This is a genomic window from Streptomyces sp. NPDC102283, assembly GCF_044766265.1.
Lineage (GTDB): Bacteria > Actinomycetota > Actinomycetes > Streptomycetales > Streptomycetaceae > Streptomyces.
This window is the reverse complement of sequence record NZ_JBIWLQ010000015.1, coordinates 1-113,521: the sequence shown is the minus strand read 5'-3', so window position 1 is coordinate 113,521 and position 113,521 is coordinate 1. Positions and strand designations below refer to the sequence as shown.

Annotated in this window: 97 protein-coding genes and 2 pseudogenes (1 of these 99 cut by a window edge); 55 read left to right on the top strand and 44 right to left on the bottom strand. The window is 72.7% G+C overall.

The features are described from left to right. Window positions 1-796, top strand: partial view of a diguanylate cyclase CdgB gene (cdgB, locus tag ACIRJT_RS27090; RefSeq protein ID WP_403913850.1) — the 3' portion only. The gene continues 860 nt to the left of window position 1, outside the view; 796 of the gene's 1,656 nt are visible here — the last part of the coding sequence; its start codon lies off the left edge, out of view; its stop codon occupies window positions 794-796. A gap of 144 nt (window positions 797-940) precedes the next feature. Beyond that, on the top strand, window positions 941-1,945 hold the full coding sequence (locus tag ACIRJT_RS27085) for a carbohydrate-binding protein (RefSeq protein WP_403913847.1): 1,005 nt from the start codon (window positions 941-943) through the stop codon (window positions 1,943-1,945). Window positions 1,946-1,985: 40 nt separating this feature from the next. On the opposite strand, the gene ACIRJT_RS27080 is transcribed toward ACIRJT_RS27085, so the two are convergent. The 3 genes from ACIRJT_RS27080 to ACIRJT_RS27070 form a co-directional block, all read right to left on the bottom strand. Beyond that, window positions 1,986-2,912 (bottom strand): 1-phosphofructokinase family hexose kinase, encoded by a 927-nt coding sequence (locus tag ACIRJT_RS27080; protein WP_403914099.1) that lies wholly within the window; start codon window positions 2,910-2,912, stop codon window positions 1,986-1,988. Window positions 2,913-3,071: 159 nt separating this feature from the next. Then, entirely contained in the window at window positions 3,072-4,229 is a 1,158-nt protein-coding gene (nagA, locus tag ACIRJT_RS27075; protein WP_403913846.1) for an N-acetylglucosamine-6-phosphate deacetylase, read from the bottom strand. Beyond that, entirely contained in the window at window positions 4,229-5,119 is an 891-nt protein-coding gene (locus tag ACIRJT_RS27070; RefSeq protein ID WP_403914097.1) for an ROK family protein, read from the bottom strand. Before ACIRJT_RS27070 ends, nagA begins: the two co-directional genes overlap by 1 nt. Window positions 5,120-5,549: 430 nt before the next feature. On the opposite strand from ACIRJT_RS27070, the gene ACIRJT_RS27065 reads away from it, so the two are divergent. Together ACIRJT_RS27065 and ACIRJT_RS27060 are read left to right on the top strand one after the other, a co-directional pair. Further along, complete coding sequence (locus ACIRJT_RS27065; RefSeq protein WP_403913843.1) at window positions 5,550-6,827, top strand: ABC transporter substrate-binding protein; 1,278 nt, start codon at window positions 5,550-5,552, stop codon at window positions 6,825-6,827. Between the two features lie 44 nt (window positions 6,828-6,871). Beyond that, window positions 6,872-7,147 (top strand): DUF3263 domain-containing protein, encoded by a 276-nt coding sequence (locus ACIRJT_RS27060; RefSeq protein WP_403913840.1) that lies wholly within the window; start codon window positions 6,872-6,874, stop codon window positions 7,145-7,147. 49 nt (window positions 7,148-7,196) lie between these two features. Here the strand turns inward: ACIRJT_RS27060 and ACIRJT_RS27055 are convergent, their stop codons facing one another. Beyond that, window positions 7,197-7,877: a phosphotransferase gene (locus ACIRJT_RS27055; protein WP_403913837.1), complete on the bottom strand. Its 681-nt coding sequence runs from the start codon at window positions 7,875-7,877 to the stop codon at window positions 7,197-7,199. A 254-nt stretch (window positions 7,878-8,131) separates the two neighbouring features. Here ACIRJT_RS27055 and ACIRJT_RS27050 point away from each other — a divergent pair, with 254 nt between their 5' ends. The 4 genes from ACIRJT_RS27050 to ACIRJT_RS27035 all read left to right on the top strand — a co-directional run bounded on the left by ACIRJT_RS27050 (window position 8,132) and on the right by ACIRJT_RS27035 (window position 12,179). Further along, on the top strand, window positions 8,132-9,505 hold the full coding sequence (locus ACIRJT_RS27050) for a carbohydrate-binding protein (RefSeq protein WP_403913836.1): 1,374 nt from the start codon (window positions 8,132-8,134) through the stop codon (window positions 9,503-9,505). 127 nt (window positions 9,506-9,632) lie between these two features. Beyond that, entirely contained in the window at window positions 9,633-10,484 is an 852-nt protein-coding gene (locus tag ACIRJT_RS27045) for a carbohydrate-binding protein (protein WP_403914094.1), read from the top strand. Between the two features lie 206 nt (window positions 10,485-10,690). Then, window positions 10,691-11,200 carry a SigE family RNA polymerase sigma factor gene (locus ACIRJT_RS27040; RefSeq protein ID WP_403913835.1) on the top strand — a complete coding sequence of 170 codons (510 nt, stop codon included), beginning with the start codon at window positions 10,691-10,693 and terminating at the stop codon, window positions 11,198-11,200. Window positions 11,201-11,273: 73 nt separating this feature from the next. Continuing rightward, the gene (locus ACIRJT_RS27035) at window positions 11,274-12,179 is read left to right on the top strand and encodes a hypothetical protein (RefSeq protein ID WP_403913833.1); all 906 of its coding nucleotides are present in this window, start codon (window positions 11,274-11,276) and stop codon (window positions 12,177-12,179) included. A 158-nt stretch (window positions 12,180-12,337) separates the two neighbouring features. Here the strand turns inward: ACIRJT_RS27035 and ACIRJT_RS27030 are convergent, their stop codons facing one another. Next, window positions 12,338-14,014, bottom strand: a complete 1,677-nt coding sequence (locus tag ACIRJT_RS27030) for a bifunctional 3'-5' exonuclease/DNA polymerase (protein ID WP_403913831.1) — start codon at window positions 14,012-14,014, stop codon at window positions 12,338-12,340. 86 nt (window positions 14,015-14,100) lie between these two features. Here ACIRJT_RS27030 and ACIRJT_RS27025 point away from each other — a divergent pair, with 86 nt between their 5' ends. From ACIRJT_RS27025 to ACIRJT_RS27015, 3 genes are all read left to right on the top strand, one after another. Next, window positions 14,101-15,015, top strand: a complete 915-nt coding sequence (locus ACIRJT_RS27025; protein WP_403913829.1) for an NADP-dependent oxidoreductase — start codon at window positions 14,101-14,103, stop codon at window positions 15,013-15,015. 145 nt (window positions 15,016-15,160) lie between these two features. Then, window positions 15,161-16,333, top strand: a complete 1,173-nt coding sequence (locus ACIRJT_RS27020) for a DUF2786 domain-containing protein (protein WP_403913827.1) — start codon at window positions 15,161-15,163, stop codon at window positions 16,331-16,333. Window positions 16,334-16,371: 38 nt separating this feature from the next. After that, window positions 16,372-18,498, top strand: a complete 2,127-nt coding sequence (locus ACIRJT_RS27015; protein WP_403913825.1) for an FUSC family protein — start codon at window positions 16,372-16,374, stop codon at window positions 18,496-18,498. Window positions 18,499-18,533: 35 nt separating this feature from the next. Here the strand turns inward: ACIRJT_RS27015 and ACIRJT_RS27010 are convergent, their stop codons facing one another. Next, window positions 18,534-19,049 carry a hypothetical protein gene (locus ACIRJT_RS27010; protein ID WP_403913823.1) on the bottom strand — a complete coding sequence of 172 codons (516 nt, stop codon included), beginning with the start codon at window positions 19,047-19,049 and terminating at the stop codon, window positions 18,534-18,536. A 255-nt stretch (window positions 19,050-19,304) separates the two neighbouring features. On the opposite strand from ACIRJT_RS27010, the gene ACIRJT_RS27005 reads away from it, so the two are divergent. Beyond that, window positions 19,305-19,547 carry a DUF397 domain-containing protein gene (locus ACIRJT_RS27005; RefSeq protein ID WP_030114590.1) on the top strand — a complete coding sequence of 81 codons (243 nt, stop codon included), beginning with the start codon at window positions 19,305-19,307 and terminating at the stop codon, window positions 19,545-19,547. A gap of 37 nt (window positions 19,548-19,584) precedes the next feature. Here ACIRJT_RS27005 and ACIRJT_RS27000 read toward each other — a convergent pair whose 3' ends face one another. Then, window positions 19,585-20,091 (bottom strand): ATP-binding protein, encoded by a 507-nt coding sequence (locus ACIRJT_RS27000; RefSeq protein WP_403913821.1) that lies wholly within the window; start codon window positions 20,089-20,091, stop codon window positions 19,585-19,587. 354 nt (window positions 20,092-20,445) lie between these two features. Between ACIRJT_RS27000 and ACIRJT_RS26995 the strand changes: the two genes are divergently transcribed. Then, window positions 20,446-21,309, top strand: a complete 864-nt coding sequence (locus ACIRJT_RS26995; RefSeq protein ID WP_047177304.1) for a helix-turn-helix transcriptional regulator — start codon at window positions 20,446-20,448, stop codon at window positions 21,307-21,309. A gap of 58 nt (window positions 21,310-21,367) precedes the next feature. Further along, the gene (locus tag ACIRJT_RS26990) at window positions 21,368-22,825 is read left to right on the top strand and encodes an aldehyde dehydrogenase family protein (protein ID WP_403913818.1); all 1,458 of its coding nucleotides are present in this window, start codon (window positions 21,368-21,370) and stop codon (window positions 22,823-22,825) included. Window positions 22,826-22,852: 27 nt separating this feature from the next. On the opposite strand, the gene ACIRJT_RS26985 is transcribed toward ACIRJT_RS26990, so the two are convergent. Continuing rightward, window positions 22,853-23,854, bottom strand: coding sequence for a GlxA family transcriptional regulator (locus ACIRJT_RS26985; protein WP_403914092.1), 1,002 nt, complete (start codon window positions 23,852-23,854; stop codon window positions 22,853-22,855). 65 nt (window positions 23,855-23,919) lie between these two features. Between ACIRJT_RS26985 and ACIRJT_RS26980 the strand changes: the two genes are divergently transcribed. The 4 genes from ACIRJT_RS26980 (at window position 23,920) to ACIRJT_RS26965 (ending at window position 27,791) form a co-directional block, all read left to right on the top strand. Next, the gene (locus ACIRJT_RS26980; RefSeq protein WP_403913815.1) at window positions 23,920-25,242 is read left to right on the top strand and encodes an MFS transporter; all 1,323 of its coding nucleotides are present in this window, start codon (window positions 23,920-23,922) and stop codon (window positions 25,240-25,242) included. 24 nt (window positions 25,243-25,266) lie between these two features. Next, the gene (locus ACIRJT_RS26975) at window positions 25,267-25,908 is read left to right on the top strand and encodes a PadR family transcriptional regulator (protein WP_403913812.1); all 642 of its coding nucleotides are present in this window, start codon (window positions 25,267-25,269) and stop codon (window positions 25,906-25,908) included. 75 nt (window positions 25,909-25,983) lie between these two features. Then, on the top strand, window positions 25,984-26,967 hold the full coding sequence (locus ACIRJT_RS26970; RefSeq protein WP_403913810.1) for an ATP-binding cassette domain-containing protein: 984 nt from the start codon (window positions 25,984-25,986) through the stop codon (window positions 26,965-26,967). Next, window positions 26,964-27,791 carry an ABC transporter permease gene (locus ACIRJT_RS26965; RefSeq protein WP_403913808.1) on the top strand — a complete coding sequence of 276 codons (828 nt, stop codon included), beginning with the start codon at window positions 26,964-26,966 and terminating at the stop codon, window positions 27,789-27,791. Before ACIRJT_RS26970 ends, ACIRJT_RS26965 begins: the two co-directional genes overlap by 4 nt. A 30-nt stretch (window positions 27,792-27,821) precedes the next feature. Here ACIRJT_RS26965 and ACIRJT_RS26960 read toward each other — a convergent pair whose 3' ends face one another. From ACIRJT_RS26960 to ACIRJT_RS26945, 4 genes are all read right to left on the bottom strand, one after another. Beyond that, window positions 27,822-29,249: a glutamate decarboxylase gene (locus ACIRJT_RS26960; RefSeq protein WP_403913806.1), complete on the bottom strand. Its 1,428-nt coding sequence runs from the start codon at window positions 29,247-29,249 to the stop codon at window positions 27,822-27,824. Between the two features lie 59 nt (window positions 29,250-29,308). Next, entirely contained in the window at window positions 29,309-29,932 is a 624-nt protein-coding gene (gene wrbA / locus ACIRJT_RS26955) for an NAD(P)H:quinone oxidoreductase (RefSeq protein WP_403913803.1), read from the bottom strand. A gap of 124 nt (window positions 29,933-30,056) precedes the next feature. Beyond that, entirely contained in the window at window positions 30,057-31,358 is a 1,302-nt protein-coding gene (locus ACIRJT_RS26950) for an ion channel protein (protein ID WP_403913801.1), read from the bottom strand. A gap of 62 nt (window positions 31,359-31,420) precedes the next feature. Continuing rightward, window positions 31,421-31,786 (bottom strand): YbjQ family protein, encoded by a 366-nt coding sequence (locus ACIRJT_RS26945; RefSeq protein WP_217227653.1) that lies wholly within the window; start codon window positions 31,784-31,786, stop codon window positions 31,421-31,423. A gap of 150 nt (window positions 31,787-31,936) precedes the next feature. On the opposite strand from ACIRJT_RS26945, the gene ACIRJT_RS26940 reads away from it, so the two are divergent. Next, window positions 31,937-32,662, top strand: a complete 726-nt coding sequence (locus tag ACIRJT_RS26940) for a DedA family protein (RefSeq protein ID WP_403913797.1) — start codon at window positions 31,937-31,939, stop codon at window positions 32,660-32,662. A 161-nt stretch (window positions 32,663-32,823) separates the two neighbouring features. On the opposite strand, the gene ACIRJT_RS26935 is transcribed toward ACIRJT_RS26940, so the two are convergent. Together ACIRJT_RS26935 and ACIRJT_RS26930 are read right to left on the bottom strand one after the other, a co-directional pair. Beyond that, window positions 32,824-34,527, bottom strand: a complete 1,704-nt coding sequence (locus tag ACIRJT_RS26935; protein ID WP_403913794.1) for a threonine/serine exporter ThrE family protein — start codon at window positions 34,525-34,527, stop codon at window positions 32,824-32,826. A gap of 189 nt (window positions 34,528-34,716) precedes the next feature. Further along, window positions 34,717-35,211 (bottom strand): inorganic diphosphatase, encoded by a 495-nt coding sequence (locus ACIRJT_RS26930; RefSeq protein WP_018959738.1) that lies wholly within the window; start codon window positions 35,209-35,211, stop codon window positions 34,717-34,719. 113 nt (window positions 35,212-35,324) lie between these two features. Between ACIRJT_RS26930 and dacB the strand changes: the two genes are divergently transcribed. The 6 genes from dacB to folE all read left to right on the top strand — a co-directional run bounded on the left by dacB (window position 35,325) and on the right by folE (window position 43,114). After that, window positions 35,325-36,794 carry a D-alanyl-D-alanine carboxypeptidase/D-alanyl-D-alanine-endopeptidase gene (gene dacB / locus ACIRJT_RS26925; protein ID WP_403913791.1) on the top strand — a complete coding sequence of 490 codons (1,470 nt, stop codon included), beginning with the start codon at window positions 35,325-35,327 and terminating at the stop codon, window positions 36,792-36,794. Window positions 36,795-36,859: 65 nt separating this feature from the next. Beyond that, window positions 36,860-37,996 (top strand): zinc-dependent metalloprotease, encoded by a 1,137-nt coding sequence (locus ACIRJT_RS26920; protein WP_403913788.1) that lies wholly within the window; start codon window positions 36,860-36,862, stop codon window positions 37,994-37,996. 345 nt (window positions 37,997-38,341) lie between these two features. Then, the gene (tilS, locus tag ACIRJT_RS26915) at window positions 38,342-39,466 is read left to right on the top strand and encodes a tRNA lysidine(34) synthetase TilS (protein ID WP_403913785.1); all 1,125 of its coding nucleotides are present in this window, start codon (window positions 38,342-38,344) and stop codon (window positions 39,464-39,466) included. 98 nt (window positions 39,467-39,564) lie between these two features. Next, window positions 39,565-40,104 carry a hypoxanthine phosphoribosyltransferase gene (hpt, locus tag ACIRJT_RS26910; protein ID WP_003968263.1) on the top strand — a complete coding sequence of 180 codons (540 nt, stop codon included), beginning with the start codon at window positions 39,565-39,567 and terminating at the stop codon, window positions 40,102-40,104. 182 nt (window positions 40,105-40,286) lie between these two features. Then, window positions 40,287-42,344 carry an ATP-dependent zinc metalloprotease FtsH gene (gene ftsH, locus ACIRJT_RS26905; protein ID WP_403913782.1) on the top strand — a complete coding sequence of 686 codons (2,058 nt, stop codon included), beginning with the start codon at window positions 40,287-40,289 and terminating at the stop codon, window positions 42,342-42,344. Window positions 42,345-42,508: 164 nt separating this feature from the next. Next, the gene (folE, locus tag ACIRJT_RS26900) at window positions 42,509-43,114 is read left to right on the top strand and encodes a GTP cyclohydrolase I FolE (RefSeq protein ID WP_018959732.1); all 606 of its coding nucleotides are present in this window, start codon (window positions 42,509-42,511) and stop codon (window positions 43,112-43,114) included. Between the two features lie 37 nt (window positions 43,115-43,151). On the opposite strand, the gene ACIRJT_RS26895 is transcribed toward folE, so the two are convergent. From ACIRJT_RS26895 to ACIRJT_RS26870, 6 genes are all read right to left on the bottom strand, one after another. Next, complete coding sequence (locus tag ACIRJT_RS26895; protein WP_371624285.1) at window positions 43,152-43,640, bottom strand: DUF3180 domain-containing protein; 489 nt, start codon at window positions 43,638-43,640, stop codon at window positions 43,152-43,154. Window positions 43,641-43,714: 74 nt separating this feature from the next. Next, the gene (gene folK / locus ACIRJT_RS26890) at window positions 43,715-44,326 is read right to left on the bottom strand and encodes a 2-amino-4-hydroxy-6-hydroxymethyldihydropteridine diphosphokinase (RefSeq protein ID WP_069756206.1); all 612 of its coding nucleotides are present in this window, start codon (window positions 44,324-44,326) and stop codon (window positions 43,715-43,717) included. Next, on the bottom strand, window positions 44,323-44,682 hold the full coding sequence (gene folB, locus ACIRJT_RS26885) for a dihydroneopterin aldolase (protein WP_003968268.1): 360 nt from the start codon (window positions 44,680-44,682) through the stop codon (window positions 44,323-44,325). The genes folK and folB overlap by 4 nt, the downstream gene beginning before the upstream one ends. 208 nt (window positions 44,683-44,890) lie before the next feature. Then, window positions 44,891-45,364 carry a nuclear transport factor 2 family protein gene (locus ACIRJT_RS26880; RefSeq protein ID WP_403913777.1) on the bottom strand — a complete coding sequence of 158 codons (474 nt, stop codon included), beginning with the start codon at window positions 45,362-45,364 and terminating at the stop codon, window positions 44,891-44,893. Then, window positions 45,361-46,158, bottom strand: a complete 798-nt coding sequence (gene folP, locus ACIRJT_RS26875; RefSeq protein ID WP_403914088.1) for a dihydropteroate synthase — start codon at window positions 46,156-46,158, stop codon at window positions 45,361-45,363. Before folP ends, ACIRJT_RS26880 begins: the two co-directional genes overlap by 4 nt. A gap of 93 nt (window positions 46,159-46,251) precedes the next feature. Then, window positions 46,252-48,081, bottom strand: coding sequence for a phosphatidylglycerol lysyltransferase domain-containing protein (locus ACIRJT_RS26870; protein ID WP_403913774.1), 1,830 nt, complete (start codon window positions 48,079-48,081; stop codon window positions 46,252-46,254). Window positions 48,082-48,242: 161 nt separating this feature from the next. Between ACIRJT_RS26870 and ACIRJT_RS26865 the strand changes: the two genes are divergently transcribed. Continuing rightward, window positions 48,243-49,364, top strand: a complete 1,122-nt coding sequence (locus tag ACIRJT_RS26865) for an alpha/beta hydrolase (RefSeq protein ID WP_403913772.1) — start codon at window positions 48,243-48,245, stop codon at window positions 49,362-49,364. 21 nt (window positions 49,365-49,385) lie between these two features. Here the strand turns inward: ACIRJT_RS26865 and ACIRJT_RS26860 are convergent, their stop codons facing one another. After that, window positions 49,386-50,615, bottom strand: coding sequence for an ABC transporter ATP-binding protein (locus tag ACIRJT_RS26860; RefSeq protein WP_403913771.1), 1,230 nt, complete (start codon window positions 50,613-50,615; stop codon window positions 49,386-49,388). A 195-nt stretch (window positions 50,616-50,810) separates the two neighbouring features. Here ACIRJT_RS26860 and ACIRJT_RS26855 point away from each other — a divergent pair, with 195 nt between their 5' ends. From ACIRJT_RS26855 to ACIRJT_RS26840, 4 genes are all read left to right on the top strand, one after another. After that, the gene (locus tag ACIRJT_RS26855; protein ID WP_403913769.1) at window positions 50,811-51,581 is read left to right on the top strand and encodes an ABC transporter permease; all 771 of its coding nucleotides are present in this window, start codon (window positions 50,811-50,813) and stop codon (window positions 51,579-51,581) included. A gap of 3 nt (window positions 51,582-51,584) precedes the next feature. Then, on the top strand, window positions 51,585-52,259 hold the full coding sequence (locus ACIRJT_RS26850; RefSeq protein ID WP_403913766.1) for an ABC transporter permease: 675 nt from the start codon (window positions 51,585-51,587) through the stop codon (window positions 52,257-52,259). A 73-nt stretch (window positions 52,260-52,332) separates the two neighbouring features. Further along, complete coding sequence (locus tag ACIRJT_RS26845; protein WP_403913763.1) at window positions 52,333-53,304, top strand: ABC transporter substrate-binding protein; 972 nt, start codon at window positions 52,333-52,335, stop codon at window positions 53,302-53,304. A 151-nt stretch (window positions 53,305-53,455) separates the two neighbouring features. Next, window positions 53,456-54,592 carry a hypothetical protein gene (locus ACIRJT_RS26840; RefSeq protein WP_403913761.1) on the top strand — a complete coding sequence of 379 codons (1,137 nt, stop codon included), beginning with the start codon at window positions 53,456-53,458 and terminating at the stop codon, window positions 54,590-54,592. A gap of 37 nt (window positions 54,593-54,629) precedes the next feature. Here the strand turns inward: ACIRJT_RS26840 and ACIRJT_RS26835 are convergent, their stop codons facing one another. Next, on the bottom strand, window positions 54,630-55,772 hold the full coding sequence (locus ACIRJT_RS26835) for an NADH-quinone oxidoreductase subunit D (protein WP_403913758.1): 1,143 nt from the start codon (window positions 55,770-55,772) through the stop codon (window positions 54,630-54,632). Window positions 55,773-55,810: 38 nt separating this feature from the next. Then, on the bottom strand, window positions 55,811-56,815 hold the full coding sequence (locus tag ACIRJT_RS26830; RefSeq protein ID WP_403913755.1) for an SAM-dependent methyltransferase: 1,005 nt from the start codon (window positions 56,813-56,815) through the stop codon (window positions 55,811-55,813). A gap of 96 nt (window positions 56,816-56,911) precedes the next feature. Between ACIRJT_RS26830 and ACIRJT_RS26825 the strand changes: the two genes are divergently transcribed. Then, window positions 56,912-58,114: a sensor histidine kinase gene (locus ACIRJT_RS26825; protein ID WP_215105577.1), complete on the top strand. Its 1,203-nt coding sequence runs from the start codon at window positions 56,912-56,914 to the stop codon at window positions 58,112-58,114. Window positions 58,115-58,199: 85 nt separating this feature from the next. After that, complete coding sequence (locus tag ACIRJT_RS26820; RefSeq protein WP_383789792.1) at window positions 58,200-58,880, top strand: response regulator; 681 nt, start codon at window positions 58,200-58,202, stop codon at window positions 58,878-58,880. A gap of 23 nt (window positions 58,881-58,903) precedes the next feature. On the opposite strand, the gene ACIRJT_RS26815 is transcribed toward ACIRJT_RS26820, so the two are convergent. Next, on the bottom strand, window positions 58,904-60,016 hold the full coding sequence (locus ACIRJT_RS26815; RefSeq protein WP_403914085.1) for a DUF5937 family protein: 1,113 nt from the start codon (window positions 60,014-60,016) through the stop codon (window positions 58,904-58,906). A gap of 104 nt (window positions 60,017-60,120) precedes the next feature. On the opposite strand from ACIRJT_RS26815, the gene ACIRJT_RS26810 reads away from it, so the two are divergent. After that, window positions 60,121-60,321, top strand: coding sequence for a hypothetical protein (locus tag ACIRJT_RS26810; RefSeq protein ID WP_403913751.1), 201 nt, complete (start codon window positions 60,121-60,123; stop codon window positions 60,319-60,321). A gap of 72 nt (window positions 60,322-60,393) precedes the next feature. Here the strand turns inward: ACIRJT_RS26810 and ACIRJT_RS26805 are convergent, their stop codons facing one another. Further along, window positions 60,394-61,551 (bottom strand): threonine aldolase family protein, encoded by a 1,158-nt coding sequence (locus ACIRJT_RS26805; RefSeq protein WP_403913749.1) that lies wholly within the window; start codon window positions 61,549-61,551, stop codon window positions 60,394-60,396. 251 nt (window positions 61,552-61,802) lie between these two features. Here ACIRJT_RS26805 and ACIRJT_RS26800 point away from each other — a divergent pair, with 251 nt between their 5' ends. The 10 genes from ACIRJT_RS26800 to ACIRJT_RS26755 all read left to right on the top strand — a co-directional run bounded on the left by ACIRJT_RS26800 (window position 61,803) and on the right by ACIRJT_RS26755 (window position 70,125). Further along, window positions 61,803-62,756 (top strand): Rossmann-like and DUF2520 domain-containing protein, encoded by a 954-nt coding sequence (locus tag ACIRJT_RS26800; protein WP_403913747.1) that lies wholly within the window; start codon window positions 61,803-61,805, stop codon window positions 62,754-62,756. Then, a complete protein-coding gene (gene panC, locus ACIRJT_RS26795) occupies window positions 62,753-63,772 on the top strand; it encodes a pantoate--beta-alanine ligase (protein WP_403913744.1) in 1,020 nt (339 codons plus the stop codon). Before ACIRJT_RS26800 ends, panC begins: the two co-directional genes overlap by 4 nt. Beyond that, window positions 63,769-65,460: an L-aspartate oxidase gene (locus ACIRJT_RS26790; protein ID WP_403913742.1), complete on the top strand. Its 1,692-nt coding sequence runs from the start codon at window positions 63,769-63,771 to the stop codon at window positions 65,458-65,460. The genes panC and ACIRJT_RS26790 overlap by 4 nt, the downstream gene beginning before the upstream one ends. A 138-nt stretch (window positions 65,461-65,598) precedes the next feature. Then, window positions 65,599-66,672 carry a carboxylating nicotinate-nucleotide diphosphorylase gene (gene nadC, locus ACIRJT_RS26785; protein WP_403913739.1) on the top strand — a complete coding sequence of 358 codons (1,074 nt, stop codon included), beginning with the start codon at window positions 65,599-65,601 and terminating at the stop codon, window positions 66,670-66,672. Next, window positions 66,672-67,469, top strand: coding sequence for a type III pantothenate kinase (locus ACIRJT_RS26780; protein ID WP_097915092.1), 798 nt, complete (start codon window positions 66,672-66,674; stop codon window positions 67,467-67,469). Before nadC ends, ACIRJT_RS26780 begins: the two co-directional genes overlap by 1 nt. A 161-nt stretch (window positions 67,470-67,630) precedes the next feature. Then, complete coding sequence (locus ACIRJT_RS26775; RefSeq protein WP_403914082.1) at window positions 67,631-68,215, top strand: hypothetical protein; 585 nt, start codon at window positions 67,631-67,633, stop codon at window positions 68,213-68,215. Between the two features lie 82 nt (window positions 68,216-68,297). Next, window positions 68,298-68,477, top strand: coding sequence for a hypothetical protein (locus ACIRJT_RS26770; protein WP_371624266.1), 180 nt, complete (start codon window positions 68,298-68,300; stop codon window positions 68,475-68,477). A 133-nt stretch (window positions 68,478-68,610) separates the two neighbouring features. Beyond that, window positions 68,611-69,066 (top strand): BlaI/MecI/CopY family transcriptional regulator, encoded by a 456-nt coding sequence (locus tag ACIRJT_RS26765; protein ID WP_403913735.1) that lies wholly within the window; start codon window positions 68,611-68,613, stop codon window positions 69,064-69,066. Window positions 69,067-69,075: 9 nt separating this feature from the next. Next, window positions 69,076-69,645: an amino-acid N-acetyltransferase gene (locus ACIRJT_RS26760; RefSeq protein WP_403913733.1), complete on the top strand. Its 570-nt coding sequence runs from the start codon at window positions 69,076-69,078 to the stop codon at window positions 69,643-69,645. A 144-nt stretch (window positions 69,646-69,789) separates the two neighbouring features. Continuing rightward, window positions 69,790-70,125: an Lsr2 family protein gene (locus ACIRJT_RS26755; protein WP_003968298.1), complete on the top strand. Its 336-nt coding sequence runs from the start codon at window positions 69,790-69,792 to the stop codon at window positions 70,123-70,125. On the opposite strand, the gene ACIRJT_RS26750 is transcribed toward ACIRJT_RS26755, so the two are convergent. Further along, on the bottom strand, window positions 70,104-70,706 hold the full coding sequence (locus tag ACIRJT_RS26750; protein WP_403913730.1) for an SCO3374 family protein: 603 nt from the start codon (window positions 70,704-70,706) through the stop codon (window positions 70,104-70,106). The genes ACIRJT_RS26755 and ACIRJT_RS26750 overlap by 22 nt on opposite strands. 450 nt (window positions 70,707-71,156) lie before the next feature. On the opposite strand from ACIRJT_RS26750, the gene ACIRJT_RS26745 reads away from it, so the two are divergent. Beyond that, window positions 71,157-73,685 carry an ATP-dependent Clp protease ATP-binding subunit gene (locus ACIRJT_RS26745; RefSeq protein ID WP_018959703.1) on the top strand — a complete coding sequence of 843 codons (2,529 nt, stop codon included), beginning with the start codon at window positions 71,157-71,159 and terminating at the stop codon, window positions 73,683-73,685. Window positions 73,686-73,923: 238 nt separating this feature from the next. On the opposite strand, the pseudogene ACIRJT_RS26740 reads toward ACIRJT_RS26745, so the two are convergent. Then, a pseudogene (locus ACIRJT_RS26740) lies at window positions 73,924-74,484 on the bottom strand (trypsin-like peptidase domain-containing protein); the annotation flags it as partial. Further along, window positions 74,481-74,875: pseudogene (locus tag ACIRJT_RS26735) on the bottom strand (trypco2 family protein). The pseudogenes ACIRJT_RS26740 and ACIRJT_RS26735, both read right to left, overlap by 4 nt. Window positions 74,876-75,385: 510 nt before the next feature. Between ACIRJT_RS26735 and ACIRJT_RS26730 the strand changes: the two are divergent. Next, window positions 75,386-76,102, top strand: a complete 717-nt coding sequence (locus tag ACIRJT_RS26730) for a M23 family metallopeptidase (RefSeq protein WP_403913727.1) — start codon at window positions 75,386-75,388, stop codon at window positions 76,100-76,102. 214 nt (window positions 76,103-76,316) lie between these two features. On the opposite strand, the gene cseC is transcribed toward ACIRJT_RS26730, so the two are convergent. From cseC to ACIRJT_RS26705, 5 genes are all read right to left on the bottom strand, one after another. Beyond that, window positions 76,317-77,654 carry a two-component system sensor histidine kinase CseC gene (cseC, locus tag ACIRJT_RS26725; RefSeq protein WP_403913724.1) on the bottom strand — a complete coding sequence of 446 codons (1,338 nt, stop codon included), beginning with the start codon at window positions 77,652-77,654 and terminating at the stop codon, window positions 76,317-76,319. Further along, window positions 77,651-78,364: a two-component system response regulator CseB gene (cseB, locus tag ACIRJT_RS26720; protein ID WP_403913721.1), complete on the bottom strand. Its 714-nt coding sequence runs from the start codon at window positions 78,362-78,364 to the stop codon at window positions 77,651-77,653. The genes cseC and cseB overlap by 4 nt, the downstream gene beginning before the upstream one ends. 64 nt (window positions 78,365-78,428) lie before the next feature. Continuing rightward, window positions 78,429-79,106, bottom strand: coding sequence for a hypothetical protein (locus ACIRJT_RS26715; RefSeq protein ID WP_403913719.1), 678 nt, complete (start codon window positions 79,104-79,106; stop codon window positions 78,429-78,431). 236 nt (window positions 79,107-79,342) lie between these two features. Further along, window positions 79,343-80,014, bottom strand: coding sequence for a SigE family RNA polymerase sigma factor (locus ACIRJT_RS26710; RefSeq protein ID WP_403913716.1), 672 nt, complete (start codon window positions 80,012-80,014; stop codon window positions 79,343-79,345). 228 nt (window positions 80,015-80,242) lie between these two features. Further along, on the bottom strand, window positions 80,243-81,148 hold the full coding sequence (locus ACIRJT_RS26705; protein WP_403913714.1) for an A/G-specific adenine glycosylase: 906 nt from the start codon (window positions 81,146-81,148) through the stop codon (window positions 80,243-80,245). Window positions 81,149-81,439: 291 nt separating this feature from the next. On the opposite strand from ACIRJT_RS26705, the gene ACIRJT_RS26700 reads away from it, so the two are divergent. Further along, window positions 81,440-82,177 (top strand): hypothetical protein, encoded by a 738-nt coding sequence (locus ACIRJT_RS26700; protein WP_403914079.1) that lies wholly within the window; start codon window positions 81,440-81,442, stop codon window positions 82,175-82,177. Window positions 82,178-82,499: 322 nt separating this feature from the next. On the opposite strand, the gene disA is transcribed toward ACIRJT_RS26700, so the two are convergent. After that, window positions 82,500-83,624 (bottom strand): DNA integrity scanning diadenylate cyclase DisA, encoded by a 1,125-nt coding sequence (disA, locus tag ACIRJT_RS26695; protein ID WP_403913711.1) that lies wholly within the window; start codon window positions 83,622-83,624, stop codon window positions 82,500-82,502. A 79-nt stretch (window positions 83,625-83,703) separates the two neighbouring features. Further along, window positions 83,704-85,125 (bottom strand): DNA repair protein RadA, encoded by a 1,422-nt coding sequence (radA, locus tag ACIRJT_RS26690; protein ID WP_018959693.1) that lies wholly within the window; start codon window positions 85,123-85,125, stop codon window positions 83,704-83,706. A gap of 209 nt (window positions 85,126-85,334) precedes the next feature. Here radA and ACIRJT_RS26685 point away from each other — a divergent pair, with 209 nt between their 5' ends. Beyond that, window positions 85,335-87,209: a hypothetical protein gene (locus ACIRJT_RS26685; RefSeq protein ID WP_403914076.1), complete on the top strand. Its 1,875-nt coding sequence runs from the start codon at window positions 85,335-85,337 to the stop codon at window positions 87,207-87,209. 111 nt (window positions 87,210-87,320) lie between these two features. Here ACIRJT_RS26685 and ACIRJT_RS26680 read toward each other — a convergent pair whose 3' ends face one another. Next, on the bottom strand, window positions 87,321-88,178 hold the full coding sequence (locus tag ACIRJT_RS26680) for a hypothetical protein (RefSeq protein ID WP_403913708.1): 858 nt from the start codon (window positions 88,176-88,178) through the stop codon (window positions 87,321-87,323). A gap of 39 nt (window positions 88,179-88,217) precedes the next feature. Here ACIRJT_RS26680 and ACIRJT_RS26675 point away from each other — a divergent pair, with 39 nt between their 5' ends. From ACIRJT_RS26675 to ilvD, 4 genes are all read left to right on the top strand, one after another. Continuing rightward, window positions 88,218-89,168 carry a Ppx/GppA family phosphatase gene (locus ACIRJT_RS26675; RefSeq protein WP_403913706.1) on the top strand — a complete coding sequence of 317 codons (951 nt, stop codon included), beginning with the start codon at window positions 88,218-88,220 and terminating at the stop codon, window positions 89,166-89,168. Between the two features lie 155 nt (window positions 89,169-89,323). Beyond that, on the top strand, window positions 89,324-90,166 hold the full coding sequence (locus tag ACIRJT_RS26670; RefSeq protein WP_403913703.1) for a sugar phosphate isomerase/epimerase family protein: 843 nt from the start codon (window positions 89,324-89,326) through the stop codon (window positions 90,164-90,166). Between the two features lie 23 nt (window positions 90,167-90,189). Continuing rightward, on the top strand, window positions 90,190-90,813 hold the full coding sequence (locus ACIRJT_RS26665; protein ID WP_403913700.1) for a TetR family transcriptional regulator: 624 nt from the start codon (window positions 90,190-90,192) through the stop codon (window positions 90,811-90,813). Between the two features lie 160 nt (window positions 90,814-90,973). After that, on the top strand, window positions 90,974-92,824 hold the full coding sequence (ilvD, locus tag ACIRJT_RS26660) for a dihydroxy-acid dehydratase (RefSeq protein ID WP_403913697.1): 1,851 nt from the start codon (window positions 90,974-90,976) through the stop codon (window positions 92,822-92,824). A 66-nt stretch (window positions 92,825-92,890) separates the two neighbouring features. Here the strand turns inward: ilvD and ACIRJT_RS26655 are convergent, their stop codons facing one another. Continuing rightward, the gene (locus ACIRJT_RS26655) at window positions 92,891-95,068 is read right to left on the bottom strand and encodes a PQQ-binding-like beta-propeller repeat protein (RefSeq protein ID WP_403914074.1); all 2,178 of its coding nucleotides are present in this window, start codon (window positions 95,066-95,068) and stop codon (window positions 92,891-92,893) included. Between the two features lie 132 nt (window positions 95,069-95,200). Here ACIRJT_RS26655 and ACIRJT_RS26650 point away from each other — a divergent pair, with 132 nt between their 5' ends. Together ACIRJT_RS26650 and ACIRJT_RS26645 are read left to right on the top strand one after the other, a co-directional pair. Then, window positions 95,201-95,563: an SH3 domain-containing protein gene (locus ACIRJT_RS26650; RefSeq protein ID WP_403913694.1), complete on the top strand. Its 363-nt coding sequence runs from the start codon at window positions 95,201-95,203 to the stop codon at window positions 95,561-95,563. Window positions 95,564-95,607: 44 nt separating this feature from the next. After that, window positions 95,608-96,138: a hypothetical protein gene (locus ACIRJT_RS26645; protein WP_403913691.1), complete on the top strand. Its 531-nt coding sequence runs from the start codon at window positions 95,608-95,610 to the stop codon at window positions 96,136-96,138. 45 nt (window positions 96,139-96,183) lie between these two features. On the opposite strand, the gene ACIRJT_RS26640 is transcribed toward ACIRJT_RS26645, so the two are convergent. Next, window positions 96,184-96,606, bottom strand: a complete 423-nt coding sequence (locus ACIRJT_RS26640; RefSeq protein ID WP_403913688.1) for a DUF3291 domain-containing protein — start codon at window positions 96,604-96,606, stop codon at window positions 96,184-96,186. An 84-nt stretch (window positions 96,607-96,690) separates the two neighbouring features. Here ACIRJT_RS26640 and ACIRJT_RS26635 point away from each other — a divergent pair, with 84 nt between their 5' ends. Beyond that, window positions 96,691-97,341 carry a MerR family transcriptional regulator gene (locus tag ACIRJT_RS26635; protein WP_403913686.1) on the top strand — a complete coding sequence of 217 codons (651 nt, stop codon included), beginning with the start codon at window positions 96,691-96,693 and terminating at the stop codon, window positions 97,339-97,341. Between the two features lie 251 nt (window positions 97,342-97,592). Continuing rightward, window positions 97,593-98,546 carry a BTAD domain-containing putative transcriptional regulator gene (locus ACIRJT_RS26630; RefSeq protein WP_403913684.1) on the top strand — a complete coding sequence of 318 codons (954 nt, stop codon included), beginning with the start codon at window positions 97,593-97,595 and terminating at the stop codon, window positions 98,544-98,546. Between the two features lie 69 nt (window positions 98,547-98,615). On the opposite strand, the gene ACIRJT_RS26625 is transcribed toward ACIRJT_RS26630, so the two are convergent. Genes ACIRJT_RS26625 through ACIRJT_RS26600 form a run of 6 tightly spaced genes read right to left on the bottom strand, consistent with a single transcriptional unit; the run spans window position 98,616 to window position 113,332 of the window. Further along, a complete protein-coding gene (locus ACIRJT_RS26625) occupies window positions 98,616-99,905 on the bottom strand; it encodes an NAD(P)/FAD-dependent oxidoreductase (RefSeq protein ID WP_403913681.1) in 1,290 nt (429 codons plus the stop codon). Window positions 99,906-99,928: 23 nt separating this feature from the next. Then, complete coding sequence (locus tag ACIRJT_RS26620) at window positions 99,929-100,765, bottom strand: 4'-phosphopantetheinyl transferase family protein (protein ID WP_403913680.1); 837 nt, start codon at window positions 100,763-100,765, stop codon at window positions 99,929-99,931. Between the two features lie 21 nt (window positions 100,766-100,786). Then, complete coding sequence (locus ACIRJT_RS26615; protein WP_403913678.1) at window positions 100,787-102,580, bottom strand: acyl-CoA dehydrogenase family protein; 1,794 nt, start codon at window positions 102,578-102,580, stop codon at window positions 100,787-100,789. After that, window positions 102,567-104,288, bottom strand: coding sequence for an acyl-CoA dehydrogenase family protein (locus ACIRJT_RS26610; protein ID WP_403913675.1), 1,722 nt, complete (start codon window positions 104,286-104,288; stop codon window positions 102,567-102,569). Before ACIRJT_RS26610 ends, ACIRJT_RS26615 begins: the two co-directional genes overlap by 14 nt. Next, window positions 104,285-105,916 carry a PfaD family polyunsaturated fatty acid/polyketide biosynthesis protein gene (locus ACIRJT_RS26605; RefSeq protein WP_403913672.1) on the bottom strand — a complete coding sequence of 544 codons (1,632 nt, stop codon included), beginning with the start codon at window positions 105,914-105,916 and terminating at the stop codon, window positions 104,285-104,287. Before ACIRJT_RS26605 ends, ACIRJT_RS26610 begins: the two co-directional genes overlap by 4 nt. A 39-nt stretch (window positions 105,917-105,955) precedes the next feature. Next, window positions 105,956-113,332 (bottom strand): beta-ketoacyl synthase N-terminal-like domain-containing protein, encoded by a 7,377-nt coding sequence (locus ACIRJT_RS26600; protein WP_403913669.1) that lies wholly within the window; start codon window positions 113,330-113,332, stop codon window positions 105,956-105,958. Window positions 113,333-113,521: the final 189 nt, after the last annotated feature.

The window sequence follows — 113,521 nt, the reverse complement described above, 5'->3', positions numbered from 1 at the left end:
CAGCCGCCGGGACGGCACGTATCTGTGGGTGTCCCTGCGCAACTCGGTCGTGGCCGACACCGCCGACGGGCCGCGCTTCCTGCTCACCCATGTCGAGGACATAGAGGAGCGCAAGCGGCACGAGCTGAACCTCGCCCACCGCGCCTCGCACGACGCGCTGACCGGGCTGCCCAACAGCGCCGAGCTGAAGTCACGGCTCAGCGCCCGGATCTGCGAGCGGCCGAACTCCCCGGCCGCGACCGCGATCGAGGCGCTGGACGCGGCGTACGGGGACGTCGAGTCGTCCCTGACCCACGGCTACCAGGCCGACGGCTACGAGGGCGAGGCGGTTCCCGGCGGCGGGCCCTTCGACCACCATGTGCACGCCGAGGCCCCGGATCCGGAGCACGACGACGGGACGAAGGGGCTCGCGGTCCTCTTCTGCGACCTCGACGGCTTCAAGTCCATCAACGACCGCTTCGGGCACCACACCGGCGACGCCGTGCTCATCGAGGTCTCCCGGCGGCTGAGCACCTGTGTGAGGGACGGTGACACCGTCGCCCGGCTCGGGGGTGACGAATTCGTCGTTCTCGCCGACGGCCTCGGGGCGGCGGACGCCGCTGACCTGGCCGTTCGCCTGAGAAATGCCATCATTCCGCCCATAAGGGTCGACGGTCGCGCGGTCCGGGTCGGGGCGAGTTTCGGCATCGGCTGGGCCGAGTGCGGAATGACCGCCGAGGAGGTCCTGCGCTCCGCCGACCAGCGGATGTACGTGGAGAAGCGGTCCCGGTCGAAGGTTCACCGCCGGGCCGGATGACGTTCACGACCCGTTTCTCCCTCCACCCCGTACCCGTTCCCCGGAGGCCGTCCGAGCCGCTCCGCGCAATTCGGGGGCTGCTCCGTTCGAGGTAGGCTCGGCCGGTCGGCGACGGCTGGCGACATGGTGAGGAGTGACCCAGGGATGACGGCCGGAAACAACGGCGCGAGCAAGCCCGAGGACGACGATCCGTTCGGCTATCTGTACGCGGACGGACAGGCGGCAGGCGCCCAGCCGCCCGGCCAGGGCGGCTACGGCTACCCGGGGCCGGCCGCGCAGCCGGGTGTGCCCAGAACGTCCTACAACCAGGTGCGGGCCGTCGGCGAGCGCCAGTACGGACAGCAGCAGGCGCCGCAGCAGCAGGGCGGGTACGGCTACCCGCCCCAGCAGCAGTACGGCCAGCCCGCGCAGCAGTACAACCGGCCGAACCCGCAGTACGCGGCCCCCGAGACCTACCCGGGCGGCGGGTCCGACGGACAGCCTCCGGCACAGGGCGGCCATGGCGGCGGTCCGGGCCGGGGCGGCCCGAACACCAAGGCGCTCCTGATCGCGGCGGTCGCCGTGGTCGCGGTCGTCCTCATCGGCATCGGCGCCGCCCTGATCACGGGCGACGACGGCGACAAGGACGACAACAAGGACGAGGCGTCCTCCTCGCAGGGCCCCGCCGGCGAGGTCGAGGAGTCGAAGAAGCCGGAGAAGAAGACCAAGGAGACCCCGAAGCCGGTCGAGCTGCCGAAGCAGGACGCGGCGACGCTGACGCTGGGCGGCACGGCGGCCCTGGACTCCACGGTCGAGGGCGCCAAGGGTGCGAACGGCAACTACATCAACCTGAACGAGGTCGGCCGGTCGGCCACCTGGACGGTCGAGGTTCCCGAGGACGGCGCGTACACCCTGTACGTGACCTACGGCGTGCCCGGCAAGGACGCGAAGACGACCCTGACGGTCAACGCGCAGGAGCCCCGCTCCATCAACATGAAGAACTTCGCCCAGGCTCCCGAGGGCGATCTGGAGAAGGGCTGGACGAACACGTACGCGTACGTCCAGCTCGACAAGGGCTCCAACACCCTCAAGCTGTCGTGCGAGACGGGCGACGAGTGCGACGCCAATCTCGACCAGCTGGAGCTGAAGTCCGGCCACATCAAGAGCTAGTCACACCGTGCGCGACGACGCCCTGACCGCCCCGAGGTGGTCAGGGCGTCGGCGTGTGCGGCTCCACGACGACGCGCGGCAGCAGCTCCGCGTAGGCCGCCGCGTCGAAATCGCCGGCCGTCGGGGCCAGCACCGTCGCCGTCGACAGGGCCACCGCCCGGGCGAGGCGCTCCGGCCAGTCGAGCCCCTCGGCCAGGGCGGACAGCAGCCCGGCCACCGCCGAGTCGCCCGCGCCGGTCGGGTTGCCGCGCACGGGGGCGGGCGGGGCGGCCCGCCAGACGCCGTCCGGGGTGAGCGCGAGCACGCCCTCCGGGCCCAGGGAAGCGATCACGGAGTGGGCCCCGCGGCGGCGGGCGTCGTGGGCGGCGCGCAGCGGTTCGCGGGAGCCGGTCAGCTGGGCCAGCTCCTCGGCGTTCGGCTTGACCAGGTCGGGGCGGGCGGCGATGCCCCGGCGCAGCGGTTCGCCGCTGGTGTCCAGGAGGACGGGCACGGCGGCGGCGCGGGCGGTCCGGACCAGTTCCGCGTAGGCGCCGACATGGATGCCCGGCGGCAGACTGCCGCAGAGCGCGACGGCGTCGGCTCCGGCGAGCAGCTCCTCGTACGTCCGCAGGAAGGCGGCCCATTCGGCGGGGCTCACCTGCGGTCCGGGTTCGTTGAGCTGGGTGGTGTCGCCGGTCGAGCGGTCGGTGACGGCGAGCGTGCGGCGGGTGTTCCCGGCGACGGGCACGAGGGCGTCGCGCGGCGGGAGCGGGGCGAGGAGGTCGCGCAGGGCGCCTCCGGTGGCCCCGCCGACGAAGCCGGTCACCACGCTCTCGTGGCCCAGCGCGCCGAGGACCCGGGCGACGTTGAGGCCCTTGCCGCCGGGGCGTTCGGTGACCTCGCCGACCCGGTGGCTGCGGTGCGGGACGAGCGCGTCGACGGTGTACGTCACGTCGAGCGCGGTGTTCAGGGTGACGGTCAGGATCACCTCTGCCGGTCCTTCCCTCGGTGCATGGCCCCAGCGGTGCGCGCACCCGTCCGCGCGGGTGCTCATCCGATGATCATGTCAAAGCGATGGCGGTCGGCCCAGTCCCGCGGGCCGTCCGCCATCGCTTCGTTACGTGCTCGCCGCCCGCCGGCCGTCCGCCTAGACGGTCTTCGGCTCGATGATCCACTCGCCCCGGCGCATGACGCCCCTGAGGACGAAGTCCTCGTCGAGGACGACCAGGTCGGCGTCCTTGCCCGCCTCCAGCGAGCCGACCCGGTCGTAGACGCCGAGCAGCCGGGCGGGGTTGGCGGAGATGGACCGGACGACGTCCTCGACGGGGATGTCGTCGAGGGTGACGGCCCGCCGGAACGCGGTGTCCAGGGTGAGCGTGGAGCCGGCGATCGAGCCGCCCTCCACCAGCCGGGCCACCCCGTCGGTGACCTCGACCGCGAGCGGACCGAGCTGGTACTCCCCGTCGCCGAAGCCGGCGGCGTCCATCGCGTCGGTGATCAGCGCGACGCGGGCCGCGCCCTTGTGGCGGTAGGCCAGCTCCAGGACGGCCGGGTGCAGATGCGTGCCGTCGTTGATCAGCTCGACGGTGATCCGGTCGTCCTCCAGGAGGGCGGCGATCGGGCCGGGGTCGCGGTGGGCGAGCGGCGGCATCGCGTTGAACAGGTGCGTGGCGACGGTCGCGCCCGCGTCGATGGCCTCGACGGTCTGTTCGTACGTCGCGTCCGTGTGGCCGATCGCGGCGATGACCCCGTGTTCGGCGAGCAGCCGTACGGAGTCGATGCCGCCGGGCAGCTCGGTGGCGAGGGTGAACATCCGGGCGGTGCCGCGCGCGGCGTCCAGCAGCTTGCGGACGTCGGCCGGGTCCGGGTCGCGCAGCAGCTCCTCGCTGTGGGCGCCCTTGCGGCACGGCGAGATGAAGGGGCCCTCGAAGTGGATTCCGGCCAGGTCGCCCTGCTCGACCAGCTCGGACAGCACGCCCGCGCGCCGGGCGAGGAAGTCCATCTCGCCGGTGACCGTGGAGGCGACCATCGTGGTGGTGCCGTGCTCGCGGTGCGTACGGATGCCGGTGAGGACCTCGTCCACGGTGCCGGAGGTGAAGGAGGCTCCGCCGCCGCCGTGGTTGTGCATGTCCACGAAGCCGGGGACCACCCAGTGGCCGCTGAGGTCGATGGTCCGGGCGCCCTCCGGTGCGGAACCGGAGATCCGGGTGGACTCGACGGTCACCCGGCCGTCCTCGACGGTGCCGGTGGGGAGCACCACCCGGGCGCCGGCGAGAACGGTGCTGTCTGCTGCGCGTCCGGCCATCAGGCGGAAACCTCCGTGGAGAGTAGATCCCAGGCGAGCAGCCCCGCGCCCAGGCATCCGGCGGTGTCCCCGAGGGCCGCCGGGACGATAAGGGGCAGCTTCTGGAACGTGACGCGTTCCTCGACGGCCGCACGCAGTGGTGTGAACAAGGTTTCCCCGGCTTCGGCGAGACCGCCACCGATGATGAGCGTGCCCGGGTCGAGGAGGGTGAGCGCGGTGACGAGGCCGGCGGCGAGCGCGTCGATCGCGTCCTGCCAGACCCGGACCGCCGCCGGGTCGCCGGACTCGACGGCCTTCGCGCAGTCCGCGGCGTCCGCCCCGGGGTCCCCGGAGGCGGCGGCCCAGGCCCGCGTCACCGCGGCGGCCGAGGCCAGCGTCTCCAGACAGCCGCGCTGGCCGCAACTGCAGTCGGGGCCGTCCGGGCGGACCACGATGTGGCCGATCTCCCCCGCGTCCCCGTGGGCGCCCGCCTCGATGGCGCCCGCGATGCCGATGGCCCCGGCGATCCCGGTGCCCAGCGGGACGAACAGGAAGCGGTCCGCGCCCCGCCCGGCCCCGATCCGGCCCTCGGCGAGCCCGCCGGTGCGGACGTCGTGGCCGAGGGCGACGGGGACGCCGAGGCGTTCCCCCAGCAGGGCGCGCAGCGGTACGTCGCGCCAGCCCAGGTTCGCGGCGTACACCGCGATGCCCTTCTCGGCGTCGACGATGCCGGGCACGGCGACCCCGGCGGCGACGGCGCTCTCGCCGAGGTGCTCCTCGCCGTGGGCCCGCAGATCCGCCGCGAACGCGAGGATGGTCTCGACGACCGCGTCGGCGCCGCGCTCCCGGCCGGTGGCCCGCCGCGCCTCGTGGAGGAGGGTGCCGTCGGTCCCGACCAGTGCGGCCTTCATTCCGGTGCCGCCCACATCGAGGGCGATGACATGTCTCACGGGAGACAGTTTCGCCCGCCGACCCCCAAAAGGTCTAGTCCACTAGCGCGGTTTGTTGCGCACCCATACAAAATGATGAACGAGTGAAGGCCGGTCTTTTTCTGCCGGAAAGTCACTAATAGGGAGCCCGGATCGGGGGGAATCCGGACCAAAGGTCTGGACCAAGATACGGGTAGCGGCCCTCGACTGCCAGTACGCGTGCGCCAGTTGTGGCCTCCGGGGCCCGTATACGTTGCCGAAGCGATACTCCGGTGGTGTAGACCTCCGCGTCGGCGGTGGGGGAAAATCGCAGTTCATCCGGATGGTGTCCAGGACAGGGCGACACTGCCGCGGCCGGTCAGCGGCCGGAGGCCGACGCCGTGCACCGTCCGTGAGCAGGCGATCGACGAGGATGGGCGAGGCTGTGCAGCGGCGCTTTTTGGGTCTGACCGCGGTGGCGGCCGCGCTGGGAATGACGGCGACCATGGCGGGCTGCGGCGGTGAGGCCGCATCGGACGACGTCACGCTCAAGCTGGTCGCCGCCGACTACGGCACCGGTCCGGAGAACAGCTCCGACAAGTACTGGAGCGGGGTCGCCGCGGGCTTCGAGAAGGCGCACCCCGGCATCAAGGTCGATGTCACCGTCCTCCACTGGAAGGACGTCGACCGCGAGGTCGGGAAGATGGTCGAGGCGGGCGACCCCCCGGACATCGCCCAGATCGGCGCGTACGCGGACTACGCCAAGGCGGGCGAGCTCTACACCGCCGACGAGACGCTCGCGATCCGCACCACGGCGAACTTCCTGCCGTCGCTCGCCGACGCGGGCAAGATCAACGGCACGCAGTACGGCCTGCCCTTCGTCGCCAGCACCCGGCTGCTCTTCTACAACGAGAAGCTCTTCGACCAGGCGGGCCTGGACGCCCCCGAGACCTGGGACGACATCCGGAGCGACGCCGCCGCGCTCAGGGCGAAGGGCGTCGACTACCCCTTCGCCCTGCCGCTCGGCCAGGAGGAGGCCCAGGCCGAGACCCTGATGTGGCTCCTCAGCGGTGGCGGCGGCTACACGGACGACGTGGGCGCGTACGACCTCGACTCGGCGGAGAACGTCGCCACGTTCCGCTGGCTGCGGGACAACCTCGTCGGCGCGGGCCTCACCGGCCCGGTCGCGCCGGGCAAGCTCGACCGGGCGAAGGCGTTCGAGGCGTTCGCCGCCGGCAAGGTCGGCATGCTCAACGGACACCCCACACTGATGGACGAGGCCGAGGCCGAGGGCGTCAAGGTCGGCATGGTGCCGCTGCCCGGCTCCGACGGCCCGACCAAGGGCTCCATGGGCGTCGCCGACTGGATGATGGGCTTCAAGAAGAACGGCCACCGCCAGGAGATAGGCCAGTTCTTCGACTACGCCTACTCCGACGAGAACGTGCTGGAGTTCGCCGACCAGTACGACCTGCTCCCGGTCACCGGCAGTGCCTCCGCCGCGATGGAGACCGACACGAAGCACAAGAAGCTGCGCCCGTTCCTGGCGGCCCTGCCGAACTCGACGCTCATCCCCTACGGCAAGACGTCCTGGGCCACGGTCAGCGACGCGATCAAGAAGAAGATCGGCAGCGCGGTCGCGCCGGGCAGCAACCCCGAGGGCATCCTCGGAGAGGTGGCTACCGAGGCGACACGGGCGGAGGCCGCCGAGTAGCGGTCGCGGTCCCGGTGTCGGGGGTGGGCGTTAGGTTGGTTGATATGACCGCCCCCGACCACGAGCGCCACGCCCCCCGGACCGAGCCCGCCGCCGACGGGCTGTCCGCACGGGACCGGGCGCTGCTGGCCCTGGAGCGGCGGTCCTGGGCGGGGCCCGGGGCGAAGGAACGGGCGATCCGCGAGGAGCTCGGGATCTCGCCGGTCCGCTACTACCAGCTGCTGAACGCGCTGATCGACGACGGGCGGGCGCTGCGCGAGGACCCGGTCACGGTGAACCGGCTGCGGCGCGTGCGCGACGCGAAGCGCGGGCGGCGCTGAGCGCTTTCTGCCGGGCCTCCGGCCCCTGGCCGCCGGAGGCGCCCGCACCTTACGGGGCGCAGCCCAGCACCAGGTCCACCGCCCGGTCCAGGCTGCCCCGTTCACCGGCGGTCAGATACGGGTTCGCGCGCTGGCGGTCGCGGGCGAGGGCCAGATCGGCGGCCGACGCACCGCCGTCGTCGGAGAGTTCCGCCAGGAGGGACGCCAGCAGGGGCCGGACGTCCGCCCCGGCCGGAAACTGCGGGTCGAGCGCGATCCGGGCCAGGGTCAGGGCCGACATCGCCCGGTCGAGACCGGGCGGGCCCTCCGCCGCGCTGGACCAGTCGATCACCACCGCGCCCTCCTCCGTCAGCATCACGTTCTCCGGACGCAGATCCAGATGGAGCACGCAGTCCTCCGGGTTCGTCGAGACCCGGGGCGGTATGGCGTGGAGCTCGCGCAGCAGCCGGGCGAGCAGCGCGCCCGCCTCGGCCGCCCCCAGCCGCCCCGCGAGCAGGGACGCGGCCAGGGTCGGGCCGGTCAGCCGCTGGAGCACCAGGTCCGTGGGGCGGGCCCCTTCGGCGGGCGGACCGATGCGTGGCACCGGGAAGCCGAAGGCGCCGACGTAACTCATCACGGCCAGCTCCTCCGTGGTGTCGGTGCGGTCCCGGTAGCGGCGAAGGACCCAGGAGCCGTCGAGTGCGTACACGTCGGCGGTGCGTCCCGAGCCCAGAAGTTGCCCTGTGTGCATGGGGCCGAACCTACCCGGGCGCCCCGCCGAAAGGGAGTCGCGTTCCGGCTTCGCCCGGCCGGGTCTCCGAAACGGCTCCGTACCCGGCCTGCGCGGCGGGCCGGAGCATGTGCCGCGCGGCCCCATAACGCGGAGGGAGGGGGGTGAACGGGATCTCCTGCGCCGGGTGTCGCCGCCGCTACGGTTTCGGCAATTCCCTGGTCCGGACCAACCCCCGCCGGATCCGGACACCCCCCAGAACCAAGGAGAGTGACGTGGAGAGAACCACGCTCCGCAGACGCGCCCTCGCCGCCGGCACCGCCACGGTGGCCGTGGGTGCGCTCGCCCTCGCCGGGCTGACCGGTGTGGCGTCCGCCGACCCCGCGGCCACCACCGCCCCGCCGGTCTCCGCCGACAGCCTGTCGCCCGGGATGCTGGCCGCCCTGGAGCGCGACCTCGGCCTGGACGCGGACGACGCCCGCGGCCGGATAGCCAACGAGTACCGCGCCGCCGCCGTGGCCGCGGGGCTGGAGAAGTCCCTCGGCGCCAGCTTCGCCGGAGCGCGGGTCAGCGGGGCGAAGCCGACGCTGACCGTCGCCACCACCGACGCCTCCGAGGCCGCCCGGATCACCGACGCCGGAGCGCGCGCCGAGGTCGTCGGCAACAGCCTGGACCGGCTCGAAGGCGTCAAGAAGACGCTCGACAGGGCCGCGCTGAACAAGGCGCCCGAGAACGTGCCCGTCTGGTACGTCGACGTCGCGGCCAACAAGGTCGTCGTGAACGCCGCGAGCACCGCCGCCGGACAGGCGTTCCTGAAGTCGGCCGGGGTCGCCGGCGGCCTCGTCACCGTCGCCAGGTCCGCCGAGCAGCCCCGCGCCCTCGCCGACATCCGTGGCGGCGACGCGTACTACATGAACGGCTCCGGCCGCTGTTCCGTCGGCTTCCCGGTGACGCGCGGCACCCAGGGCGGCTTCGCCACCGCGGGCCACTGCGGCCGCGTCGGCACCACCACCAACGGTGTCAACCAGCAGGCCCAGGGCTCCTTCCAGGGCTCGACCTTCCCGGGCCGGGACATGGCCTGGGTCGCCACCAACGCCAACTGGACCCCGCGTCCGCTGGTGAACGGCTACGGGCGGGGCGACGTCACCGTCGCCGGCTCCACCGCCTCCGTCGTCGGCGCCTCGGTCTGCCGTTCCGGCTCCACCACGGGCTGGCACTGCGGCACCATCCAGCAGCTGAACACCAGCGTCACCTACCCGGAGGGCACCATCTCCGGGGTCACCCGCACCAGCGTCTGCGCCGAACCGGGCGACTCCGGCGGCTCCTACATCTCCGGCAGCCAGGCGCAGGGCGTCACCTCCGGCGGCTCGGGCAACTGCTCCTCCGGCGGCACGACGTACTTCCAGCCCATCAACCCGCTGCTCCAGACGTACGGGCTGACCCTGGTCACCAGCGGCGGCGGTACGCCGACGGACCCGCCGACCACCCCGCCGACCGACCCGCCCGGCGGCACCTGGGCGGCCGGCACCGCGTACGCCGCCGGCGCCACGGTGACGTACGGCGGAGCCACCTACCGCTGCCTCCAGGCGCACACGGCCCAGCCCGGCTGGAACCCCGCCGACGTGCCCGCGCTCTGGCAGCGGGTCTGACCGGTCCGGGCCCCACCCGGCACCCCCGTACCACCTGAACCTCCTGAACCTCCTGAACCTCCCGCCTCTCGCCTCCCCGCGTCGAGGCGCCCCCGAGGACTCCGAGGAATCTGTCATGACCCCACACATGGACAACGACAACCCCCACGACCCCGACGCGTCCGTCGAGGCGTCGGGAGACCGGCGGCGGATCAGCCGCAAGGGTCTCCTGAAGGCCGCGCTCGTCGCGAGCGCCGCGCCTCTGCTCGCCGGAGGGGGCGTCGCGCTCGCCCGGGACGCCGCCTCCACGGGGAACGGGCCGCTGGCCCCGACCCCGGAGTGCGACGACGGCGACGACACGACGCCGCCGCAGATGGAGGGGCCGTACTTCAAGCCCAACTCTCCGCGCCGCACCAGCCTGGTGACCCCGAGCACCCCCGGCGTACCGCTCACCGTGAGCGGCTACGTCTTCGGCCGGGCCTGCCGGCCCATCTCCGGGGCGCTGCTCGACTTCTGGCAGGCCGACACCAACGGGTCCTACGACATGGCCCAGTTCGCCTTCCGGGGGCACCAGTTCACCGGCACGGACGGGGCGTTCAGCCTCACCACCATCGTGCCGGGCCTCTACCCGGGCCGTACGCGGCACATCCACGTGAAGGCGCAGGCGCCCGGCGGGCGCATCCTCACCACCCAGCTGTACTTCCCGAACGAGCCGCGCAACAACACCGACGCGCTGTTCGACCCCGAGCTGCTGATGAACGTCCGCAACGTCGGGAACGGGCGCCAGGGCACCTTCGACTTCGTGCTGGACGTCGCCCAGACGCCCGGCCCGACCGATCCGCCCACCGAGCCGGGGTCCACCACCTGGGCCACCGGCACCTCCTACCGCGCGGGTGACCGCGTGACGTACGGCGGGGTCGCCTACCGCTGTCTGCAGGCACACCAGGCCCATGCGGGCTGGGAGCCTCCGAACGTCCCCGCGTTGTGGGAACGCGGGTAGACGAGGACACAGCGAGCGCACCACCGCCCGCGCCCCGTTCACGCCGTCCGGCGCGTGAACGGGGCGCTTCTCGCGTTCCGCCGCGCCGTCCGCCACCTGCCCCGGCTCGGCCCCGGGAAAGTTTTCGCGGATCGTCCGAAACATTTGCCCGCTCCCGCCGCGTCGTACAGGGGAAGGGCGGAGCGGACGGACGGACGGGGGAGAGCATGAGGGCGTCGCGGACCGAGGAGTTCAAGGTGTTCGCGGCCGGCCGGGCCGGCCATCTGTTCCGCTCGGCCTGCCTGCTGACCAGCGGCGATGTACACCTCGCCGAGGATCTGGTGCAGGAGACGCTGAGCCGGATGTACGTGCTGTGGGGCCGCGCCCGCCGGATCGACAACCCGGCGGCGTACGCGCAGACCGTGCTCGTGCGTACCTTCCTGACCCAGCGGCGACGCCGCTCCGCGAGCGAACGCCCGCTGGCCGAACTGCCCGAGGGCGCTCCGGCCGACGCGGACGACCCGGCGCTGCGGATGACGCTGCTCCGGGCCCTGGCCCAACTGGCCCCCAAGGACCGGGCGGTCGTGGTCCTGCGGTACTGGGAGGACCGGAGCATCGAGGAGACCGCCGCCGCCCTCCAGGTCAGCCCCGCCGCCGTACGGACCCGCTGCGTGCGGGCGCTCGGGCGGCTGCGTGAACTGCTGGGCGGCAGCATCGCGGAGTTCGCCGCCCGCTGACCTCCGCGCGCCCGCCCACCGGCCCCCGGGCCGTCAACTGTCGAGCATCCAGAAAGAGAAGTGGTGGTTCCCCATGCCCAGCGAAGACGAGCGGCCGTTCGAGGACGGCCTCGGGACGGAAATCCGCCGCGCCGGAGAGGCCTTCGAGCTGTCCGGCCGCGGCGCCCTGGTGGACGGCGCGCTGGAACACGGCCGGCGCACCGTGCGCCGCCGCCGTGCCGCCGCCGTGGCGGGCAGTGTGCTGACCCTGGCCCTCGTCGCCGGCGGGGTCACGTACGCCACCGGGCAGATGGGCGTCTCCGGCGACGGGGCGAACGTCGCGAGCAGTGGCCCGGTCGCGCGGTCGGCCACTCCCACGGACAGCGCCACGGACACCGCCGCCCCCACGGCGACGGCCGCTCCCACGGACGCCGCGACGGCCTCGCCGTCGGACGCGCCCCCGACCCCGGACGCGCCGACGCCCAGTGCCAAGGACGCCGCGCGCACCGGTGATCCCTCGCCCGGCCCGGCGTCGCGCGGAACGCACGATGCCGGGGAGCCGGCGCCGCCGCTCGACTACGCGGCTCTGATGTCCACCTTCCGCGCCCTGCTGCCCGACGGCCTGAGCGTGACCGAGGAGACGGACAGCGGGGGCGAGTTCGCGTCGGTCGTCGTCGACGACGGCAAGGGCCGGTCCCTCGTGCAGATCAATGTGCAGCGAGACGTGCGGGAGGTCGCCGACGATCTGTACCGCGAGGCGACCACCCTGCCGGACGGCACCCTGCTGGCCACCTCGAAGGAGCCCGGCGAGAAGGGCGGCCGGGGAGTGGTCATGTGGACGGCCGACACGATGCGACCGGACGGCATGCGCGTCGTCGTCTCGGCCTTCAACTCCGGCGAGCAGTCGAGCCCCGCCACCCGGCCCGCGCCCGCGCTCACGATGGATCAGCTGACCGCCCTGGCCACCAGCCCGGAGTGGCCGAGGCTCCAGCAGCGTTAGGGCGTGTTTCGAAAGTCCCGCCTGCGCCGCGCCCGCCCTCCGGGCGGACGGCGCTACTTTCGAAACACGCCCAGGGCCCGACCGGCGGATCGGGGCCGGGTCCGCCGGGCGTGCCCCCGAATACCCCCGGGGGCAGGCCCGGGGCACGCCCGGGGGCGTCACTTGGCGTCCGCGTACCGCTCCACCACCGCCGTCGTGAAGGGAAACCGCACCGGCGTCTGTCCGAAGGCGGTCCGCCCGGCCAGCTCGCCCGCCGCGCGGATCGCCTCGGCGACGGCCCCGGTCTCCCCGGCCGGGCAGTGCACGATCACCTCGTCGTGCTGGAAGAACACCAGCTGCGCCCGCAGCCCCTGCTCATGGAGCGTCCGGCGCAGCGCGGCCAGCAGCAGCAGCGCCCAGTCGGCCGCGCTGCCCTGCACCACGAAGTTACGGGTGAAGCGCCCCCTGGCCCGCGCCGGACCGCCGTCGGCCGAGGCCCCGGAGCCCTCGGAACCCTCCTGGGGAAGGCCCGCCTCCTCGTCCTGGCCCGTCAGCGCGACCGGCGGGCTGGTCCGGCCCAGCCAGGTCCGCACCACCCGTCCCTCCTCGCCCGCCCGCGCCGCGTCGTCGACATAGGCGACGGCGAGCGGGAAGCGGCGGCGCAGCGCGGCCAGGTTCTTCAGCCCGTCCCCGGACGTCTGGCCGTAGACCGCGCCGAGCAGCGCCAGCTTCGCGTGCTCGCGGTCACCCCGGAACGCCCGGTCGGACAGCGCCTTGTAGAGGTCGCCGTCATGACCGGCCACCTCCATCAGGCCCCGGTCGCGGGAGATCGCCGCCAGCACCCGGGGCTCCATCTGGTCGGCGTCCGCGACGACCAGGCGCCACCCCTCGTCGGCGACGACGGCCTGCCGGATCACCTTGGGGATCTGGAGGGCCCCGCCGCCGTTGGTCGTCCAGCGGCCGCTGACCGTGCCGCCCGGCTGGTACTCCGGGCGGAAGCGGCCCTCGCGCACCCAGTCCTGGAGCCAGGACCAGCCGTGCGCCGTCCAGATCCGGTACAGCTTCTTGTACGCGATCAGCGGCTCGACCGCCGGATGGTCCACCTCCTCCAGCTCCCACCGCCGGGTCGACTTCACCGGTATCCCCGCCTGCGCGAACGCCTTCACCACATCGGCGGGCAGGTCGGGCCGGACCCTCCGGCCGAACGCCGCCGACACCTCGTCCGCCAGCTCGGCGAGCCTGCGGGGCTCGCCGCCGCCCGCGTACCGCTCGCCCAGCAGTCCGTTCAGCAGCTCCCGGTGGACGTCGGCGCGCCAGGGCAGCCCGGCCCGGTGCATCTCGGCGGCCACGAGCATCCCCGCCGACTCCGACGCGGTCAGCAGCCGCATCCGGTCCGGGTGCTCCGCCGCTTCGTGACGGCGCACCTGGTCCGCGTAGACCCGCAGGAGCCCCTCGAACGGCACCCCGGGACCGGACGGCGGCTCGAAGAGGGAGGACTGCGCGCCCGGTTCGGCGGACCGGGCGGGCGGGTCCGGCGGCACCGGCCCGTTGTCCAGCCGGGCCAGCGCGGCGGCGGCGGAACGGGGCTCGCCGAGCCGCCCGGCGTGCCCGAGCAGCAGCAGCTCGGCGCACTCGATGTCGTAGCACCGCTCCACCCGGACCCCGGCGGCCAGCAGCCGGGGGTAGATCTCGGCGGTCGACCGCCACACCCAGCGCACCACGTCCGGACGGGAGCGGACCGCCTCGACGAGGTCGGGCTCGGCGACGACCGGCCCGGCGGGCGTGCCGTCCCGGGCCAGCGGCGCGAGCAGCGCCCCGCCCCCGTCCGCAGCCGCCACCGCCCACCGTTCGGTCATGGGTGCGAGTCTGGCACCCGCCACTGACAGTGCCCCGGAGGCGGGCCCGACTGGCCGCCCGCCGCCGCAGCCGTGAGGATCACCTCATGGAAGCGATCGTGTACGAGGAGTTCGGCGGCCCCGGCGTCCTGCACCTGGAGCGCCGCGATCCGCCGCGTCCCGGCCCCGGCCAGGTCCGGGTCGCCGTGCGCGCGGCCGGCGTGAACCCGCTCGACCACAAGATCCGGAACGGCCTGATGGAGGACGCCTTCCCCACCCCGCTGCCTGCCACGCCCGGAGCCGAATTCGCCGGGGTGGTCCTGGAGGCGGGGGAGGGCGTCACGGGTTTCGCCCCCGGCGACGAGGTCCTCGGCTGGAGCGCCACCGGCTCCTACGCCACCGAGGCGCTGGCCGAGGCCGCCTCCCTCGCGCGCAAGCCGGACGGGCTGTCCTGGGAGGAGGCCGCCGCGCTGCCCGTCGCGACCGACACCGCCTCCCGGGTGCTGGACGAACTGGCGCTGGCCGAGGGAGAGACGCTGCTCCTGCACGGGGCGGGCGGCGGGGTCGGCTCCGTGGCCGTACAGCTCGCGGCGGCCCGCGGCGCGACCGTCATCGGCACCGCGTCCCCGGCCAACCACGACTATCTGCGGGTGCTGGGCGCGGTCCCGGTGGCGTACGGGGACGGGCTGGTCGAGCGGGTGCGCGAGCTGGCCCCGGAGGGCGTGGACGCGGTGTTCGACGCGTCGGGGCGCGGCGCGCTGCCCGCCTCCATCGAACTGCGCGGCGGCACCACTGAGCGGATCGTCACCATCGCGGACGGGGACGCCGCCGAGCTGGGCGTCGCGTTCTCCTCCGGCGGCGGCGGGCCCTCGGCCGACCGCCTCGGGGAGAACGCCCGGCTGGCGGAGGCCGGCGAGCTGCGTGTGGAGATCGCCCAGGTCTTCCCGCTCGCGGACGCCGCGAACGCCCACGCCCTGAGCGAGGGCGGCCACGTCCGCGGCAAGCTGGTCCTGCTGCCGTAGAAGGCGGTACGGGCCGTACGAGTCGTACGAGTCGTACGGGTCGTACGGGTCGTACGGGTCGGTCGCAGGTCGTGCAGGGGGGCGGGCGGTGCGAGCCGGGCCCACGGTCGCGGGCCGTGCGGGCGGTGCGCCTACCCTTGGCCGGATGGAATCGGTGATCGACCGGGCGTGCGCGGCGGCCCTCTACGCGGAGGGCGACGCCGCCCTCGACACCGGGGCCTCCCTGCTCGCCGCCGCCCCGGAGGCTGACGCGGAGGCGCACCGGCGCGGCGAGGAGTTCGTGCGCCGGGCGTGGGACCGGGGCTGGCACCCGGCCGACCTGGTCCGGTTCGTCCGCCACGAGCTGGACGAGCGGCGGGCGGCGCTGGCGGCGACCCTGATCGCCGCCGAGACCGCCCGGTACGCGGAGCTGCCGCCCCGCTGGCGCCGGCAGCTCGCCGAGCTGCCCGCCCCCGTGCCGCGCAACCTCCCCGACCGGTTCCGCTACGCCGGTGACCTGCTGGAGCTGTACCGGCTGCTGCTGCGGCTGCCCGCCATCGAGCCCGTGGGGCCCCCGCCCGGCGCCGCCGCCGACCACCTGCACCGGCCGCCCGCCGCCGACGAGCCCCGCATGCTCACCCGGATCCGGGCGCTGCTGGCGAAGGCGGAGGCGACCGGCTTCCCGGAGGAGGCCGAGGCGCTGACCACCAAGGCGCAGGAGCTGATGGCCCGGCACAGCGTCGACGAGGCCCTCCTCGCCGCCCGGGCGCACAGCCGCGAGACGCCGGGCGCCTGCCGGATCGGGGTGGAGCCCCCGTACGAGAGCGCCAAGGCGATCCTGCTCGACGCCGTCGCCTCCGCGAACCGCTGCCGGGCCGTGTGGAACGACGATCTCGGCTTCACCACGGTCGTCGGCTTCGAGCCGGACCTGGAGGCCGTCGAGCTGCTGTTCACCTCTCTGCTCGTTCAAGGTGCGGCCGCGATGACCCGGGCGGAGGCCGGGCAGCGCGCCGGGGGACGCAAGCGGACCAAGACCTTCCGGCAGGCGTTCTGGATGGGGTACGCCCAGCGGCTCGGCCGCCGGCTCGCCGACGGCGCCGAACGGGCCACGGCGGCGGCGGACGGCGCCGCCGCGGCCCCGGCCGGCGAGCTGCTGCCGGTGCTGGCCGCCCGGGACGTCGCGGTCACCGACACCGCCGGGCGGATGTTCCCGAGGACCACGACCACCCGGGTCCGCGGCGTCACCGACCTGGACGGCTGGACGCACGGCACCGAGGCCGCCGACCGGGCCCGCACGGGCGGCACGCCCCGGGAACCCGAAGGCGAAATCGCGAGGTAAGTCGAGCTTGTCCCGCATTGCACCGTTAGGCTCGGCCCATGAGCTGGCTCCGGGCGCTGAAGGAGACCGCCCGCTCGGGGCTGGAGATCGAGCGGCAGAGACTGGAGCCCCTCATCGCCTTCCGCGGTGCGGCCGGCCTCGCCCTCGTCGTCGGGGTCAGCCTCGTGCTGTTCGGGCCGGAGATCGCGGCCAGTTCCGCCTTCGGCGCGTTCCAGGCGGCCATCGCCACCTTCCAGCGCAGCTGGCGGCCGCGCCCCGTCCTCGCTCTCGTCTCCGGTGTGAGCCTCGCCGTCTCGACGTTCGTCGGCTATGTCAGCGGCGCGCACGTCGTGCTCTTCCTGTGCCTCCTCGGCGCCTGGACCTTCCTCGCCGGACTCGCCTGGGCGGCGGGCCCCACGGGTGGCATCATCGCCGCGTCGAACGTCGCGATCATGCTGGTGACGATCACCCTGCCCACCTCGGTCGTGGACGCCGCCGTCCACGCCGGGATGATCGCCGTCGGCGGCTTCGTCCAGGCGACGCTCATCGTCCTCTTCCCGGTCCGCAGATGGGGCGCCCAGCGCGACGCGCTCGCCGACGCCCTGGCCGCCGAGGCCGACTACGCCCGGCGGCTGCGCCACGACCCGGTCGCCCCCTTCGACCCGCTGCCCCTGATGACCGCCCGCAGCGCCGCCGCCGTCACCCCGCGCCAGGCCCGCCGCCGCCCCGCCGAACTGCACGGGGCCCGGGGGGTCGCCGAGCGGCTGCGCCCGGTGCTCGCCTCGCTCGCGGACCCGGCTATGGGGGTGCCCGGCGACGGTCTTGAGCGGCTCTGGGTGAACGAGCTGCTGGGCGCGGCCGGATCGGTCCTGGACGCCGCCGCGCGGGCCGTCCGGCACGGCGAACCCGTCCACCTCTCCGCCACCGACCTGGGCGTCCTGAAGACCCCCGACAACGACGTGATCCTCGTCGGCCCCGCCCGCCGTGCCGCCGACCGGCTCGCGGCCCTGCTCGACGACGTCCTGGAGATCGCGGAGGGCACGGGGACCGACAGCGGGGTCCCCTCCGACCTCGCCCCGGACACCCGGCACCGGCCCACGCTGCTGAGACTGGTCCCGGTGGTGCTGGCCTCGATGCGCCGCGAACTGCACCACGGCTCGCCGATCATGCGCCACGCCATCCGGGTCTCGGTGGTCGCCGTCTCCGGGTACTTCGTCGGCGAGGCCGTGCCCCTCGGCCACGGCTACTGGGCCCCGATGACCGCCGTCATGGTGATGCGGCCCGAGTTCTCGCAGACGTACGCCCGTGCGGCGGGACGCTTCGGCGGCACCCTGGTCGGCGTCGGGCTCGCCACCGCCGTCGTGCAGACCGCGAGCCCCGACGCCCGGCTCTCGGCGCTCCTCGCGGTGGTCTGCGCCTGGCTGATGTACCTGCTGATGCGCACCGGCTACGCGGTCGGCCAGGTCTGTGTCGCCGCGTACGTCGTCTTCCTGCTCGGCATGGCCGGCGACGACTGGTCCCAGACCGTCACCGAGCGCATCGTGCTGACGCTCGTCGGCGGACTCCTCGCGATGATCTCGTACGCCGTCTACCCGGCCTGGGAGACCCCGCGGCTGCGCAACCGGCTGGCCGAGTGGCTGGTGGCGGACGGGCGGTACGCGGCCACGGTCGTCGACCGGTACGCGGACCCCGCCAACCGGGACGCCGAGGACGTCCGGGACGCCCTGATCGCCACCCGGGAGGCCCGTGTGGCGTGGCAGGAGGCGCTGGCGACCGCCCAGCACGAGCCCGTGCGCCACCGGGGCATCTCCCGGGCCGCCGCGACCGACGCCCAGCACGCGCTGGCCCAGCTGGGCCGGTCCGCGATGGTCCTGGAGGCCCATCTGCCGACCGGGTCGGCCGACCCGGTGCCCGGCGCCGCCCAGCTGGCCGAGGCATTGCGCCGGGCCACCGAGAAGGGCGCCAAGGCGGTACGGGAGCGGCGGCTGCCCGACTGGCAGCCGGTGGTGGACGCGGTGGCCCACTGGGACATGCCCACCTCGACGGACGACGGCACGACCCCGGTCGGCGACCCGGTCGTGCGCCGGGGCGCGGCGCTGCTCCTGGACGCGCTGGAGGAGTTCACCCGCGCCCTGGACGAGCGGGGCGGCTCCACCCGGGTCAGCAGCACGCTGGCCGAGGGCTGAACGGCCGCCGGGCGGCGGTCAGGCCGCGGCGGGCGTCACGGAGCGGGGACCTCGGGGAGGTCCGGGAGGTCGGGGAGCGAGGGCATGCCGCTCGGCAGCTTGCCCGGGTCGGCCTTGGTGAGGGTGTCCTTGACGCCGCCGTCCCACGAGAGGGCCAGCTTCGTGCCGTCCACGGAGTCGATCGCGCCCATCGTGCGGTCGGTGGAGCCGCCGGTGCACTTCAGCGCCAGCATCGGTTCGCCGCCCATGTCCTTCACGTCGCCCTGGCACACGGACTGGTCGGCGACCAGCGCGACCTTGCGGGCGCTGACGGACACCGTGACGTTCTTCCCGTCCGTCAGCCCCACCCAGGTGCCCTCCAGTGCCGCCGCGTCCACGGCGCCGCTTCCGGTGGAGTCCCCGGAGCCGTTCCCGCCGCTCCCGGGTGTCGCGCTCGCGGCGGAGTCCGCGCCGGAATCCTTGCTCGCGTCGTCGCCGCCGCATGCGGTCAGCGCCAGTGAGGCGGCCAGAGCGGCGACCGCGACGGCGCCGGTGCGTAGAGACCTGATCACGTGGAGTTCCCCCTTGCTGTTTTCCGGTCGAAGGACCGCGCCACGTTACCAAGGCCCGTAACGATCAACTCCCTTGAACGGGAGCGAAATAGGCGTGCCGTTCGTCTCTCTTCCCGGAGGGTGCGACCGGGGCGGAAAAGCCTGTAATCAAAGGAACACCCCGCGTGCACGTGCATCTGCTCATGCATTGGCATATGAACAGAGCTATGATCCGAGCTAGTTGACACCTGCACCTTGCAACTCGGGGAGCGTCCTGTGCACGACGTGTACAACGGCATGGCGGCCACAGAGCTTCGCGGAGTCGTCTGGCAGAAGAGCAGGCACAGCAACTCCCAGGGGTCCTGTGTGGAGTTCGCGCGGCTGCCCGGAGGGGATGTGGCGATGCGGAACTCCCGTCACCCCGACGGGCCCGCCCTCGTCTATACGCCCGCGGAGATAGAGGCGCTGCTGCTCGGCGTCAAGGACGGCGAGTTCGACCACCTCGCCGCCGGCGCCTGACGCGGGGTCCGGCCCGTGACGGGCCGGACCGGGGTACTCACGAACCCGGCTTCTGGTTCTCCTGGAGCCGGAAAAGAGCCCAGACGACCTTGCCGTACAGCGGCCCGGAGGGCAGTTCTCCGAGCGGTACGGGAGAAGGGTGCCAGCCCCAGCTGTCACTGACGCATTCCACCAGGAACAGTCCGCGGCCGGATTCGGCCGAATCCGCCGCCTCGCCCGCCACCGGGCTCTCCCGGCTGGGGTCGCGCACCGCGCACACCAGTCGCGAGGTCCAGCGCATCAGGTGCAGTCGCACCGGCGGGTCCTGGAATTCGCGGGGCGGATCGTCGGGCAGCGCGTGGCGCAGGGCGTTGGTGACGAGTTCGGACACCACCAGGGCGACATCGTCGAAACGGTCGCCCAGTTCCCACCGCTCCAGCGTCGACCGGGTGAACTTCCTTGCTCCGCCGACCGCTTCGTAGCGTGCGGGCAGAGCACAGGACGCCGATCCGGCAACCCCTGAGGGGTCGGTGGGGGGAAGCCCCTGCCGTAACGGCTCGAGCATCGTCGATCCATTCGTCCCCATACGAGGCACTCCCGGGATTCGCGGCTGTAGCGGCACTGCCTGTAGCGGTACTGCGGGGGGTACAGCGGCACAACACGAGCACGCAGGTGCGCGAGGGCCATGGTTCCGAATGCGCAGGGCAGATGCAAGGGCAGATGCACGTGCACGCGCCGGACCTGCCCGATACCGTGGTGGTTCTGGGGTATTTCTTCCCGAGGTCAGTTTCGGAGGTTTCCGGACGTCTTCCCATTTCCGTAATCGAATGAGTACGGGCTGAAGCGTTTTGGTGGCAGAATCCGGCACTCGGGGTTGGGGGCTCCGGATGCCAGGTAGGCGATGGGGAGGGTCGGACCAGTGTCGGCAGGCGAGTCGAGTGGATCGGTGGTGCGGCGCATCCTCCTGGGCTCTCAGCTCAGGAGACTGCGGGAGTCGCGCGGAATCACCCGTGAGGCGGCCGGCTACTCGATCCGGGCCTCCGAATCGAAGATCAGCCGCATGGAGTTGGGACGGGTGAGCTTCAAGGCCAGGGACGTCGAGGACCTGCTCACGCTCTACGGAGTCGCGGACGAGGCGGAGCGCGACTCCCTCCTCGGCCTGGCCCGTGAGGCCAACGTGGCGGGCTGGTGGCACAGTTACGGAGACGTGCTGCCCGGCTGGTTCCAGACGTACATCGGCCTGGAGGGCGCCGCCTCCCTCATCCGTATCTATGAAGTGCAGTTCGTGCACGGGCTGTTGCAGACCGAGGCGTACGCCCACGCCGTCGTCTCGCGCGGGATGCGCGGCGCCTCGCCCGCCGAGATCGACCGCCGGGTGGCCCTGCGCCTGGAGCGCCAGAAGGCCCTCGTCTCGGAGCGCGCCCCGACGTTCCACGCCGTTCTCGACGAGGCGGCCCTGCGCCGCCCGTACGGCGAACGCGACGTCATGCGTGCCCAATTGCGGCATCTGATCGATATGTCGGAGCAGCCGAACATCACGCTCCAGGTCATGCCCTTCAGTCACGGCGGTCATGCCGGCGAGAGCGGATCGTTCACGATGCTGCGTTTCCCGGAATCCGATCTGTCGGACATTGTCTATTTGGAGCAGCTGACGAGCGCGCTCTATCTGGACAAGCCCGAGGAAGTCGCGCAGTACGAAAAGGCCATGGCTGGTCTCGCCCAGGACAGCCCCACACCGGAAGACAGTCGGGATCTTCTGCGCGGTCTACTCCAACTGGCGTAATTTCTCAGTACGATGACGTCGCATCAGGAGTCTGCGAACGCCTGCAGTAAGGGATTGCATGTCCTACTTCCATGAACTGGCCCACCAGTACATCGACGGCGAGTGGCTGATCGGCAGCGGCTCGTGGGACATCATCGATTTCAATCCCTACAACGGTGAGAAACTCGCCGCCGTCACCGTGGCCACCGCGCTGGAGGTCGACCGGGCCTACCGGGCCGCCGAGCGGGCCCAGCGGGAATGGGCCGCCGTCAATCCGTACGAGCGCCGCGCCGTCCTCGAACGCGCGCTCCGCGCCACCCGTGAGCGCACGGAACAGATCGTCGAGGCGATCATCGACGAACTGGGCGGCACCCGGCTGCGGGCCCAGTACGAGGTCCGTGGTGCCACCGAATTCCTGCGCGAGGCGATCCGCCAGGCGCTGCGGCCCACCGGGCGGCTGCTGCCCGCCGTGGGGGACGGCCGGGAGAACCGGCTCTACCGGCTGCCCGTCGGCGTCGTGGGTGTCATCAGCGCCTTCAACTTCCCCTTCCTGGTGACGATGAAGTCCGTCGCGCCCGCCCTGGCGCTCGGCAACGCGGTCGTCGTGAAGCCCCATCAGAACGCGCCCGTCGTGGGCGGCGGTCTGATCGCGCGGATCTTCGAGGACGCCGGACTGCCGGCCGGGCTGCTCAACGTGGTGATCACCGACAGCGCCGAGATCGGCGACGCGTTCATCGAGCACCCCGTGCCCAAGGTGATCTCGTTCACCGGCTCCGACCGCGTCGGCCGGCACATCGCCGCCACCGCGGCGGGCGCCTTCAAGCGGACCATCCTCGAACTGAGCGGCAACAGCGCCCTGGTGGTGCTGGAGGACGCCGACATCGACTACGCGGTCCAAGCGGCCGTCTTCAGCCGCTTCCTGCACCAGGGGCAGGTCAGCATGGCGGCCAACCGGATCCTGGTGGACCGGTCGGTGGCGGCGGAGTTCACCGAGCGGTTCACCGCCGAGGTGGCCGCCCTGAAGGCCGGGGACCCGAGGGACCCGGAGACCCGGATCGGACCGGTCATCAACGCCTTCCAGGCCGACGCGTTGGACGCCCTCGTCGACCGGGCGGTCGCGGACGGCGCGACGGCACTCGTGCGCGGCCGGACCGTCGGCAACGTCGTCGGCCCGACCGTCCTGACCGACCTCGGGGAGGACTCCCCGCTGCTTCAGCAGGAGATCCTCGGCCCGGTGGCCCTGCTGATGACGTTCGACGGCGAGGAGGAGGCCGTGCGGATGGTCAACGAGAGCCCGTACGGTCTCAGCGGCGCGGTGCACACCCGGGACGCGGAGCGCGGCGTGAAGTTCGCGCAGCGCATCGTCAGCGGGATGTTCCACGTCAACGACTCCACCGTGCAGGACGATCCGCTGGTCGCGTTCGGCGGCGAGAAGACGTCCGGGGTGGGACGGCTGAACGGCGAGGCCGTCGTCGAGGCGTTCACCACCCAGCGGTGGATGTCGATCCAGCACGGCCGCTCCGCCTTCCCGTTCTGACGGGGCCTCCGCCCTCCTCGGCCTTCCTCAGTTCCCCGGCCCCCGGAACGTGGTGCGGTAGGCGCTGGGCGAGACGCCGAGCGCCGCGTGGAAGTGGTGGCGCAGATTGGCCGCCGTGCCGAGCCCGGCGCGCGCGGCCACCTGCTCGACGGGTACGTCCGACTCCTCCAGCAACTCCCGTGCCAGCTCGATGCGTTGCCGGGTCAGCCAGTTCATCGGCGTCAGACCCACCTCGTCCCGGAACCGCCGGGTGAAGTGCCGCACGCTCATCGACTCCCTGGCCGCCAACTGCCCCAGGGTGATCGGGTCCTGGAGCCGCCGCAGCGCCCACGCGCGGGCGGCCGAGGTCCCCGGAGCCGACCGTTCGGGCATCGGCCGCCGGATGTACTGGACCTGCCCGCCCTCGCGGTGGGGCGGCACGACCGTGCGCCGGGCCACGTCGTTCGCGACGGCCGTTCCGTGGTCGCGGCGGATCATGTGCAGGCAGAGGTCGATTCCCGAGGCGCAGCCCGCCGAGGTGAGCACCCTCTCCCCGTCGGTGTAGAGCACGTCCGGGTCCAGCCGGACCCGGGGGAAGAGCCGCGCGAACAGCTCCGTGTACCGCCAGTGGGTGGTCGCCGTATGGCCGTCCAGCAGTCCGGCCGAGGCCAGCACGAACGCGCCCGTGCAGATCGAGGCCACCCGGGCGCCGGGCCGGATCAGTGTGAAGGCCTCCGCCAGCGGGGCCGGGAGCGCCGGCGTCTCCTGGACGTAGTCCTCGTACGAGGACAGGACGACCACCGTGTCGGCCTCGGCCAGCGCCTCGGGGCCGTGCGGGACGGCCACGGTGAAGTCGCCGTCCGTGCGCACGTCCCCGGGCGACAGGGAGCAGGTGGCGACCTCGTACAGCGGCTCGCCGTCCGCCGAGGCCCCGCGCCGGGCCTGGCCGAAGAGCTGGTGCACGATGCCCAGTTCGATGGGGAGCAGAACCTCGCGGGCGAGCACGGCGACGCGGTGCCGCCCGGGGTGGATGAAGACCGTCATGGCCATATCCTTGCGCACCCGGTCCATCTGGACACTCGTGGGGACGGGCCCCGCTCGCGACGCTTGGGTCCATGGCCCCTTCGACCTCGGCATCTCCGTACACCCCGTCCTCCCGCCGGACCTCGCGCATCCATCGCGCCTGGCTGATGGCCGCCGTCGCGGGCGCGGCCATCGTCACGGCCGGGGCGTTCACCACCGTGCCGGGCCTGCTGGTGACGCCCCTGCACGAGGAGTACGCCTGGGAGCGCGGGCAGATCGCGCTCGCCGCCTCGGTGAACATGGTGCTGTTCGGCCTCACCGCCCCGTTCGCGGCGGCGCTGATGGACCGGATCGGGGCCCGCCGCGTCGTGATGGGCGCGCTGCTCCTGGTCTCGGCGGGGGCGCTGCTCACCGGCGTCATGACGCGGCCGTGGCAGCTGGTCGCGTACTGGGGCGTGCTGATCGGCCTCGGCAGCGGCTGCCTGACCATGACGTTCGCCGCCGGGATCACGGCCCGCTGGTTCGACCGGCGGCGCGGCCTGGTGACGGGTGCGCTCAGCTCCTCCAGCCACCTGGGCCAGCTGCTCTTCCTGCCCCTGCTGGCCTGGTCCGTGGGCCGCTTCGGCTGGCGTCCGCCGGTGGTGACGCTGGCACTGGTGGCCCTGGCGGTCGCCGCCCTGGTGTTCCTGCTGCTGCGCGACCACCCGGCGGACGCGGGCGTGAAGCCGTACGGGGCGAAGGAGTTCGTTCCGAGGCCGCCCCCGATCCCCGGTGCGGCCGTGCGGGCGCTGAGGGTGCTGCTGCGTGCGGCGCGCACCGGTCCGTTCTGGCTGCTGGCCGGGATGTTCGCCCTCTGCGGGGCCTCCACCAACGGCATCATGTGGTCCAACTGGGCGCCCGCGGCACACGACCACGGCATGCGGGCCACGGCGGCGGCCTCGCTGCTGTCCCTCGTCGGGATCTTCTCCGCCCTCGGCGCGCTGCTGGCCGGCTGGCTGACCGACCGGTTCGATCCGCGCCGTCTGCTGACCGTCTGCTTCGCCGTCCGCGCGCTCACCCTGCTCGCCCTGCCCCTGCTGTTCACCTCCACGGTCACGGCCCCGATGCTCCTGTTCGTGGTGGTCTACGGACTCGTCGACGTGGCGACCGTGCCGCCCGTCATCGAGCTGGCCCGCCGGGTGTACGGGGACGACGGCCCCGTGGTCTTCGGCTGGACGAACGCGGCCCACCAGGTGGGGGCGGGCGCCTCGGCGTTCCTCGGGGCCACCGCGCGGGACGTCTTCGGCACGTACGACGTGGTGTGGGCCGCGCTGGCGGTCGGCTGCCTCGTCGCCGCGCTGCTGGCCCCGGCCGTACGGATGAGGGCACACCGACCGGCCGGGCGCAAGCGGGCGGGCTACCCTAGTCAAAGTTGAATAGGAAGATGGGTGTTGGGTGTCATGTCCGCGATCCGACTGCTGGTCCTCGGCGCCGTGCGCATGCACGGCCGCGCACACGGCTATCAGGTCCGCAACGACCTGGAGTTCTGGGGCGCGCACGAGTGGTCCAACGCCAAACCCGGGTCGATCTACCACGCCCTGAAGCAGATGGCGAAGCAGGGGCTGCTGCTCGCGCACGAGACGGCCCCGTCCACGGCGGGCGGCCCCCCGCGCACCGAGTACGAGCTCACGGACGAGGGGCTGGCGGAGTGCCGCCGCCTGCTGCGCGACGCCATCCGCTCCTACGACCAGGGCGTGGACGTCCTCTCGGCGGCCATCGGTTTCATCGTCGACCTGCCCCGGGCGGAGGCGGTCGCGCTACTCAAGGAGCGGATCGAGGGCATCGAGAAGTGGCGCACGGCGGTCACCGAGTACTACACCCCCGAGGAAGGCCCCGAATCCCTCGGCCACATCGGCGAGATCATGAACTTCTGGGTGCACTCGGCCGACTCCGGCGCGGAGTGGACCCGGGGTCTGATCGCCCGCATCGAGGGCGGTGCCTACACCTTCGTCGACGAGGGTGACCCGTTCGTCGGGCTGCTCGCCGATGACGAGGGGAATCCTTACGCCACCGGTGTGCCCCACCCCGGGGACCACGACTAATCAAGTTTGACGAATGAAGGATCCGGGTTTACCTTCGACCTCCTAGTCAAGTTTGACTACAGGAGGGCGGGGAACGTGACCGAAGCGATCGTCATGGACGGCGTGCACAAGCGGTACGGGGAGAAGAGCGCCCTGGGCGGACTGGACCTGGCCGTCGGCGGCGGCACCGTGCACGGAGTGCTCGGCCCCAACGGGGCGGGCAAGACCACCGCCGTACGGATCCTGTCGACGCTGCTGCGCCACGACGCGGGCCGGGTGACCGTGGCCGGCCTCGACGTCCGCGAGCGGGCGGGCGAGGTGCGGCGCAGGATCGGGCTGCTCGGCCAGCACGCGGCGGTGGACGAGCAGCTCGGCGGGCGGCAGAACCTGGAGATGTTCGGGCGGCTGTACCACCTGGGCGCACGCCGGGCGGGCAGCCGGGCGGACGAACTGCTGGAGCGGTTCGGCCTCGCGGACACCGGGCGCAAGGCCGTCAAGCAGTACAGCGGCGGCATGCGCAGGCGCCTCGACCTGGCCGCGTCGCTGATCACCGATCCGGACGTGCTGTTCCTGGACGAGCCGACGACCGGCCTCGACCCGCGTGGCCGGACCGAGGTGTGGGACGCGGTGCGGTCCCTGGTCGGCGGCGGCACCACGGTGCTGCTGACCACGCAGTATCTGGAGGAGGCGGACCAGCTGGCCGACCGGATCTCCCTCATCGACGACGGCCGGGCGGTCGCCGAGGGCACCCCCGACGAGCTGAAGGCGCTCGTCGGCGGCGACCGGATCGACATCGTCCTGCGCGACGCGTCCCGGCTGGTGGAGGCGGGCGCGCTGCTCGGTGGCGCGGACCTGGTGCTGGACGCCGACCGGCGGCGGATCGGCGCGCCCGCCCCGGACCGGATGGCGGCCCTGGCCCGGACGGTGCGGGTGCTGGAGGAGGCGGGCATCGAGGCGGAGGACATCGCGGTGCGCCGCCCCACCCTCGACGAGGTGTTCCTGTCGCTGACCGGACAGCCCGCCGACGCACGGCGTACGGCGAAGGCGGAGAAGACGGGAAAGACGGAGGTGGCGGCATGAGCGCGGCGACGACGACGGCGCCCGGACCGGACGGGGCGTCCTCCCGGCTGGGCTGGGCCCTGGCCGACTCCTGGACGATGACCCGCCGTGAACTGGCGCACTGGGCCCGGCAGCCCGTCGCGGTCCTGGTCAACCTGGTCTTCCCGGTGATGCTGCTGCTGATGTTCACCTATCTGGTCGGCGGCGGCCGGGGCGTGGACGGCGACCCCACGGAGTTCCTGGTCCCCGGGATGCTCGCGCTGACCATGGCCTTCGGCCTGGAGAGCACGATGCTCGCGGTCACCCAGGACCTCGGCAAGGGCGTCATCGACCGCTTCCGCTCGATGCCGATGGTCCCCGGCGCCGTCCTGGTCGGCCGCAGCGCCGCGGACATGCTCCAGTCGACGGCCGGGCTCGCGGTGATGACCGGGGTCGGCTACGCGGTCGGCTGGCGCTGGCACCACGGGGCCGCCGCCGCGCTGGGAGCGTTCGGGCTGCTGCTCCTGCTGCGGTTCGCGATGCTCTGGGTCGGCATCCTGCTGGCCATGGTGGCGGGGCGGCCGGAGATGGTCGGGGCGGTCCAGATCCTGGTCTGGCCGGTCGGCTTCCTCTCCAACGTCTTCGCCACCCCGGATTCGATGCCGGGCTGGCTGGGCGCGGTGGTCGAGTGGAACCCGATGTCCGCCACGGCCACCGCCGTACGGGAGTTGTTCGGCAATCCGGGCGGCGCGACCGGCTCCTGGGCGGCCGAGCACGCCGAACTCCTCGCGGTGCTCTGGCCGGTGGCCATCATCGCGGTGTTCTTCCCGCTGGCGGTGGCCAGGTTCGCGCGCCTCAGCCGGTAGCCGTGCTCCGCGTGGCGCCGCGAGCCGTGCTCAGTGGTGGAAGGCCGTCGGTGCCGCCCGGTCATGGCTCAACGGGTGTTTCTGGGCCCGGAGTTCGGGAAGCAGCAGCTTCAGGTCCTCGATCAGCAGCTCGGCCAGGTCCGAGGAGAACCCGTTGCGGCACACCACGCGCAGCACCGAGAGGTCCTGCCGGTTGGCGGGGAAGGTGTACGCGGGCACCAGCCAGCCGCGCTCCCGCAGCCGGCGGGACACGTCGAAGACGTCGTACGCGTGCACGTCCGCGTCGGTCGTGAAGGCGAACACCGGCAGCTCGTCGCCCCGGGTGAGGAGTCGGAAGTCGCCCAGCCCCTCCACCGCGCGGGCCAGACCGCACGCCACGTCCCGGGAGGCCTGCTGGACCGCGCGGTAGCCCTCGTGCCCGAGGCGCAGGAACGTGTAGTACTGCGCGACCACCTGCGCCCCGGGCCGGGAGAAGTTCAGCGCGAACGTCGGCATGTCGCCGCCCAGGTAGTTGACCCGGAAGACCAGCTCCTCGGGCAGCGCGTCCGCCGTCCGCCACAGCGCCCAGCCGACCCCCGGGTAGACGAGGCCGTACTTGTGCCCCGAGGTGTTGATCGACGCCACCCTCGGCAGCCGGAAGTCCCACACCAGGTCCGGGTCGAGGAAGGGCGCCACCATCGCGCCCGACGCCCCGTCCACATGGACCGGGACGTCGAGGCCGGTCCGCTCCTGGAACGCGTCCAGGGCCGCGCACAGCTCCGCGATCGGCTCGTAGGACCCGTCGAAGGTGGAGCCGAGGATGCCGACGACCCCGATGGTGTTCTCGTCGCACAGCTCGGCGGCGGCCGCCGGGTCGAGGTGGAACCGCTCGCCCTCCATGGGCACGAGCCGGGCCTCCACCTCCCAGAAGTCGCAGAACTTCTCCCAGCAGACCTGCACATTGACGCCCATCACCAGATTGGGCCGGGCCGTCGCGGGATAGCGGTCCGCGTTCCGCTTCGCCCAGCGCCGCTTCAGGGCGAGCCCCGCGAGCATGCACGCCTCGCTCGACCCGGTGGTCGAACAGCCCACGGTCGCCCTCGGATCGGGCGCGTTCCACAGGTCGGCGAGCATCGCCACGCAGCGCCGCTCCAACTCGGCGGTGCGCGGGTACTCGTCCTTGTCGATCATGTTCTTGTCCCGGCACTCACCCATCAGGACGTCGGCCTGCGGCTCCATCCAGGTGGTGACGAACGTGGCCAGGTTGAGCCGTGAGTTCCCGTCGAGCATCAGCTCGTCGTGGACCAGCCGGTACGCCGTCAGCGGCGGCAGCGGCCCGTCGGGCAGCCGGTGCCGGGGCGGCGCGGTGTTCATCGCGGCCGTCGGGTCCGCCTCGCCGAAGAACGGGTTCAGGGCGAGCCTGCGCCGCTCCTTCGAGGGTTCGTCCTGTTCCGGGTGGGCACCGCGGTGGAGCGGCATGGTGGAGGCCCTTCTCTCGGCCGAAGCGGTCGGGTGCGGGGTCGGCTCTCGGCGCGGGGTCAGCTCTCGGCGGCCAGGCCCGCCTTGATCGCCCGGGTGAACTTCACGACCCGCTCGGCCTGCACCCGGGCGGCCGTCAGGGTCTGCTCGCCGACCGGGATGTCGCCCTGCCCGGCGACGTGGGAGGTGCCGTACGGGTTGCCGTCCACGAACTTCGTGGGGTCGGTGTACCCGGGGGTGACGAGGATGCCGCCGAAGTGGTGGATCGTGTTGTAGAGCGCGAGCAGCGTGGACTCCTGGCCGCCGTGGGCGGTGGCGCTGGAGGTGAAGCCGCTGTAGACCTTGTCGGCGAGCTGCCCCGCCTGCCACATCCCGCCGAGCGTGTCGATGAACTGCTTCAGCTGGGCTGTGACGTTCCCGTACCGGGTCGGCGAGCCGAAGATCACCGCGTCCGCCCACGCCATGTCGTCCTGCGAGACCTCGGGGATGTCCGCGGTCGCGGCCACGTTCGCGGCCCACGCCGGGTTGGAGTCGATGGCCGCCTGCGGGGCGAGCTCCGCCGCCCGGCGCAGCCGCACCCGCGCCCCGGCCCGCTCCGCGTCCCCGGCCATGGCCCTGGCGATCGCGGCGACGGTGCCGGTGGAGGAGTAGTAGATGACGGCGACGTTGACGGGCGTGGGCATGCGGGGGACCTCCGTCGGAGCGGGATCGATACAAGGCGGCGCAAAAGCGCACGAACCAGACGATACGGAGGTTCCGCGTGTCCGGCGCGTCGGGCGGGGCCTTCTCCGTGACCGGCACCGCCCCTCAGCGCAGCGACTTCCCGTCCCCGTCCAGCTGCATCTGGGGCCGCCCGGTGACCAGCAGCCAGGCGGGCAGGGTGGCGGCGCACAGCAGCGGCAGCACGGACGCGTCGCTCACCAGCACCGCCGCGGTGAACAGGCTCACCCAGCCCTGCCGGGTGACGGCCAGCAGTACGCCCAGCACCGCGCAGGACACCGCGAGCGACGGCGGGACCACGTCGACCAGCGCGTGGGCGCAGAGCCCGAGCGACACCCCCGCGAAGACCGCCGGGAAGATCCGGCCGCCCCGGAAGCCGGCGGCCGCCGCGATCACGAGGGCGGCCATCTTCACCACCGCCATCCCCGCGAACTCCCCGGCCGACCAGCCCTCCGGGTCCCCTGCGAGCACCTTCACCTCGTCGAGCCCCTTGAAGAGGGTGAGGTGGCCGCCCAGCGCGCCGAGCAGCCCCAACGCCAGCCCGCCCAGCGTCAGCGCGAGCACCGGATGCCGCAGCGCCGTGAAGACCCGGTGGGCCACCGGGAAGGCGTACACCGCGAGCAGGCCGAGGAGCGCGCCCGCCGAGGCGATCAGCAGGGCGGAGAGCAGATCGCCCCAGTGTGCTCCGGCGTACGCGGGGAGGGAGAGGTCGAAGCTGGGCTCGGCGATCAGCGACATGGTCAGCGCGCCCGCCGTACCGGCCGCGAGCGGGGCGAACAGCCGGTCCCAGAACGCCCCGGGGCCCGGCTGCGAGGCCAGCGCCTCGGAGAGGATCAGCGCGGCGGCGACCGGGGTTCCGAAGAGGGCCCCGATGGTCCCGGCCGCGGCGAGCGCCACCCACAGCTCGCCCGGCGCACCGGGCGCGAACCGCCGGCCGAGCCAGAAGGCCAGCGCGATGTTGGCCGCGGTGATCGGGTTCTCCGGCCCGAGGCTCACCCCGCCCGCCAGCGCCAGGACGGTCACCAGGAGCAGTCCGGGCACGATGCCGGGCCTCATCGGTGCGTCCACCAGTCCGGTGGTGGCCGGATCGGGCCCGCCGTGACCGGGCACGGCCCGCAGGACGAGTCCCACCGCGAGGCCGGTCGCGGTGAGCATCACGATCATCCACAGTGAGGAGAACCGCCCCACCCCGAGCGCGTCGGGCAGCGTCTCCCAGAGCACGTCCTGGAGCCGCTCCGCCAACAGGCTCACCCCGAGCAGGATCAGCGCGCAGGCGACGCCGACGGCGATCGCGGGCAGGACGAGCGGCAGCAGCCGCCGGGCCGGGGCGGCCGGAGGACGCGGGGGGCTCGGGGGAGCCGGCGGGGGTGCGGGGGAGTCGGGGGCCACCGGCTCACCCTAGGGTGACGAAGCAGACAAAACGCCCCAATGGTGGCCTCGATGGTCCCGCGTCACACCTTGCTGATCACCGCCGCCGTCCCGTACGCGCAGACCTCCGTGCCCACGTCCGCCGCCTCCGTGACGTCGAAGCGCATCATCAGGACCGCGTTCGCGCCCCGGGCCCTGGCCTGCTCCACGAGCCGCTCCATCGCCTGGTTGCGGGTCTCGACCAGCGTCTTCGTCAGCCCCTTCAGCTCACCGCCGATCATCGACTTCAGCCCGGCGCCGATCTGGCTCCCGAGGTGACGCGACCGCACGGTCAGTCCGAAGACCTCGCCGATGACCTGCGTCACCTGATAGCCGGGTACGTCGTTCGTGGTGACGACCAGCACGTCCGCCTGGGCGGCCTGACCGCCGCCGAAATCCTCAATGCCCATGTTTGTGGCACCTCCTGTGATCAGCTTCGGGCAGCTCCATGGGATGCGCATTCCCGCTGTGCGCCACTGGAACCACGGGCACCGGCCGGGCGTTGATAGCTTGGGGCAGCCACAGAGCCGCCATCGCACACCATCCTGGAGCCCGGACCCTTGAATACGCTTGCGCTCGGACCGAGCTGGCTGGACCCGGACTATCTGCTCAACACGTTCGGACTCCCCGGCCTCCTCCTCATCGTCTTCGCCGAGTCCGGCCTCCTGATCGGCTTCTTCCTGCCCGGCGACTCGCTGCTGTTCACCACGGGGCTGCTGGTGACCACGGGCCAGCTGAAGTACCCGCTCTGGCTGGTCTGCACGCTGGTGGCCGTCGCCGCGATCGTCGGCGACCAGGTGGGCTATCTCTTCGGCCGCAAGGTCGGACCGGCCCTCTTCAAGCGCCCCGACTCCCGCCTCTTCAAGCAGGAGAACGTGGAGAAGGCCCACGAGTTCTTCGAGAAGCACGGCCCGAAGTCCCTGGTCCTGGCGCGCTTCGTGCCCATCGTGCGCACCTTCACGCCGATCATCGCGGGCGTCAGCCGGATGAACTACCGCTCCTTCATCACGTACAACATCGTCGGCGCGATCCTCTGGGGCGTCGGCGTCACCGTGCTCGGCGCGATGCTCGGCAAGATCGACTTCGTGCACGAGCACATCGAGATGATCCTCATCCTGATCGTGCTCATCTCCGTGGTGCCGATCGTGGTCGAGGTGCTGCGGGCCCGCAGCCAGGGCAAGAAGGCCGCCGCGGCCGAGGCGCTGGAGGGCGGCGGCTCCGGCCGCCCCCCGACCGGCGGCAACGGCCCCTCCACCGGCCAGCGCGGCCGGCACGCCAAGCGCTGACCCCGCGCCGCGTACGTACGCACCGAAGGCGCCCCTCCCCGCGGACCGGGGGAGGGGCGCCTTCGTCGTACGAGGCACAGGCACGAGGCACAGGCACGGGTGGCGCGGCATGGGCACGAGGCACGGTGGCGTGGCCGCGCAGGCGCCGCGGGTCCGCGCGCTCAGAACCCCCTGGTCCGCTTCGCCGCCCGGCGACTCGCCCCGCCGACCGCACCCGGCGCCCCCATGAACAGCCGCGAGATCTCACTCCCCAGGTTCACCCCGATCGCGATGGCCAGCGCCGTCGCGACCGCCGTCGACAGCGAGGCCAGCCCCGTGTCCAGCTCGTTCTGCGCCACGCCCAGCAGACCGAAGTACGTCGCCGAACCGGGCAGCAGCGGCCCGATCGCCGCCGTGATGTACGGCAGCGAGGAGTGGAACCGGTAGCGCGAGAACAACTGGCCGAACAGCCCCACCAGACCGGCCGCCACCGCCGTCGCCGCGACCGGCGAGATGCCTCCGGTGCGGGCCATCGCCCCGAAGATGATCCAGGCCACGCCGCCGTTCAGGGTGACCGCCAGCACGGTGGAGCGCTCCTGCTGGAGCAGCACCGCGAACGCCAGGCTCAGCGCCATCGACGCCAGGATCTGGATCGCGGGCTCGTTGTACGGCGTGAACCGCGCCTCCGGATTGAGCTCCGCCCCCAGCTGCAGCCCCAGATACAGGACGATCAGCACGCCCGCGACGATCCCGATGAAGAAGTACATGACCTCCAGGAGGCGGGCCGAGGCGGTGATGTAGTAGCCGGTCAGCCCGTCCTGCACCCCCGCCACCAGCGCCCGCCCCGGCAGCAGCGCGAACAGCCCACCGGTGATCACCGCGGACGGGCGGATGTCCGTCGAATGGGTCAGCGTCAGCGCCACCCCCATCGCGGCGGGCGGCATCGCGGCCACCGTGAACTGGTAGAACTCCGGCAGCCCGCGCCCGGCGCACAGCCACGCGAGACGGTCGCCGAGCATCGCGCCCGCCGCCGCCACGACGAACACCAGGAACCCGCCGCCGACCAGCACGGAGGCCGAACCGGCCAGCAGCCCGGCGGCAGCCGTCAGCACCCAGCCCGGATACGGGTGGCGATTACGACGGATCTCCGCGAGCCGCCGGTAGGCCTCCTCCAGCGAGATCTCGGTGTCCGCGCTGGTGATGTCGTCGACCAGCCGGAACACGGCCGCCAGACGGGTGTAGTCGGTGCCCCGACGGCGTACCGTACGGCTCGCCGTCACCGGGTCGTCGACCAGCGACGGCTGGTGCGAGATGGACAGCAGGGTGAACGTGACCGTCGGCTCGCTGCGGTCGAGACCGTAGGACCGGGTCACCGCGAACATCGCCGCCTCGACGTCCTCGGCGCCCTCGCCGCCCGCCAGCAGCAGCTCCCCGATACGCAGCGTCAGGTCGAGCACGCGCGGCACGGCGGGACCCGTCTCGTCGTCCGTGCGCTGGATCGCCTCCGTGGCCGGACGCTCGGTCACCGGCATCCGCAGCATCGTGCGCATCCGGTCCTGCCAGGGCGCCTCCTTGGTCAGCCTGACCATCGGAATGCCCTGCGCCGGGGTGAACGCGGGCGGCGCCTGCTGGGCGTTGTACGTGCTCGGCGGGGTGAAAGCGGAACTCAGCGTGTCGGAGTTCGAACCGCCCCCGGAACCACCGCCCGAACCGGCCGGACCGGCCTGATCCTGGTGCACACCGGTCGGCAACGCGAACTCCGACGTCGGATGGTCCTCCTCGGGCGGCGATGCCGGCTGACTCGTCCCCGCGGGCGGCGCGAAAGCGCTCCGCGCCTCGTCGGACTGGGGCTTCTGGTCCTCAGGACCGCCCGATTCCGCCACCACTCGACCTCGTTCCTCCTCGACCGCACTTTCCTGGGTGTCTGTCCCGCCGCACGTGTGCCCAGTATGGCCACCGGCATGGGCCCCGCACGCGCGGGAATGCGGACAGCGAAACGGGCGGCACACCCGCGAAGGTGTACCGCCCGTTCCCCTACGGCCGTCCGGCTCACAAACGGAACCGGAAGAAGGACGTCAGTGCGCGCCGCCCTGCGCCTCAAGGCGCTTGTACGAGGCCTCGATCTCGGCCTCCGCCTCGGTACGGCCGACCCAGTCGGCGCCCTCGACGGACTTGCCCGGCTCCAGGTCCTTGTAGACCTCGAAGAAGTGCTGGATCTCCAGGCGGTCGAACTCCGACACGTGGTGGATGTCGCGCAGGTGCTCCACCCGGGGGTCGGATGCCGGGACGCAGAGCAGCTTGTCGTCGCCGCCCGCCTCGTCGGTCATCCGGAACATGCCGATGGCACGGCACTTGATGAGGCAACCGGGGAAGGTCGGCTCGTCCAGGATGACCAGCGCGTCCAGCGGGTCGCCGTCCTCGCCGAGGGTGTTCTCGACGAAGCCGTAGTCGGCCGGGTAGCTGGTCGAGGTGAAGAGTCGACGGTCCAGGCGGATCCGACCGGTCTCGTGGTCCACCTCGTACTTGTTCCGCGAACCCTTCGGGATCTCGATGGTGACGTCGAACTCCACGGGTGGCTCCTCCATGATCAACACATACGACTGGTGATTAAGTGTCCCCCACGCAGAAGAGTGCTCGCGAAAGGGGCTGGTCAACGGTGGCCGAGCCGGTGGTAAGACCGTCGATGCGCCCGTCGGACCCGTGGGGCAGGCTGAAGGTCCTGAAGAACAGACACAACGGGTCGTACACCTGGCAGGTCATCGCAGGCTCCGCAACGCTCGGCCTGGTCGTCGCTGCCGGCGCCGTCCTCGCCGCCGGCCCCTGGGACAACGGTCAGCGTAAGGCCGAGCGGGCACTGGCAGTCACCGCGGACCGAACAGGTGGCGCACATCACGGCCGCCCGACGCCCGACGGCCCCCGCCCGGCCCCCAGTGCCCCGGCCGTCCTCCCGGCCCTCGGCACCACCACCCACGACGTCCCGAGGGACGCCGCGGCGCTCCGCGACACCCTCGCCCCGCTCATCGGCGTGCCCGAACTCGGCGACAAGGTCGCCGCGTCCGTCATCGACACCGCCACCGGCCAGCAGCTGTACGGAAGCGGCGCCACCGCCCCGATGACCCCGGCCTCCACCATCAAGATCGCCACCACCACCGCCGCGCTCTCCGTCCTGGGCCCCGACCACCGCATCGCCACCACCGTCGCGCTGTCCCCCGACGCCCGCACCCTCACCCTCGTCGGCGGCGGCGACCCCACGCTGAGCAGGGCGGCCCTGCGCTCGATGGCCGCCGACGCCGCGAAGGCCCTCCGCGAGGACGGCGAGGACGGCGAGGACCCGGCAGGCCCCGTACGCCTCACGTACGACACCTCCCGCTACAGCGGCCCCGTGCTCCACCCGATCAGCCCCAACGAGAACATCGCCCCCGTCACCGCCCTGATGGTCAACGAGGGCCGCGTGAACGACACGGACCGCGGCCCCGCCAAACGCACCGACGACCCCGCCGGCGACGCCGCCCGCGCCTTCGCCGCACAGCTGCGGAAGGCCGGCGCCGAGGTCACCGGCGCGCCCCGCGAGGCCCGAGCGGCGGACAAGTCCCGCACCGTCGCCACCCACCGCTCGGCCCCGCTCGCCGCCCTCGTCGAGCGCACCCTCACCAACAGCGACAACGACATCGCCGAGGCCCTCGCCCGGCAGACCGCCATCGCCAAGGGCGAGAGCGCCGACTTCGCCGGAGCCCGCCGCGCCGTCACCAACGAACTGAGGAAGCTGAAGATCCCGGTGGCCGGGGCCCACCTCGCCGACGGCAGCGGCCTGGACCGCGCGGACCGGGTCACCCCCGCCCTCCTCACCGCCCTCCTCGCCCGCGCCGCCGACCCCGACCGCCCCGGACTCCGCCCGGTCCTCACCGGCCTCCCGATCGCCGGATTCAGCGGCACCCTCGGTGACCGCTACCAGGACGGCTCCGAAGGCACCGGCCTGATCCGCGCCAAGACCGGCACCCTCAACGGCGTCAACTCCCTCGCCGGAACGGTCGTCGATCCCCGGGGCCGCCTGCTCGCCTTCGCCTTCCTCGCCTCCGGCAGCCTCTCCGCGACCGAGGCCGAACCCGCCCTCGACGCCCTGGCCACCGCACTCGCCCGCCCGGCCGCCGAGTAGGCGCAGCACCCGAAGAGCCGTGCAAGACCCCACCACCGGGCGACGGGCTCACGTACGGTTGACGCATGACGAGCATCGGTGGTGCCCAGATGGTCGACTGGAATCTCGCGGTCGCGACCGCGACCCGACTGGTCCGGCCCGGCCCCGACATCAGCCGCGAGGAGGCCCGCGCCGTCGTCGCGGAGCTGCGGCGGCACGCCAGGGCCTCGGAGGAACACGTCCGGCTCTTCACCCGGATGATCCCCGAAGGGACCGAGCCCGAGGACACCCCCGTCCTCGTCGTCGACCGGGCCGGCTGGATCAAGGCCAACGTCGCCGGCTTCCGCGAACTGCTGCGCCCCCTGCTCGCCAAGATGGAGAGCCGCCGCTCCGGCGGACCCGGCGGCGCCGTCCTCGGCGCGGTCGGCGGCAAGGTCACCGGCGTCGAGCTGGGCATGCTGCTCTCGTTCCTCGCCTCCCGGGTCCTCGGCCAGTACGAGACGTTCGCCCCGGCCACCAGGGAGCTGCCCGCCTCCGCCGACGGCGGCGGCCGGCTGCTCCTCGTCGCGCCCAACATCGTCCACGTCGAACGCGAGCTGGACGTCGACCCGCACGACTTCCGGCTCTGGGTCGCCCTGCACGAGGAGACCCACCGCACCCAGTTCACCGGCGTGCCCTGGCTCCGTGACCACCTCCAGGGCGAGATCCAGACGTTCCTCGACGAGACCGACGTCGACCCGATGACCTTCCTGGAACGCCTCCGCGAGGCCGCCCAGTCCCTCGCCGGCGCCGGACGGCCCGAGGGCGAACAGGGCGAGAGCGACAGCCGGAGCCTCGTCGACATCGTCCAGACCCCCGCCCAGCGCGAGGTGCTCGGCCGCCTCACCGCCGTCATGTCCCTCCTCGAAGGACACGCGGACTTCGTGATGGACGGCGTGGGCCCCGAGGTCGTCGGCTCCGTCTCGGAAATCCGGGAGAAGTTCCAGCAGCGCCGGGCCCAGGGCGCCGGCCGTCTCGACCAGGCCCTGCGCAAGCTCCTCGGCCTGGACGCCAAGCTGCGGCAGTACAAGGACGGCGAGAAGTTCGTACGATCGGTCGTCGAAGAGGTCGGCATGGACGGCTTCAACCGCGTCTGGACCTCACCGAACACCCTCCCGACCAAAGCCGAGATCGCCAAGCCCGCCGACTGGGTCGCGCGGGTGCACCGTAAGGCCGAATCCTGACCGTCGGGCGGCCCCAGGGCCTCCCGTTCGGATCAGGCCGGGCTCGCGGGGTCCGGCACCGCATCCGCGGCGTTGTCGTCAATCCCCAACGCTCCGCGTTGACTCAATCCTCCGCCTTGCAGCTGCACGCACCGGGCCCCGCTCCCTGGTCCGGCCTGATCCGAACGAGAGGCCCTGGCCGATATCGGCCCGCCAATCACCCATCCGAGGGACCGTAGGCGCATGGGAAGGCGTGCAATGCTCGGTGAACAGCTTGCCTCTGTCACCATCGACGCACTCTGAGTGACGGGACTCACGCGTTCCGGCGCTCCACGCTCCTCCAGAACTCCACGAAGGGCACCGGACATGGGTCCCCATCCTGCGGTCGCGGCGATACGCCTGGCGGTCCGCCGCGTACTCCACGACGTACTCACCGAATTCCACCGGCACGCCGACCACGACCGGCCCGCCGACGCGGCGAGGCGCCCCGCGCACGCCGCCCGCTCCCGCTACGCCGAGGCCGGCGCCGCGGGCAGGGCCGCTCTCCCCGAACGACCCGCACTCCCCGATCGGCCCGACACCCCGCTCGTCCTCGTCGCCTGCTCCGGCGGCGCCGACTCCATGGCGCTCGCCTCCGCGCTCGCGTTCGAGGCCCGCAAACTCTCCGTCCGGGCCGGCGGCATCACCGTCGACCACAACCTCCAGCCGGGATCCGGTCTCCGCGCCGCCGAGGTCGTCACCCGGCTCACCGCCATGGACCTCGGTCCCGTCGAGGCCGTCGCCGTGCACGTCGGACGCGAGGGCGGCCCCGAGGCCGCCGCCCGCGACGCCCGCTACGCCGCGCTGGACGCCGCCGCCGAACGCCACGGGGCCGCCGCCGTCCTGCTCGGCCACACCCGCGACGACCAGGCCGAGACGGTCCTCCTCGGCCTGGCCCGCGGTTCCGGCATCCGCTCGCTCTCCGGCATGGCCGCCGCCTCCGGGCCGGCCGGCCGCTACCGCCGCCCCTTCCTCCAGCTCGACCGGCAGGCCGTCCGCAAGGCCTGCCTGGTCCAGTCCCTGCCCGTCTGGGACGACCCGCACAACATCGACCCCGCCTACACCCGCTCCCGGCTCCGCCACGAGGGCCTGCCCGCCCTGGAGAAGGCGCTCGGCAAAGGCGTCGTCGAGGCCCTCGCCCGTACCGCCCAGCTCTCCCGCGACGACGCCGACGCCCTGGACACCTGGGCCGCCGAGGCCGAGCTGTCCGTACGCGACGACACCGGCCGCCTGGAGTGCGCCAAGCTCTACGTCCTGCCGCCCGCGGTACGCCGCCGGGTGCTGCGCCGCGCACTGATCGAGGCCGGGTCGCCCGCCGGCTCCCTCTTCGCCCGGCACCTCGAAGAAGTCGACCGCCTGATCACCGGCTGGCGCGGCCAGCGGGCCATCAACCTGCCCGGCCGCGTCGAGGCGATGCGGCAGGGTGGCAGACTGGTCATTCGGCAGAGCTGACGCGCAAGCGGCTGAAGTGCAGGCGAACAGCCGGCCCGGCCCGGGGCGCTTTCCCGGGCCGGCAGGCAGAGAAAGAGACGTGGGTGAACGAGAAGGACATGGGTACCGACCTTCAGTCGGTGCTCCTCACCAAGGAAGAGATCGACGCGAAGCTCGTCGAGCTGGCCGCGAAGATCGACGCGGAGTACGCGGGCAAGGACCTGCTCATCGTCGGCGTGCTCAAGGGCGCGGTGATGGTCATGGCGGACCTGGCGCGCGCGCTGTCCACCCCCGTCACGATGGACTGGATGGCCGTCTCCTCGTACGGGGCCGGCACCCAGTCCTCCGGCGTCGTCCGGATCCTCAAGGACCTCGACACCGACATCAAGGGCAAGCACGTCCTGATCGTCGAGGACATCATCGACTCCGGCCTGACCCTGTCCTGGCTGCTGTCGAACCTGGGCTCCCGCGAGCCGGCCTCGCTGGAGGTCTGCACCCTGCTGCGCAAGCCGGATGCCGCAAAGGTCGCGATCGATGTGAAGTGGATCGGTTTCGACATCCCCAACGAGTTCGTCGTCGGCTACGGGCTGGACTACGCCGAGAAGTACCGCAACCTGCCCTTCGTCGGCACGCTCGCCCCGCACGTCTACGGCGGCTGACCCCGGCCGACCCGCCGGGGAACCCTCACCGCCCTCGGGCCGTTGAAGCTTCGAAAGCGGGTTTCTCCGCCGCACCCGGCAGTCGCGGGTGACGATGCTGGGGTACCGTCCGAAGAACAGTCTTTTCAAACAGCAGCATTTACCTACGGGCAGGAGGGACGGGGCGTCTTCGCTCCGTATGGATGGACGTGAAGCGATACTTCCGTGGGCCCGTCATGTGGATCGTGCTGGCCGTCCTCGCCGTGGTCGTGTTGATGCAGGTCGTCGGCTCGTCGGGTGGCCACAAGACCGTGGACACCGGCAAGGTGATCCAGGCGATCAGCAAGGACCAGGTGGAGCAGGCCAAGCTGACCACCGGTGACGAACAAATCCTCAAGATCGAGCTGAAGAAGGGCCAGAAGCTCGAAGGCGAGTCCGGCAGCAAGTTCCAGGCGAGCTACATCGGCAACCAGGGCGTCGAGCTCGCCGACACGTTGCAGCAGAAGTTCGAGAACGGCGACATCGAGAAGGGTTACACCGTCTCGCCGTCGAAGCAGTCCCCGTTCGTCTCGATCCTCCTCTCGCTGCTGCCCTTCGTCCTCATCGTGGTCGTCTTCCTGTTTCTGATGAATCAGATGCAGGGCGGCGGATCCAAGGTCATGCAGTTCGGCAAGTCCAAGGCCAAGCTGATCACCAAGGACACCCCCAAGACGACCTTCTCCGATGTGGCGGGATCCGACGAGGCGGTCGAGGAACTCCACGAGATCAAGGAGTTCCTCCAGGAGCCGGCGAAGTTCCAGGCCGTCGGCGCCAAGATCCCCAAGGGCGTCCTGCTCTACGGGCCGCCCGGTACGGGCAAGACGCTGCTCGCACGCGCCGTCGCCGGCGAAGCGGGCGTGCCGTTCTACTCGATCTCCGGTTCCGACTTCGTCGAGATGTTCGTCGGCGTCGGCGCCTCCCGGGTGCGCGACCTCTTCGAGCAGGCCAAGGCGAACGCCCCGGCGATCGTCTTCGTCGACGAGATCGACGCCGTCGGCCGCCACCGCGGCGCCGGCATGGGCGGCGGTCACGACGAGCGCGAGCAGACGCTCAACCAGCTGCTCGTCGAGATGGACGGGTTCGACGTGAAGGGCGGCGTCATCCTGATCGCCGCCACGAACCGCCCGGACATCCTCGACCCGGCGCTGCTGCGCCCGGGACGCTTCGACCGGCAGATCGCGGTCGACCGCCCGGACATGCAGGGCCGCCTGGAGATCCTCAAGGTGCACCAGAAGGGCAAGCCCGTGGCGGAGGGCGTCGACCTCGGCGCCGTCGCCCGACGCACGCCCGGCTTCACCGGCGCCGACCTGTCGAACGTGCTCAACGAGGCCGCGCTCCTGACGGCGCGCAGCAACAAGAAGCTCATCGACAACGAGAGCCTCGACGAGGCCATCGACCGCGTCGTGGCGGGCCCGCAGAAGCGGACCCGGATCATGTCCGAGAAGGAAAAGAAGATCACCGCGTACCACGAGGGCGGACACGCCCTGGTCGCGGCGGCCTCCCCCCAGTCGGACCCGGTCCACAAGATCACGATCCTCTCCCGCGGTCGCGCCCTCGGTTACACGATGGTGCTCCCGGAGGAGGACAAGTACTCCACGACCCGCAACGAGATGCTCGACCAGCTGGCGTACATGATGGGCGGGCGTGCGGCCGAGGAGCTGGTCTTCCACGACCCGACCACCGGCGCATCGAACGACATCGAGAAGGCCACGGCGACGGCCCGCGCGATGGTCACGCAGTACGGCATGACGGAGCGCCTCGGCGCGATCAAGTTCGGCAGCGACAACTCGGAGCCCTTCCTGGGCCGCGAGATGGGTCACCAGCGCGACTATTCGGAAGAGGTCGCGGCACTGGTCGACGAGGAGGTCAAGAAGCTCATCGAGACCGCCCACAACGACGCGTGGGAGATCCTCGTCGAGAACCGCGACATCCTCGACGCCCTGGTGCTCGAACTGCTGGAGAAGGAGACGCTGGGCAAGGACGAGATCGCGGAGATCTTCGCCCCGCTCGTCAGGCGTCCCGCCCGGCCGGCATGGACCGGATCCGCCCGACGCACCCCGTCGACGCGGCCCCCCGTGCTCTCTCCCAAGGAGCTGGCCCTCACCAACGGCGCATCGGTCGCCAACGGTTCGGCCACCCCGCCGGAGATCGCCCCGACGGACCTGACGAAGGACATCGCCCCGTCCACCGAGGCGACCCCCGAGGAGCGTCCCGAGAGCTAGGGCCCGACCGGCTCCGGTGAGACCCCCGTCACGGGGGTCGCCCCGGTCCCGGAATGGAAGCCGCGCCCCCCAGGTTTTAGCCTGTGGGGGCGCGGCTTTTCCGTATGCCTGCGAGGTCTGAGCGCGAACCCGCGCACGGGACAGCACAGAGGAACGAGGCACAGATGACCGACCCGGTGACGCTGGACGGCCAGGGTTCGATCGGCGAATTCGACGAGAAGCGGGCCGAGGCGGCCGTACGCGAACTGCTGATCGCCGTCGGGGAGGACCCGGACCGCGAGGGCCTGCGGGAGACGCCGGGGCGGGTGGCGCGGGCGTACAAGGAGATATTCGCGGGCCTGTACCAGCAGCCCGAGGACGTCCTGACGACCACGTTCGACCTGGGGCACGACGAGATGGTGCTGGTCAAGGACATCGAGGTGTTCAGCACCTGTGAACATCACCTGGTGCCGTTCAGGGGCGTCGCGCACGTCGGCTACATCCCCGCATCCACCGGAAAGATCACCGGCCTGTCCAAGCTCGCCCGGCTGGTCGATGTCTACGCTCGCCGCCCGCAGGTCCAGGAGCGGCTGACGACGCAGATCGCCGAGTCCCTGATGTCGATCCTGGAGCCCCGCGGAGTCATCGTCGTCATCGAGTGCGAGCACATGTGCATGTCGATGCGCGGGATCCGTAAGCCCGGGGCGAAGACCCTCACCTCCGCGGTCCGCGGCCAGCTCCGTGACCCCGCGACCCGCGCCGAGGCGATGAGCCTCATCATGGCGCGCTGACGCGCCCGGAACACGCGATACGGGCCCGGCGACCGCCCTACGCGGCCGCCGCCCCCGTGCCGTCGTGGTCGTTGCCCTTCTCCGGGAGGCGGCAGACGCGTTCCAGGAAGAGGGCGGCGGCGATGACCGCGATGCCCGCCACCATCGCCGCGCCCGCGTAGATGGCCTGGTCGCGGCGGGGCGGGATGTCGAGGTAGCTCAGGAGGAAGACGCCGGTGCCGCCGTACATGCCGGCGACCAGGGCGGCGACCAGGGCGCTCGCCTGGCCGAAGACGACCGCACGGGCCGCGAACAGGGGCTCGACGCCCTTGGCGCCGGGGCGGCGCTCGCGCTGGGCGCGGAGGCGGGTGCGGGTGGAGAGGGCGGTCGCGAGGAGGATCGCCGCGATCACGGCGAGCACGATCGACGCGGCCAGCGGGACGCTCGGCAGGGTGCCGAGGGAGTCCCAGAGGCGGGCCCCGCCCCAGGAGAGGACACCGGCGGCGGCGAAGAGGCCCGCCAGTACCCCGAGCCGTAGTTGCTTCACCGAGTGAGCCGCCCTTCGCGCCGCCTGTGCCCGGTCCGGCCGTGCGCCGGACCACCGTTCGTCGAGCCTAACGATTACTCCGGCAGGCGCAGTTCCAGGTCGGCGCGGGGCAGGACGCTGTCGCGGCCGACCTCGGCGAGGAGCTGGGCCACCGGGCCGGCGCCGGGCAGCTGGGCCTCGGGGTCGATGTCGTGCCAGGGGGCGAGGACGAAGGCCCGCTCGTGGGCGCGCGGGTGGGGGAGCGTGAGCACCGGGTCGTCGGAGAGGACGTCGGCGTACGCCACGATGTCGACGTCGATGGTGCGCGGCCCCCAGCGCTCCTCGCGGACCCGGTCGAAGGCCTCCTCCACGGCCTGGCCGCGCTCCAGCAGGGAGGCGGGAGGCAGCGTCGTCTTCACGAGGATGACGGCGTTGAAGTACGAGGGCTGGGAGTCCGCCTCGACGCCCCAGGGCTCCGTCTCGTACACCGGGGAGACGGCCTTGACCCGGAGGCCCGGGGTGTCCTCCAGGGCGTCGACGGCCCCCTGGAGGGTCTCCAGCCGGTTGCCCAGGTTGGAGCCGAGGGAGATCACGGCCATCTTGGGGTTGGAGAGGGTGACGTCGGCGGCGTCCACCTGCCGCACGACGGCGGTCGGAACCGGCTGTACGGTCGGGTCGCTCTGCCCTTCGGTGGAAAATGCAGTCATGCTCGGCTCCGGGTGATGGTGATGGTCACGTCGTCGAAGGGGACGGTGATCGGTGCGTCCGGCTTGTGCACCACGACCTCGACCTCCTGGACGCCTTCGTGCTTCAGGCACTGCTGGGCGATGCGCTCGGCGAGCGTCTCGATCAGATCGACCGGTTCGCCGGTCACCACGTCGACGACCTCCTCGGCCACCACGCCATAGTGCACGGTGCGGGCCAGGTCGTCGGTGGCTGCCGCGGGGCGGGTGTCGAGGCCGAGCACCAGGTCGACGATGAAGGTCTGGCCCTCTTCCCGCTCCCGGGGGAAGACACCGTGGTGCCCACGGGCCTTGAGGCCGCGCAGCGCGACACGATCCACGCGAATCACTCCTGCTGTCGTTGGTCGAGAGGCACCCGGCCGCGTGCGGGCGGCGAGGTGCCTTCTTTCGAATCTACTGCGAGCACCGACAGTGCTCGCCCGTGGGGGCCATGGACAGTGCCTTCCCGGGCTGGTAGCCGCCCATACCCGGTGGTCATCGGTTCCAATCCCCACGGGACCCGTACCCACTCGTGAGGGTGTTTCCTCCTCAGGAGGGTGTCTCCTCGTCGTCGTCCTCGTCGGAGTCCGTCAGGACGGGCGATCCGTGGTGGGACCAGAGCCTCCAGCCGTCGGCGGTGCGCCGGAACACGTTCGTGGCGACGACCAGCTGGCCCACGAGGGGGCCCAGTGCGTCGCCGTCCTCGGCGGGGCCGCCGCTGAGGATGTTCTCGGTGCAGGTGACCAGCGCGGTGTCGCCGGTCATCGCGATGTTGACGTCGGTGAGGAAGAACTGGATGTACTCGGTGTTCGCCATGATCAGGGCGTAGCTGCGCAGTACGTCGCCGCGGCCCGTGAGCACCGGCCAGCCGGGGTGGACGCAGGAGACGGTGAGGTCCTCGCCCGGCAGCCACCGGCCGGAGAGGTCGTCGTGGTCGCCGCGTTCCAGCGCCTCGTAGAAGGCGGTGTTGGCCGCCTCGACCTCCGCGATGTCGGCGGCGGCCCGTGCGTGTTCCTCGTTCACGCGGCTCCCTCGACCGCGCGGGCGACGCGAACGGCGTCGGCGGTGGCCCGTACCTCGTGGACCCGGACCGCCCAGGCTCCGGCCGAGGCGGACAGCGCGGAGATCGCCGCGGTCGCCGCGTCGCGTTCGCGGGCGGGCGGTGGGGCGGAGCCCGGTCCGGCCAGGACGTGCCCGAGGAAGCGTTTGCGGGAGGCGGCCACCAGCAGCGGGCGGCCCAGGGTGTGCAGGCCGGCCAGGTGCGCGACGAGCGACAGGTCGTGGGCGGCGTCCTTCGCGAAGCCGAGCCCGGGGTCGATCACGATGCGCTCGGGGGCGACGCCGCCCGCGATCACCGCGTCCATCCGCTGCCGCAGCTCGTCGAGGACCTCGGCGACCACGTCCTCGTACACCGCGCGGCTGTTCATCGACTCGCTGAAGCCGCGCCAGTGCATCACGACGAACGGGACCTCGGCGGCGGCGACGGCCGGGATCATGTCCGGGTCGGCGAGGCCGCCGCTGACGTCGTTGACCAGGGCGGCCCCGGCGGCGACGGCCTGCTCGGCGACGCGGGCGCGCATGGTGTCCACGGAGACGGTGACGCCCTCGGAGGCCAGCCCCCGCACGACCGGGACGACCCGGCGCAGCTCCTCGGCCTCGTCCACGCGGCTGGCGCCGGGACGGGTCGACTCACCGCCCACGTCCACCAGGTCCGCGCCCTCGGACACCAGGTGCAGCCCGTGTTTGACCGCGGCGGTGGTGTCGAACCAGCGGCCGCCGTCGGAGAAGGAGTCGGGCGTCACGTTGACGACGCCCATGACCGCGCAGCGGTCCCACTCCGGCAGTCCTCGGACCGTGCCCCGCAAGCGTGTCGTACTCATACCACCAGCCTAGGCCCGCCCCGTCGTCCCTCACGCCGCGCGTACCTCGTGCTCCTGGGCGCTGTGGAGCGTGTGGCCGCACGGGCGCGGGCGGCGGGGGCGGAACGGGCGGGGCAGCGAGAGGTTCACGAAGCCCTCGGCCCGCATCGCCGCGATTCCGATGCGGGGCAGGTCGCGGCTGGTGCGGAAGACCACGAAGCGGGGCTCCCAGCGGGGTCTGAACTTGGCGTTGAACTTGTACAGCGACTCGATCTGGAACCAGCGCGAGAGGAAGATCAGCAGCCCGCGCCAGCAGCGCAGCACCGGTCCCGCGCCGAGCCGCTCGCCGCGGGCCAGCGCGGAGCGGAACATCGCGAAGTTCAGCGAGACCCGGGCGACGCCGAGCTTCCCGGCGGCCTGGAGGGAGGCGACGATCAGGAGCTCGTTCATGCCGGGGTCGGCCGAGCGGTCGCGGCGCATCAGCTCCAGGGACATCCCGTCGCGGCCCCACGGTACGAAGTGGAGGACCGCCTTGAGGTCGCCGTGCGGGGAGTCCGCCGTACCGGAGCCGGGCAGGTGGGCGGTGGCGATCACGCAGTCGCCGTCGGCCGGGTCGCCGATCCGGCCCAGTGCCATGGAGAAGCCGCGCTCGGTGTCGGTGCCGCGCCAGTCGGCGGCGGCGCGGCGGATCCGGTCCAGCTCGGTGTCGCCGATGTCACGTGCCCGCCGGACCCGGGTCTCGTAGCCGTTTCGTTCGATGCGCTTGACCATCTGGCGCACGTTCCGCATGGCTCGTCCGGCGAGGGAGAAATCCGCTGCGTCCACCACCGCCTCGTCGCCCAGTTCCAGGGCGGTGAGGCCGGTCTCGCGGGTCCAGACCTGGCCGCCGGTCTCGCTGCAGCCCATCACGGCTGGGGTCCAGGAGTGCGCCTGCGCCTCGTCCATGAAGCGTTCGATCGCGCCCGGCCAGGCCTCCACGTCGCCGATGGGGTCGCCGCCGGCCAGCATCACCCCGGAGACGACCCGGTAGCAGACGGCGGCCTTGCCGCTGGGGGAGAAGACGACGCCCTTGTCGCGGCGGAGTGCGAAGTGGCCGAGCGAGTCCCGGCCGCCGTGCCGCTCCAGGAGGGCCCGCAGCCGGCTCTCGTCGTCCTCGGTGAGGCGGGCGGCCGGGTGTTCGGGCCGGAAGGCGAGGTAGATGGTGGTAACCGCGGTGAGCAGGCCGAGCGCGCCCAGCGAGTAGGCCACGGTCCAGCCGGTGCGCCCGGCGTAGCCGACGGGCCCCTCGACGCCGAACAGGCCGTACAGCACGTGCTGGAGGCGGTCGGCGATGGACGGGTCGCCGACGACCCGGCCGGGGTGGACGCTCACGATGATCAGCCCGAGCCCCAGCGAACCGGCCCCGAGCAGCACGAAGTTGGCGAGCGCGCGCCAGCGGCTGCGCGGGTCGGGCAGCGCCCGGAACTGGTCCCGGTGGCGCACCAGCAGCCAGCAGAGCGCCAGCGGGACGAGCACCCCGACGATCGAGTGGCGGTACGCGAACTGGGCCACGGCCCCCGCGGGCAGCAGGATCACCGCCGCCCGCCAGGCCCGCCGTTTGTGCCGCTTCAGCCCGTGTGCGAGCAGGAGCAGCAGCACGCCCGCGCTGAGCGAGAGCGCGGCGGCGAACGGGCCGAGCGCTCCGGGGAGCACCTCGGCGAGGGTGTGCATCCGGCTGTGCCGGAAGCGGGGGAAGACCCCGGCGGCGACGTCGATCAGCCCGACGACGGTGCAGGCGCTGCCGACGAGCGCCGGTACGGATGCGGGGCGTGGCCCGCGGATCAGCCGGCGCACGCGCTGCGGAACCGACACCGAATTATCCCCATCTAGCGTGACAGACATCGTTTCCCGTGGCTTCGCGAGAGATTCCTTGAGTCCGCCGGCCGGAGCCCCACGGACGATGTGCGCCCTCTAGGACGTGGGTTGTGGAGCGCGGGTTCACCCACCATTCCGGAAATTTCCCGTATCCGGCCCGCGTAAGGAAGCACGGAGAAAGCACGCTCATGGGTCTCACCAGCTCAGCAGTTCTGGCGGTCGTGGCGGCGGTCGCCGTCGCGCTGTTCGCCGCCACGGTCGGGCTCTGGCCGCGGCTGGCCCGGCCCGGGCCCGCGGCGGTGTCGGGCCGGGTCGGGCTGTTGCTGGCGACCCAGCTGGCGCTGTTCGCCGCGGTGGGGCTGGCCGCCAACAACGCCTTCCTCTTCTACGGTTCCTGGGCCGACCTCCTCGGCCGGCAGCAGGAGCTCGGTGTGGTCACCGACCACGTGGGGAACGGGTCCGGTGCGCGGCACATGACGCGGATCGGCACCCACCACCCGGACGTGCCGGGCGGCCGGGTGCCCTCGGTCGGCGGGCGGATCGACCAGGTGGTCGTCTCCGGGCGGACCTCGGGCATCGAGTCCCCGGCGTACGTCTATCTGCCGCCGGAGTACTTCCGCCCGGCGTACGCCGGGCGGACCTTCCCGGCTGCCGTGGTCCTCACCGGCTACCCGGGCACGGCGGAGAACCTCCTGAAGGGGTTGCGCTACCCGCAGACGGCGCATGACCGGGTGAAGGCGGGGAAGGCCCGGCCGATGATCCTGGTGATGCTGCGGCCGACGGTCGCGCCGCCCCGGGACACCGAGTGCGTGGACGTGCCCGGGGGCCCGGCGACCGAGACGTTCTTCGCGAAGGACCTCCCGGAGGCGATCGCGGGGGCCTACCGGGTCGGGGAGAAGGCCCGTAACTGGGGCATCATCGGCAACTCCACCGGCGGCTACTGCGCGCTGAAGATCGGGCTGCACCACCCGGAGCGGTACGCGGCGAGCGTCGGGCTCTCCGCGTACTACAAGGTGGCCGAGGACCCGACGACGGGCGACCTGTTCCACGGGAGGCAGGAGCTGCGCGACCGGGCCGACCTGATGTGGACGCTGGAGAACCGGCCGCCGTCCGGCGGTTCGTTCCTCGTGACGACGTCCCGGGAGGGCGAGGACAACCTCGGGAGCACGATGGAGTTCATCGAGAAGGTGAAGGCGCCCGCGAAGGTGTCCTCCATCGTGCTCGACAGCGGCGGGCACAACTTCACGACCTGGCGGCGGGAGATCCCGCCGGCCCTGGAGTGGCTGAGCGCCCGGTTCAGGGAGAACTGAGGCGGGCGGCCGCCGCCCCGGTCAGCCGGCCTGCGTGATCGTCGCGACCGTCTCCACGGCCACCTCGGCGCGCGGTACGTCCTGGGCGTCCGCGTCGATGGAGCGGCGCAGGGCCTCGTGCAGGCGGGCGGGGGTCAGCACGCCGAGGAAGCGGCCCTCGCTCTCCTTGTCGATGACGGCGATCCAGCCCGCGTCGTGCTGGAGCATGGTGGCGAAGGCCTGCTTGAGGGGCGCCCCGAGCGGGAGCCAGGCCTCCATCCGGCGGGCGTGTTCGCGGACGGTGCCCTTGGTGGCGGCCGGTGTGCCGCCGGTCGCCTTGCCGGCCGTCGCGTCGGCGGTCGCGTCGGCGGTCGCGTCGGCGGGGATCCAGCCGTGGAGGTTGTCCCGGCCGTCCAGGACGACGGCCCAGCGCGCGCCCTGGGACCTGAGCCGTTCGGTGGCCGTGGCCAGCGGGTCGTCGAGGTGGACGACCGGGGGCTGGTCGAGGTCGCTCTCCTCGATGGGCGTCACCGAGAGCCGCTTGAGCCCGCGGTCCGCGCCGACGAAGTCGGCCACGTACGGGGTCGCGGGGGCTCCGAGCACGGTGGCGGGGGAGTCGAACTGCTCGATGCGGCCCTGGCCGTAGACGGCGATCCGGTCGCCCAGGCGGACCGCCTCCTCGATGTCGTGCGTGACGAACAGCACGGTCTTGCGCACCTGGGCCTGGAGTTTCAGGAATTCGTTCTGGAGGCGTTCGCGGACGACCGGATCGACCGCCCCGAAAGGCTCGTCCATCAGGAGAACGGGCGGATCCGCGGCCAATGCTCGGGCCACGCCCACGCGTTGGCGCTGGCCTCCGGAAAGCTGCTCCGGATAGCGGTCGCCATAAACGGAAGGGTCGAGTCCGACGAGGTCGAGGAGTTCGGCGGCGCGTTCGCGTCCCTTTCCGCGCTTCCAGCCCAGCAGATGGGGAACGGTCGCGGTGTTCTCCAGCACCGTTCTGTGCGGGAAGAGTCCCACCTGCTGGATCACGTAGCCGATTCGGCGGCGCAGTTGGACGGGATCGATGGTGGATATGTCGTCCCCGTCGAGGAATATCCCGCCCTCGGTCGGTTCGATCAGTCGGTTCACCATCTTCATGGTGGTCGTCTTGCCGCAACCGGAAGGTCCGACGAGCGTGACCAGTTCACCCTCGGCGACCTCGAAGGAAAGGTCGTCGACGGCGGTGGTGCCGTCGGCGTACCGCTTGGTGACGTGCTCGAAACGGATCATGGTTCCCCATTGTGGAGGGCGTTCTGTGAAGGGCATGTTGCCGGAATGCGACAGCCTCCGCGATTGTCAGAGGTCGAGGATAGGCTCGCCAGTCGTCAGTTCGATCCGGTGGCGATCCGGGGCGACGGGATCCGGAACGACGGGGTCCGGGCGAGGGAATCCGGGACGACGAGCGAAAGTAGGAGGTGGGGGCGGATGGCCGAGCAGAACTGCCTGGTGACGAACGACTGGATCTGCGGGGAGTATCTGCGCTCCCGCAGCCAGGAGTTGACCGACGCGACCGTGCAGCACATCGGGATCACGGTGGTATCGGTGCTGATCGGGCTCGCGGTCGCCCTCCCGCTGGCGCTGCTCGCCCGCCGGGGCCGGCGTTTCGCCGGTCCGGTGCTCGGGCTGACGACCGTGCTCTACACCGTGCCCTCGCTGGCGATGTTCTCGCTGCTGCTGCCCGTGTTCGGGCTGTCGGCCGCGCTCGTCGTCACGGGCCTGGTGCTCTATTCGCTGACCATCCTCGTACGCAACATCCTGGCCGGGCTCGAAGCGGTGCCCGAGGAGGCCCGGGACGCCGCTCGCGGCATGGGCTACGGCCCGGGGCGGCTGCTGTGGGAGGTGGAGCTCCCGCTGGCGCTGCCCGCGGTGATGGCGGGGCTGCGGATAGCCACCGTGTCGACGGTCGCGCTGACCACGGTCGGCTCGCTCGTCGGCAAGGGGGGCCTCGGCAATCTCATCGAGGACGCGCTGCCCAGCTTCTTCAAGGCCCAGGTGCTCGCCGCCTCGGTCCTGTGCGTGCTGCTCGCGGTGGCGGCCGACCTGTTGCTGCTCGGCCTCCAGCGGCTGCTGACGCCCTGGACCCGGATATCCGGCACGTCCCGGACGCCCGGGACGGACAGGGACAGGCGCACCGACCCGGACGGACCGGGCGGACCGGCGGGCCTGCCCGCCCCGGCGAAGGTGGAGGCGGGCTGACCCGTGGGAGTCATCGGCGATGCCTGGACCTGGCTGACGACCGGGGCCAACTGGTCGGGCGACGGCGGGGCCGCGCACCGGCTCGGCGAGCATCTGTACGTGAGCGGGGTCGCGCTCGCGGTGGCCTGCGCGATAGCCCTGCCGCTCGCCCTGTATCTGGGGCACATCGGCAGGGGCGGTGCGCTCGCGGTCAACCTCTCCAACGTGGGGCGGGCCGTCCCCGTCTTCGCGGTGCTCGCCCTGTTCATGGTCACGCCCCTGCGCAACTCGGGTTACTGGCCCACCATCATCGCGCTGGTGCTGTTCGCGGTGCCGCCGCTGCTGACCAACGCCTACGTCGGGATGCGGGAGGTGGACCGGGCCGTGGTGGAGGCCGCGCGCGGCATGGGGATGTCGGGCGGGCAGCTCTTCGTCCGGGTCGAGCTGCCCCTCGCCTACCCGATGATCATGACCGGGCTGCGGTCCGCCGCCGTCCAGGTCGTGGCCACCGCGTCGATCGCCGCGATGGTGGGCCTCGGCGGTCTTGGCCGGATCATCACCGCCGGGTTCAACACCTATGACACCGCCCAGGTCTTCGCGGGCGCCGTCCTGGTCGCCGGACTCGCCCTGCTGGTGGAGGGGGTGCTCGTGGGCCTGGACCGGCTGCTGTCACCACTGCGCCGCCGCAGGCCCGCGTGAGCGCTCATCCTTCTTCGGGCGCATTTTCTTACCCATGGTCACTTTTCTTCTGTTCGGACGGAGAACAACGCATATGAGCAGGACCTCGCGGATAGCTGGAGCGGTCGTCGGCATGGTGGCGCTGGCCGGGTCGCTCGCGGCCTGCGGCGGCGACAGCCTGGAGAAGGAGAAGGGCGGCTCGGGCTCCTCGGCCGGCGACGGCAAGAAGGGCTCCCTGGTCGTCGGCTCGGCCTCGTTCACCGAGTCCAAGGTGCTCGCCGAGCTGTACGCGCAGATCCTGGGCGACGCCGGATACAGCACCTCGGTCACCACGGTGAAGAACCGTGAGCTGTACGAGCCCTCGCTGGAGAAGGGCGAGATCGACGTCGTACCGGAGTACGCCGCCACCCTCGCCGAATTCCTCAACGCCAAGGTCAACGGGGCCAAGAAGGCCCAGGCCGGGCCGGTGGCCTCCTCGGACGCCGCCGCCACGGTGGCCGCTCTGGAGAAGCTCGCCGGGCCGCTCGGTCTCAAGGTCCTCCCGGCGGGGAAGGCCGTCGACCAGAACGCCTTCGCGGTCTCGAAGGAATTCGCCGAGAAGAACAACCTCACGACGCTTTCCGATCTGGGGAAGTCGAAGATCAAGGTCAAGATCGCGGCGGGTGACGAGTGCGAGGTGCGGCCGTTCTGCGCACCCGGTCTGAAGAAGACGTACGGCATCGACGTCACCGGTATCGACCCCAAGGGCGTCGGCACCCCGCAGTCCAAGCAGGCCGTCCGCGACGGCAAGGTCCAGCTGGTCCTGACGACCACGACGGACGCGGTGCTGGACGGGCTGGTGTTCCTGGAGGACGACAAGAAGCTCCAGAACGCGGACAACGTCCTTCCCGTTCTGAATGCCGCGGACGCGGGTGCGCCGGAGATCGCCGACGCCCTCGGCAAGCTCACTTCCACGCTCACCACGGAAGATCTCGCCGAGTTGAACCGGAAGGTCGACGCCGAGCGGGCCAAGCCGACCGATGTGGCCAAGGAGTATCTGGAGTCGAAGGGCCTGATCAAGAAGTAGCGCCCGACCACGGGGCAGTAGCGCTCGACCACGGAGTAAAGGGCCGGAAAGGGCCGGGTGGAGGGCCTTCGGGGGGCCGCGAGGTAACCGGCGGGGAACAGATTGCCGGGCGGCCCCCCAAGTGGCCCGTACACACGGTAAATTTCAGGCCATGCCACGTGGACGCCACCGTCATTCGCCGCCCCTCCACAGAATCCTGCCCCCCTCCGTGGTGGCGGGAGTGTCGGTCGTCGGTGCCGCCGGCGCCTGGCTCCTGGCCGAACCCCTGGTCCTGCGTGGCCTGGTGGCCGCCGTGGCGGCCGCCGCCGTCACCGGCGCGTATCTGATGCGCAGCTGGGACCGGGCGGCGGGGCTGCGGGTCGCCGAGCTGACCCGGGCCCGCGCCGGTGACGAATGGCGGGCCGAGGAGCGGATAGCCGAGCTGGAGCAGGATCTGGAGGAGTCGCGCGAGCTGCGCACCCGTCTGGAGACCAAGCTCCGCCGCAAGCGCGTCGAGCTCGCGGGGCTGCGCGGGGAGCACGCCGGACTGCTGCGCCGCTACGCCAACGCCGAGACCGAGCGGGCCAGCGCGCTGGAGGGCCGCAGGCAGCTCGCCATCGAGGCCGCGGCCCCCAGGGAGCTGATGCCCGCGCGGTCCACGCCGACCCCCGAGTCCTACCGGCGCGCGGACGAGGCCCTGATGAACCTCACGCGCAACGCGGTGCTCCAGGAGACCCGCAGGACGGTGGAGGCGGTCCGGCGGCGTCAGGCGGCCGTCGACGACCGGCACCGGGACACGGAGGCGGAGGGCCCGCGGGGGAAGCACGCGGCGGCCACCGGGGCGGGCGGGCACCGGGACCACCACCAGCACCGCCGCCCCTCGACCACGCTGCCCGCCCCGGCCCCGAGCACCCCGCACGCTCCGAACGCGGACACCCCGGCCCTCGCGACGGCCCCCCGGTCCCCGGAGCTCCCGCGTGCGAAGGCCCCGGCCTCCATCGCGCCGCGCGCTATCCCGGCCGCCTCGGCCGTCGTCCCGTACGCCGCGCGCCGCAACCTGGTTCCCCAGGGCAACTTCGACTTCTTCGGCGCCCAGCACGCCGGGAGCGCTCAGAGCGCCGAGAAGGCGAACGCCGCGATCGAGTCCGTGCAGAACGAGGACCTCGCGGACGTCGTCGGCGAGGAGGCGCTCGCCGCCCACCGCACGGGAGCCGTGGACAACCGGGCCGTCGGCAAGGTCATCGACCTCACCGCGCACGACGAGACCGAGCAGATCGAGGTGGCGGAGTTGCGCGGCGCGGTCTCCTGAGGGACGGCCCCGCCCCGCCCCGTCCGCTCCTGGTCGACTACTTGTCGATGTCGCCGACGACGAAGAACAGCGAGCCCAGGATCGCCACCATGTCGGCGACCAGGGTGCCCGGCAGCAGTTCGGTGAGCGCCTGGATGTTGTTGAACGAGGCGGAGCGCAGCTTCAGCCGGTAGGGCGTCTTCTCGCCCTTGGAGACCAGGTAGTAGCCGTTGACGCCGAGCGGATTCTCCGTCCAGGCGTAGGTGTGGCCCTCCGGCGCCTTGAGCACCTTGGGCAGCCGCTGGTTGATCGGCCCCGGTGCCAGGTGGGCCATCCGGTCCAGGCAGGCGTCCGCCAGGTCCAGGGAGTTCAGGGTCTGCTCCAGCAGGCACTCGAAGCGGGCCAGGCAGTCGCCCTCGGTCCGGGTGACGACCTCCAGGGTGTCCTGGAGCTCCCCGTAGGCGAGATACGGCTCGTCGCGCCGCAGGTCGAAGTCGACGCCCGAGGCACGGGCGATCGGCCCCGACACCCCGTACGCGTGCACCGCGGCGGCGGACAGCACGCCCACGTCGCGCGTGCGGCCCCGGAAGATCTCGTTGCCGAGGACGAGGTTCTCGTACACGTCCATGCGGGAGCGGACGGAGGCGACGGCGTCGCGGACCCGGCCGGCCCAGCCCGCCGGGACGTCCTCCTTGAGTCCGCCGACCCGGTTGAACATGTAGTGCATCCGCCCGCCGGAGACCTCCTCCATCACCGCCTGGAGCTCCTCGCGCTCCCGGAAGGCGTGGAAGACCGGGGTGATGCCGCCGAGTTCGAGGGGGTAGGAGCCGAGGAACATCAGGTGGTTGAGGACCCGGTTCAGCTCGGCGAGCAGCGTCCGCGTCCACACCGCGCGCTCGGGCACCTCCATGCCGAGCATCCGCTCGACGGCCATCACCACGCCCAGCTCGTTCGAGAACGCGGAGAGCCAGTCGTGGCGGTTGGCGAGCATGACGATCTGCCGGTAGTCGCGCGCCTCGAAGAGCTTCTCCGCGCCCCGGTGCATATAGCCGATGACCGGTTCCGCGTGCTGGACGCGCTCGCCGTCCAGCACGATCCGCAGCCGGAGGACTCCGTGCGTCGAGGGGTGCTGGGGACCGATGTTCAGCACCATGTCGGTGCTCTCCGCCGCTCCGCCGATGCCGATCGTCGTCTCCGTCATGCGGGACAGTATTCCCTGACGCCGGCCCGCCACGGGGGTCACCCGCGATCCGGCCGCACCGGCCCCACCCGGTGCAGCAGCCAGCCGAAGTCGCCGAGGCCGCCGCGGGCCGTCAGCTCCGCGGCCGCGCCCGCCGCCGCCAGCGCGGTGACGTAGCCCGCCGGATCGGTCGCGGCCAGGCCGATCGGCGGCCGGCCGCCGTCGACGCCCAGCCGGTGCAGCGCCGCCCGCTGGTCGGTCAGCTCCGCGCTCGCGTACGGGACCGCCGCCGCGCAGGCGTCCAGCGCCACATGCGCGGTCAGGTCGCGGGAGCCGTCCGGCACCGGGCGCACCTCGCGCCCGCCCCGGAAGCCGGTCAGCGTCCCGAAGGGCGGCCGGGCGCCCCGTACGTGCGCGTAGTCCACCGCCACCGCGAGACCGGCGGCGAGGGAGCCGACCGCTCCCGCCCAGGCCGCGTCCCGGGTCCGGCCGATCTCCGCCCGCTCGCCCGGCGCGGTCAGCGGCCACCAGCGCTCCAGCCACGCCGCGTCCGCCCCGCCCACCGCGTCCCCGAGGCGCTCCGCGCCGTCCGAGGTCCGCACCTGGACGTACCGGGGGACGCCGTCCGCGTCCGCCTCCGCCACCTCGGCGGGAACGTTGTCCAGCCACTCGTTGGCGAACAGCAGCCCGGTGACCCCCGCGGGCGGCTCCGCGCACCACGCGATCCGGGGGTCCAGGCCCGGCGGCCGGTCGGCGACCTCGACGGCGTACGCGGTCACGTCCGGCCCCCCGGGCAGCGCGGCCAGCGCCGCCAGCACTCCGGTCAGCAGCTCGCCGCGCCCCGCCCCGACGTCGACCAGCGCGACGGTGCCGGTACCCAGCTCCCGCGCCGTTCCGGTCAGCAGCCGGGCCACCGCCGCCGCGAAAAGGGGCGAGGCGTGGACCGACGTACGGAAGTGGCCCGCCGGCCCCTCCGGGCTCCGCGACGGGCTGCGATAAAAGCCCTCATCTCCGTACAGAGCGGCCTGAGCCGCCTCCCGCCACCCACGCCACTCGTCCGTCACGTAGGCAAGTCTCCACCTTGGGGAGTACGGTCCCAGGACCCGGATCGACCCTCCGGTTGACCCGGGCACCGATCCGCTGTCCCTACGCTGGGTTACGTGCAGCGCCTCTACGATTTCATCCGCAGACACCCGACGGGCGTCGACGTCTTCTGGGCCGTCTTCCTCCTCGGGCTCTCCGGCATGTCGATGGTGTCGGGCACGTACGACGCGGGGCGTGAGGAGATCGTCGCCGTACCGGTGGTGCTGGGGCTCTCCACGGTGGTGGCGCTGCGCCGCAAGGCGCCGGAGAAGATGCTGCTGCTCGCCATCCTGGTGGGCGTCGCGCAGTTGGTGTTCAACGTCCGGCCGGGCATCGGGAACTTCGCCATGCTGGTGATCACGTACACCGTGGCCACGGTCGGCGAGCGCTGGGCGTCCCGGCTCGCCCTGGTGTGCAGCCTGAGCGCGGCGGCCCTGTCCCAGCTGCGGTGGGAGGCCGAGCCCGGGGGTTCCTGGGCCCAGGTGGTCTTCGTGACGATCATCATGACCGTGCCGTTCGTGCTGGCCTGGGTGCTCGGGGACTCGCTGCGGACCCGGCGGGCCTACTTCGACCAGCTGGAGGAGCGTGCCGCCCGCCTGGAGCGGGAGCGCGAGGCGCAGTCCAAGGTCGCGGTCGCCGCCGAGCGGGCCCGGATCGCCCGTGAGCTGCACGACGTCGTCGCGCACAACGTGTCCGTGATGGTCGTCCAGGCCGACGGCGCCGCCTATGTCATGGACGCCGCCCCCGACCAGGCCAAGCAGGCCCTGGAGACCATCTCCAGCACCGGCCGCCAGGCGCTCGCGGAGATGCGGCGGCTGCTCGGGGTGCTGCGGACCGGTGACGCCCCGGAGAGCGGGGAGTACGTCCCCCAGCCCGATGTGGAGCAGATCGAGGACCTGGTCGCGCAGGTGCGGCAGACCGGCCTGGTGGTCGACTTCAAGGTGGAGGGCACGCCCCGCCCGCTGCCCAGCGGCGTGGAGCTGACCGCGTACCGGGTCGTCCAGGAGGCCCTGACCAACACCCGCAAGCACGGCGGACCCGACGCCGGGGCCAGTGTCCGGCTGGTCTACTTCGACGACGGCCTCGGGCTGCTGATCGAGGACGACGGCCGGGGTGCCGCGCACGAGCTGTACGAGGACGGCGGCGCGGACGGCGCCGGGCACGGGATGATCGGGATGCGGGAGCGGGTCGGCATGGTCGGCGGCACCCTGGACGCGGGGCCCCGGCCCGGCGGCGGATTCCGGATCAGCGCCCTGCTGCCGCTCAAACCCCCGGGCTGACCCGCCGCCCGGTCGACCTGCCCCTCACGACCACGGCGACCCACCACGACCACCACGACCGACCCCAGGACAGGACACGATCCCCATGACCACGGCCATCCGCGTGATGCTCGTCGACGACCAGGTGCTGCTGCGGACCGGTTTCCGGATGGTGCTCGCGGCCCAGCCCGACATGGAGGTCGTGGCCGAGGCCGGGGACGGGGCGGAGGCGATCGAGACCCTGCGGTCCACCGCCGTCGACGTGGTGCTGATGGACGTCCGCATGCCCCGGCTGGACGGCGTCGAGGCGACCCGCCGCATCTGTGCGCAGCAGGACCCCCCGAAGGTGCTCATCCTGACCACCTTCGACCTCGACGAGTACGCCTTCTCCGGTCTGAAGGCGGGGGCCAGCGGCTTCATGCTGAAGGACGTGCCGCCCGCCGAGCTGCTCGCCGCGATCCGCTCGGTGCACAGCGGCGACGCGGTCGTCGCCCCCTCCACCACCCGCCGGCTGCTCGACCGCTTCTCGCCGATGCTGCCCAGCGGCGACAAGGAGCCGAGGAACAAGCACGTCGGCAAGCTCACCGAGCGGGAACGGGAAGTCATGCTCCTGGTCGCCCAGGGCCTGTCGAACGGGGAGATCGCGGCCCGGCTCGTGCTCTCCGAGGCCACGGTCAAGACGCACGTCGGCCGGATCCTCACCAAGCTGAACCTCCGCGACCGGGTCCAGGTCGTCGTCCTCGCCTACGAGACCGGCCTGGTCCGGGCCGGCGGCGGCGCGGGCTGAAGGACGCGGCGGCCGGGGCGGGCTCAGCGCAGGACGCCCTCCAGGAAGTCGCTGCCGAGCCGGGCGACGACCGTGAGGTCCAGCTGGTGCAGGACGTAGCGGCCGCGGCGACGCGTCGTGACGAGGCCCGCCTTCTTGAGCATGGAGAGGTGGCGGGAGACCTCGGGCGAGGTGATGCCGTTGGAGTCGGCCAGCTCGCCGGTGGTGTACGGGGAGCGGGCCAGGTTGCGGCAGAGCCGCATCCGCATCGGGTGGGCGAGCGCCTCCAGGCGCAGCTGGAGCAGTTCCACGGAGGCGGGCGCCGGCAGGTCGGGCAGATGGACCGGGTAGTGGATCACCGGCCGCCAGCCCGGGGCGTGCAGCACCATCAGATGCGGCCAGCCGAAGCTGGTCGGGATGAGCGTGAGGCCGCGGCCGGCACCCGGGCCGACGGCGGTGGTCCGGCCCTCGGACAGCTTGTCGATGCTGATCCGGCCCGCGCCCTCGTCCAGCGTCACAGCGGCCGACACCGCCCCGACCGCGTCGGCCAGCCCCTTGCGCCGCAGCAGCTCCGTCTTGTGCCGGGCGTCCGCGACCAGCTGGACGGAGACCCGGCGCCAGGTGTCGGCGAAGAACGCCTGGTCGCAGTCCTCGAAGAGCCTCCGGACCCAGCCGCGTACGGAGGCGGGGTCGGCCAGCAGCCGCCGGGTGAAGTCGATCTGCTGCGGGCCGCGCGCCGCCGCCAGGTCCAGGGCGCGGCCCCGCATCCCCGCGTCGTTCAGCGGTGACGGCGCCCCGCCCCCGTAATGGCTGGCGCAGGTGAACTCCAGGGCCGCGGCGACGAACCGCTCGTCGTCCAGTTTGTCCAGCAGGTCCAGGTCCTCGGCGAGCGTCGCGCCGGTTCTGCCGTCGCCGCCCCGGATGCCGGCGAACGGCATGAACACGTCGGAGAAGGTGTTCCGCCAGAGGAACTCCGCCTCCAGCAGCCGGTCCGCGAGGTCGGGCTCCAGGGCCGTGGCGGTCGCGGTGGCCCAGCCGTGCAGCCCCGGATGGTGTCCGGGCTCGGAGAGCGCGTGCAGGGCGAGGCCCAGCTCGGCCAGGGGAGAGGTCGCGAAAACGACGCGGTCGGCGGGCAGGCCCGCGATGTCTATGTGCACGCTCACCCCTCCATAGTGGGGGTACGGGCACGGGTCGTCGTTCCGATTGACGGGGGCCGTCAATCAACGCGCGGCGCCGCCGTGACCTGCGCAGGCTGGACCGCATGAACGCCACCCAGCAGCACCTGCTCGACCTCCACCGCGCGGCCCGGCTGTCGCGGCCCGCGCCCCCGCCCCCGGGCCGCCACGACCGCGCGGTCCTGCGCGACCTGTACCGGCGCCTCCAGCAGAACCGGCGCCTCCAGCAGAACCGGCACCCCGGCAGATCCGGCGAGCCCGGCACACCCAGCCCGTCCGGCGTGTGAGGACGGAACCCCGAGGCCGGGGCGGCCGCTCGCCGGATGCCCGAGGCAGGGGGCGGCCGCTCGACGGAGCGGCTACCGCGCCAGGTACCCCACGAACCCCGCCACCGCGTCCCGCACGTCCTCGGCCGACCACTCAAGGCCCGCCGCCGCCACGGTCACCTCGGTGTACGAGACCCCGGGCGGCAGCCCCGACCCGGGCGCACCCGCGAACCAGCGCCGGAACAGCGTCACGCCCGTCTCCTCGGCCTGCCGCACCGACGCCTCGTCCAGCGCCTCGGCCCCGTACGGCAGCCAGACCTGGAACTGATGCGTGTGCGGCGGCTCCGGACGCACCCGGAACCACGGCACCCCCGACGCCGCGAACCCCTCCGCCAGCGCCCCGGCCACCACCTTCGCCTGCGCCACGTAGGCCGGCAGCCTCGGCAGCTCCCGCTCCAGGCCCAGCAGCGCGGACAGCGCCGTCGGGTACTGCTGGAAGAGCCGGCCCCCATACCGGTGGAGCCATACCCGGGCCTCCTCCACCAGCGTCGAGGGGCCCGCCAGCACCGCGCCCGACAGCCCGTCCAGGGACTTGTAGAACGACACGTACACGCTGTCCGCGAGGGCGGCGATCTCCGGCAGCTCCCGGCCGAAGTGCGGCGCGCACTCCCACAGCCGCGCCCCGTCGAAGTGCACCACCGCGTCCCGCTCCCGGGCCGCCGCCACCACCGCCGTCAGCTCCTCCCAGGACGGCAGTACGAACCCGGCGTCCCGCAGCGGCAGCTCCAGCATCAGCGTCCCGAACGGCTCCGGATACTCCCGGACCTCCTCGGCGCTCGGCAGCCTCGGCCCGGACGTCGGGTGGACCGTGCGCAGCCCGCTCACCGCGCCCAGCGCCCCGCCCTCGTGCAGCTCCGGGTGGGACAGGGGGTGCAGTGCCACGGTCGCGTCGCCCGTGCGCCCCGCCCAGCACCGCAGCGCGACCTGCTGGGCCATCGTCCCGGTCGGGAAGAACGCCGCCGCCTCCATCCCCAGCAGCCCGGCCACCCGCCGCTCCAGATCGGCGACGACCCCGCCCCCGTACACATCGGTCCAGTCCTCCGGATCGTGTACGGAAGCGGCGCCGGCGGCCAGTGCCGCCAACCGCTCGCCCAGGGTGCCGTCCGCGCCCACCCGGGCCAGCGTCCGCCGCGACGCCCGCCACGCGGTCAGCCTGCGCCGCCGCTGCTCCTGCTCATCCATGGTCACCATGGGACGATCATCACCCGGGCCATCGACCGGGCGCCCGCCGATTTCCGCCCGCCCGGAGTCCTGCCCGGAGCCGGGTTCGGGGGCGGGTTCGGAATCGGCTCCCGAGTGAGCTTCCGAGTCGGGTGCCGAGTTGGGTCCGGAAAGTTATCCACAGGCTGTGGGTGACCGGAAGGCTTCGCCGAAACGCTGGCGTAGCATGCAGAGAAATCGTCCGGTACCCCCCGCGGACTGGAACGGAAGGCCATCGCCCCGTGAACGCACCAGTTTCGAAGGAACCCCTCGACCCGAGGGACCGCCCCGCCCGACTCACGGTCGGCGTCGTCGGTGCGGGCCGGGTCGGACCCGCCCTCGCCGCATCCCTCCAGCTCGCCGGGCACCGCCCGGTCGCCGTGTCCGGCGTCTCCGACGCCTCCCGGCGCCGCGCCGCCGAGCTGCTGCCCGACGTGCCCCTGGTGGAGCCCGCCGAGGTGCTGGCCCGCGCCGAGCTGGTGCTGCTGACCGTCCCCGACGACGTGCTGCCCACGCTGGTCGAGGGCCTCGCCGAGACCGGCGCCGTACGGCCGGGCCAACTGCTCGTCCACACCTCCGGGCGGTACGGGGCGAGGGTGCTGGACCCCGCGCTGCGGGCCGGGGCCCTGCCGCTCGCGCTGCACCCCGCGATGACGTTCACCGGCACGGCCGTCGACGTCCAGCGGCTCGCGGGCTGCTCGTTCGGCGTCACCGCCCCCGAGGAGCTGCGGCTCGCCGCCGAGGCCCTGGTCATCGAGATGGGCGGCGAGCCGGAGTGGATCGCCGAGGAGTCCCGCCCGCTCTACCACACGGCCCTCGCGCTCGGTGCGAACCACCTGGTCACGCTGGTCGCCCAGTCGATGGAGCTGCTGGCCAGGGCCGGGGTCGCCGCCCCGGACCGGATGCTCGGCCCGCTGCTCGGCGCGGCCCTGGACAACGCCCTGCGCTCGGGCGACGCCGCGCTGACCGGCCCGGTCGCCCGGGGTGACGCGGGCACGGTCGCCGCCCACATCGGCGAGCTGCGCGAGCACGCCCCGCAGGCGGTGGCCGGATACCTCGCGATGGCCCGCGCCACGGCCGACCGGGCGCTCGCCCACGGCCTGCTCAAGGCCGAGCTGGCCGAGGACCTCCTCGGCGTCCTGGCCGACCAGGAGCGCCGCCGCCCCGGCGGCCCCGGACCGGGGGAGACCCGATGACGCGCACGGTCCGGCCCGCCCTCCTGCGCACCGCCGCCGAGCTGGACGCGCTGTCCCGCCCCGCCGGGGCCGAGCGGGCCGTCGTCATGACGATGGGCGCGCTCCACGAGGGCCACGCCGCCCTGATCCGGGCCGCCCGCGCGGCGGCCGGGGCGGACGGCCAGGTCGTGGTCACCGTCTTCGTGAACCCGCTCCAGTTCGGCGAGGCCGCCGACCTGGACCGCTATCCGCGCACCCTGGACGCCGACCTGGAGACCGCCGCGGCGGCAGGGGCCGACGCGGTCTTCGCCCCCGGTGTGGACGAGGTCTACCCCGGCGGAGAGCCCCAGGTCCGGATCGCCGCGGGCCCCATGGGCGAGCGACTCGAAGGCGCGGCCCGCCCCGGGCACTTCGACGGGATGCTCACCGTCGTCGCCAAGCTTCTCCACCTCACCCGCCCCGACGAGGCGTTCTACGGCCAGAAGGACGCCCAGCAGCTCGCCCTGATCCGCCGCATGGTCCGCGACCTGAACTTCGGCGTCCGGATCACCGGCGTGCCCACCGTCCGGGACCCGGACGGCCTCGCACTCTCCAGCCGCAACCGTTTCCTCACCGCCACGGAGCGGCACACCGCGCTCGCCCTGCCCCGTGCCCTCTTCGCGGCCCGTGACCGGCTCGCCGCCCAGCAGGCACTGCACGAGCGGGCCCGCGCCACCGCGCCCGGCGGCGACCGGGCCGCCGGCCTCAACCGGCTCGGTGAGGCCCGCGCCGCCGCCGACGCCCAGGCCGTGGCGCTGGCCCGGCCCCACGGGGCGCCCGCCGCCGTCCGGGCTGCCGCGCGGACGATCCTGGAGGAGGCCGCCGCCCGGGACAGGGCGCCGCTGGCCCTCGACTACCTGGCGCTGGTGGACCCGGCGGACTTCACCGAGATCCCGGACGACCGCGCGAGCGGGGAGGCGATCCTCGCCGTCGCGGCCCGGGTCGGGGACACCCGCCTCATCGACAACATCCCCCTCACCTTCGGAGCCCTGACGTGACCGGAATACGGCTGACCGCCCCCGCCCCCGGCTGGGCCATCGACGCGGACGTCGTCGTGGTCGGCTCCGGCGTCGCCGGGCTCACCACGGCGCTGCGCTGCGCCGCCGCCGGCCTGGACACCGTCGTCGTCACCAAGGCCCGCCTCGACGACGGCTCGACCCGCTGGGCCCAGGGCGGCATCGCCGCCGCGCTCGGCGAGGGCGACACCCCCGAGCAGCACCTCGACGACACCCTCGTCGCGGGCGCGGGCCTCTGCGACGAGGAGGCCGTGCGCACCCTGGTCACCGAGGGCCCCGACGCCGTACGCCGGCTGATCACCACCGGCGCGCACTTCGACACCACCGACAGCGGCGACATCGCGCTCACCCGCGAGGGCGGCCACCACCGCCGCCGCATCGCCCACGCGGGCGGCGACGCGACCGGCGCGGAGATCTCCCGCGCCCTCGTCGGCGCGGTCCGCGAGGCCGCCCTGCACACCATCGAGAACGCCCTGGTCCTGGATCTGCTCACGGACGCCGAAGGCCGTACGGCGGGCGTCTCGCTGCACGTCATGGGCGAGGGCCAGCACGACGGCGTGGGCGCGGTCCGGGCCCCCTCGGTCGTCCTGGCCACCGGCGGCATGGGCCAGGTCTTCTCCGCCACCACCAACCCTCCCGTCTCCACCGGCGACGGGGTGGCGCTCGCGCTGCGGGCCGGGGCGGAGGTCTCCGACCTGGAGTTCGTCCAGTTCCACCCGACCGTCCTGTTCCTCGGCGCGGACTCCGAGGGCCAGCAGCCGCTGGTCTCCGAAGCCGTACGCGGCGAGGGCGCGCATCTCGTCGACGGCGACGGCGTCCGCTTCATGCTCGGCCAGCACGAGCTGGCCGAGCTGGCCCCCCGCGACATCGTCGCCAAGGCCATCACCCGCCGGATGATCGAACACGGCGCCGAGCACATGTATCTCGACGCCCGGCACTTCGGGGCGCGGATGTGGGAGCAGCGCTTCCCCACCATCCTGGCCGCCTGCCGGTCCCACGGCATCGACCCGGTGACCGGGCCGGTCCCGGTCGCCCCGGCCGCGCACTACGCCTCCGGCGGTGTCCGCACCGACCTGCGGGGCCGCACCACCGTGCCCGGCCTGTACGCCTGCGGCGAGGTCGCCTGCACCGGTGTGCACGGGGCCAACCGCCTCGCGTCCAACTCCCTCCTGGAGGGCCTGGTCTTCGCCGAGCGCATCGCCGCCGACATCGCCGAGGCCCGCCCGCCCCGCACCGAACCGGCCGGGAGCCCGGACGCGGGCGATCCCGCCCCGCTGCTGGCCCCCGAGGCCCGTACGGCGATCCAGCGCGCCATGACCCGGGGCGCCGGAGTCCTGCGCTCCGCCGACAGCCTGGCCGCGGCCGCCGAGGAGCTGGAGGCCCTGCACCGCGACGCCGCCGCCGACGCGGAGGGGCCGGGCGGCGCCAAGGCGGTCGTCCCCGGGGTCGACGCCTGGGAGGTCACCAACCTGCTCCTGGTCTCCCGGGTCCTGGTCGCCGCCGCCCGGGAGCGCGAGGAGACCCGCGGCTGCCACTGGCGCGAGGACCGGCCCGACCGCGACGACGCCCACGGCCGCCGCCACCTGGTCGTCCGCATCGCTCCGGACCGCACCCCGGTCGTCCACCGCACGGAGACCGCGGCGTTCCCGCCCGTACGCCCGTCGGATTGAGCAGACTGCTGGAAGCAGCCGCACCGCCGGACACCGCAGACTGCTGGAAACACCCGCGGCGCCGGACACCACAGCGCGGCACCGGCAGCACACGAGCATCATCCGCACCACCCGCCACGCCCCCGAGGAGCCGTCACCGTGAGCACGCCCGAAGAGAATCCGCGCCCCACACCCGTGGACGTACCGCTGATCAGCGTCGGCGCGCCCGCATCCTCCGCACCGGCGGAAGGCGGCTGCGGCGACGCCTGCGGCTGCGGGGGTGACGAGGGATTCGACCCCGAGGCCCTGGAGTGCGGCCTGGACCCCGCGCTCGCCCTGCTGCTGGCCCGGGCGGGGCTCGACCCCGTCCAGGTCGAGGACGTCGCCCATGTGGCGATCGAGGAGGACCTCGACGGCGGGGTGGACGTCACGACCGTGGCGACCGTCCCCGAGGACGCCGTGATCACCGGTGACTTCACCGCCCGCGAGGCGGGCACGGTCGCCGGGCTCCGGGTCGCCGAGGCGGTCCTGTCGATCGTCTGCACCGAGGAGTTCGAGGTCGAGCGGCACGTCGAGGACGGCGACCGGATCGTCGCCGGCCAGAAGCTGCTGACGGTCACCACGCGCACCCGCGACCTGCTGACCGGCGAGCGCAGCGCGCTCAACCTGCTCTGCCGCCTCTCGGGCATCGCGACCGCCACCCGCGCGTGGGCGGACGTGCTGGAGGGCAGCAAGGCCGAGGTCCGCGACACCCGCAAGACGACGGCGGGCCTGCGCGCGCTGGAGAAGTACGCGGTGCGCTGCGGCGGCGGCGTCAACCACCGGATGTCGCTCTCCGACGCGGCCCTGGTCAAGGACAACCACGTGATCGCCGCGGGCGGCGTCGCCGAGGCCTTCAAGCGGGTCCGCGCCGAATTCCCCGAGCTGCCCATCGAGGTCGAGGTCGACACGATGGACCAGGTCCGCGAGGTGCTGGACGCGGGCGTCGACCTGATCCTGCTGGACAACTTCACCCCGGCCGAGACCGCCGAGGCCGTCGCCCTGGTCGCCGGCCGGGCGATGCTGGAGTCCTCCGGCCGCCTGACCCTCGACTCGGCCCGCGCCTACGCCGACGCGGGCGTCGACTACCTCGCGGTCGGAGCGCTCACCCACTCCTCGCCGATCCTCGACATCGGCCTGGACTTCCGCGACGCCGACGCCGACACCTCCGCCACCGACGGGGCCGACGCCTGATGCTGCTCACCATCGACGTCGGCAACACGCACACGGTCCTCGGCCTCTTCGACGGCGAGGAGATCGTCGAGCACTGGAGGATCTCCACGGACGCCCGCCGCACCGCCGACGAGCTGGCCGTCCTGCTCCAGGGACTGATGGGCATGCACCCGCTGCTCGGCATGGAGCTGGGCGACGGCATCGAGGGCATCGCGATCTGCGCCACCGTCCCCTCGGTCCTGCACGAACTGCGCGAGGTCACCCGCCGCTACTACGGCGACGTCCCCGCCGTCCTGGTGGAGCCCGGTGTCAAGACGGGCGTGCCGATCCTGATGGACAACCCCAAGGAGGTCGGCGCGGACCGCATCATCAACGCGGTCGCCGCCGTCGAGCTGTACGGAGGCCCGGCAATCGTCGTCGACTTCGGCACCGCCACCACCTTCGACGCGGTCTCCCCGCGCGGCGAGTACACGGGCGGGGTGATCGCCCCGGGCATCGAGATCTCGGTCGAGGCTCTCGGCGTCAAGGGCGCCCAGCTCCGCAAGATCGAGCTGGCCCGGCCGCGCAGCGTGATCGGCAAGAACACCGTCGAGGCCATGCAGTCCGGCATCGTCTACGGCTTCGCGGGCCAGGTCGACGGGGTGGTGGCCCGGATGAAGAAGGAGCTGGCCGCCGACCCGGACGACGTCACCGTCATCGCGACGGGCGGCCTTGCTCCGATGGTGTTGGGGGAGTCCTCGGTCATCGACGAGCACGAGCCGTGGCTGACGCTCATCGGGCTCCGCCTGGTGTACGAGCGGAACGTCTCCCGGTCGTAGGGCCCCTGCCGGAACCCGGTGGTACCTGCGGGAACGGCCGGGGGCGGGGGCCGGGGGAACCGGGCCGGGCACGCCGCGCCACCGACGACCAGTTAAACGGATTTTGTCCATTTAGCACGTATTGTCGCGTTATGCCCACGCCCTACGGTTCACGAGGCGGCATGGCGTTCAGCGCGGACGAGCTGCGGGTGCTCCGACGTGCCCTCGCCATCGCCCTCCACCCCATGCCCCTGTCCGACGAGGACGTCCAGGACTGCCTGCGGCTCGCCGGCTCCGTGGACGAGGCGGCCGGCGAGGCGGGTCGGCTGAGAGCGTTCCTCCTCGCCGACCTCGCCCGCTACCGCAACGCCCTCCCCGGCTCCGCCACCGGCTACCTGGAGCTGCTCCAGGACGCCCTGGCGGCCGGCTACGACCCCCGCCCGGACGATCTGGCCGCCCTGCGGGCCCTGCGTGGCGGGCGGCTCGCGGCGGCCCTCCTGGAGCGCTGCCAGGTGCTCGCCGAGCGTTCCGTACGGGCCCGGCTCGCCGGCCGCTCCGCCGGACTCGTGGCCCCCGGGCCCCGCAGCAGGCTGCTCGCCCTGCCCGGCGGCCGTGCCGCCGGGCAGGAGCCGGACCGGCCCAGGACCCCGGCGGCTCCGGACCGCCCCCGGAAGCCCGGCGACCGCCCGATGCCCAAGCCCTCCGAGGTCTTCCCGCCGCGTCGCAGGCCCGCGCCGCCCCCGTCCGAGGAGCGGGCGGCCGGCTGACCTCCACGCGGCGTCCGACGCGGCGGCCTCCCACCGGGAGGTCGCCGCGTCGGGCCGTTCCGGGCTCGCTACTCTGGACGGCATGGACTACGTATCCGCGCTCGTGCCCCCCGTGGTGATGGCCGTCTTCTTCATCGCCCTGATCGTGATCATCGTCAAGAGTCAGGGTGGTCCGAACAAGACCAAGGAGGACGCCGTGGTGGATGCGGCGCTCGCCCGCGCGGAATCCGTAAAGCAGACCGCTCATCCGGAGAATGCCTGATCACGGCAGCGGTCCGCCCGCCCCGTATCTTCACGGCGCGCGCGTCCCCGGGGCGCACGACTCATCCGAGCCGTGCGCTCTTTTGCTGTGTAAATACCAGAACAATCGGGACATCTAGCACTAAAATGATCTCGTGCCCCGCCAATTGGGAGACCTCGAAGACGCCGTGATGACGCGCGTCTGGCAATGGAACCGACCGGTCACGGTGCGGGAAGTCCTTGAGGACCTTCAGCAGGAACGGTCCATCGCCTACACGACCGTGATGACGGTAATGGACAATCTCCATCAGAAGGGCTGGGTGCGCAGGGAAGTCGACGGCCGGGCCTATCGATATACGGCCGTCTCCACCAGGGCCGCCTACTCGGCCGCACTGATGAACGAAGCCTGGTCGCGCAGTGACAACCCCGCCGCCGCACTTGTCGCGTTCTTCGGCATGATGTCCGCCGAACAGCGCGAAGCGCTCCAGGACGCCGTTCGCATGGTTTCCCCCAACCTCGCCGAAACCCCCGGCAACCCCGCGGAACCGACCGCCGCCGCCACCGGAGATGACGCCCCGGCCGATGACGTGCCGCCGGAGAGCGGGCGATAGCGTCGGGGCATGTCCTCAGACCAGCCGCAATGCGATCCGGATACCGAACTCCATACCGACCCGTCGGTAAATAGACCGGCCATCACCGTCCGGCGGGCCAGGACGAGTGATGTCGCGTCCGTACGACGACTCCTCGACGGGTACGTGTCCGGAGGCATCCTGCTAGACAAAGCGACTGTCACCCTTTACGAGGACATCCAGGAGTTCTGGGTCGCGGAACGCGACGAGGACGCGGCTGTCGTCGGCTGCGGCGCACTGCATGTCATGTGGGAAGACCTGGCGGAAGTGCGGACCCTTGCCGTCGATCCCCGCATCAAGGGCGCGGGAGTCGGGCACCACGTACTGGACAAGCTCTTGCAGACCGCGCGATGGCTCGGCGTCCGCAGGGTTTTCTGTCTCACCTTCGAAGTGGACTTCTTCGCGAAGCACGGCTTCGTCGAGATCGGAGAGACGCCCGTCGACACCGATGTCTACAGTGAGCTGCTGCGTTCCTACGACGAGGGTGTCGCGGAGTTCCTCGGTCTCGAACGAGTGAAGCCGAACACCTTGGGCAACAGCCGGATGCTTCTGCACCTGTGATCTGCAGAAGGACCTGCAACCCTATGTCCGAATCGCGCACGTTTCCCGTCCTCTCGGGCTGCTGAACCCCTCCAGGGGGTTTGTGTTTTCGAGGGAAAAGCGGTTTCCTTTCCGCGTACTCCATTTTCGATGAAAGGAAATCCCGTGGCACAGAAGGTTCAGGTCCTTCTTGTCGATGACCTCGACGGCGTCGAGGCCGATGAGACCGTCACGTTCGCCCTTGACGGCAAGACGTACGAGATCGACCTCACCACGGCCAACGCGGACAAGCTTCGCGGCCTTCTCGAGCCCTACACCAAGGGCGGACGCCGTACCGGCGGCCGTGCGGCCACGGGCCGCGGCAAGGGCCGTGCCGTGGCCGGCGGGAACAAGGACACCGCGGAAATCCGCCGGTGGGCGCGGGAGAACGGCCACAATGTGAATGACCGCGGCCGCGTTCCCGCCGAGATCCGCGAGGCTTACGAGAAGGCCAACGGCTGATCCGCTCCACCCCTTGTCGGCGCCCCCGAACGGGCGCGTGACAGCCGGACCCGATGGCATTCGGTTGCCGCGGCGTCCACCAGGCGTACGAGATCGGGGGCATCCCCACCGCTGCTCCCGAAGCCCGCGAGGGCCGGCAGTCGCGGCTCGGGCGCACGCCTCGGCTCTGGGGGCCGCAGCCACACGGCGGCCCCCGGCGAGTCCCCCGGGGTGCCCGGGAGAGGCGGGGCCGTGACACGGCCCCCCGCACCCACGGCGGTCAGGTCCAGTGCGACCGGGCCCCACTCCAGCCAGTCGAGCAGCCCCGGCAGCTCATCGGCGCCGCCCGCGGCGACCAGCAGCCCCATCCGCGTACCGGACAGCAGTACGGGACCGGTGCGCACACCGCGCCGCAGCACGGCGTGACCGGCCTCGGCGGGCAGCTCCAGCACATCGAAGAGCGCCCCGGTCAGCAGCCGCAGCGGAGCCCGTCCCGCGGTGGCCCAGCCCAGCTCCCTCGCGTACCGCCGGGCGAGCGCGGCATCGGCCGAACCCGGAGCGGCATCGGGTGACGATCGGGGCTGAGGGACGGTGGGAGGCATGTCCGATGAACCGCTCGATCGCCTCCGGGGTTACGCAGGGCCTCCGGAGCGTTACGTTCAGTCCTGGCCGCGGGGGCGTGCGAGAGCATTCGGCAGCGCAAGGATGTTCGCCCGTAGCGGAGGGAACGGGGGCGCGCCGCATGGACTGTCAGTGATTGCGGGTAAGACTTTCCTAGTGGGAAGGGGCGACACGCTGGCCGAGGCGTCTCACGTTCGCCATCGGCGTACTGGCGAAAGGGGTATCTGCCTGGCCTGCGGGAACATCGTCTCGCACCATCGGGTTGGAGCAGTTGTCAGCTGTTCGGCAGTAAGAATCCCCGCCCGGCGCGGGGTGATCCGGACGGATGTCGGCAGTTGGAATGAGCTGTCCCGTCCTGCGGGACTAGCATGCGGAAGGACTGGGAGGGGACCGACCCCTCACTGACCGACCGCTCTGAGGAGCGATTAACGATGTTCGAGAGGTTCACCGACCGCGCGCGGCGGGTTGTCGTCCTGGCTCAGGAAGAAGCCCGGATGCTCAACCACAACTACATCGGCACCGAGCACATCCTCCTGGGCCTGATCCATGAGGGTGAGGGTGTCGCCGCTAAGGCCCTGGAGAGCCTCGGGATTTCGCTCGAGGCGGTCCGCCAGCAGGTGGAGGAGATCATCGGGCAGGGGCAGCAGGCTCCTTCCGGGCACATCCCCTTCACCCCGCGAGCCAAGAAGGTCCTGGAGCTGTCGCTCCGCGAGGCTCTTCAGCTGGGCCACAACTACATCGGCACCGAGCACATCCTGCTCGGCCTGATCCGCGAGGGCGAGGGCGTCGCCGCCCAGGTCCTCGTGAAGCTGGGCGCCGACCTGAACCGGGTGCGGCAGCAGGTCATCCAGCTGCTTTCCGGGTACTCGGGCGGCAAGGAGGCGGCCACCGCAGGCGGTCCCGCCGAGGGCACGCCCTCCACGTCCCTGGTGCTCGACCAGTTCGGCCGGAATCTCACCCAGGCCGCTCGTGAGTCCAAGCTCGACCCGGTCATCGGGCGCGAGAAGGAGATCGAGCGGGTCATGCAGGTGCTGTCCCGCCGGACCAAGAACAACCCGGTCCTCATCGGCGAGCCCGGCGTCGGCAAGACGGCGGTCGTCGAGGGCCTGGCCCAGGCGATCGTCAAGGGCGAGGTGCCCGAGACCCTCAAGGACAAGCACCTCTACACCCTGGACCTCGGCGCCCTGGTCGCCGGCTCCCGGTACCGGGGTGACTTCGAGGAGCGCCTGAAGAAGGTCCTCAAGGAGATCCGCACCCGCGGCGACATCATCCTGTTCATCGACGAGCTCCACACGCTGGTCGGTGCGGGTGCCGCGGAAGGCGCCATCGACGCGGCTTCGATCCTGAAGCCCATGCTGGCGCGCGGTGAGCTCCAGACCATCGGCGCCACCACGCTCGACGAGTACCGCAAGCACCTGGAGAAGGACGCCGCTCTCGAGCGCCGCTTCCAGCCCATCCAGGTCGCGGAGCCGTCGCTGCCGCACACCATCGAGATCCTCAAGGGTCTGCGCGACCGTTACGAGGCCCACCACCGGGTCTCCATCACGGACGAGGCGCTGGTCCAGGCCGCGACCCTGGCCGACCGGTACATCTCGGACCGCTTCCTGCCGGACAAGGCGATCGACCTGATCGACGAGGCCGGATCCCGCATGCGTATCCGCCGGATGACCGCGCCGCCGGACCTCCGCGAGTTCGACGAGAAGATCGCGGGCGTCCGCCGCGACAAGGAGTCGGCCATCGACTCCCAGGACTTCGAGAAGGCGGCTTCCCTCCGTGACAAGGAGAAGCAGCTGCTGGCGGCGAAGGCCAAGCGCGAGAAGGAGTGGAAGGCCGGCGACATGGACGTCGTCGCCGAGGTCGACGGCGAGCTCATCGCCGAAGTCCTGGCCACGGCCACCGGAATCCCGGTCTTCAAGCTGACGGAGGAGGAGTCCTCCCGTCTGCTGCGCATGGAGGACGAGCTCCACAAGCGCGTCATCGGGCAGAAGGACGCCATCAAGGCCCTTTCGCAGGCGATCCGCCGTACGCGAGCCGGTCTGAAGGACCCGAAGCGCCCCGGTGGCTCGTTCATCTTCGCCGGCCCGTCCGGTGTCGGTAAGACCGAGCTCTCCAAGACGCTCGCCGAATTCCTCTTCGGCGACGAGGACGCGCTGATCTCCCTCGACATGTCGGAGTTCAGCGAGAAGCACACGGTTTCCCGCCTCTTCGGTTCGCCCCCCGGCTACGTGGGCTACGAGGAGGGCGGCCAGCTCACCGAGAAGGTGCGCCGCAAGCCGTTCTCCGTCGTCCTCTTCGACGAGGTCGAGAAGGCCCACCCCGATATCTTCAATTCCCTGCTCCAGATTCTGGAGGACGGTCGCCTGACCGACTCCCAGGGTCGGGTCGTGGACTTCAAGAACACGGTCATCATCATGACGACCAACCTCGGGACCCGGGACATCTCGAAGGGCTTCAACCTGGGCTTCGCCGCCCAGGGCGACGTCAAGACGAACTACGAGCGGATGAAGACCAAGGTCAACGAGGAGCTCAAGCAGCACTTCCGGCCGGAATTCCTCAACCGCGTCGATGACACGGTCGTCTTCCACCAGCTGACCGAGGAAGACATCATCCAGATCGTCGACCTCATGCTCGCCAAGGTCGACGAGCGCCTCAGGGACCGCGACATGGGCATCGAGCTCAGCGGCGAGGCCAAGATGCTGCTCGCGAAGAAGGGCTACGACCCCGTGATGGGCGCCCGGCCGCTGCGCCGGACGATCCAGCGGCAGATCGAGGACATCCTCTCCGAGAAGATCCTCTTCGGTGAGCTGCGTCCCGGTCACATCGTGGTCGTGGGCACCGAGGGCGAGGGTGACGAGAAGACGTTCACCTTCCGCGGCGAGGAGAAGTCGGCTCTGCCCGACGTCCCGCCGATCGAGCAGGCGGCAGGCGGCGCCGGCCCGAACCTCACGAAGGACGCGTGACGCGCGCCTAGGGCGTGAGCCCGAGCGTGTGAAGGGGCTGCCCCGGCACCGGTTCTCCACCGGTCCGGGGCAGCCCCTTCGCGTAGGGCGTGGATGCGAAGCCGGTCTCCCCGTGCGTCGCCGCCCACCAGGGCCGTGCCGACGCCTCCGTAGACGTCCACCCGGAGACCGGTCCAGGGGAGCAAGGGCGTGAGGTCCAGTTCCGCTGTGCCCGCCGGAACGTTCAGCGTCGGCGTGGTGGGACGAGCGGGACGCACTCGACCCGGCGGGCCGTCGCGCTGCCGCGGGACCTGCCGGGCGACGCCCAGGAGCACGTCCCCCATGAAGACCGGGCCGCCGGAGAGCCGGACAGCGCGGCCGGTTCGTCGTCGGGGCGCGCGGCGGGCGAGCCGTCGAGGTCGCAGACCAGCAGGTCGCGGACGAGTCCCGCCATGGGTAGCACCGTCGCCGTGTACGGGTCCGCCTCCAGGCGCTGGTCGCGCCCGCAGCGCTGGACGCGCGGGAAGCCGGTGATCTCGCACGCGGGTACCGCCTGGCGGGTGTCGACCACGCCGAGCCGTACGGGAGGCACCGGCCGCACCGGTTCGACGGCCTCCAGCAGGGTCACGTCCAGTCGGTGGTCGATCCAGGCGACGGTGGCCCGTACGCGGTCGGAGACGGCTGGGTGGGCGATCAGGACGGACCCGGACTCGACCACATGGGCGCAGGTCAGGACCAGCCGGTCGGTGAGGAGGACGCCGCTGCCCTGCTGGATCGCGGAGACGACCACCGTGCGGTCGGCCGGCGGCACCGTGCTCACGGCCTCGCCGCCCCGTCACCGGACCCGGCCGTTGACCCGCCGTCCCGCGGTGCGCTTCCGCCGAATCCCGCCGTGGAGCCGTCGTCCTCCGTCCCGATCTCCCAGGCCTCGCCCGTCGCGGCGTTGCGCGGGGCCAGGGTGAAGGCCGCCTTGTGCGTGCGGCCCGTGGTGCGGGCGGCGTCCGCGCCCGCCTCGACCACCCAGGCCTTCGCCTTGCCGCCCGTCCTGGCCTCCTGGCGCAGTTCGAGGGGGAAGTCCATCTGGATGTCGCAGACCGCGAAGGAGACCGGGGGAGGGGGGCCGTGGCCCGGGTCGCCGCGTCGATGAGCTGGTTGCGGAGGGACGCGACGGCATCGGCGAGCTCGATGCCTTCCAGCGCGTGGGTGTCCAGCGCGTGGGTGTCCGGTACCTGGTGTTCGGTACGTGGGTGTTCTCGGCCGTCGCGGGCCCCCCTCGGGGTGTGGTGCCGCTTTCCCGTCGGCGTCGTGAAGCAGCAGGCCGAAGGTCCCGAATCGGAAGGGCCTAGGTCCCACCGGCGGTGACAAGGCGCACAGCCCGAAACAGGCCTACTACCCGGGCTAGGAGGAGGGTGCGTGATCGGCCGCAGGACCTTCGGCCCGGCGTCGGCGGGCCCTTCCGACGTTCTGGGTGATACGGGCCTTTCGCGGTGCGATGTCCGGAAAGAGGCTCATGGAACAGGTGTTAAACGTCTTCCGTGCGAAGGATTTCGTGGCCCGTGCCGACTCCTCGCAGAGGGACAAGCGCGACCAATTCCCTCGGCCCTCTCTACGGCTTTTCTTCGTAGATGGGGGGTTTGAGCACCGGCGGGGGTGCGGGTTACCAAGGTGGAGCAAGCCCGGACAGCACGCCGGGTCCACTCACCTTCGGAGGACTTCCTCGTATGAAGCGCGCAACGAACCAGCACACCATCCGCCCGTCCGCCTTCCGCGTCCGTGGCGCCGTCCTGGCCGCCGGCCTGGGAGCGTCCGTGGTGCTGGGTGCCGGATCGGCGTTCGCGTCCAGCGGCACCGAGGCCGCCGCCGCTCCTCTGGCCGCGGGCACGACCGCCGGCTCCGTCGCCGCGCAGGCGACCGCGCAGGGCAAGGCCGCCGACGCGGCCAAGAAGGCCTCCGCCAAGAAGGCCTCCGACGCGAAGAAGAAGGCCGAGGACAAGAAGAAGGCCGCGAAGAAGAACGCCGCCTCCTGGAAGTCCCCGGTCAAGAAGTACACGCTGAGCGCCAGCTACGGCACCGGCGGCGCCCGCTGGGCCGCCAAGCACTCCGGCCAGGACTTCGCCGTGCCGGTCGGCACCGACGTCGTGGCCGCCCACAAGGGCACCGTCGTGAAGGCCGGCCCGAACGGCGCCGGCGACGGCCCCGCGTACGGCAACGCCGTCGTGATCAAGCACTCCAACGGCAAGTACTCGCAGTACGCGCACCTGTCGAAGGTCAACGTGAAGGTCGGCGAGCAGGTCAAGACGGGCGAGAAGATCGCGCTGTCCGGCAACACCGGAAACTCCAGCGGCCCGCACCTGCACTTCGAGATCCGCACCAGCCCGAACTACGGCTCGGCGCTGAACCCGGCCGCGTTCCTCCGCTCGGTGCACGTCTCCATCTGATCCGGCCGGCGTAACCGCGCGACCCCGAGCCGGCCATCGAAGCGCCCGGCCGATCGCGCAGCACAACCGAAAAGTGTCAGTGGACCCGTTACACCCCGGTACCCGGGGCGTGCGCCCGGGTCACCCGTCCGACGGCGACGTCGAGGACAGCCTCACGGCTCACTCCTCGGGGTCGCCGTCGTCGTTCCACCACACCGTCCACCCTGCGTACGGCTCAGTCCGACGCCTGCCGCTGGTCCGCCATCCGCAGCACCGGGAAGCTCCCGGTCACCGTCGGCGCGTGCTCCGGCAGCCACAGCACCGCGATCGCCCCGCCCGTGCCCTCCGCCGCGCCCGAGGGCGCCGCGTTGCGGAAGGTCAGCCGGGCTCCCAGCACCCTCGCCTGGCCCGCCGCGATCGTCAGGCCGAGACCGTGCCCGTGCCCGGCCCGGTCCATGCTTCCGGTACGGAACCGGCTCGGCCCGTCCCGCAGCAGCTCCTCCGGGAATCCCGGACCGTGGTCGCGGACCCGCACCACCCGGCCCTCGACCGTGACCTCCACCGGGGTCGAACCGTGCTTCGCGGCGTTCCCGAGCAGATTGCCGAGGATGCGCTCCAGCCGGCGCGGATCGGTGGAGACCCACGACTCGTGCACCACCCGCACGGTCACCTCCGGGTTCAGCAGCCCGATCCGGCGGCCGACGAACTCGCCGAGCGGCAGCATCTGGAGTTCCGCCCGCTCCGAGGCGCTGTCCAGCCGGGCCACCTCCAGCACGTCCTCGACCAGTGTCCGCATCGCCTGCGCCCGGTCCCGCACCAGCTCGGTGGGGCGGCCCGGCGGCAGCAGCTCGGCCGCCGTGAGCAGCCCGGTCACCGGGGTACGCAGCTCATGGGCGATGTCCGCGGTGACCCGGCGCTCCGCCTCGATCCGCTCGTTCAGAGCGTCGGTCAGCGCGTCGACCGCCCGCGCCAGCTCGTCGGTCTCGTCGCGGACGACCCCGCCGACGGCCTCCCTGACCCGTACGTCCGTCTGACCCTGGGCGACCCGGCCCGCAGCGGCCGCCGCCTTGCGCAGCCGGCGCGAGAGCTGACCGCCGATGAGGACCCCGAGCGCGCAGCCGCCGAAGACCACCGAGACCGAGCCGATGAGCAGGGCACGGTCCAGGTCGTCCATGATCGTGGCGGAGCGGTCCGCGAACCGGGAGTGCAGCGAGAGCACGTCCCCGCCCGCCAGTGGAACCGCCGCCCAGACCTCGGGGACCCCGTCGGGGCCCTGCGTCACATGGGTGGCCCGGCGGTTCTTGCGGACCTCGTCGCGCAGGCTCGGCGGGATCGTCGGGTCGTTGAGCTTCGCCCCGAACTTCGGCCCGCCCTTCTGCATGCTCGTCGCCTCGTAGAAGCGCTGCGCGCCCAGCAGCCGCTCCAGCTGCACCTCGCGGGCGTTCTCGATCATCGAGACGCGGGCCGCGTTGTGCACCACGAGGCTCAGCGCCACCGCGACGAGCGCGCCGACCGCCGCGATGGCGATGCTGATCTTCCAGCGGACTCCGGTCCGCAGGGCCAGTCGCTTCATCCGCGCAGCTTGTAGCCGAAGCCGCGGACCGTATCGATCCGGTCCTGGCCGATCTTGGTGCGCAGCCGCTGGACGTGGACGTCCACGACCCGGGTGTCACCGCCCCATCCGTAGTCCCAGACCCGCTCCAGGAGCTTGTCGCGGGACAGGACGGTGCCCGGCGCGGACGAGAACTCCAGCAGCAGCCGCATCTCGGTGGGCGTCAGCGCCACCTGCTCACCGGCGCGCCGCACCTCCATGCCGTCCGTGTCGACCTCCAGATCACCGAAGACCAGCACCCCGCCGAACGCCCCCGCCTCCCCCTCCGCACCGCCCTGGCCCGGACCGTCCGGCCCGGCCGCGTGGCCGAAGCGGCGCAGCACCGCCCGGATGCGGGCGACCAGGACCGCGCCGTCGAAGGGCTTGGTGACGTAGTCGTCGGCCCCGGCCTCCAGGCCCAGCACCACGTCGATCGAGTCGGCCCGCGCGGAGAGCATGATCACCGGGACGGTCGACTCGTCCCGGATGCGGCGGCACAGGCTCACCCCGTCCAGACCCGGCACCATCACGTCGAGCAGGGCGATGTCCGGCCGGTCGGCGCGGAACGCCTCCAGACCGGAGAGCCCGTCGGGCATCGCGGTGACCATGAAGCCGACCCGTTCCAGGGCGAGCTGGGTGGCCTCGCGGATGACGTCGTCGTCCTCGACGAAGAGGACGTGGGTCTCGGCCATGGGGCTGCTTCTCGCCTTCCGTTCCCGCTCGGTTCCACCGGCACGGCCTCGTGCCTGCCCGGTCTCAATTCCTGTCCTGCTCCACCGGCGCCTCGGACGGAACCGGTTCCACCGGGTCCACCGGCTCCGACTGCACCGGAAGCTCGCCGTCCGTGCCCTCGACGGCACGGCTGAAGTCGTTGTGCACCCGGTCGTGCTCGGTGAAGCGGTCGCTCGCCCAACGGTAGGTGACCACCTCCGAGCCGGACGGGTACGCCAGCGGGTCCTTCGACCCGTAGACCTGGGTCGTCACCACCAGGTCGCCCCGGTCGATCGTTCCGTAGACGGCGGGGACCTCGGCCGCGAAGACGTTCGTGTACGAGCCGTTGCCGTCCGCCCGGTAGACATACGTTCCGACGCCCACCGAGTCGGCGCAGCTCATCACGTTGACCACCACGTCGGCGGCCCGGGCGCCCGTCATCGACCCGTAGGAGGTGTCGATGGGATAGGCCTTGCCCGCGCAGGGCCTGAGCCCGTCCCTGACCTGCTCGCCCACCTTGGGGTCGCCCTTGAGGAGCCGCACGGCGTCGACCCGCCTGACGGGCGGGGTCGTGCCGGAGGGGCTGGCCCGGGGGGTGACCTTGGCGACCGGCTGGCTGCCGGCGGGACCCTCGTCCCGGGTACCGGTGCCGCCCGTGGAGCAGCCGACGCCGAACAGCCCGAAGGCGACGAGTCCGGCCAAGGCCGTGCCACTCGCCGCCATACCGCTCCGGAATCCTCGGCTCCGGCCCGTTCTCCCCGGATCGTCGCCGTCGTCCGAGCCCCCGGAACCATTCAGGGAGGAACCGCTCAAGGAGGAACCGCTCGGGGAGGCATCACCCGAGGAGGAGTCACTCAAGGCAGGGCCCCTTCCGGCAGGGCTCCTTCCGGCAGGGCCCCTCCTGGAGGGGCCGCCGGAGGAATCGCCCCCGAAGCCGCCCCCGCCGCTGCTGCTGCCGCTCAGGCCGCGCACCGCTCCATCCCCCGCTCGTCGTGACGCCCGTTCCGCTGCGCCGGTGTGTGTGCCCTCGCCCCCGGCACCGTCGTCACGGGCGACCGCGGGGCGGGGACACGGGCGGAGGTGACCGGCGCCGCGCTCCGGTGGCTCCCGGTCTCCCGGGCGACCGCCTCGCGGCTGACCAGCTCGCGGCTCTCCAACTCCTGGCGCAGTCGTGCCAGGGCCCGGTGCAACGTGCTCTTGACCGTACCGGCCGACATGCCGAGTGCCGCGGCCGTCTCCTCCGTGCTCATCTGCTCCCAGTGTCGCAGCACGACGACGCTGCGCTGCTTGGGAGCCAGGATGCCGAGGATGTCCATCAGCAGGGCGCGGTCGGCGCGCTGCTCGCTGCCGTCCTCGACGCTCGCGTCCGGCAGCTGCTCGGTCGGGACCTCTTCGAGCTTGCGCGCCCGCCACCACTCCGTACGGGTGTTGATCATGACGCGGCGCAGATAGGCGTCGGCCAGGGACTTGTCGGCGATGCCGTCCCAGCGGCCGTAGGTGCGCACCAGGGCGGTCTGCAGCAGGTCCTGGGCATCCACCGGGTCGGGAACCAGACGACGCGCGCTGCGCAGCAGCGCCTCCTGCCGTGTGCGTACGTAGTCCTCGAACGCGAGCACCTCGCCCTGCGCCATGACAACCGCCTCCGTCCCCGAACATCCCCGTGCCACAGGCGGCACCGCGGGTGTTCCGCGGTCCGGCCGTCCTGCTGTCGGAGACGCTACGGAGGCGTTGTCACGGCGATGTGCGGAGCAGCCGTAGGCCGGTGCACGGCTGCCCATCGGTTGTGTAACAGTGCGGGAGAAGACGTTTCCCGGGATCGGGCCGAGAGGGGCTGCGGATCCGGCCCGGGGTCAGGCAGGTCAGGTCAGCGGCAGCCGGTACCGGCCGTCCGCCAGCGGCTCGACCAGCCCGTCCGCCACCAGCCCGTCCAGTGCGCGGGCCCGCTGCACCGGCTCCTCCCACACCGCGTCCAGCGCGGCCTGGGCCACGGGGCTCACCGAGTCCCGCAACACCGCCAGCAGCCGCCCGCGCACCTGGCGGTCGGTCCCGGCGTACGTCTGGCCCTTGCGCGGCGGCCCCTGGTGCGCGGGCTTCCCCGCCAGCCGCCAGGCACACCGCGAGGCGATCGGGCACCGGTCGCAGTCCTCGTTGCGCGCGGTGCACACAAGGGCGCCCAGCTCCATCGTGGCCGCCGCCCAGCGCGCCGCCCGCTCGTCCTCCTCGGGCAGCAGCGCCCGCGCGAGCTTGCGCTCGGCGGCCGTGGTCGCGTTCGGCGGGTACTGGACCCCGGACGCGGCGCGGGCGAACACCCGGCGCACGTTCGTGTCGAGCACCGGGTGCCGCTGTCCGTACGCGAACGAGGCCACGGCCGCCGCCGTGTACTCGCCGATCCCGGGCAGCGCCAGCAGCTGGGCGTGCTCGCTCGGCACATCGCCGTCGTGCCGTTCCGTTATCGCCTGCGCGGCCCCGTGCAGGCGCAGCGCACGGCGCGGGTAGCCGAGCCGGCCCCAGGCGCGGACCGCCTCCCCGGGCGCCTCGGCGGCCAGGTCGGCGGGGCGGGGCCAGCGGGCGAGCCACTGTTCGTACACCGGGAGGACCCGGCTCACCGGGGTCTGCTGCAGCATGAACTCGCTGACCATCACACCCCAGGCGCCCGCTTCGGGGCGGCGCCAGGGCAGATCGCGGGCATGCTGCTCGAACCACCCGATGACGGGGGCGTGGAGGGAGGCGGCGGGGGGCGTCTGTGTCGAAGTCATGGCAGTCATCGCACGACGATCCTGGCACGGAAGAGGGAGCGGCGGTCACGGGCGCGGGGGTGTCGGCCCATGCGGCGGTCCACGGGGTGACAACGCCACCCGTTCTGTCCCCTGTGACCGGATCTCCGTGATGATGATCGGCAGAACTTGCGGCCGGAGCGGCGGGTGGGGCCTGAGTCGGCCCGGATCTCTCGTAGAGTTCGGGCCGTGGGATCTATGCGCAATCCGGTCGGTCCGCTTCCCTCCAGCATCTACTGGCGACGAAGGGCGGTAGCGGGACTTCTCGTTGCGCTGCTCGCCGTGTTGATCGCCTGGGGCGTGACGTCCGGAGGCGGTGGGGGAGGCCGGAGCGACGGCAAGTCCGGCGGCTCCGACCCGGTCGAGTCGATCACTCCCGGGCCCTCGGGATCCGGCCCCGCGATCAGCCAACAGCCGGGCGGCCGCGACGAGTCGGGCGAGGACGGCGGCTCCGGCGGTTCGGGCGGCTCCGGTGGCGGCGCGGGCGGGTCCTCCGGGGGTGCGGGCGAGGGTGCCTCGTCCGACGGGGCGTCAACGGGCGGTGCGGGCGCGGCCGGTTCGGGTTCGGGCGGCGGCGGCACGGCGGGCCAACAGGTCCCGGCCGGCTCCCCGCTCCCCGAGTGCAAGCCCGCCGCGGTGCGGTTGAGCCTGCGGACGAAGGTCAGTTACGGCCCCGACGACAAGCCGAAGTTCGAACTGATCGCGAAGAACACCTCGTCGGCGACGTGCAAGGCCGACCTCGGGCCGAAGAGCGCGGTCCTCACGGTCACCGAGGCCGGTGGCGAGGACGACGATCCGATCTGGTCCTCGAAGGACTGCCCCGCTGCGGCCGGCCCGTTGTTCCTGCAGGTCCCGGCGGGCGCGACGGTGATCCACACGGTCGACTGGAACCGCACGCTGTCCGCCCCCGGCTGTGCGACTCCTCCGGCGGGCAAGGCGGGCCCGGGAACGTACCTCCTGGAGGCGAAGGCCCCGGGCGCCCCGGTCCAGCGGGCCTCGTTCGTCCTCGCGAAGGACTGACCGGCCTCTGCGGCCCGGCAGACCCGGCCCGTCCGGCGTCTGAGGACGGAACCGTCCACGTGGACGAGCGATGCGCCAAGAGGTCCGGGCCCACCCGTCACGGCACCGCCCTCCGGGCCCAGGGTTCCGTCCTCACACGCCGGACGGGCTGGTGGTGGTCCGGGCCGGCCCGTATGAGCATGGCCTGACCGGGCCCGGGGTTCCGTCCTCAGACGCCGGACGGGCTGGTGGTGGTCCGGGCCGGCCCGTATGAGCATGGCCTGACCGGGCCCGGGGTTCCGTCCTCAGACGCCGGACGGGCTGGATGCGGCTCGGGCCGGTCTCAGACGTACCGCTCCAGGATCGACGACTCCGCCAGCCGCGAAAGCCCCTCCCGGACGCTGCGCGCCCGTGCCTCGCCGACGCCGTCCACCGTCTGGAGGTCGTCCACGCTCGCCGCCAGCAGCTTCTGTAGACCGCCGAAGTGCTCCACCAGCCGCTCGATGATCGCCCCCGGCAGCCGCGGCACCTTCGCCAGCAGCCGGAAGCCCCGCGGGGACACCGCCGAGTCCAGCGTCTCGGGCGAGCCGCTGTAGCCCAGCGCCCGCGCCACCACCGCCAGCTCCAGCAGCTCCGTGTGGCTCAGCGCGTCCAGCTCGGTCAGCGCCTCCGCCACCGTGCGCGACCGCTTCGCCGTCGGCTCGGGCACATAGTCCCGGACGACCAGCTCCCGCTCCGGCTCCACCCCGGCGATCAGCTCGTCCAGCTGGAGGGAGAGCAGGCGTCCGTCGGTGCCGAGCTCGACCACGTACTCCGCGATCTCCGTGGCGATCCGCCGCACCATCTCCAGCCGCTGCGCCACCGCCGTCACGTCCCGGACGGTGACCAGGTCCTCGATCTCCAGGGCGGACAGCGTGCCCGCCACCTCGTCGAGGCGCAGTTTGTACCGCTCCAGCGTGGCGAGCGCCTGATTGGCCCGGGACAGGATCGCGGAGGACTCCTCCAGGACCCGTCGCTCCCCGTCCACGTACAGCGCGATCAGGCGCATCGACTGGGAGACCGAGACGACGGGGAAGCCGCACGCCTTGGAGACCCGGTCCGCCGTGCGGTGACGGGTGCCCGTCTCCTCCGTGTGGATCGAGGCGTCCGGGACCAGCTGCACGCCGGCCCGCAGGATCTTGGTCATGTCCTTGTCGAGGATCAGCGCCCCGTCGAGCTTGCACAGCTCGCGCAGGCGCGTCGCCGTGAACTCCACGTCCAGCACGAATCCGCCGGTGCACATCGACTCGACGGTCCTGTCCATGCCCAGCACGATCAGCCCACCGGTATTGCCGCGGAGAATGCGCTCCAGGCCGTCCCGCAGGGCCATTCCGGGCGCGACCGCGCTCAACGAGGCGCGCATCAGCGCCTCGTTACCGGTGCCTTGGCCGGACTTTCCGGGCGTCGTCGCCCGGTCGTTGGCTGCCACTGCACTCCTCCGGTCACAGGTTGCGGTGCCCTCGCGTCCCCCATGCCGTGTCCACGGGCGGGCGAGACCAGGGCAAAGTCTACCGGCGCGCGTTGTCTTCCTGACGAGGCTGCGGCGCCTCTTGACGAGACCGGCGCGGGAGAACCCGCAGAGCGTCGCCCATGTCGGCGACTTCCGTGACCTTCATACCGGCCGGGACCTTGCCCGGATCCGTCGGAACGAGCGCGTGGGTGAAGCCCAGACGGTGTGCCTCGGCCAGTCTCCGCTGCACCCCGGTGACCCTCCTGACCTCGCCCGCGAGCCCCACCTCACCGATCGCGACCAGGTTCTTCGGGAGCGGGGTGTCGCTGGCCGCGCTGGCCAGCGCGAGCGCGATCGCCAGGTCCGCGGCGGGCTCGGTGAGCTTCACGCCGCCCACCGTCGCGCTGTAGATGTCCCGCTTGCCGAGCGCGGTGATCCGGCCGCGCTGCTCCAGCACGGCGAGCATCATCGATACCCGGGAGGTCTCCAGACCCGAGGTGGTGCGCCGGGGCGAAGGGATCTGCGAGTCGACGGTGAGCGCCTGCACCTCGGCGACCAGGGGGCGCTTGCCCTCCAGGGTCACCGTCAGACAGGTGCCCGGCACCGCCACGTCGCGGCGGGTCAGGAAGAGGCCCGAGGGGTCGGCGAGACCGGTGATGCCCTCGTCGTGCAGCTCGAAGCAGCCGACCTCGTCGGTCGCCCCGTAACGGTTCTTGACGCCGCGCACCAGCCGCAGCCGGGCGTGCCGGTCGCCCTCGAAGGACAGCACCACGTCCACCAGATGCTCCAGCAGCCGGGGCCCGGCGATCGCGCCGTCCTTCGTGACGTGGCCGACGAGCAGCGTGGCCATCCCGCGCTCCTTGGAGGCCCGGATCAGCGCTCCGGCGACCTCCCGGACCTGGGCCATCCCGCCGGGCGCGCCGTCGATCTCGGGCGAGGCGACCGTCTGCACCGAGTCCAGGACGAGCAGCGAGGGCTTCACCGCGTCCAGGTGGCCGAGCACCGCGGAGAGATCGGTCTCCGCCGCGAGGTAGAGGTGGTCGTTGATCGCCCGGATCCGGTCGGCCCGCATCCGGACCTGGCTCGCGGACTCCTCGGCGGTCACATAGAGCGTGCGGTGGTCCTCGCTCGCCGCCTTGGCCGCCACGTCCAGCAGCAGCGTCGACTTGCCGACGCCCGGCTCGCCCGCCAGCAGCACGACCGCGCCCGGCACGAGCCCGCCGCCGAGCACCCGGTCCAGCTCGCCGACGCCGGTCGAGCGGGCGGTGGCCTGCCGGCTGTCGACCTGGCCGATCGGCACGGCCGCCGTGGAGACCCGCCCGGCCGCGGTGGTGCGCACGGCGGGGGCGCCGCCGAACTCCTCGACCGTCCCCCACGCCTGGCACTCGGGGCAACGGCCGAGCCACTTGGCGGTGGTCCAGCCGCATTCGGTACAGCGGTAGGACGGCCGGTCCTTCGCGGATTTCGTACGGGCAGCCATGGCGCCACCGTATAGGTGGGGTACGACAACCTCTCCCGCGCGGCGGCGTGCGGGGCCCCGCCGCGCGCAGGGCGCACGGAAGCGCACCGGAGCACTACGGGCGGAATCCGTGATCCCTGTCCTCTTTCGAGGGATACGTTCACTCGTAAGGGTTAAATGCGTGCAAGGGGTACTGGGGCATGCGCTCCTCTGCCTACGGTCGCCGGGTGATGAGCAGCAGGCTGGAGACCCCGACGCACACCACCGGCGCACACCGGGCGCACCGCCGAGCACCTCACCCCCCGGCGCAGCGACCGCCCGTACGTTACGAGCCGTATCTCGACGGACTCTTCACCTACTGCCTCTCCGTGCTCTGCGATCACGGCGCGGCCGCCGAAGCGCTCGGCGCCGCGCTGTCGGTCGCGGACCGGCAGGACGCCCGGGGCCCCACGGCCGAGGAGGAACGTCAATCCTGGCTGTACGCGCTGGCCCGCTGGACCTGCCTGCGCACCCTCACCGAACGCGGGCGCGGCCGGCAGGCCCACCGCCGCCCCTCGGGGACGGTCGAACCGCCCCGCACGGCCAAGGCCTCCGCAGAGCGTCAGGCCTCCGTGGCCTTCGCGCCGTTCCGGCACCAGGGGGCGCACACCATCCGGCGCACGCCGGAGCACACCTCGCCCGTCACCCCCGAGGACGCCGCCGTGCCCGCCCCTTCCGAGTCGCCGGCCGCCGAGGCCCGCCGCCGGGAGCTCGCCACGCTCGCCTGGCCCGAGGCCGCGGGCACCACCCCGGAGCAGCGCGAAGCCCTCGAACTGGCCGTACGCCACCGGCTCGCCCCGCGCGCCGTCGCCGCCGTGCTCGGTCTGGAGCCCGCCACCGCCCGGGAGCTGCTGGCCGGCGCGGCCTGCGAGGTGGAGCGCACCCGCGCGGCCCTCGCCGTCGTCCGGACCGGCGACTGCCCCGCCGTCGCCCGGATCACCGGCGACCACCAGGTGCTGCTCTCCGCCGCCCTGCGCCGCGAGCTCGTCCGGCACGTGGACGACTGCCCCCGCTGCCGCCGTGCCGCCGAGCGGGCCGATGCCGCGGGCCCCTGGCCCGGAGCGGCCCCGGTCCCGGTCGTCGCCCTGCCCGTCGTCGAGGCCCCCCGCCCCTCCGTGTACGTCGCGATGGCCCAGGCCCAGCGCTCCCGCGCCGCCGGCCCGCGCTTCGACCGGGCAGGCTATCCGCTCGACCCCAAGGACCAGGCGGCCCGCCGGGACCGGCTGCGCGCCCGGCTCGTGACGACCACGGTCGTCGCGACGGTGGTCGCCGCCCCCGTGATCGCCCTGTGGGCCGCCTACCGGGGAGCGCCCCAGACCGGCGAGGGCCACGACGGGACCTCGGTCGCCGCCACGGAGGTCGACGGTGCCGGCGGTATGAACGGCGACCCCTACAGCGACACCGACGACGGCCGCCCCGGCAACCGCTTCGGCGTCCGCGTCCCGGACGTCACCGCCGAGGTCGTCAGCACCGGCGGCGCGCCGCCCGGCGACGCCCGGCTCGCGGTGACGGCCCGGACCTCCGGGGCCGTCACGACGCTCACGCTGACCGCCTCCGGCCGGGGGCCGGTCGGCTGGTCGGCGGCGACGGACGCCCCTTGGCTGCGTCTCAGCCGTACGTCCGGCACGCTCGCGGCCGGGCGGAGCACGACGATCGTGGTCTCGGTGATCCGGGCCGCGCAGCCGGGCGGACCGTGGCGGGCCCGGATCTCGTTGACGCCCTCGGGGTCCGCCGTGCTCATCGACGGTCACGGGGGCGCGGCCCCGACGACGGGCGGCCCGCGCCCCTCGCGCCCGGGAACGGACTCCCCCCGGCCCACGGACCCGGGCACCACGGACCCCGGCCCGACCGATCCGGGTCCCACCGATCCGGGTCCGACCGATCCCGGCCCCACCGACCCCGGGCCGGGCCCGACCGATCCCACCGATCCGCCGGACCCCACGGACCCGCCGGACCCGACCGACCCGCCCGAACCGACACCCGGCCCCACCGACCCCACCGAGCCGAGCCCCACGGACCCGGCCCCGACCGACCCCGGCCCCTCCGCCCCGGACCTGGCGGGCTGAGCCCGGACCTGGCGGGTCGAGCCCGGACCTGGCGGGCTGAGCCCGGACCTGGCGGGTCGAGCCCGGACCCGGCGGGTCGAGGGCCCGCCGGCCGGTACGGCCCCGTGCGCCTCAGCCCTTCTGCGGCGCGGGGGGCGGGTCCGCCGGGTGGGGGGCCATCGGCAGCAGCGAGGACAGCCGCTCCTCGCACAGCCCGACCAGCCGGTCGTAGCCCTCCTTGCCCATCAGCTCGATCAGCTCCGGGCGGTAGGACACGTACACCGGGTCACCGGCCCCGTGCGCCGAGGTGGCCGAGGTGCACCACCAGTGCAGGTCGTGACCGCCCGGACCCCAGCCCCGGCGGTCGTACTCACCGATCGTCACCTGGAGCACCCGCGTGTCGTCGGGCCGGTCGATCCAGTCGTACGTCCGCCGCACCGGCAGCTGCCAGCACACGTCCGGCTTGGTCTCCAGCGGCTCCTTGCCCTCGCGCAGCGCCAGGATGTGCAGCGAGCAGCCCGCCCCGGCGGGGAAGCCGGGCCGGTTCTGGAAGATGCAGGAGCCCTCCCAGCGGCGCGTCTGGCGTTCGCCGTCCTCGTCGACGCCGACCCAGCCCGTCTCCGCGCCGACGTCGTGGAACTGCCACAGCTCGGGAGTGAGCCTGGCCACGTGCCCCGCGACGCGCTTCTCGTCGTCCTCGTCGGAGAAGTGCGCGCCCAGCGTGCAGCAGCCGTCGTCCGCCCGGCCCGCCTGGATGCCCTGGCAGCCGCTGCCGAAGATGCAGGTCCACCGGGAGGTCAGCCAGGTCAGATCGCAGCGGAAGACCTGCTCGTCGTCGGCCGGGTCGGGAAACTCCACCCAGGCCCGGGCGAAGTCGATGCCCTTCTCGTCGGACGGGGCCGGTCCGCTCGCCCCCGGCTGTGCTGCCTGCTTGTTCGACTTCTGCTTCTTCGTGGCTTTGTCCTGCTTAGCCTTTTTCGTCTTTGGCACGCGGACAGCGTAAGTCCCATGGCGCAGTAGCGTTCCCCCATGAGACTCGGAGTCCTCGACGTGGGATCGAACACGGTTCACCTGCTGGTGGTCGACGCCCACCCCGGCGCCCGCCCGCTGCCCGCGCACTCGCACAAGGCGGAGCTCCGGCTCGCCGAACTCCTCGACGACGGCGGCGCGATCGGCCCCCTCGGCGTGGACCGGCTGGTGGCGACGATCGCCGGTGCGGTGCAGGCCGCCGAGGACAAGGGGTGCGAGGACGTGCTCGCCTTCGCCACCTCCGCCGTGCGCGAGGCGACCAACGCGGACCTGGTCCTGGAGCGCGTGCGGGTCGAGACCGGCGTCGACCTCGCGGTCCTCAGCGGCGAGGAGGAGGCCCGGCTGACCTTCCTGGCCGCCCGCCGGTGGTTCGGCTGGTCGGCGGGGAAGCTGCTCGTCCTCGACATCGGCGGCGGCTCCCTGGAGATCGCCTTCGGCATCGACGAGGAGCCGGACACCGCCGTCTCCCTGCCGCTCGGCGCGGGCCGCCTCACCGGCGCCTGGCTGCCGGACGACCCGGCCGGCCCCGAGCAGGTCAGGGCGTTGCGCCGGCACGTCCGGGCCAGCATCGCGCGGACGGTGGGCGAGTTCAGCCGGGCCGGCCGCCCCGACCACGTCGTCGCCACCTCCAAGACCTTCAAGCAGCTCGCCCGGATCGCCGGCGCCGCCCGCTCCACCGAGGGCCTGTACGTCCAGCGCTCGCTGAGCCGCAAGGCGCTGGAGGACTGGGTGCCCAAGCTGGCCGGGATGACGGTCGAGGAGCGCGGCCGGCTCCCCGGGGTCTCCGAGGGCCGGGCCGCCCAGCTGCTCGCCGGGGCCCTGGTGGCCGAGGGGGCGATGGACCTGTTCGGCGTCGAGGAGCTGGAGGTCTGTCCCTGGGCCCTGCGCGAGGGCGTCATCCTGCGCCGCCTGGACCACCTCCCCGCGGAACGCGCCGCGCTGCCGGGGTGACGTGGCGTACGGCGGCGGACTCCGGGCGGACCGCTCGGGCGCCGCGGCGGGACGGGACGCACCGCTCCGGTGACGTACGGTGACGACCTCATGGCCCTGATCACTTTCCGCCAGGAGCCCTCGGCGCGGCGCACCCGTGCCCGTACGCTGTCCAGGTGGCAGAACCCGTGGTGCGCATCCCCGATGCGAAGGTCGCCCTGTCAACGGCCTCGGTCTACCCCGAGTCCACCGCGACGGCCTTCGAGATCGCCGCGCGCCTGGGATACGACGGCGTCGAGGTCATGGTCTGGACCGACCCCGTCAGCCAGGACATCGAGGCCCTGCGCCGGCTCTCCGACTACCACCGGGTCCCGATCCTCGCGGTGCACGCCCCCTGCCTCCTGATCACCCAGCGCGTCTGGTCCACCGACCCCTGGGTCAAGCTCCAGCGGGCCAGGGCCGCCGCCGAGAAGCTGGAGGCCTCCACCGTCGTGGTGCACCCGCCGTTCCGGTGGCAGCGCAACTACGCGCGCGACTTCGTGACCGGTATCTGGCGGATGGCTCAGGAGACGGACGTCAGGTTCGCCGTCGAGAACATGTACCCCTGGCGCTACCGGGACCGCGAGATGCTCGCGTACGCGCCCGACTGGGACGTCACCAACGACGACTACCGGCACTTCACGGTCGACCTCTCGCACACCGCGACCGCCCGCACCGAGGCGCTCGCCATGGTGGACCGGATGGGCGACCGGCTCGCCCACGTCCACCTCGCCGACGGCAAGGGCTCGGCCAAGGACGAGCACCTGGTGCCCGGCCGGGGCGACCAGCCGTGCGCGGAGCTGCTGGAGCGCCTGGCCCGTACGGGCTTCGACGGCCATGTCGTCATCGAGGTCAACACCCGCCGCGCGATGTCCTCCGCCGAACGCGAGGCCGACCTCGCCGAGGCGCTGGCCTTCACCCGCCTCCACCTGGCCACCGCGGCCGCCGCCGACCCGTCCCCGAAGATCCGCCGCCCGTGACCGAGGGGTCCGACCGACCGCCCGTGACCGAGGACGCTCCCGCCCCGCGCCGCCGGGGCCGCCCCTCCCGCGAGGCCGCGGCCTCGCGGGAGGGGCCCGACGCCCGTACGCGCATCCTGGAGGCGGCCCGTACGGAGTTCGCCGAGCGCGGCTACGACAGGACGTCGATCCGGGGCATCGCCAGGGCCGCCGGGGTCGACGCGGCCCTCGTCCACCACTACTTCGGCACGAAGGACGAGGTCTTCGCCGCCGCGGTCGAGGTCACCTTCGAACCGGCCCTGGTCGTCCACACCGTGCTCGGCGGTCCGCCGGAGGGGCTGGGGGAGCGGCTTGCGCGCTTCTTCCTCTCCGTGTGGGAGGACCCGGCCACCCGCTCCCCCCTGCTGGCGATCCTGCGCTCCGCGCTGACCCACGAGGCGGCGGCGAAGGTGCTGCGCGAGTTCGTTCTGCGGCGGCTGCTGGAGCGGATCGCGGCGGAGCTGGACGTTCCGGACGCTACGTTCCGCGCCGAGCTGGCCGCCTCGCACATGATCGGCATCGCGATGCTCCGCTACGTGATCCGCGCCGAGCCGCTCGCCTCCGCCGACCCTGAGGACATCGTGGCGATGGTCGCCCCCACGCTCCAGCGATACTTGGGTGAGCGCTGAAACCCGAGCGCCGAACCCCGGCGGGGGGCTGACCACCCACCGGCCGTCGCGTCCCGCATTCCGGACGGGCTGTCCAGATCTTGGATCCGGGGCGTACGCTCGAAGGCAGTCTTTTCTTTAACTGTCGGAGGCAGTCCCCCTGCCGAAGGAGCGAGCGACGATGCCGCAGCTGAGGTCCCGCACGGTCACCCACGGACGCAACATGGCGGGCGCGCGCGCCCTTATGCGCGCGTCGGGCGTAGCGAGCGCGGACATCGGCAAGCCGATCATCGCGGTCGCCAACTCGTTCACCGAGTTCGTCCCCGGCCACACCCACCTCGCCCCGGTCGGCCGGATCGTCTCCGAGGCGATCCTGGCGGCGGGTGCGGTCCCGCGCGAGTTCAACACCATCGCCGTGGACGACGGCATCGCGATGGGCCACGGCGGCATGCTCTACAGCCTGCCCTCCCGCGACCTGATCGCCGACTCCGTGGAGTACATGGTCGAGGCGCACTGCGCGGACGCGCTGATCTGCATCTCCAACTGCGACAAGATCACCCCGGGCATGCTGATGGCCGCCATGCGCCTCAACATCCCGACGGTCTTCGTCTCCGGCGGCCCGATGGAGGCCGGCAAGGCCACCCTCGTCGACGGCACGGTCCGCAAGCTCGACCTGGTCAACGCGATCAGCGACGCGGTCGACGAGTCCGTCTCCGACGAGGACATGCTCCGCATCGAGGAGAACGCCTGCCCCACCTGCGGCAGCTGTTCCGGCATGTTCACCGCCAACTCGATGAACTGCCTGACCGAGGTCCTCGGCCTCTCCCTCCCCGGCAACGGCTCCGTCCTCGCCACCCACACCGCCCGCCGGGCGCTGTACGAGGACGCCGGCCGCACGGTCGTCGAGATCACCAAGCGCTACTACGAGCAGGACGACGAGACCGTCCTGCCGCGCGCCATCGGCACCCGCGCCGCGTTCGACAACGCGATGGCGCTGGACATCGCCATGGGCGGCTCGACCAACACGATCCTGCACCTGCTGGCCGCCGCCGAGGAGGCGGAGCTGGCCTACGGCCTCGACGACATCAACGAGGTCTCGCGCCGGGTCCCCTGCCTCTCCAAGGTCGCCCCCAACGTCGCCCCCGGCGGCACGTACTACATGGAGGACGTCCACCGGGCCGGCGGCATCCCCGCCCTCATCGGCGAGCTCCACCGCGGCGGCCTGCTCAACGAGGACGTGCACGCGGTGCACTCCGACACCCTCGCCGAGTGGCTGAAGAACTGGGACGTCCGCGGCGGCTCCCCGTCGCCCGAGGCCGTCGAGCTGTGGCACGCCGCCCCCGGCTGCGTCCGCTCCGCGACCGCCTTCTCGCAGTCCGAGCGGTGGGACACCCTCGACCTGGACGCGGCGGGCGGCTGCATCCGCGACGTCGAGCACGCCTACTCCAAGGACGGCGGTCTCGCCGTCCTCAAGGGCAACCTCGCCGTGGACGGCTGTGTCGTGAAGACGGCCGGCGTCGACGAGTCGATCTGGACCTTCGAGGGCCCGGCCGTCGTCTGCGAGTCGCAGGACGAGGCCGTCGACAAGATCCTCCGCAAGGAGATCCAGCCGGGCGACGTCATCGTCATCCGTTACGAGGGCCCGCGCGGCGGCCCCGGCATGCAGGAGATGCTCTACCCCACCTCCTTCCTCAAGGGCCGGGGCCTGGGCAAGGTCTGCGCGCTGGTCACCGACGGCCGCTTCTCCGGCGGCACGTCGGGCCTCTCCATCGGCCACGCCTCGCCCGAGGCGGCCTCCGGCGGCACCATCGCGCTCGTCGAGGACGGCGACCGCATCCGGATCGACATCCCGAACCGCTCCATCGAACTGCTCGTCGACGACGCCGAACTGGCCACCCGCCGCGAGGCGCTGAACGGCGTGTACGCGCCGAAGAACCGCGAGCGCAAGGTCTCGGCCGCGCTGCGCGCCTACGCGGCGATGGCGACGAGCGCGGACCGCGGCGCGGTCAGGGACGTCTCGAAGCTGGGATGACGTCCCGGATCTCCGCCCTCGGCACCCGAGGGCGGAGCCCCGGCACCCGAGGGCGGAGCCCGGGCCTCACCAGGAGCCCGGGTCCGCCCCGTCCACCGCGAAGACCGACCCGTCCGGCGCCGTCCCCACGACCGTCCGCCCCGCCGTGACCGGGGCGGGCAGGTCCGAGGCGTAGGCGAGCTTCCCGCCGTTCAGCCGGGTCCGGGTCTGCCCCACCAGCGCACCCCGGTCCGTGGCGACGGCCAGCAGCCGTCCGTCCGCGGCGGAGAAGTACAGGTGCCCGCCCTCCCCGAGCACCGGAGCGGAAGCCCGCCCGACTCCGGTCTCCAGCCGCCACAGCTCGGCCTCGGCACCGCCCGCCGCGGTGTCGAACGCGAGCAGCGACCCGCCCCGCGCCAGCAGGTACGCGACGTCCCCGGCCATGGCCACCTGCGGCCCGTCCAGGGCGAAGGGCAGCGGGACCCGGGCCGACCGGCCGGTCCCGGGCGCGTACCGGACCAGCCCGGTGACGTCCGAGTTCCCGTTCATCGCCGTCAGCACCAGCTCCCCGGCCCCCGCCGTGCCGACCGGGGTGAGGGCCCCGTCCAGCCTCCGCTGCCAGGAGGTCCGGCCGCTCGCGGCGTCCACGGCCGTGACCAGGGTCGACGCGCCGGAGGACGTCTGCTCGAAGGCGTAGGCGAGCCCGGACGCCCCGTCGTACAGGGCGAAGCCGGGCCGCGTGTGCTTCGCCAGCGGCCCCGTCCAGCGGGGCGTCCCGCTCGCACCGTCCAGCGCCGTCACCGTGCCGTCGTCCGCGACGGCCAGCAGGGTGTCGCCCGCCGGGAACGCGCCACCGGGGCTCGCGGACAGCGCGGTGTCCCGGACGGCGGTGCCCTTCACCGGGTCGAACGCGCGCAGCTTCCCGTCCGGGCCCGCGGACAGCACGACCCCGCCCGAGACGATCGGGGCGTGCGCGGCCGTCCGCGACGAGGAGGACCGGGCCGACCACAGCACGCTCCCGTCCGCCGGATCGATCCTGGCGGTACCGGCCCCGGCCGCCGAGCAGTACAGCGCGCCTCCCGCCCCGGCGGTGGAACAGACGGGCGTGCCGCTGCCGGGGGCCCGCAACGCGGTACGCCACGGGGTGACGGCGTCGTCGCCCGCCCCGCCCCCGGCGCCCGCGCGTGCCGGCTCCGGGCGGCTCGTGTCCGAACCGCCGCCGCCCCACACGGCGTACGCCCCGGCGCCCGCCCCCGCCACCAGCAGGAGCAGCGCCGCCGCCACGACCAGCCGGACGCGCGGGAGCCGCCGGCGCCGGGCCGCGGGCGCGGGGCCCACATGCGTGTCCGCCTCCGATCCGTCCCGCTCCGTCCGCGACGGCACCGCCGCCGCGACCACCGTCCGGCGCCGCTGCGACGGCAGGAACGCGTCGGCCTCGTACGACGGGGGCAGCAGCGCCTCCATCACCTCGCCCGGGGTGGGCCGCTCGGCCGGGTCCTTCGCCAGGCACCGGGCGACCAGCGGCGCGAGGTCCTCCGGCACCCCGCCGAGGTCCGGCTGGTCGTGCACCACCTGGTACGCCACGATGTACGGGCTGTCCGAGTCGAACGGACCCCGGCCCGTCGCCGCGTGGACGATCACGGCCCCCAGCGCGAACACGTCGACCGGCGGCCCGACCTCGCGCGGCCGCTGGAACTGCTCGGGAGCCATGTAGGGCGGCGAGCCGATCAGCTTGCCCGTCTCGGTGCGCAGATCACTGTCGTACGGCCGGGAGATCCCGAAGTCGATGACCTTGGGGCCACCGTCGGTCAGCAGCACGTTGCTCGGCTTCAGATCGCGGTGGATCACGCCCGCCCGATGGATGTCCCGCAGCGCCTCGGCGAGCCCCGCGGTCAGCCTGCGCAGCTCGGCGGGGGCCATCGGGCCGCTCCGCCTCACCTGCTCGGCGAGCGTGGGCCCGGGAACGTAGAGGGTGGCCATCCAGGGCCGGCCGGCCTCCGGATCGGCGTCGACCACGGGCGCCGTGAAGGCCCCGCTCACCCGCCGCGCGGCCGCCACCTCCTGCCGGAACCGCGCCCGGAACTCGGGATCCGCCGCGTACGGCGCGTGCACCACCTTCACCGCGAGCTGCATCCCCGAGGCCGAGCGCGCCAGATGCACGACCCCCATGCCGCCCGAGCCGAGACGGGCCTCGAGACGGTAGGTGCCGGCGTAACGCGGGAACTCCGCTTCCGGATGCGCTCCGGGCTCTCGCAGCGGCGGCATCGCCCACCCCCGTGTGTTCGTGCGCATGCGACGCACGGAGCCTAGTCGATGGTGCGTACGAGAGGCACGGGGCTTGCTAGCCTGCGCGTCGTACGCGCCTCGCGTACGCGATTCTCAACGGGGGAGACCCACATGGGTGTTGAAGAGCAGACCGCAGAGTCCACGCGCAACGAGGTGGACGGGGTGGCCGTGGAAGGGGCGACGGCCGCGGCGGAGACCGAGCTGAAGGTGGAGACCACCGCCTCCGGCACCCGCTATCCGGTCGCCCCGGGCTACCGGGTCAACGTCCGCACCGGTCCCGGCACCAGCTACCGCATCGTCCGGACCATGCCGCTCGGACAGAAGATCCCGATCTACTGCCAGAAGCCGGGGGAGACGGTCACCGGCCCGTACGGCACGTCGAACCTCTGGGACAACATCGCCAACGGCCAGTTCGTCGCCGACGCGTACGTCTACACGGGGCGTGACGGCTACATCGCACCGCGCTGCGACTGACGGCATCGCCCGGGCACCCGGGGGCTGCGGGGATAATCGACCTCGTGAGCGAGAACAGCGCAGCCCCCGGCACCCCGCCCGCCACGGCCCCGGGCCCGCGGCCCGAGCCCATCCGCTTCTTCGGCACGACCTGGGTCGACCACGACGGCGGTTACGGCCTCCGGCGCGTCGGCGTCGCCGCCGGCTCGCTGGCCGCGGCCGTGGCAGCCTGCTTCCTCCTGCGCTTCGCCTACGAGGGGCTGGAGATCGCGGAGGTCGACAGCCTCGTCGGGATGCTGGTGATCGGGACGTTCTCCATCTGCAGCGCCATCGCGTTCCGCAAGACCTGGGAGGGCTTCGGCGCCCGCCCGAAGGACCCGGCCCGCGAGGACTCCCTGCGCGGACTGAAGTCGATCGGCTTCATCGGCTCGCTCCTCGCCTACTTCGCCCGCTCGCTCACCGAGGCCCCGGGCGAGAAGCTGCGCCGCGCCGAGTACGAGAAGGCCCGCGGCCAGTTCGAGAAGCGCCGCTCGACCCGCACCGGCAACCCGGCGTCCCGCAGGACCTCCGGCCGCAAGCGGCCGAAGCGGGGGTGAGGACCGGTCCAGGGACGGGGGAGGCCCTGGACCGGGGTTCTTGGGTCAGCGGCTCTGGCCGCCCTGCGCCGCGTCCTCGCGCTCCTGCGCCTCGATACGCCGCTTGGCGTCCTCCCAGGTGATCGGCAGCTGGGACACCGGCACCTCCCAGAAGGTGAACGTCGACGCGCCCATCACGGAGCGCAGTCCGGTCATGACGCTCTTGTGGGGCTCCGTCCGCGCGTAGGTGTAGAGCGCGTCCTTGTCCTCCCAGGCGGAGAGCGTGTAGAAGACGCCCTTCAGCAGCTGGGCCTCCAAGGAGGCTCCGAGGGCTCCCGGCGCCTTGCGCACCTGGCCCCAGGCGGAGAGCGACTTCAGGAAGAACCGCGGGGTGTGCTTGCCGGACTTCACCTCCAGGCGTGAAGCCATGACGAAGGCGGTGGTGTCGGGCCGGGCCGGGTTCGGCGTCGTCCAGGGAAGAGTCGGCACGGTATCCTCGCATCACAGTTGGTGAGTGGCAGTATCTATATTAGACAGTGGCACTGCCTAATCGCCAGTGGGAGCTGAATCCGCGTGAGAATTTCTGAGCTGAGCCGCCGCAGCGGTGTGGCCACCGCAACGATCAAGTACTACCTGCGGGAAGGGCTCCTGCCGCCGGGGCGCGCCACGGCCGCGACCCAGGCGGAGTACGGCGAGGTCCATGTGCGCCGGCTGCGGCTGATCCGGGCTCTCATAGGCGTGCGGGGGCTGACCGTGAGCGCGGCCAAGGACGTCCTGGACGTCGTCAACGAGGGCGAGGCCGACACGCACGAGCTGCTGGGGCTGGTCTTCGGCATCCGGCCGCCCGCCGAGGGGGGCGCGGCGGACGGGGCGACGGATGGCGCGGCGGACGGGGCGACGGGCGGAGGCGTCCGCGAAGTCGACGACCTGATCGCGGAGATGGGATGGACGGTCTCCGAGCACAATCCCGCCCGGGAGACGATCACCCAGACCCTGCATACGCTCAACTCCCTCGGGATGGACTACGGCTGGCGCGCGCTGCTGCCCTACGCGGCCCTGGCCGAGCAGACGGCCACGCTCGACCTGGACCAGCTCCAGGGGCCGGACGACCCGCTGGAGAAGGCGGAGCGCGCCGTCCTGCTGACCGTGCTGCTGGAGCCCGCGCTGCTGGCCCTGCGCCGGCTCGCGCAGGAGGCCGAGTCGACGGTCCGCCACCGCAGCTGACGCCCCGGCGGTGTGCTCCGGGCAGCCGTGCGGCGCCCGGCCCCCATGGCAGCACGGCGGCGGGGCCCCGCGCCTGAGTGGCCGGTACTCACCTCCCTTCCGCGATCCCCTCCGCTTTCCGGGGAACGGGTCGCCCGGGCCGCGGGTGAAGTGAGTGGTAATCCCTCACGTCTCCCTGTGCGCGGAAATGGTCTTCTCGCGTGTGAATGCACACGGCGGACATCATTCACCGCATGTGGGGAGGCATGGGTATGCAGTTCAGGATTCTGGGCCCGCCCGATCTTTTCGATGAGGAGCGCCGCCTTCGAACACCGCTGACCAGCCCCAAACAGAAACGGCTGCTCGGAGCGCTGATCGCACGGCCGAATTCCTTCGTCCCGAGGGAGGAACTGATGCGCGAGGTGTGGGCCGGGCGGGCGCCGAGACAGGCGCGCAGCGCCCTGAGCACCCATGCCTCGGGGCTGCGGAAGACCGTGGCGGGCGCGGAGGGGGCGAGGGGTGGCCGGGCACGCCTGGTCACCGGGGCCGACGGGCTCATGCTGCGGGTGTCCCCGACGGAGACGGACAGCGGGCGGTTCTGCCTCGCCGTCACCCGGGCCCGGGGCCGGGGCCGGACGGCTCCCGAGGAGGCGTACGGAATCCTGCGCGAGGCCCTCTCGCTGTGGCGCGGGGCCGTGCTGGACGGCGGGGGCCCGCACGGGCCCCTCGGCGCGGACCTGGCCGAACGACTCCAGGACGTGCGACGGCAGGCGCTGGAACTCCTCTTCGACGCGGCCCTGAGCGCCGGCCGGCACGCGGACGTCCTGTCCGAGCTGCGGGAAGCCACCGTCGCCCACCCGCTGTGCGAGCGCTTCCACGACCAGCTGATGCTGGCCCTGTGCCGCTCGGGCCGGGGCGGGGAGGCGATCGGCGTCTACACCGACGCCCGGCAGCGGCTCACCGCGGCCCACGGGCACACCCCGCTGCTGCGGGCCCGCCTCGAACAGATCGGCACGCAGTCCCCCGAGCTGTCCGCCGCGGGCGCCGGGGCGCGGGCACCGGTCGCGTTCCCGCCGCTCCGGTCGCCGGCCGGCCGTGACGGGCCGCGGCCCCACCGGTTCGTGGTCCGGCACGTCGAGCGGCCGGACGGGCCCGCGGAACGCACGGCTCTCGGGTTCCTGACCGACCTCCTCAGCGGACGGGAGCTGCACACCGGCGGAGTGTGAGGAGCGCAAAAGCGTCCCGGAGAATCCTCCGGGACGCTTCCGTGCGACCGCTCGGATTTCGCCGGACGATCAGAGTTCGCCGATGATCCGGGCCGCGACGTCCATTCCGGAGGAGTATCCGGCCTCGTGCGAACCTATCTGGTCCACGCCGTGGCGCTTGGCGTGGAAATAGGAACCGCAGAGCTTCACGCGGGTGCCGTCATTGACGTCGTAGATGTCCTTCTGGAGGTCGCGGACCGCCACGTCGATGATGGGGTGGGTGTAGGGGAATTCGGCGATGACGGTCGCCGGGTCCACCTCGCCCGGGTAGTCGAGGGTGACGAAATAGTCCTTCTCGGCGGTGAACCCGTGCAGCTTGTTCATGTAGTAGGCCACATAGGTCCTCGGCTCTCCGTCGACCTCGACCTTGCCGTAGTTCCACGCCTCCCAGCGCTCCCGGTCGGCCGGCACCACGGACGGGTCGGTGTGCAGGATGACCGACGAGCCGTTGTACGCCACCGTGGAGAGCACCGAGGTCTGCCGCTCGGTGGGGTTGTCCAGCATGGCGAGCGCCTCGTCGGCGTGCGCGCCGACGACCACGTAGTCGAACCGCTCGGACCCCCGCGCGGTGGTCACGGTGGCTCCGTCGCCGTCCTGGTGGATCGCGGTCACCGGCTCCCCGGACCGGATCTCCGGGCCGATCGCGGCCAGCGCCTTGCGCACGTAGGAGATGGAACCGCCCCCGACCGTCCGCCAGTCCACCTCGCGGCCGCCGAGCCCGCCCTCGTCGTGCCCCATGAAGAACGCGATGGCGGTGCTGGCGGGCATCTGCCAGATCAGCTCGGCGGGGATCGACCAGACCGCCGAGCAGAGCAGGATCACGTACGAGTGGCGGAACGCCTGGCTGTAGCCGCCCCGGTCCAGGTACTCGCCGAGAGGGATGTCGGCCTTCTTGCGGACGAAGTCCTTGCGCCCCTCGGTGTGGAAGCGGCGTGCCTCCCGCCAGATGGTCAGGAACTCCTCGGAGTAGCGGGCGGACACCTCCTCCTCGCTCATGTCCAGCTCCTCGGTCCCGTACTCCAGGCCGCTGTCCAGGTCGAAGAAGTTGAAGGCGCCGCGGTGCTCGACCGTGTCGACGCCCAACTCCTCGAAGAACTCGCAGAGGTTGGTGTAGGCGGGGCGGTTGAACACGACGAAGGCGGTGTCGATGCCGAGGGTGCGGCCGTTCTCCACGACCTCGACCGTGTTGGCGTGACCGCCCAGGCGGTCCTCCCGCTCGAAGATCGTGATCCGGGCACGGTCACGCAGGTGGTACGCGGCCGAGAGTCCGGCGACACCGGCTCCGACGATGGCCACGCGGGGGCGGGTGGGCTGTGACATGGAAGTGTCCTTCGTGGTCGGTCTCAGACGGACGAGAGGTCCGCGTGCGAGAGGTCCAGGGGCGAGGGGCCCGCGGGCGGGAGGTCCAGGGGTGGGAGGGGGGCCAGGTCGATACGGCGGAGGTCCCGCGGGCGGCCGTCCTCGGCGGCCACGGCCACGAGGTGGCCGGGCGCGGGGCGGAGCAGGTCGAACCACCAGCGGGACGCGGCGTCCCACGGCCGGTCCCGGCCACGGTCGTAGCCGTGGTCGAGACCGTGGTCATGGCCGTGGTCGTGGTCGTGGTCGTGGTCGTGCACGCGGATCGGGCCGCCCCCGCGCGGGCCGAACGCGAAACCGCCCAGGTCCCGGGTCAGCCCGGTGCCCAGGGCCTTGAGGTAGGCCTCCTTGAGCACCCACAGCTCCCCGGCGAGGGTGTTCCGCGTGCCGGGGGCCGAAGCGGCCAGCTCGGCCCGCTCGGCGGGGGCGAGCCGGGGCTCCAGCCACGACACCAGCCCGGCGGGCGCGGGATCGGGGCCCGCGTCGACCCCGCACCCCCGCCCCCGGGTGACGACGCAGGCGATCAGCCCCTCGGTGTGCGAGAGGTTGAACCGCAGGCCCTCCCCGCCCGCGAGAAGCTCCGGCCGCCCGTACGCGCCGGTCGTGAAGCGCCAGTGCTCCAGGGGCCGGGGCACCCGCGCGCTGAGGGCGTAGCGGCACAGCAGCCGCGCCCCCAGATAGCGCCGCGCGGCCCCCGGGGTCAGCCGTCGGCCGAGAGCCGCCCGCTCCCGCGCGGTGAGCAGTCGGGTGCCGCCGAGCGCGGCGGCGAAGCGGTCCACCGCGTGCTCGGGCAGCAGCCACAGGAAGGTCGGGTCGGACGGCATGGGCTGTGCCCCTTCGGATTCTCAGCGGCGGGCGGCGGCGGGGACGCCGGACCGCTTGGCGAGGGCGAACTGCCAGTGCGAGAAGAGCCGGTCCTCCTGGTGCAGCCCGCGCAGCACCGCCATCACCTCGTCGATGTCGGACTGATCCGTGATCTGCTCCACCGGGTGGATGTGGCGGCGCAGCCGCTCCAGCATCAGCAGCAGCAGAGCGCCGCTCGGCAGCGGTGCCTCCGACACCCCGTGCGCGTGGACGAAGGTCAGCACGCAGGCCGCGGCCGCGTGCAACAGGCAGTACTCCTTGGACAGTTCGAACAGCTCCGCCGAGTGCCCGTAGGCCCGCCCGAGCCGCGCCCTGAGCGCGGCGGCCCGGTCGGACAGCGCCGCCGTCCGGCCCAGCAGCTCCTCGGCCGCGTCGGCCGCCCGCTCCAGCCGCTCCCGTTCGGCGCCCCCGGCCGCCGCGGCGATCTCCCGCAGCCGGCGCACGCCGTCGGGCCCGGCCAGCAGGGCGTCGTCCGCGCCCCGGCTGAACAACTCCTGCTTCCACGGCTCGTAACCAGGAAGCTCCCGGTCCATGCCGAACAGCACGGCGGCGCGTTCGGAGGCCGCCGCGCGGGTTTCGGCCGAGGCGTCGCGGACGGTGTTCAGCAGCCCGTCGAGCTGCTGGCCGAGGTTGCGGAGGTTCACCACGGTGTTGCCGTCGGCGATGTTGGCGACGAGCAGGTCGCGCAGCATCTTCTGGTACGGGCCGTAGTGCGGGTGGTCGCGGAGGAAGAACCGTGCCCCGAGGACGGTGTTCAGCTGGGACATGCTCTTCTCCAGCAGGGTCGGCACGAGGTACTTCACCGCCGACGACCACACGCTGATCTGCTCCGGCGCCGCCTGGAGGCAGCGCACCGCCCCCAGGCTCATGGCGTCGGCGATCATCAGGTCGGCGAACACCTCGGTCAGCTGCCGACGGCTGTAGGGCACGTCGCTGACCGTGGTGCCGAAGATCACCCGCCCCTCGGTGAAGTCCAGGGTCAGCCGCAGTCCCGTGTCGACCGCCGAGAGCGGCAGGCTGCCGATCACGCTGCGCGCCACCTGCGTGGCCTTGAGCGCGATCTCCAGCCCCCGGCCCTCGGCCCCGAGCAGCGCGCTGTCCGGGACGAAGGCGCGGTCCAGGCGCAGCCCGCTGAGGTCGAGAGCCCGCAGCCCGTGCAGCTTCTCGCCGGGCAGTTCCTCGACGGTCCCGGCCGCCAACTCCCACTTGTCGACGATGAAGATGGAGTACGCGCCGGGTCCGTTACGGCTGCCGGTCCGCGCGTACACGAGCATCGTGTCGGCGACGGTGGCATTGCCGATCAGCCACTTCTCGCCGGTCAGCTCGTAGCCGCCCTCGACCTTGACGGCGGCCATCTCGTTGGCGATCAGATCGCTGCCGTGGTCGCGCTCGGACAGTCCCCAGGACAGCCCGCCGCCCCGCTTCATCGCGGCGATGGCGGAGCTCTTCTGCTCCTCGGTGCCCGCGATCCACAGCGGCATGAAGCTGAGGTTGGTGATCACCAGGCAGGTGGCGGTCGTGCAGTCCCGGCGGGCGACCAGGCGCATCAGGTTGAAGCCGGTCTCCACATTGCCCGCCCGGCCGCCCTGCTCCGCGGGCAGGGAGTGCTCGTGCACGCCCCAGCGGCGCAGCTGACTCACGAAGCCGAAGGGATACTCCTCGTGCTCGTCGTGGTCCAGGATCCGGCGGAAGGACATCCGGCTGCCGTCGTCGGACGGGTCGCCGAGATACCGCTCCAACTCCTCCGCCAGCGCGGTGAGGTCAGCCTTGGACATGGGGCTCCTGTCGGGTCGGCGCCAGCGTGAGCGGCAGGGCGGAGAAGAGCTGTCCGGACTCCCGCAGCGCCGCGACGGCGTCCAGGGCGGGGAGCAGAGCGGCACCGTGGCGCCGGGGGTCCACGCCGTCGGCGCGGGCGAGCAGATAGCCGAGCACGGCGCCCAGCCAGCCCGTGGAACCGGGCTTCGTGCCGTACAGCGAGCGGTCCCGGTTGGCGTGCCACAGGTGGACGCAGACGGCTGCGGCGTGCAGCCACGCGTAGCGCTCGGCCGCGTCCACCAGGGCATTGGGGTCGGCGCCCGGCCGCTGGGCGGCGCGCGTCAGCTCCCCGAGCCCGTCGGCGGCGGTGGCCAGGCGGCGCAGCAGCCCACCCGTCACGTCGTCCTGTTCCGCCACGCTCCCGGTCACCTCCGCGAGCACGGCCGTGAGCCGGGCGAGGACCGGGTCGGAGCCCCGGGCGAACATGTCGAGCCGGGACGGCTCGTACGCCGGAAGGTCCGTGTCGAGACCGAAGACCGTGGCCAGCGCCCGGTCGTCGGACGGGGAGCCGGCCGCCGTCAGCGTCGGCAGCTGGCCCGCGTACGAACGCAGGTTGGCCAGGGTGCTGGAGTCGATGACCCGGACCACCCCCGAGTCCCGCTGGAGCTTCTGGAAGAGCCCGGCGCCGCGCTCCCCCTCCCGCAGCACCGAGCGGGTCGCGAGGACCGTGCCGCAGCGGCGGATCAGCTCGTCGCAGGACTCCGCCACCACGTGCTTGGCGACCGGGGCCCAGACGCTGAACACCTCGGGCAGCACATGGACCCCGCGGGCCGCGCCCGTCGCCACCGCGTCCGCCGCCAGCAGGGCCGCCGAGGCGACCGCCAGCTCGCGCCGGGGGTGGGGGGAGTCGGCGACCAGGGTGCGGCCGACCCTGCGGGCGGAGGCGAAGTCCAGGGCGAGGCGCACCGCGCTGTCGGCGATGCCGAGGCTGCCGGCCATGCTCATCAGCCGCACCGCCTGCTGTGCCTTCACCGCGGCCTCAAGACCCTCGCCGGCCTTCCCGACGAGCGCGTCCCCGGGCACCCGCAGCCCGGTGAAGCGCATCCGGGCCAGATCGATGCCGCGCATCCCGCCGGTGCGCACGGCCGGAACCCGCTCCAGCTGTCCGGGCTCCACCGACGCCAGGTCCAGCAGCACGGCCGAGAAGGCGGCCGGCCCCCGGCCCCCGGTGCGGGCGACCACGTAGACCGCCTCGCAGCGCATCCCGAGGCCGACCATCCACTTCTCGCCGTCCAGCACCCCGTCGGACAGCCGCACCTCGCCCGCCAGCAGGTCGCTGCCGTGCTCCGCCTCGGTCAGCGCGAAGGCCACCGCGCCGCCGCCGCGCAGGATCTGTGCCGCCCGCTTTTGCTGGGCGGGCGAGCCGTGCAGCTGGAGGCAGGTCGCGGCGATGATGCTGAACATCGTGCCCGGCATGATGTTGACGTCCCGGCGGGCCGCGCACCGCACCAGGGTGAGGCTGCGGTCGAACGACCGGAACGTGCCGCCCCACTCCGGGGGCAGGTAGGCCAGGTGGAACCCGGCGCCGACGAGCGCCTCGCACAGCGCGGTGGGGAACGCGTCCTGCTCGTCGCGGGCGACCGCAGCGGCGAACCCGTACGGCCCGGTGTCGTCGCCGGGGTCGCCGAGCAGTTCCTCCAGCCGCTCCGGAGTCAGCGCCGCGCTCATCGCAGACCTGCCGGGGTGCCGTCGGCCGGAGCCTCCAGCGGCACGGGACGGTAGTCGCCGACACCCGCCGGAATCCGCACGCCGGCGCTGCGCAGCTGGGCGAGACGGGTGTGGAAGGCCGCGCCCAGCATCAGGTGGTGGGCCACGTCGGCGACGCGCCGGTTGCCCGGCGTCTTCAGATAGCTGCCGGTCACCCAGTCGTTGAAGCTGCCCATCGCCGGGCCGCACCAGACCTGGTAGTCCATAGTCCGGTCGGTGTCGCCGGTGACCGCCCAGCGCGAGGACATCCCCAGGTACCACCGGAAGACGAGCGCCATCCGCCGCTTGGGGCTGCCCGCCGCGCGGGCGAGCTGCTCCGGGTCGCGCCGCTCGAAGTAGCCCACGCACTCCTGCCAGACGTCCTCCAGCGGACGCCGGAACACCTGCTGCTCCAGCTTGGCGCGTTCGGCGGCCGGGATCGCCTCGATGCTGTCGTGGGCCTGGTAGAGCTGGTAGAGCTTCTTGGCACGCATCGGGAAGAGCGTGCCCTTCTTCAGGACCTGGAGCTCCACCCCCATCTCGAACATGTCGGCCGCGGGGGCCATGTCGCAGTCGGCGATCCCCGCCTCCGCGAGCATCGCCTTGGAGGCCGTGGACGCGCCCGACTCCAGGCACGACTGGTTCACCGAACCGGTCACCACGTACGCCGCCCCCATGGCGAAGGCGGCGGAGACCGCGACGGGGGTGCCGAGCCCGCCGCCCGCGCCCACCCGGATCGGCACGGTGTAGCGGTGCTCGCGCTGCACGGTGTCGCGCAGCCGCAGGATCGTCGGCAGCAGCGCGGGCAGCGGCCGGCGGTCGGTGTGCCCGCCGGAGTCGGCCTCGACGGTGATGTCGTCGGCCAGCGGCACATGGTGGGCGAGCGCGGCCTGCTCCTGGGTGATCAGCCCCTGCTCCAGCAGCGAGGTCACCAGGGTCGCGGGCGCGGGCCGCATGAACCGCTCCGCGGTCTCGGTCCGGGAGATCTTGGCGATCAGCCGGTTGTCGGCCACGACGGAGCCGTCCGGCTCCCGGCGGAGTCCGGCCAGCCGGTAGCGGACCACGTGCGGGGTGAGGTTGAGATAGGCGGACGCCTCGACGCAGCGCACGCCGTGGCGGAGGAAGAGCTCGACGGCCTCCCGCTCCAGCCGGTCCTCACTGGGGCTGTGGATGAGGTTGACCGCGTACGGCAGGCCGGGGATCTCGACGGCGAACCTGCCGAGCGCCTTCTCGATCGTCCCGGGCAGCAGCCCGGCCGCCCCGTAGGAGGCGAGGAATCCCTCCCGGGCGAGGGAGACGACCATGTCGGCCGAGGCGATGCCGCCCGCCATGGCACCGGCCATGTACGGGCTGCGCACCCCGTGGGCCGCGAGGAAGGCGGCCGACCCCAGCCGGTGCGGCGGCAGCGGCTGGGCGGCGGCGAGCAGCGGCCATCCGGTGGGGTCGGAGCCGGAGACCGCGGAGCCGCCGGAGACGGCTCCGATCCCCTGCGGGGTGACGACGACGAAACAGGGCTGGTCCAGGTCGGCGAGGGCGTGGTAGATCCCCGCCGCGTCCGTACTGGGGTACCGCTCTCCGGACCACCGGAGAGGCGTGTCGTGAAGGGGCATGGGATACGAAGCTCCTAGGGCTGAGCGCTGGTCGGGCCGTCAGGCGTCGGCGGAACGGACCTCGATGGCCACGTCGGTGAGTTCGTAGATGCGCAGGCCCGGCTTCGACAGGTCGGCGTCGGCGATGAGGAGCAGCCGGCCCTCCTCGCGGCGGACCTCCTTGATGTGCACGTCGAACCGGAGTTCGCGGTCGTCGCGCAGGATCTGGCCGCGGTACTTCCAGGCCGTCTCGACCTCGGTGGCCATCGCGAAGCGGGGCCGCTCGATGCCCTCGGCGAGCTTCTCCTCCAGGACGAAGAGCCTCATCGCCTGGAGGATCGCCTCGACGCCGAGCGATCCGGGCATCACCGGGTCGCGGTGGAAGTGGCAGTCGAAGTACCACTCGTCCGGCCGGATGGCGCGGTGGCCGTGCAGGTAGCCCTGGCCGTGCCGGCCGCCGTCGGCGACCAGGTCGACCCGGTCCACCAGGGCGAACCGGCCTCCCGCCAGGCGCAGATGACCTCCGGCCGGGTCGGTGTGGGCGGGCGCGTCCGCGCCGAGCTCGATGCGGCGGACGCGGTCGGCGGACGGCTTCTCCGTCTCGATCCAGGGAGCGACGTACTTCCCGGCGTCCAGGCCCACCTGATTGGCCAGGGCGGCGTCGCTGAAGTAACCGAAGAGCGACTCCCCGGTGTAGAACACCTCGCCGTCCGCGGAGAGTTCGTAGCTGAAGTTCTGGAGCACCGCGCCGGAGACCGCGCTCGTCATGAGGAGCTTGGAGTGGTGGCGGATGGTCCTGCCGCGCAGGTCGACGTCCTTGACCAGGGTCGCCCGGCCGTCGAGGTTGCGGATCGCGTACTCCTCCTCGGGCGACTCCAGGGTCGCGCCGAGGTAGTAGCCGAGGAAGATCGCGGCCTGGAGCGAACTCTCCATGTAGACCGCGTTCGGCATGTGCGGGTGGGCGTTCTCCTCGTAGTACCAGGCGTCCGCCGGCGAGTCGTACTCGGTGACCATCTCCGAGCCGGGGCTGCGCAGATCGCCCCGGGTGCCCTTGAGGGACATCACCCGGTCGACGAACTGGAAGTCGCCGTTCGGGATGTACGGGGCGCGGCTGTCGCGGTAGACCTCGAACTCCGGGCCCATCGCGACGTCCAGCAGCCCCTTGGCCGCGTGGGCCAGGTGCATCTCGTTGATCATCGCGGCCTCGCCGTCGCGGTTGCGGCGGCCGAGGAACCGCGGGACGCCGCCGGCCTCGGGACGGAAGGGCGTGCCCTCCTTCTCCCGGACCTGGAGACCGAGCCCCTTCATCCGGATGACCGGCAGGTCGCCCAGGTAGATGAGCACGTCGGCGATGACCGTGGCCCGGGGCAGGAGCGAGAGCTCCATGACCTCGACCTCGTACCGGATCTCCTGGTGCGCCTGGGTGATCTGGCCGCGGACCTGGACCTCGATCGGTACGTCGGTGACGCACTGGAACCGCGCGTCCGGCAGCGTGAGGTGCATGCCCTGGTGCATCAGGTAGATCTGGAGCAGCTGCACCGCGCCCTCGGCCACCAGCGAGCCGGCGAGCACATGGTCGTCCGGGAAGTGGCAGGTGAAGTACCAGGCGTCCGGCTCCAGGCGCTTGACGGCGCTGAGGGTGCCGAGGCCGCGCGGGCCGCCCTTGCGGTCGATGACCACCTCGTCGATCATCCGCAGCCTGGCGTCGGGCAGCCGGATCGCCGGGTTGACGCCCGGATCCTGGGCGTGGTCCGGGCCGAAGACGTCACCGGGCCGGCCCTGGGACAGGACCTCCAGGTCATCGAGGGTGAGGTGGTTCTTGTCGGTGTACGCGAGCGGCTTGAAGTACCCCTTGGGCAGGGCCGCGCGGGCCGCCTTCTCCTTGTCGGTCATCACGACGCCGAGCGGGGTGGCGAGTTCCTCCTTGCTGAAGAACCCGGCGCAGGCGTCGTGCAGTTCGAGGATCAGCTCGCCGTCGGCGTAGCACCGGTAGCTGAAGAAGAAGAGCGTGGTCGCGCCCTGGTGCACGAAGCGGTCGATGGAGATGTCGTAGCGCAGGGTCTGACCGGTCCGGGGCAGGTTCCCGCGGAAGATCAGGGTGCTGTCCAGGAGGCGGTAGACCCGCTCGCCCTTGTTGCGGAAGTCGATGCCCAGATAGCTGACGAGCAGCAGGTCGCACTGGCCCGCCTCGACGGTGACGGCCGGCGGTACGCCCCCGTCCACGGCGTACCAGGCGTCCTCGGGGACGTCGTACTCGGTGGTGATCGTGGCGGGCTCGAACTCACCGGTGGTGCCGTCGAGCGCGGTGACGCGGGAGACGAAGTGGTAGGGCGGCGCGGGCAGCCGCACCCGCTTGTCGTACCCGTCGATGACGCCGAACTCCGGCCCGAAGACCTTGGCCACGGAGCCGACCGCGAACTCCAGCAGATCGGCCTCGTCCCAGATCACGCCCTCCTTGACCTCGCGCTGCCCGGCCGCGGGCTCCGGCGGGTCCACGGGGGCGGGGGCGGCCGGGGGCAGCGCGGCCGCGGGAGCCGCCGCCGGCAGGGGCGCGGGAAGGGCCGGGGGCGCGGGCGGGCCGGCGGGGGCCGCGGCGTCGCCGCCCAGCAGCGCCTCGATCCGGGAGAGCGTCGCGCCCTGGAGGATGCGCTGGGTCTCCATCACGACGGAGTGGGTGGTGACCATCTGCCGGCGGATGTCCCGCACCAGGTCGGCGGCGGGGGCGGGCGAGCCGTCGGACCCGGTGGCCGGGGCGGCCGCCGCGGGGCGTGCCGGGACGGGGGCGGTGGGCGCGGGAGGCGGGGCGTCGGACCGGGCGGGGACCGGCGGGGCGCTGCCCCCGTGCGGTGCGGGCGCCCAGGGGAGGAAGGAGATCGGGTCGCCGTCGAAGGTGATGACCTCCGCGTCGGCGAGAGTCGGATCGGCAGGCATGGCGGGGTCCTCCGGCGGTACGGACGGTACGGGGGCGGACGGGGCGGCGGGGCGGGGCGTGCCGGGACCCGCGGTGGCTCGACCGCCGGTCCCTCCCCCTGCGGCGGCGGCGCCGGGGGCGGCCGGGCCGGAGGCGGCGGGCGCGGCGGACGCTCCCGAGGCGGCGAGCGCGGCGGCGGGGACGGTCGGGACGGCGTCCGCGGCCGCACCCGCGGACGCCGTCGCGGCGATGCTCCGGGCCACGCGTGCCGGGACCGGATCACCGCCGCCCACACGGAAGCGATGGGCTCGGGCGCTCCGCGCCGCGGTCGAGGGCGATTCCAGCAGCGCCGACAGGTCCAGATCCAGGCCGTTGCCGACCAGCCGGGCCACCAGCCGGGCGACCGACCTGGCGGTGGAGACGCCGCGCCGGTCCACGGGAACCGCGGCGTGCGGCGCGTCCCCCAGCGTGTCGTGGATCCAGCGCGAGCAGGTCGCGCCGGGGCCGACCTCGATGAAGTAGCGGAAGCCCCGGTCGTGGGCGTCCCGCACCAGTCGGGCGAAGTCGATCGTCGAGCGCAGGGTCCAGGCGATCCGGCGGGCTGTCTCGCCCCGCTCCAGGACCGGCAGGGCCTCGTAGTCGTACGCGCTGAACAGCTCCAGGTCGCCGAACGAGCCCGTGGGGTAGTCGTTCAACCCCGCGAGGCCGTCCAGTTCGGCGTCCACGACCGGGCAGTGCATGACGACGTTGACGGGCGAGCGCGCCGCCGGGCAGCCGAGCTCCTTCACCAGCGCGCGGCACTGCTCCGGGTCGCCCGCGACGACCAGTTCGGCCGGGGTGTTGATGTGGGTGAGGTGGACCCGGTCGTAGCGGGGCAGCGCCGCGCGCACCGAGTCGGCGTCGGTGAGCAGCACATGACTGGCCCACACGGACGCGTCGGGAACGGCGTCCGGCAGCTTCCACAGCTCGCGCACGGTGCGACGGGGCCCGCACAGCCGGTCCTTGAAGATCGGGGTGTCGCTGATCAGGTCGTCGCGGCGACCGCCGGTCTGCCAGCCGCCGGTCGCGAAGAGCATGCTCGACTCGCCGAGGCTGTAACCGAACGCGCCGTGCGGCCGGACACCGAGCACCTCGCGCACCAGATCCGTGTACAGGATGGCGAAGTTGGTGCCGGTGGCGAGCATGAAGGGCACGTCGTCGCCGAGACCGGCCTCCAGCCCCATCAGCTCGCGGCGGCCCAGCGCGACCTGGCTGCGCGGATAGAGCGAGGTGGCGCGCAGCTGGCGTTCGGGCTGGGTCGCGTCCTCCTCGAACCGGTCCAGCAGGCCGGGGAAGACCCGGAAGAAGTCCTGGCCCAGACCCGGGTAGGAGTTGAACGCGCCCGGGTAGACCAGCGCGACCTTGCCGTCCGGGCCGATGGGCCGTGCGGTGAAGTAGCTGCCCGCCGGCGTGGCCCACTCGCCGCCGTCTCCGTGCACACCGGGGAGATCGCGTGCGGCCAGGTCGAGCTGGGCCAGCAGCTCGTCGCGGTCCTGGCCGACGAGCACCACCCGCGGACCGCCGTCCGTCAGCTCACGGGCGGCCTGCCGGGCGAGGTCGTACGGGTCGGCCCCGGCCACCAGCGCCCTGTGCCGCTCGACCGCGTCGAGCAGCGCCTCGAACGAGTGCGCCGACAGCGGCAGCACGACAGGCCCGTCGGCCCGCCGCCAGTCGGCCCGGGCGGCCCGCCCCCGGGTGGCGTCGGCGGAGAGCACGAGGTGCCCGTGCGCACCGGACGCGCCGAGGAAGTCGACGGCGGCGTACCTGCGCGCCCCCTTGTTCCGGCGCAGCCACGGCTGCGACTCGGTCGGGACGAACAGCGCGGACGCGCCGAAGTCCTCGGCGAGTCCGTCGGCGGGACGGGTCCAGCCGGCGGTGCCGGGGAGATACCCGTGGTGCAGGCACAGGACGGACCGGATGAGCCCGGCCATGGTCGCCGCGCACCCGGCGTCGCCGACGAGGGCCTTGGCGCTGCCGAGGGCCACCCCGTCGCCGCCGGCCGGGTAGACGCGGGCCAGGGCGGCGATCTCGGCCCGGTCCTGGGCGTCGGTGCCGCCCGCGTGCGCCTCCAGGTAGCCGATGTCGCCCGCGGTGACGCCCGCGGTGGCGAGTGCCTCCTCGGCGGCCGCGACGAGCGTCGCCGCGTCGGCCTCCGGCACCACGCCGTCCACCGGGGCGGCATGGCGGATGGCGACCGCGTCGAGCCGGGCGTAGGCGGGGCGCTCCCGCTCGTCCGGCCGGGTGACGACGACCGCGCCCGCGCCCTCGCCGATGCGCCGGCCGCGGGCGCCTTCGCCGAAGGTCAGTCCGGCCTCGCCCACCACGTCCGGGCGGAGCAGCAGGTTCTCCGCCGAGCCCGCCAGGTCGACCGCTCCGACGAGGACCGCCTCGATGCTGGGGTCGAGCAGCAGCAGCCGGGAGACCTCCAGGGCCTCGGCGGTGCCCGAGCCGTCGGAGGAGACGGTGAAGGAGGGGCCGGTGAGGTTCCAGAGGGAGGAGATGCGGCTGGCCATGATGTTGCCGATGAAGCTCAGCACCTCGTTGGCGACGATGGGGTCCACGACCGCGTCCCGGCCGGCCGCGCTCATGGCGGCGAGCCGCTCCTCGTCCACCGCGACCCCGGCCCGCGCGAACTCCTCGCGGACGAAGGCGCCCAGGCCGCGGCGGGTGAGCCGCAGATGGGTCATCGGCTCGATCTCCATGCCGATGACCACCGCGATGCGCCGGGGGTCGGGCGCGCTCCGGCCCTCGGCCGTGGCCCGGCTGAACCCCGCGTCCCGCAGGGCCTCGTCGGCGACCTTCGTGACCAGGGCGTGCTGGAGGTTGTACGTACGCAGGTCGGCCGGCGGGATCTTGAGGTCGACGGGGTCGATGCCGAGGCCGTCGACGAACGCGCCGTTCGGCACCGTGCCGGGCGCGACGCCGGTGGCGGCCTCCAGGGAACCCCCGCGGGTCTGGTCCAGGCCGCGCCAGCGGCGCTCGGGCAGCGGGACGAGGGCTCCGGCGCCTCGGTGGACCGCCTCCTCGAAGGCGTCGAGGGAGTCGAGCGGGCCGAAGTGGGCGCCGAGACCGACGATGTCGAGCGCGGGCACCTCGGCCGGGGCCGAGTCCTCGGGTGTGCCGCCGGTGGCCGTGGCCGCCTCCGAGAGCACCACGTGGGCGTTGGTCCCGCCGAAGCCGAACGCGGACACAGCCGCCCGGCGGGGGCCCTCGCCCTCGGGCCAGGTGCGGCCGGTGCGGACGAGCGACTCCTCGCCGACCCGTCCGTCCTTCGAGGTGACGGGACGGGTCACGCCGATGGTCGGCGGGATGTGCCCGTCGCCCATGGACAGCACGACCTTGAGGAGGCTGCTGAGCCCCGCCACGGTGAGCAGATGGCCGATGTTGCCCTTCACCGAGCCGATCAGCGGCACCCGGCCGGCCCCGCCGAAGAACTCGGCGACGGAGTCCACCTCGGTGGCGTCCCCGATGGGGGTCCCGGTCGCGTGGCACTCCAGGTAGTCCACGGTGGCCGGGTCGACACCGGCGTCGGCGTAGGCCCGCTGGTACGACTCGTGCTGCCCGCCGCCCTGCGGGACGAGCAGATGGCGGCCGCTGCCGTCGTTCGTCAGCCCGATGCCGTCCACGACGGCGTGGATGCGGTCCCCGTCGCGTACCGCGTCGGCCAGCCGCTTCACCGCGACCATCCCGGCGCCCTGACCGGTGAGGATGCCTCCGGACCGGCTGTCGAAGGGCTGGCTGAAGCCGTCGCGCGGGTATGCCTGGAGGTCGGAGAACGACAGGTGGATCAGCGTGGGGTCGGGCGCGCAGACGCCGCCCGCCAGCACCAGATCGGCCTGGCCGGCGGCGAGGTGGTCGCACGCCAGCTTGAGTGCGTACAGCGCGGAGGAGCAGGCGGCGTCCAGCGCGTAGCGGGGGCCGCCCAGCCCGAGCGCGCTCGCGGCGACCGAGGCCGGCGAGCCGCTCACCCGCAGGTTCTCGGGGCGCAGCCGCGACGGGTCGATCCGACGGCTCGCGTCGGCCAGCGCGCCGAGCGCCGGGTGCCCGGCCCGCCGCAGGCCTTCGAGGACCGACTCCTGGACCAGGGGGACGCTGACGGCCGCGGAGGCCGGGGTGGGGAAGGAGTAGTTGCCCAGGATCAGGCCGGTGCGGTCCAGGACGCCGGGGCGGTCCAGCTGCCCGCTGTCGCGCAGCGCCTCCCGGGCCACGTGCAGCGACCAGTGGAAGATCCGGTCGAGCCCGGAGAGGTGGCCGGGGTCCAGGAGGTAGCCCTCCGGGTCGAAGTCGAATCCGGTGACGAAGCCGCCGCGTGTGCAGTAGACGGCGTGCTGCGGATCCGCGTCCCTGGCGTCGATGCCGGGACCGAAGATCTGCTCGCCCCCTTCCCCGCGGTTGTCCGTCCCGGCGTGGAGGTTCTGCCAGAACTCGGCAGGGGACTCCGCGCCCGGGAACAGGCAGGAGAGGCCAACGATGGCGTACTTGCTCATGAGAGCTCTACGGTCCCTTCTGAGGGGCGGGGCCGGGGGGGGGGGGGGGGGGGGGGGGGGGGGCGGGGGGCGCCCCCCCCGGGGGGGGGGGGGGGGGGGGGGGGGGGGGGGGGGCGGGCGGGGGGCCCCCCCCCCCCCGACGGGCCGTCAGAGCGTGGTCAGCAGTTCGCCGTCGATCACCGTGACCGC

Excerpts from the sequence above, each read along its gene's own strand:
- ACIRJT_RS26980 (WP_403913815.1), top strand. The coding sequence starts at position 23,920 with ATGGCCCCTTCGACCTCGGCATCTCCGTACACCCCGTCCTCCCGCCGG.
- ACIRJT_RS26810 (WP_403913751.1), top strand. The coding sequence starts at position 60,121 with ATGAACGCCACCCAGCAGCACCTGCTCGACCTCCACCGCGCGGCCCGG.
- ACIRJT_RS27035 (WP_403913833.1), top strand. The coding sequence starts at position 11,274 with ATGCCCAGCGAAGACGAGCGGCCGTTCGAGGACGGCCTCGGGACGGAA.
- ACIRJT_RS26705 (WP_403913714.1), bottom strand. The coding sequence starts at position 81,148 with ATGACTGCCATGACTTCGACACAGACGCCCCCCGCCGCCTCCCTCCAC.
- ACIRJT_RS27020 (WP_403913827.1), top strand. The coding sequence starts at position 15,161 with ATGGAATCGGTGATCGACCGGGCGTGCGCGGCGGCCCTCTACGCGGAG.
- ACIRJT_RS26750 (WP_403913730.1), bottom strand. The coding sequence starts at position 70,706 with ATGCCTCCCACCGTCCCTCAGCCCCGATCGTCACCCGATGCCGCTCCG.
- ACIRJT_RS26855 (WP_403913769.1), top strand. The coding sequence starts at position 50,811 with ATGGCCGAGCAGAACTGCCTGGTGACGAACGACTGGATCTGCGGGGAG.
- ACIRJT_RS27045 (WP_403914094.1), top strand. The coding sequence starts at position 9,633 with ATGGACAACGACAACCCCCACGACCCCGACGCGTCCGTCGAGGCGTCG.
- ACIRJT_RS26805 (WP_403913749.1), bottom strand. The coding sequence starts at position 61,551 with ATGGTGACCATGGATGAGCAGGAGCAGCGGCGGCGCAGGCTGACCGCG.
- cseC (WP_403913724.1), bottom strand. The coding sequence starts at position 77,654 with ATGAAGCGACTGGCCCTGCGGACCGGAGTCCGCTGGAAGATCAGCATC.
- ACIRJT_RS27030 (WP_403913831.1), bottom strand. The coding sequence starts at position 14,014 with ATGACCGAACGGTGGGCGGTGGCGGCTGCGGACGGGGGCGGGGCGCTG.
- ACIRJT_RS26730 (WP_403913727.1), top strand. The coding sequence starts at position 75,386 with ATGAAGCGCGCAACGAACCAGCACACCATCCGCCCGTCCGCCTTCCGC.
- ACIRJT_RS26920 (WP_403913788.1), top strand. The coding sequence starts at position 36,860 with ATGACGAGCATCGGTGGTGCCCAGATGGTCGACTGGAATCTCGCGGTC.
- hpt (WP_003968263.1), top strand. The coding sequence starts at position 39,565 with ATGGGTACCGACCTTCAGTCGGTGCTCCTCACCAAGGAAGAGATCGAC.
- ACIRJT_RS26600 (WP_403913669.1), bottom strand. The coding sequence starts at position 113,332 with ATGAGCAAGTACGCCATCGTTGGCCTCTCCTGCCTGTTCCCGGGCGCG.
- ACIRJT_RS26685 (WP_403914076.1), top strand. The coding sequence starts at position 85,335 with ATGAGCAGCAGGCTGGAGACCCCGACGCACACCACCGGCGCACACCGG.
- ACIRJT_RS26960 (WP_403913806.1), bottom strand. The coding sequence starts at position 29,249 with ATGCCGCTCCACCGCGGTGCCCACCCGGAACAGGACGAACCCTCGAAG.
- ACIRJT_RS26985 (WP_403914092.1), bottom strand. The coding sequence starts at position 23,854 with ATGGCCATGACGGTCTTCATCCACCCCGGGCGGCACCGCGTCGCCGTG.
- ACIRJT_RS26625 (WP_403913681.1), bottom strand. The coding sequence starts at position 99,905 with ATGTCACAGCCCACCCGCCCCCGCGTGGCCATCGTCGGAGCCGGTGTC.
- ACIRJT_RS26610 (WP_403913675.1), bottom strand. The coding sequence starts at position 104,288 with ATGAGCGCGGCGCTGACTCCGGAGCGGCTGGAGGAACTGCTCGGCGAC.
- ACIRJT_RS26780 (WP_097915092.1), top strand. The coding sequence starts at position 66,672 with ATGCTGCTCACCATCGACGTCGGCAACACGCACACGGTCCTCGGCCTC.
- ACIRJT_RS26760 (WP_403913733.1), top strand. The coding sequence starts at position 69,076 with ATGTCCTCAGACCAGCCGCAATGCGATCCGGATACCGAACTCCATACC.
- ACIRJT_RS27065 (WP_403913843.1), top strand. The coding sequence starts at position 5,550 with ATGGGCGAGGCTGTGCAGCGGCGCTTTTTGGGTCTGACCGCGGTGGCG.
- ACIRJT_RS26860 (WP_403913771.1), bottom strand. The coding sequence starts at position 50,615 with ATGATCCGTTTCGAGCACGTCACCAAGCGGTACGCCGACGGCACCACC.
- ACIRJT_RS26820 (WP_383789792.1), top strand. The coding sequence starts at position 58,200 with ATGACCACGGCCATCCGCGTGATGCTCGTCGACGACCAGGTGCTGCTG.
- ACIRJT_RS26615 (WP_403913678.1), bottom strand. The coding sequence starts at position 102,580 with ATGTCCAAGGCTGACCTCACCGCGCTGGCGGAGGAGTTGGAGCGGTAT.
- ACIRJT_RS26715 (WP_403913719.1), bottom strand. The coding sequence starts at position 79,106 with ATGGCGGCGAGTGGCACGGCCTTGGCCGGACTCGTCGCCTTCGGGCTG.
- ACIRJT_RS27040 (WP_403913835.1), top strand. The coding sequence starts at position 10,691 with ATGAGGGCGTCGCGGACCGAGGAGTTCAAGGTGTTCGCGGCCGGCCGG.
- ACIRJT_RS26835 (WP_403913758.1), bottom strand. The coding sequence starts at position 55,772 with ATGACGGAGACGACGATCGGCATCGGCGGAGCGGCGGAGAGCACCGAC.
- ACIRJT_RS26945 (WP_217227653.1), bottom strand. The coding sequence starts at position 31,786 with ATGGGCATTGAGGATTTCGGCGGCGGTCAGGCCGCCCAGGCGGACGTG.
- ACIRJT_RS26770 (WP_371624266.1), top strand. The coding sequence starts at position 68,298 with ATGGACTACGTATCCGCGCTCGTGCCCCCCGTGGTGATGGCCGTCTTC.
- ACIRJT_RS27000 (WP_403913821.1), bottom strand. The coding sequence starts at position 20,091 with ATGCTCGAGCCGTTACGGCAGGGGCTTCCCCCCACCGACCCCTCAGGG.
- dacB (WP_403913791.1), top strand. The coding sequence starts at position 35,325 with ATGCGCCCGTCGGACCCGTGGGGCAGGCTGAAGGTCCTGAAGAACAGA.
- ACIRJT_RS26630 (WP_403913684.1), top strand. The coding sequence starts at position 97,593 with ATGCAGTTCAGGATTCTGGGCCCGCCCGATCTTTTCGATGAGGAGCGC.
- ACIRJT_RS27060 (WP_403913840.1), top strand. The coding sequence starts at position 6,872 with ATGACCGCCCCCGACCACGAGCGCCACGCCCCCCGGACCGAGCCCGCC.
- ACIRJT_RS26975 (WP_403913812.1), top strand. The coding sequence starts at position 25,267 with ATGTCCGCGATCCGACTGCTGGTCCTCGGCGCCGTGCGCATGCACGGC.
- folE (WP_018959732.1), top strand. The coding sequence starts at position 42,509 with ATGACCGACCCGGTGACGCTGGACGGCCAGGGTTCGATCGGCGAATTC.
- ilvD (WP_403913697.1), top strand. The coding sequence starts at position 90,974 with ATGCCGCAGCTGAGGTCCCGCACGGTCACCCACGGACGCAACATGGCG.
- cseB (WP_403913721.1), bottom strand. The coding sequence starts at position 78,364 with ATGGCCGAGACCCACGTCCTCTTCGTCGAGGACGACGACGTCATCCGC.
- radA (WP_018959693.1), bottom strand. The coding sequence starts at position 85,125 with ATGGCTGCCCGTACGAAATCCGCGAAGGACCGGCCGTCCTACCGCTGT.
- ACIRJT_RS26655 (WP_403914074.1), bottom strand. The coding sequence starts at position 95,068 with ATGCCGCCGCTGCGAGAGCCCGGAGCGCATCCGGAAGCGGAGTTCCCG.
- ACIRJT_RS26620 (WP_403913680.1), bottom strand. The coding sequence starts at position 100,765 with ATGCCGTCCGACCCGACCTTCCTGTGGCTGCTGCCCGAGCACGCGGTG.
- folP (WP_403914088.1), bottom strand. The coding sequence starts at position 46,158 with ATGGGCGTCGTCAACGTGACGCCCGACTCCTTCTCCGACGGCGGCCGC.
- ACIRJT_RS26865 (WP_403913772.1), top strand. The coding sequence starts at position 48,243 with ATGGGTCTCACCAGCTCAGCAGTTCTGGCGGTCGTGGCGGCGGTCGCC.
- ACIRJT_RS26605 (WP_403913672.1), bottom strand. The coding sequence starts at position 105,916 with ATGCCCCTTCACGACACGCCTCTCCGGTGGTCCGGAGAGCGGTACCCC.
- folK (WP_069756206.1), bottom strand. The coding sequence starts at position 44,326 with ATGACTGCATTTTCCACCGAAGGGCAGAGCGACCCGACCGTACAGCCG.
- ACIRJT_RS27025 (WP_403913829.1), top strand. The coding sequence starts at position 14,101 with ATGGAAGCGATCGTGTACGAGGAGTTCGGCGGCCCCGGCGTCCTGCAC.
- ACIRJT_RS27055 (WP_403913837.1), bottom strand. The coding sequence starts at position 7,877 with ATGCACACAGGGCAACTTCTGGGCTCGGGACGCACCGCCGACGTGTAC.
- nagA (WP_403913846.1), bottom strand. The coding sequence starts at position 4,229 with ATGGCCGGACGCGCAGCAGACAGCACCGTTCTCGCCGGCGCCCGGGTG.
- ACIRJT_RS26845 (WP_403913763.1), top strand. The coding sequence starts at position 52,333 with ATGAGCAGGACCTCGCGGATAGCTGGAGCGGTCGTCGGCATGGTGGCG.
- ACIRJT_RS26675 (WP_403913706.1), top strand. The coding sequence starts at position 88,218 with ATGAGACTCGGAGTCCTCGACGTGGGATCGAACACGGTTCACCTGCTG.
- ACIRJT_RS26840 (WP_403913761.1), top strand. The coding sequence starts at position 53,456 with ATGCCACGTGGACGCCACCGTCATTCGCCGCCCCTCCACAGAATCCTG.
- ACIRJT_RS26965 (WP_403913808.1), top strand. The coding sequence starts at position 26,964 with ATGAGCGCGGCGACGACGACGGCGCCCGGACCGGACGGGGCGTCCTCC.
- ACIRJT_RS26710 (WP_403913716.1), bottom strand. The coding sequence starts at position 80,014 with ATGGCGCAGGGCGAGGTGCTCGCGTTCGAGGACTACGTACGCACACGG.
- ACIRJT_RS26990 (WP_403913818.1), top strand. The coding sequence starts at position 21,368 with ATGTCCTACTTCCATGAACTGGCCCACCAGTACATCGACGGCGAGTGG.
- ACIRJT_RS27015 (WP_403913825.1), top strand. The coding sequence starts at position 16,372 with ATGAGCTGGCTCCGGGCGCTGAAGGAGACCGCCCGCTCGGGGCTGGAG.
- ACIRJT_RS26870 (WP_403913774.1), bottom strand. The coding sequence starts at position 48,081 with ATGTCTGTCACGCTAGATGGGGATAATTCGGTGTCGGTTCCGCAGCGC.
- panC (WP_403913744.1), top strand. The coding sequence starts at position 62,753 with ATGACGCGCACGGTCCGGCCCGCCCTCCTGCGCACCGCCGCCGAGCTG.
- wrbA (WP_403913803.1), bottom strand. The coding sequence starts at position 29,932 with ATGCCCACGCCCGTCAACGTCGCCGTCATCTACTACTCCTCCACCGGC.
- ftsH (WP_403913782.1), top strand. The coding sequence starts at position 40,287 with ATGGACGTGAAGCGATACTTCCGTGGGCCCGTCATGTGGATCGTGCTG.
- ACIRJT_RS26775 (WP_403914082.1), top strand. The coding sequence starts at position 67,631 with ATGGCGTTCAGCGCGGACGAGCTGCGGGTGCTCCGACGTGCCCTCGCC.
- ACIRJT_RS27070 (WP_403914097.1), bottom strand. The coding sequence starts at position 5,119 with ATGAAGGCCGCACTGGTCGGGACCGACGGCACCCTCCTCCACGAGGCG.
- ACIRJT_RS27085 (WP_403913847.1), top strand. The coding sequence starts at position 941 with ATGACGGCCGGAAACAACGGCGCGAGCAAGCCCGAGGACGACGATCCG.
- ACIRJT_RS26650 (WP_403913694.1), top strand. The coding sequence starts at position 95,201 with ATGGGTGTTGAAGAGCAGACCGCAGAGTCCACGCGCAACGAGGTGGAC.
- ACIRJT_RS26745 (WP_018959703.1), top strand. The coding sequence starts at position 71,157 with ATGTTCGAGAGGTTCACCGACCGCGCGCGGCGGGTTGTCGTCCTGGCT.
- tilS (WP_403913785.1), top strand. The coding sequence starts at position 38,342 with ATGGGTCCCCATCCTGCGGTCGCGGCGATACGCCTGGCGGTCCGCCGC.